89 protein-coding genes are annotated in these 92,834 nt (G+C 67.2%); 46 read left to right on the top strand and 43 right to left on the bottom strand.

Annotated features, from left to right (window positions below; translation table 11 throughout):
* Nucleotides 1–37: 37 nt before the first annotated feature.
* Nucleotides 38–1,642 carry an FAD-dependent oxidoreductase gene (locus ACFULV_RS23375; RefSeq protein ID WP_378660025.1) on the bottom strand — a complete coding sequence of 535 codons (1,605 nt, stop codon included), beginning with the start codon at nucleotides 1,640–1,642 and terminating at the stop codon, nucleotides 38–40.
* Nucleotides 1,643–1,761: 119 nt separating this feature from the next.
* Here ACFULV_RS23375 and ACFULV_RS23370 point away from each other — a divergent pair, with 119 nt between their 5' ends.
* The 9 genes from ACFULV_RS23370 to ACFULV_RS23330 all read left to right on the top strand — a co-directional run bounded on the left by ACFULV_RS23370 (nucleotide 1,762) and on the right by ACFULV_RS23330 (nucleotide 12,142).
* Nucleotides 1,762–2,499 carry an SDR family NAD(P)-dependent oxidoreductase gene (locus tag ACFULV_RS23370; RefSeq protein ID WP_378660028.1) on the top strand — a complete coding sequence of 246 codons (738 nt, stop codon included), beginning with the start codon at nucleotides 1,762–1,764 and terminating at the stop codon, nucleotides 2,497–2,499.
* Between the two features lie 47 nt (nucleotides 2,500–2,546).
* On the top strand, nucleotides 2,547–3,836 hold the full coding sequence (locus tag ACFULV_RS23365) for an acyl-CoA dehydrogenase family protein (RefSeq protein WP_378660023.1): 1,290 nt from the start codon (nucleotides 2,547–2,549) through the stop codon (nucleotides 3,834–3,836).
* A 155-nt stretch (nucleotides 3,837–3,991) separates the two neighbouring features.
* A complete protein-coding gene (locus tag ACFULV_RS23360) occupies nucleotides 3,992–4,786 on the top strand; it encodes a crotonase/enoyl-CoA hydratase family protein (RefSeq protein ID WP_378660020.1) in 795 nt (264 codons plus the stop codon).
* The gene (locus ACFULV_RS23355; RefSeq protein ID WP_378660017.1) at nucleotides 4,786–5,946 is read left to right on the top strand and encodes a thiolase family protein; all 1,161 of its coding nucleotides are present in this window, start codon (nucleotides 4,786–4,788) and stop codon (nucleotides 5,944–5,946) included. The genes ACFULV_RS23360 and ACFULV_RS23355 overlap by 1 nt, the downstream gene beginning before the upstream one ends.
* On the top strand, nucleotides 5,943–6,350 hold the full coding sequence (locus ACFULV_RS23350) for a Zn-ribbon domain-containing OB-fold protein (protein ID WP_378660014.1): 408 nt from the start codon (nucleotides 5,943–5,945) through the stop codon (nucleotides 6,348–6,350). The genes ACFULV_RS23355 and ACFULV_RS23350 overlap by 4 nt, the downstream gene beginning before the upstream one ends.
* Nucleotides 6,347–7,963 (top strand): AMP-binding protein, encoded by a 1,617-nt coding sequence (locus tag ACFULV_RS23345; RefSeq protein WP_378660012.1) that lies wholly within the window; start codon nucleotides 6,347–6,349, stop codon nucleotides 7,961–7,963. Before ACFULV_RS23350 ends, ACFULV_RS23345 begins: the two co-directional genes overlap by 4 nt.
* Nucleotides 7,960–9,177 (top strand): cytochrome P450, encoded by a 1,218-nt coding sequence (locus ACFULV_RS23340; RefSeq protein WP_189028492.1) that lies wholly within the window; start codon nucleotides 7,960–7,962, stop codon nucleotides 9,175–9,177. Before ACFULV_RS23345 ends, ACFULV_RS23340 begins: the two co-directional genes overlap by 4 nt.
* 8 nt (nucleotides 9,178–9,185) lie before the next feature.
* Nucleotides 9,186–10,334: an acyl-CoA dehydrogenase family protein gene (locus ACFULV_RS23335; protein WP_378660010.1), complete on the top strand. Its 1,149-nt coding sequence runs from the start codon at nucleotides 9,186–9,188 to the stop codon at nucleotides 10,332–10,334.
* Nucleotides 10,334–12,142: an acyl-CoA dehydrogenase gene (locus ACFULV_RS23330; RefSeq protein WP_378660008.1), complete on the top strand. Its 1,809-nt coding sequence runs from the start codon at nucleotides 10,334–10,336 to the stop codon at nucleotides 12,140–12,142. The genes ACFULV_RS23335 and ACFULV_RS23330 overlap by 1 nt, the downstream gene beginning before the upstream one ends.
* A gap of 76 nt (nucleotides 12,143–12,218) precedes the next feature.
* On the opposite strand, the gene ACFULV_RS23325 is transcribed toward ACFULV_RS23330, so the two are convergent.
* On the bottom strand, nucleotides 12,219–13,532 hold the full coding sequence (locus tag ACFULV_RS23325) for an MFS transporter (protein WP_378660005.1): 1,314 nt from the start codon (nucleotides 13,530–13,532) through the stop codon (nucleotides 12,219–12,221).
* Nucleotides 13,533–14,175: 643 nt separating this feature from the next.
* Here ACFULV_RS23325 and ACFULV_RS23320 point away from each other — a divergent pair.
* The 6 genes from ACFULV_RS23320 to ACFULV_RS23295 all read left to right on the top strand — a co-directional run bounded on the left by ACFULV_RS23320 (nucleotide 14,176) and on the right by ACFULV_RS23295 (nucleotide 19,048).
* Nucleotides 14,176–14,952, top strand: a complete 777-nt coding sequence (locus ACFULV_RS23320) for an enoyl-CoA hydratase (protein ID WP_378660002.1) — start codon at nucleotides 14,176–14,178, stop codon at nucleotides 14,950–14,952.
* A 1-nt stretch (nucleotide 14,953) separates the two neighbouring features.
* The gene (locus ACFULV_RS23315; protein WP_378659999.1) at nucleotides 14,954–15,580 is read left to right on the top strand and encodes a TetR/AcrR family transcriptional regulator; all 627 of its coding nucleotides are present in this window, start codon (nucleotides 14,954–14,956) and stop codon (nucleotides 15,578–15,580) included.
* Nucleotides 15,581–15,699: 119 nt separating this feature from the next.
* Nucleotides 15,700–16,122, top strand: a complete 423-nt coding sequence (locus tag ACFULV_RS23310) for a DoxX family membrane protein (RefSeq protein ID WP_378659996.1) — start codon at nucleotides 15,700–15,702, stop codon at nucleotides 16,120–16,122.
* A 107-nt stretch (nucleotides 16,123–16,229) separates the two neighbouring features.
* Nucleotides 16,230–17,150, top strand: a complete 921-nt coding sequence (locus tag ACFULV_RS23305) for a hypothetical protein (protein ID WP_378659994.1) — start codon at nucleotides 16,230–16,232, stop codon at nucleotides 17,148–17,150.
* On the top strand, nucleotides 17,147–18,043 hold the full coding sequence (locus tag ACFULV_RS23300; RefSeq protein ID WP_378659992.1) for a hypothetical protein: 897 nt from the start codon (nucleotides 17,147–17,149) through the stop codon (nucleotides 18,041–18,043). The genes ACFULV_RS23305 and ACFULV_RS23300 overlap by 4 nt, the downstream gene beginning before the upstream one ends.
* Before the next feature lie 387 nt (nucleotides 18,044–18,430).
* Entirely contained in the window at nucleotides 18,431–19,048 is a 618-nt protein-coding gene (locus ACFULV_RS23295) for a DUF1345 domain-containing protein (RefSeq protein WP_378659989.1), read from the top strand.
* Between the two features lie 27 nt (nucleotides 19,049–19,075).
* Here the strand turns inward: ACFULV_RS23295 and ACFULV_RS23290 are convergent, their stop codons facing one another.
* Nucleotides 19,076–20,929, bottom strand: a complete 1,854-nt coding sequence (locus tag ACFULV_RS23290) for a PHA/PHB synthase family protein (RefSeq protein WP_378659986.1) — start codon at nucleotides 20,927–20,929, stop codon at nucleotides 19,076–19,078.
* Between the two features lie 161 nt (nucleotides 20,930–21,090).
* Here ACFULV_RS23290 and ACFULV_RS23285 point away from each other — a divergent pair, with 161 nt between their 5' ends.
* On the top strand, nucleotides 21,091–22,311 hold the full coding sequence (locus ACFULV_RS23285) for a PucR family transcriptional regulator (RefSeq protein WP_378659983.1): 1,221 nt from the start codon (nucleotides 21,091–21,093) through the stop codon (nucleotides 22,309–22,311).
* Nucleotides 22,312–22,321: 10 nt separating this feature from the next.
* On the top strand, nucleotides 22,322–23,140 hold the full coding sequence (phaZ, locus tag ACFULV_RS23280) for a poly(3-hydroxyalkanoate) depolymerase (RefSeq protein ID WP_378659981.1): 819 nt from the start codon (nucleotides 22,322–22,324) through the stop codon (nucleotides 23,138–23,140).
* 20 nt (nucleotides 23,141–23,160) lie between these two features.
* Here phaZ and ACFULV_RS23275 read toward each other — a convergent pair whose 3' ends face one another.
* Nucleotides 23,161–23,754, bottom strand: a complete 594-nt coding sequence (locus ACFULV_RS23275; RefSeq protein ID WP_378659978.1) for a TetR/AcrR family transcriptional regulator — start codon at nucleotides 23,752–23,754, stop codon at nucleotides 23,161–23,163.
* A gap of 146 nt (nucleotides 23,755–23,900) precedes the next feature.
* Here ACFULV_RS23275 and ACFULV_RS23270 point away from each other — a divergent pair, with 146 nt between their 5' ends.
* The 4 genes from ACFULV_RS23270 (at nucleotide 23,901) to ACFULV_RS23255 (ending at nucleotide 27,201) form a co-directional block, all read left to right on the top strand.
* On the top strand, nucleotides 23,901–25,121 hold the full coding sequence (locus ACFULV_RS23270; RefSeq protein ID WP_378659976.1) for an acetyl-CoA C-acetyltransferase: 1,221 nt from the start codon (nucleotides 23,901–23,903) through the stop codon (nucleotides 25,119–25,121).
* A complete protein-coding gene (locus ACFULV_RS23265) occupies nucleotides 25,118–25,873 on the top strand; it encodes an SDR family oxidoreductase (protein ID WP_378659973.1) in 756 nt (251 codons plus the stop codon). The genes ACFULV_RS23270 and ACFULV_RS23265 overlap by 4 nt, the downstream gene beginning before the upstream one ends.
* Nucleotides 25,874–25,996: 123 nt before the next feature.
* Nucleotides 25,997–26,752 carry a 3-oxoacyl-ACP reductase FabG gene (fabG, locus tag ACFULV_RS23260; RefSeq protein WP_378659970.1) on the top strand — a complete coding sequence of 252 codons (756 nt, stop codon included), beginning with the start codon at nucleotides 25,997–25,999 and terminating at the stop codon, nucleotides 26,750–26,752.
* Nucleotides 26,749–27,201, top strand: a complete 453-nt coding sequence (locus ACFULV_RS23255; protein WP_378659968.1) for a MaoC family dehydratase — start codon at nucleotides 26,749–26,751, stop codon at nucleotides 27,199–27,201. Before fabG ends, ACFULV_RS23255 begins: the two co-directional genes overlap by 4 nt.
* A gap of 222 nt (nucleotides 27,202–27,423) precedes the next feature.
* Here the strand turns inward: ACFULV_RS23255 and ACFULV_RS23250 are convergent, their stop codons facing one another.
* From ACFULV_RS23250 to ACFULV_RS23190, 13 genes are all read right to left on the bottom strand, one after another.
* Entirely contained in the window at nucleotides 27,424–27,930 is a 507-nt protein-coding gene (locus ACFULV_RS23250) for a twin-arginine translocation pathway signal (RefSeq protein WP_378659966.1), read from the bottom strand.
* Nucleotides 27,931–27,986: 56 nt separating this feature from the next.
* On the bottom strand, nucleotides 27,987–28,478 hold the full coding sequence (locus tag ACFULV_RS23245) for a hypothetical protein (protein ID WP_378659965.1): 492 nt from the start codon (nucleotides 28,476–28,478) through the stop codon (nucleotides 27,987–27,989).
* Nucleotide 28,479: 1 nt separating this feature from the next.
* On the bottom strand, nucleotides 28,480–29,682 hold the full coding sequence (locus ACFULV_RS23240; protein ID WP_378659962.1) for an MCE family protein: 1,203 nt from the start codon (nucleotides 29,680–29,682) through the stop codon (nucleotides 28,480–28,482).
* Nucleotides 29,682–30,809, bottom strand: a complete 1,128-nt coding sequence (locus ACFULV_RS23235) for an MCE family protein (protein ID WP_378659959.1) — start codon at nucleotides 30,807–30,809, stop codon at nucleotides 29,682–29,684. Before ACFULV_RS23235 ends, ACFULV_RS23240 begins: the two co-directional genes overlap by 1 nt.
* The gene (locus tag ACFULV_RS23230; RefSeq protein ID WP_378659956.1) at nucleotides 30,806–32,104 is read right to left on the bottom strand and encodes an MCE family protein; all 1,299 of its coding nucleotides are present in this window, start codon (nucleotides 32,102–32,104) and stop codon (nucleotides 30,806–30,808) included. The genes ACFULV_RS23235 and ACFULV_RS23230 overlap by 4 nt, the downstream gene beginning before the upstream one ends.
* Nucleotides 32,101–33,156: an MCE family protein gene (locus tag ACFULV_RS23225; protein WP_378659953.1), complete on the bottom strand. Its 1,056-nt coding sequence runs from the start codon at nucleotides 33,154–33,156 to the stop codon at nucleotides 32,101–32,103. Before ACFULV_RS23225 ends, ACFULV_RS23230 begins: the two co-directional genes overlap by 4 nt.
* A complete protein-coding gene (locus ACFULV_RS23220) occupies nucleotides 33,138–34,154 on the bottom strand; it encodes an MCE family protein (protein ID WP_378659951.1) in 1,017 nt (338 codons plus the stop codon). Before ACFULV_RS23220 ends, ACFULV_RS23225 begins: the two co-directional genes overlap by 19 nt.
* Nucleotides 34,151–35,338, bottom strand: coding sequence for an MCE family protein (locus ACFULV_RS23215; protein WP_378659949.1), 1,188 nt, complete (start codon nucleotides 35,336–35,338; stop codon nucleotides 34,151–34,153). The genes ACFULV_RS23220 and ACFULV_RS23215 overlap by 4 nt, the downstream gene beginning before the upstream one ends.
* The gene (locus tag ACFULV_RS23210; RefSeq protein ID WP_378659947.1) at nucleotides 35,335–36,156 is read right to left on the bottom strand and encodes an ABC transporter permease; all 822 of its coding nucleotides are present in this window, start codon (nucleotides 36,154–36,156) and stop codon (nucleotides 35,335–35,337) included. The genes ACFULV_RS23215 and ACFULV_RS23210 overlap by 4 nt, the downstream gene beginning before the upstream one ends.
* Nucleotides 36,156–36,923 carry an MlaE family ABC transporter permease gene (locus ACFULV_RS23205; protein ID WP_378659944.1) on the bottom strand — a complete coding sequence of 256 codons (768 nt, stop codon included), beginning with the start codon at nucleotides 36,921–36,923 and terminating at the stop codon, nucleotides 36,156–36,158. The genes ACFULV_RS23210 and ACFULV_RS23205 overlap by 1 nt, the downstream gene beginning before the upstream one ends.
* Nucleotides 36,920–37,414 carry a hypothetical protein gene (locus tag ACFULV_RS23200; protein WP_378659942.1) on the bottom strand — a complete coding sequence of 165 codons (495 nt, stop codon included), beginning with the start codon at nucleotides 37,412–37,414 and terminating at the stop codon, nucleotides 36,920–36,922. Before ACFULV_RS23200 ends, ACFULV_RS23205 begins: the two co-directional genes overlap by 4 nt.
* A 262-nt stretch (nucleotides 37,415–37,676) precedes the next feature.
* On the bottom strand, nucleotides 37,677–38,912 hold the full coding sequence (locus ACFULV_RS23195; RefSeq protein ID WP_378659939.1) for a PucR family transcriptional regulator: 1,236 nt from the start codon (nucleotides 38,910–38,912) through the stop codon (nucleotides 37,677–37,679).
* A 34-nt stretch (nucleotides 38,913–38,946) separates the two neighbouring features.
* Complete coding sequence (locus ACFULV_RS23190; protein ID WP_378659936.1) at nucleotides 38,947–39,915, bottom strand: alpha/beta hydrolase; 969 nt, start codon at nucleotides 39,913–39,915, stop codon at nucleotides 38,947–38,949.
* A gap of 156 nt (nucleotides 39,916–40,071) precedes the next feature.
* Here ACFULV_RS23190 and ACFULV_RS23185 point away from each other — a divergent pair, with 156 nt between their 5' ends.
* The 3 genes from ACFULV_RS23185 to ACFULV_RS23175 are packed head-to-tail and all read left to right on the top strand — an operon-like array spanning nucleotide 40,072 to nucleotide 42,843.
* Nucleotides 40,072–40,734 (top strand): hypothetical protein, encoded by a 663-nt coding sequence (locus ACFULV_RS23185; protein ID WP_378659934.1) that lies wholly within the window; start codon nucleotides 40,072–40,074, stop codon nucleotides 40,732–40,734.
* The gene (locus ACFULV_RS23180; protein ID WP_378659931.1) at nucleotides 40,727–42,082 is read left to right on the top strand and encodes a glutamine synthetase family protein; all 1,356 of its coding nucleotides are present in this window, start codon (nucleotides 40,727–40,729) and stop codon (nucleotides 42,080–42,082) included. Before ACFULV_RS23185 ends, ACFULV_RS23180 begins: the two co-directional genes overlap by 8 nt.
* 17 nt (nucleotides 42,083–42,099) lie before the next feature.
* On the top strand, nucleotides 42,100–42,843 hold the full coding sequence (locus ACFULV_RS23175; RefSeq protein WP_378659928.1) for a gamma-glutamyl-gamma-aminobutyrate hydrolase family protein: 744 nt from the start codon (nucleotides 42,100–42,102) through the stop codon (nucleotides 42,841–42,843).
* 68 nt (nucleotides 42,844–42,911) lie between these two features.
* On the opposite strand, the gene ACFULV_RS23170 is transcribed toward ACFULV_RS23175, so the two are convergent.
* Nucleotides 42,912–43,586, bottom strand: coding sequence for a TetR/AcrR family transcriptional regulator (locus tag ACFULV_RS23170; protein ID WP_378659925.1), 675 nt, complete (start codon nucleotides 43,584–43,586; stop codon nucleotides 42,912–42,914).
* A gap of 317 nt (nucleotides 43,587–43,903) precedes the next feature.
* Between ACFULV_RS23170 and ACFULV_RS23165 the strand changes: the two genes are divergently transcribed.
* The 9 genes from ACFULV_RS23165 (at nucleotide 43,904) to ACFULV_RS23125 (ending at nucleotide 54,757) form a co-directional block, all read left to right on the top strand.
* Entirely contained in the window at nucleotides 43,904–45,526 is a 1,623-nt protein-coding gene (locus tag ACFULV_RS23165) for a class I adenylate-forming enzyme family protein (RefSeq protein ID WP_378659922.1), read from the top strand.
* Complete coding sequence (locus tag ACFULV_RS23160) at nucleotides 45,523–46,284, top strand: enoyl-CoA hydratase/isomerase family protein (RefSeq protein WP_378659920.1); 762 nt, start codon at nucleotides 45,523–45,525, stop codon at nucleotides 46,282–46,284. The genes ACFULV_RS23165 and ACFULV_RS23160 overlap by 4 nt, the downstream gene beginning before the upstream one ends.
* Nucleotides 46,284–47,378, top strand: coding sequence for a Zn-dependent alcohol dehydrogenase (locus ACFULV_RS23155; RefSeq protein WP_378659917.1), 1,095 nt, complete (start codon nucleotides 46,284–46,286; stop codon nucleotides 47,376–47,378). Before ACFULV_RS23160 ends, ACFULV_RS23155 begins: the two co-directional genes overlap by 1 nt.
* An 18-nt stretch (nucleotides 47,379–47,396) precedes the next feature.
* Nucleotides 47,397–48,854: an aldehyde dehydrogenase family protein gene (locus ACFULV_RS23150; protein ID WP_378659915.1), complete on the top strand. Its 1,458-nt coding sequence runs from the start codon at nucleotides 47,397–47,399 to the stop codon at nucleotides 48,852–48,854.
* A 114-nt stretch (nucleotides 48,855–48,968) separates the two neighbouring features.
* Nucleotides 48,969–50,627: a flavin-containing monooxygenase gene (locus ACFULV_RS23145; protein ID WP_378659913.1), complete on the top strand. Its 1,659-nt coding sequence runs from the start codon at nucleotides 48,969–48,971 to the stop codon at nucleotides 50,625–50,627.
* A complete protein-coding gene (locus ACFULV_RS23140) occupies nucleotides 50,624–50,998 on the top strand; it encodes a hotdog domain-containing protein (RefSeq protein WP_378659910.1) in 375 nt (124 codons plus the stop codon). Before ACFULV_RS23145 ends, ACFULV_RS23140 begins: the two co-directional genes overlap by 4 nt.
* A gap of 5 nt (nucleotides 50,999–51,003) precedes the next feature.
* Nucleotides 51,004–52,302, top strand: coding sequence for an NAD(P)/FAD-dependent oxidoreductase (locus ACFULV_RS23135; protein WP_378659908.1), 1,299 nt, complete (start codon nucleotides 51,004–51,006; stop codon nucleotides 52,300–52,302).
* A gap of 358 nt (nucleotides 52,303–52,660) precedes the next feature.
* Nucleotides 52,661–53,356, top strand: coding sequence for a transporter (locus ACFULV_RS23130; RefSeq protein ID WP_378659906.1), 696 nt, complete (start codon nucleotides 52,661–52,663; stop codon nucleotides 53,354–53,356).
* 42 nt (nucleotides 53,357–53,398) lie between these two features.
* Entirely contained in the window at nucleotides 53,399–54,757 is a 1,359-nt protein-coding gene (locus ACFULV_RS23125; RefSeq protein WP_378659903.1) for a flavin monoamine oxidase family protein, read from the top strand.
* A 202-nt stretch (nucleotides 54,758–54,959) separates the two neighbouring features.
* On the opposite strand, the gene ACFULV_RS23120 is transcribed toward ACFULV_RS23125, so the two are convergent.
* Complete coding sequence (locus tag ACFULV_RS23120) at nucleotides 54,960–55,919, bottom strand: pentapeptide repeat-containing protein (RefSeq protein ID WP_378659901.1); 960 nt, start codon at nucleotides 55,917–55,919, stop codon at nucleotides 54,960–54,962.
* A 609-nt stretch (nucleotides 55,920–56,528) separates the two neighbouring features.
* Here ACFULV_RS23120 and ACFULV_RS23115 point away from each other — a divergent pair.
* The gene (locus ACFULV_RS23115) at nucleotides 56,529–56,888 is read left to right on the top strand and encodes a helix-turn-helix domain-containing protein (RefSeq protein WP_378659898.1); all 360 of its coding nucleotides are present in this window, start codon (nucleotides 56,529–56,531) and stop codon (nucleotides 56,886–56,888) included.
* A gap of 148 nt (nucleotides 56,889–57,036) precedes the next feature.
* The gene (locus tag ACFULV_RS23110; protein ID WP_378659897.1) at nucleotides 57,037–58,377 is read left to right on the top strand and encodes a tyrosine-type recombinase/integrase; all 1,341 of its coding nucleotides are present in this window, start codon (nucleotides 57,037–57,039) and stop codon (nucleotides 58,375–58,377) included.
* Between the two features lie 261 nt (nucleotides 58,378–58,638).
* On the opposite strand, the gene ACFULV_RS23105 is transcribed toward ACFULV_RS23110, so the two are convergent.
* Nucleotides 58,639–59,208, bottom strand: coding sequence for a hypothetical protein (locus ACFULV_RS23105; RefSeq protein WP_378659895.1), 570 nt, complete (start codon nucleotides 59,206–59,208; stop codon nucleotides 58,639–58,641).
* A 106-nt stretch (nucleotides 59,209–59,314) separates the two neighbouring features.
* The gene (locus ACFULV_RS23100) at nucleotides 59,315–59,557 is read right to left on the bottom strand and encodes a CsbD family protein (RefSeq protein WP_378659892.1); all 243 of its coding nucleotides are present in this window, start codon (nucleotides 59,555–59,557) and stop codon (nucleotides 59,315–59,317) included.
* A 94-nt stretch (nucleotides 59,558–59,651) separates the two neighbouring features.
* On the opposite strand from ACFULV_RS23100, the gene ACFULV_RS23095 reads away from it, so the two are divergent.
* The 5 genes from ACFULV_RS23095 (at nucleotide 59,652) to ACFULV_RS23075 (ending at nucleotide 63,753) form a co-directional block, all read left to right on the top strand.
* Entirely contained in the window at nucleotides 59,652–60,539 is an 888-nt protein-coding gene (locus ACFULV_RS23095; RefSeq protein ID WP_378659889.1) for a TetR/AcrR family transcriptional regulator, read from the top strand.
* Between the two features lie 222 nt (nucleotides 60,540–60,761).
* A complete protein-coding gene (locus ACFULV_RS23090) occupies nucleotides 60,762–61,565 on the top strand; it encodes a HEAT repeat domain-containing protein (RefSeq protein WP_378631245.1) in 804 nt (267 codons plus the stop codon).
* 48 nt (nucleotides 61,566–61,613) lie between these two features.
* Nucleotides 61,614–61,916 (top strand): hypothetical protein, encoded by a 303-nt coding sequence (locus tag ACFULV_RS23085; protein ID WP_378659886.1) that lies wholly within the window; start codon nucleotides 61,614–61,616, stop codon nucleotides 61,914–61,916.
* A complete protein-coding gene (locus tag ACFULV_RS23080) occupies nucleotides 61,906–62,286 on the top strand; it encodes a hypothetical protein (RefSeq protein ID WP_378631248.1) in 381 nt (126 codons plus the stop codon). Before ACFULV_RS23085 ends, ACFULV_RS23080 begins: the two co-directional genes overlap by 11 nt.
* A 93-nt stretch (nucleotides 62,287–62,379) precedes the next feature.
* Nucleotides 62,380–63,753 (top strand): FAD-dependent oxidoreductase, encoded by a 1,374-nt coding sequence (locus ACFULV_RS23075; RefSeq protein ID WP_378659883.1) that lies wholly within the window; start codon nucleotides 62,380–62,382, stop codon nucleotides 63,751–63,753.
* 11 nt (nucleotides 63,754–63,764) lie between these two features.
* On the opposite strand, the gene ACFULV_RS23070 is transcribed toward ACFULV_RS23075, so the two are convergent.
* Genes ACFULV_RS23070 through ACFULV_RS23050 form a run of 5 tightly spaced genes read right to left on the bottom strand, consistent with a single transcriptional unit; the run spans nucleotide 63,765 to nucleotide 69,805 of the window.
* Nucleotides 63,765–65,138 carry a hypothetical protein gene (locus ACFULV_RS23070; protein WP_378659881.1) on the bottom strand — a complete coding sequence of 458 codons (1,374 nt, stop codon included), beginning with the start codon at nucleotides 65,136–65,138 and terminating at the stop codon, nucleotides 63,765–63,767.
* A 9-nt stretch (nucleotides 65,139–65,147) separates the two neighbouring features.
* Nucleotides 65,148–65,984 carry an ABC transporter permease gene (locus ACFULV_RS23065; RefSeq protein ID WP_378659878.1) on the bottom strand — a complete coding sequence of 279 codons (837 nt, stop codon included), beginning with the start codon at nucleotides 65,982–65,984 and terminating at the stop codon, nucleotides 65,148–65,150.
* Between the two features lie 20 nt (nucleotides 65,985–66,004).
* Nucleotides 66,005–66,952: an ATP-binding cassette domain-containing protein gene (locus ACFULV_RS23060; protein ID WP_378659875.1), complete on the bottom strand. Its 948-nt coding sequence runs from the start codon at nucleotides 66,950–66,952 to the stop codon at nucleotides 66,005–66,007.
* Complete coding sequence (locus ACFULV_RS23055; RefSeq protein ID WP_378659872.1) at nucleotides 66,949–68,268, bottom strand: glycosyltransferase; 1,320 nt, start codon at nucleotides 68,266–68,268, stop codon at nucleotides 66,949–66,951. Before ACFULV_RS23055 ends, ACFULV_RS23060 begins: the two co-directional genes overlap by 4 nt.
* Nucleotides 68,269–68,272: 4 nt before the next feature.
* Nucleotides 68,273–69,805, bottom strand: a complete 1,533-nt coding sequence (locus tag ACFULV_RS23050; RefSeq protein ID WP_378659869.1) for a condensation domain-containing protein — start codon at nucleotides 69,803–69,805, stop codon at nucleotides 68,273–68,275.
* 784 nt (nucleotides 69,806–70,589) lie between these two features.
* On the opposite strand from ACFULV_RS23050, the gene ACFULV_RS23045 reads away from it, so the two are divergent.
* A complete protein-coding gene (locus ACFULV_RS23045) occupies nucleotides 70,590–71,156 on the top strand; it encodes a hypothetical protein (protein WP_378659866.1) in 567 nt (188 codons plus the stop codon).
* Nucleotides 71,157–71,234: 78 nt separating this feature from the next.
* Complete coding sequence (locus ACFULV_RS23040) at nucleotides 71,235–71,636, top strand: YybH family protein (RefSeq protein WP_378631260.1); 402 nt, start codon at nucleotides 71,235–71,237, stop codon at nucleotides 71,634–71,636.
* Here ACFULV_RS23040 and ACFULV_RS23035 read toward each other — a convergent pair whose 3' ends face one another.
* Nucleotides 71,637–71,978 carry a hypothetical protein gene (locus tag ACFULV_RS23035; protein ID WP_378631261.1) on the bottom strand — a complete coding sequence of 114 codons (342 nt, stop codon included), beginning with the start codon at nucleotides 71,976–71,978 and terminating at the stop codon, nucleotides 71,637–71,639. It abuts the gene before it with no gap.
* 185 nt (nucleotides 71,979–72,163) lie between these two features.
* Here ACFULV_RS23035 and ACFULV_RS23030 point away from each other — a divergent pair, with 185 nt between their 5' ends.
* Nucleotides 72,164–72,883 carry a 2'-5' RNA ligase family protein gene (locus ACFULV_RS23030; RefSeq protein ID WP_378659863.1) on the top strand — a complete coding sequence of 240 codons (720 nt, stop codon included), beginning with the start codon at nucleotides 72,164–72,166 and terminating at the stop codon, nucleotides 72,881–72,883.
* Here the strand turns inward: ACFULV_RS23030 and ACFULV_RS23025 are convergent.
* The 8 genes from ACFULV_RS23025 to ACFULV_RS22990 form a co-directional block, all read right to left on the bottom strand.
* Nucleotides 72,873–73,211 (bottom strand): 4Fe-4S dicluster domain-containing protein, encoded by a 339-nt coding sequence (locus tag ACFULV_RS23025; RefSeq protein WP_378659860.1) that lies wholly within the window; start codon nucleotides 73,209–73,211, stop codon nucleotides 72,873–72,875. The two genes, ACFULV_RS23030 and ACFULV_RS23025, sit on opposite strands and share 11 nt — an antisense overlap.
* Nucleotides 73,208–74,800: an FAD-binding protein gene (locus tag ACFULV_RS23020; RefSeq protein WP_378631266.1), complete on the bottom strand. Its 1,593-nt coding sequence runs from the start codon at nucleotides 74,798–74,800 to the stop codon at nucleotides 73,208–73,210. The genes ACFULV_RS23025 and ACFULV_RS23020 overlap by 4 nt, the downstream gene beginning before the upstream one ends.
* Nucleotides 74,801–74,894: 94 nt before the next feature.
* Nucleotides 74,895–75,830 carry a TauD/TfdA dioxygenase family protein gene (locus ACFULV_RS23015; protein ID WP_378659857.1) on the bottom strand — a complete coding sequence of 312 codons (936 nt, stop codon included), beginning with the start codon at nucleotides 75,828–75,830 and terminating at the stop codon, nucleotides 74,895–74,897.
* A gap of 108 nt (nucleotides 75,831–75,938) precedes the next feature.
* Nucleotides 75,939–77,279 (bottom strand): LLM class flavin-dependent oxidoreductase, encoded by a 1,341-nt coding sequence (locus ACFULV_RS23010; RefSeq protein ID WP_378659854.1) that lies wholly within the window; start codon nucleotides 77,277–77,279, stop codon nucleotides 75,939–75,941.
* 13 nt (nucleotides 77,280–77,292) lie between these two features.
* Nucleotides 77,293–78,189, bottom strand: coding sequence for an ABC transporter permease (locus ACFULV_RS23005; protein WP_378631271.1), 897 nt, complete (start codon nucleotides 78,187–78,189; stop codon nucleotides 77,293–77,295).
* The gene (locus ACFULV_RS23000) at nucleotides 78,182–79,045 is read right to left on the bottom strand and encodes an ABC transporter ATP-binding protein (RefSeq protein WP_378659851.1); all 864 of its coding nucleotides are present in this window, start codon (nucleotides 79,043–79,045) and stop codon (nucleotides 78,182–78,184) included. The genes ACFULV_RS23005 and ACFULV_RS23000 overlap by 8 nt, the downstream gene beginning before the upstream one ends.
* Entirely contained in the window at nucleotides 79,042–80,124 is a 1,083-nt protein-coding gene (locus ACFULV_RS22995) for an ABC transporter substrate-binding protein (RefSeq protein WP_378659848.1), read from the bottom strand. Before ACFULV_RS22995 ends, ACFULV_RS23000 begins: the two co-directional genes overlap by 4 nt.
* A gap of 323 nt (nucleotides 80,125–80,447) precedes the next feature.
* A complete protein-coding gene (locus ACFULV_RS22990) occupies nucleotides 80,448–81,188 on the bottom strand; it encodes an IclR family transcriptional regulator (protein WP_378659845.1) in 741 nt (246 codons plus the stop codon).
* A 277-nt stretch (nucleotides 81,189–81,465) separates the two neighbouring features.
* Here ACFULV_RS22990 and ACFULV_RS22985 point away from each other — a divergent pair, with 277 nt between their 5' ends.
* On the top strand, nucleotides 81,466–82,920 hold the full coding sequence (locus tag ACFULV_RS22985; protein ID WP_378659842.1) for a PLP-dependent cysteine synthase family protein: 1,455 nt from the start codon (nucleotides 81,466–81,468) through the stop codon (nucleotides 82,918–82,920).
* Between the two features lie 103 nt (nucleotides 82,921–83,023).
* Nucleotides 83,024–83,221 carry a hypothetical protein gene (locus ACFULV_RS22980; RefSeq protein ID WP_378631278.1) on the top strand — a complete coding sequence of 66 codons (198 nt, stop codon included), beginning with the start codon at nucleotides 83,024–83,026 and terminating at the stop codon, nucleotides 83,219–83,221.
* A gap of 145 nt (nucleotides 83,222–83,366) precedes the next feature.
* Here ACFULV_RS22980 and ACFULV_RS22975 read toward each other — a convergent pair whose 3' ends face one another.
* The 7 genes from ACFULV_RS22975 to ACFULV_RS22945 form a co-directional block, all read right to left on the bottom strand.
* Nucleotides 83,367–83,528 (bottom strand): hypothetical protein, encoded by a 162-nt coding sequence (locus ACFULV_RS22975; RefSeq protein WP_378631280.1) that lies wholly within the window; start codon nucleotides 83,526–83,528, stop codon nucleotides 83,367–83,369.
* Between the two features lie 52 nt (nucleotides 83,529–83,580).
* Nucleotides 83,581–84,783, bottom strand: a complete 1,203-nt coding sequence (locus ACFULV_RS22970) for a peptide synthetase (RefSeq protein ID WP_378659839.1) — start codon at nucleotides 84,781–84,783, stop codon at nucleotides 83,581–83,583.
* Between the two features lie 77 nt (nucleotides 84,784–84,860).
* Nucleotides 84,861–85,904 (bottom strand): NAD-dependent epimerase/dehydratase family protein, encoded by a 1,044-nt coding sequence (locus ACFULV_RS22965; protein WP_378659837.1) that lies wholly within the window; start codon nucleotides 85,902–85,904, stop codon nucleotides 84,861–84,863.
* Complete coding sequence (locus ACFULV_RS22960; protein ID WP_378659834.1) at nucleotides 85,901–87,559, bottom strand: fatty acid CoA ligase family protein; 1,659 nt, start codon at nucleotides 87,557–87,559, stop codon at nucleotides 85,901–85,903. The genes ACFULV_RS22965 and ACFULV_RS22960 overlap by 4 nt, the downstream gene beginning before the upstream one ends.
* A complete protein-coding gene (locus ACFULV_RS22955; protein ID WP_378659831.1) occupies nucleotides 87,556–88,455 on the bottom strand; it encodes a hypothetical protein in 900 nt (299 codons plus the stop codon). The genes ACFULV_RS22960 and ACFULV_RS22955 overlap by 4 nt, the downstream gene beginning before the upstream one ends.
* Nucleotides 88,456–88,463: 8 nt before the next feature.
* Nucleotides 88,464–89,513 carry a 3-oxoacyl-ACP synthase III family protein gene (locus ACFULV_RS22950; protein WP_378631287.1) on the bottom strand — a complete coding sequence of 350 codons (1,050 nt, stop codon included), beginning with the start codon at nucleotides 89,511–89,513 and terminating at the stop codon, nucleotides 88,464–88,466.
* Between the two features lie 382 nt (nucleotides 89,514–89,895).
* Nucleotides 89,896–90,891 (bottom strand): MsnO8 family LLM class oxidoreductase, encoded by a 996-nt coding sequence (locus ACFULV_RS22945; RefSeq protein WP_378659828.1) that lies wholly within the window; start codon nucleotides 90,889–90,891, stop codon nucleotides 89,896–89,898.
* A 157-nt stretch (nucleotides 90,892–91,048) separates the two neighbouring features.
* Here ACFULV_RS22945 and ACFULV_RS22940 point away from each other — a divergent pair, with 157 nt between their 5' ends.
* Nucleotides 91,049–91,447, top strand: coding sequence for a DUF779 domain-containing protein (locus ACFULV_RS22940; RefSeq protein ID WP_378659825.1), 399 nt, complete (start codon nucleotides 91,049–91,051; stop codon nucleotides 91,445–91,447).
* Nucleotides 91,448–91,451: 4 nt separating this feature from the next.
* Here the strand turns inward: ACFULV_RS22940 and ACFULV_RS22935 are convergent, their stop codons facing one another.
* On the bottom strand, nucleotides 91,452–92,828 hold the full coding sequence (locus ACFULV_RS22935) for a hypothetical protein (RefSeq protein WP_378659823.1): 1,377 nt from the start codon (nucleotides 92,826–92,828) through the stop codon (nucleotides 91,452–91,454).
* Nucleotides 92,829–92,834 lie beyond the last annotated feature (6 nt).

Here is a 92,834-nt window from a genome sequence, read left to right as displayed (position 1 = left end):
GCCTATTGGGCACCGGCCGAATTCGTCGATATCCCGTTCACCGAGCGGCGGTGCGAACCAGATCGACTGCCTTGGTGATCTTGACGCGGGGCCGTCCCGCAGCATCGCCCGCCGCGCGTTCGGCGGCATCGATCGCCGTCCAGCCGTCGCGGTCGACGACCTCGGGCTGACGTTTGCGGACCAGCGCCGCCAGCGCCTCCCGGTCGTTGATCGGTGTCTTCAGCTCACCGGCTGCGAAGTCGCCGATGATCTTGTCGACCGTCTCCTTCGCGTCGACCTTGTTGGTGCCGATGACGCCCCGTGCGCCGCGCTTGATCCAGCCCGTCACGTAGACGCCGGGCGCGACGCTGCCCTGGTCGTTGGGGACGATGCCGCGCGCGTCGTCGAAGGGCAGGTCAGGGACCGGCTCACCGCGATAGCCGATGGAGCGCAGCACCAGTCCGGTGGCCAGTGTCCCGGTCTCGCCGGTCGCCTCGGCGACGGGGCCGGATTCGGAGGAGACCAACCGGTTGCGGCTCACCTCGAGAGCCTCGACGTGGCCGTCGCCGGTGATCGCGAGCGGGGAGGCGAGGTAGCGGAACACGATTCGCTTGTTGCCGGGGGTGCTGGGGCGTTCGGCGTATTCGTGAGCGAGGCGGACCTTCAGTGCGTCACCTGGCTCGAGGTCCGCGGTGTCGACGACCACGTCGACATCCGGCAGGTACCCCAGTGCCAGGAACTCCGGCGAGGTGTAGGCGGCCTCGGCGGGACTGCGGCGGCCGAGGAGGACGACTTCGCGAATCGCGCTGTGGCGCAATGCCTCGAGCGCGTGATCGGCGATGTCGGTGGTGGCGAGCTGATCGGGATCTGTGGTCAGGATCCGGGCGATGTCCAGTGCCACGTTGCCGTTGCCGACGATGACCGCGCGCTCGGCGCTGAGGTCGAATTCGCGGTCGGCGAAGTCCGGGTGCCCGTTGTACCAGGAGACGAACTCGGTGGCGGAGTGACTGCCGGGCAGGTCCTCGCCGGGAATGCCGAGCCGACGGTCGGTGGAGGCGCCGACGGCGTAGATCACGGCGTGATGGTGGGCCAGGAGCTCGTCGTGGGAGATATGGTCGCCGACCTCGAGATTGAGGTGGAACCGGAAATTGTCGCGCCGGAAGTCTGCGGCGAAGGCGTCGGTGACGATCTTGGTGCCCGCGTGATCGGGCGCGACACCCGCGCGGACCAGGCCCCATGGCGTAGGTAAGCGGTCGAACATGTCGACCTCGACATCGCCGCGCTCGAGCAGTTCCTGCGCGGCGTAGCAGGCGGACGGGCCCGAGCCGACGATGGCCACCCGCAGCGTTCCCCGCTCCTTGGGGGGACGCAGCTCGGCAGGGATCGGAGTGAAATCCGCTTCCAGTGGATTGGCCTGGAAATACTCGGCATTGATGTCGCGGTACCTGGACAGTGATTCGGTCAGTTCGTCCTCTGGGAAGATGGCCTGCACCGGGCAGGAGTCCGCGCACGCGCCGCAGTCGATGCAGGTATCGGGATCGATGTAGAGCATCTCCGCGGTGGCGAACTCGGGTTGATCCGGGGTGGGCCGGATGCAGTCCACCGGGCACTCGGCGATGCAGGTCGCATCGTTGCAGCAGCGCTGGGTGATGACATAAGCCATGGCGGGTTCCTCGGAGGTCGCAGGTTTCGGCCATTGACTGACCGCTCGTACGGTCAGCATAATCGACGTAAGCATTCAGTGGAAACGAGGGAAATGACGTGACGTTGCAGACGAGCGAGCTGTTGGCAGGCCGGGTGGCGTTGGTCACCGGCGGTAGCCGGGGCCTCGGCCGGGAGATGGTGGAGGCGTTCGCCGCAGCGGGTGCCGATGTCGTGATCGCCGGGCGCAAAATCGACAGTTGCAAGGAGACCGCGGCGAAGGTGCGGGCGGAGTACGGCGTGCGCGCTCTGCCGGTGGCGGCCAACGTCGGCGACTGGGCCGACTGTGACGCACTGATCGAGGCGGCCTACGGCGAATTCGGACGGGTCGACATCCTGGTGAACAATGCCGGTATCTCACCGCTGTATCCGAGCCTGGACGCGGTGGGGGAGTCGCTGTTCGACAAGGTGATCGGGGTCAATCTCCGGGGACCGTTCCGGCTGTGCGCCGAGATCGGCACCCGGATGGCCGCGGGCGACGGCGGTTCCATCATCAATATCAGCTCGGTGGCGGCTACCCGCTCCGACGTGATCGCGCTGCCTTACTCGGCGGCGAAGGCGGGCCTCAACAATGTGACCGAGGGGTTCGCCCAGGCCTTCGGCCCCAAGGTTCGGGTCAACGCTATTCAGTGCGGGCCCTTCGAGACGGATATCGCCAAGGCGTGGCCTGCGGAATTCCGGGCGCAGTTCGAATCGGCGGTCGCACTGGGCCGGCCCGGGCGACCCGATGAGATCATCGGCGCCGCGATGTATTTCGCATCCGATGCGTCCTCGTTCTGCACCGGCTCGATTCTGCGCCTCGACGGCGGCATCCGCTGATCACCGATCAGCCATCCAACCATCCAAGCTCAGTGAGGTAACAACCCATGGCATGGGATTTTCAGACCGACCCCGAGTTCCAGCAGGTCCTCGATTGGGCCGACGAGTTCGTGCGCACCGAGGTCGAACCATTGGATCTGGTGTTCGGCAGCCCCTACGACCGCTCGGACGAGAAGGCGATGGCGATCGCGGGCCCGCTCAAGGCCCAGGTCAAGGAGAAGGGACTGTGGGCTTGTCACCTCGGCCCCGAACTCGGTGGCCAGGGCTACGGACAGCTCAAGCTCGGACTGCTCAACGAGATCATCGGCCGCTCGATTTGGGGACCGTCCATCTTCGGCTGTCAGGCACCGGATTCCGGTAACGCCGAGATCCTGGCCCATTACGGCACCCCGGAGCAGCGTGCGAAGTACCTCCAGCCCCTGCTCGACGGCGAGATCGGCTCCTGCTACTCGATGACCGAGCCGCAGGCCGGCGCCGATCCCACTCTGTTCACCACCACGGCGGTGCGCGACGGGGACTGCTGGGTCATCAACGGCGAGAAGTGGTTCAACTCGGTGGCCGCCTTCGCCGAGTTCTTCATTGTCATGGCGGTCACCGACCCCGAGGTCAGTCCCTATGAGGGCATGTCGATGTTCATCGTGCCCGCGGGCACGCCCGGGCTCGAGATCGTCCGCAATGTCGCGGTACACGGCTTCAGCGACCACGAGGGCTATGTCCGATACACCGACGTCCGGGTGCCCGTCGACCATCTGCTCGGTCCCGAGGGCGGTGCGTTCGCGGTGGCCCAGACACGCCTCGGCGGCGGACGTGTGCATCACGCCATGCGCACTGTCGCCCTGGTACGCAAGGCCTTCGACATGATGTGCGAACGCGCCGTCTCGCGGCAGGTGCGCGGCGGAACCCTCGGCTCTCTGCAATCGGTGCAGGAGCGGATCGCCGACAGCTGGATCGATCTGCAGCAGTTCCGGCTCCTGGTGCTGCACACCGCCTGGCGCATCGACAAGGAGCAGGACTACCTGAAGGTGCGCAAGGACATCGCGGCCATCAAGGTGGCGATGCCGCGGGTGCTCCACGATGTGGCCCAGCGCGCACTGCACCTGCACGGCGCGCTCGGCGTCTCCGAGGAGATGCCGTTCGTCGACATGTTGATCCACGCCGAGGTCATGGGCATCGCCGACGGCCCGACCGAGGTGCACAAGACGACACTGGCCAAGCAGGTCCTGCGCGACTACACCCCGGCTCCCGGGCTGTGGCCGACCGGACACCGTCCGGCGCTGCGCGAACAGGCCGCCGCCCATATCGAAGCGCAACTGGAGCTGGTCGTCGGCAACCTCTGACCCCGCGACGATCGGACCTCCGGCGAGTGGCCGTGTGTAGCATGCACACGGCCACTCGTTCGTGGCGATCAGCGGGGCGCCCGCCGCGGTGAATCAGTTCGCTACCAGGGGCATCGGAACTTGACTGACCGCCCGTACGGTCATACCATGAGTTCATGGTTCAGCCCGACGAAGAGCGACCGGCATTCCTCCGCAAGGACGGGCACGTCGCGATCATCACGATGAACCGCCCGCACGCGATGAACGCGGTCAACGCCGCCATGTCGATCGCGCTGCAAGAGGCGGTGGACGAATTTCTCGCCGACCCGGAGCTACGGGTCGGCATTCTCACAGGCGCCGGAAAGGCGTTCTGCGCGGGCGCGGACCTGAAGGAAGTAGCGGCGAAGCGGTCACTGATCGGACCGGACCAGCGCGAGCGTGGGTTCGGCGGCATCATGAAGCAGCTGCTCGACAAGCCGTTGATCGCGGCGGTGAACGGTTATGCGCTCGGTGGCGGAACGGAATTCGTGCTCGCCTGCGACCTGGCGGTGATGAGCGACGCCGCCACCCTCGGCCTGCCCGAAGTGCGGCACGGCATCATCGCCGCCGGCGGCGGGCTGCTGCGCATGTCGCGACGCGTACCACTGGCGATCGCGCTGGAAGCCGTCATGACCGGTGCGCCGATCGCGCCCGAGGAGGCACTGCGCTGGGGACTGGTGAATCGCGTAGTGCCTGCCGACCAGGTGCTCGACACGGCGATCGAACTGGCCGGCAAGATCGCGCGCAACGCGCCGCTGGCTGTGCAGGCGAGTAAGCGTGTGCTGTATCAGGCCGCGGCGATGTCGGACTGGGAGGCGGAGTCGTGGAAGCTGAGTGACGACGCGGCCAAGGCGATCATGCGAACCGCTGACGCCAAGGAAGGGCCACGCTCGTTCGCCGAGAAGCGTAAGCCGAAGTGGGAGGGTCGGTGATGGCGGCCACCTCGACTATCGCCGGGCTCGGTCTCACCGCCGTCGGCAAGGTCTACGGGCGTAGCGCGACCGATTTCGCGGCGGAAGCGGTTCGGCTCGCGGCGGCGGACGCGGGCCTTGCGGTCACCGACCTGGACGGCCTGCTGGTGAGCCCGGGAACCAAGGGCTCCCCGAAGCTGTCCCTGCAGAAAGTGCTCGGGTTGCGGGATCTGCGGCTACTCGCCGAGATCCACGCCCTCGGTGCCAGCCCGGCCGCCATGATCGCAGCAGCGGCACAGGCGATCAACAGCGGTGAAGCCACTGCGGTCGCCTGCGTGTTCGCGGATGCTCCACTGCGCGAAAAGGGCTCGGCCCGTGATGCTTTCGGAACACAGCGCGCACTGCCCAGCGGATTCGCCTCGTACCACCTCGGCATCGGCGCGATCACGCCGAACCTGTTCTACGCCATGGCCGCCCGTCGTCATTTCGAGACCTACGGCACGACCAGCGAACAGCTCGGCGCGGTCGCGGTCGGCCAGCGTAGCTGGGCGGCCCACAATCCCGTCGCGCAGTTCACCAAGCCGATCACGGTCGCGGACCACCAGTCCTCACCTCTGATCGCGGACCCGCTGCACCTGCTGGACTGCTGTCTGGTCTCCAACGGTGGTGCCGCGGTCATCGTCACCTCCGCCGAACGGGCCCGTGAACTGGCACAGCCACCCGTCGACATCCTCGGTTGGGGCCAAGCCCATCCCGGGCAGGTGATGCGGCAGGGTTCGGACTTCGGTCTGCGCACCGGTGCGGCAGTCGCGGGGCCCGCGGCGCTGCGCATGGCAGGCGTCTCGGTCGCCGATGTGGATCTGCTCGAGCTCTACGACAGCTACACCTTCACGGTGCTGGTCACCCTCGAGGACTACGGATTCTGTGCCAAGGGCGAGGGCGGTTCGTTCGTGTCCGACGGCAAACTCGGTCCCGGCGGCAGCTTGCCCTGCAATACCGGAGGCGGCCAGCTGTCGAGCTACTACCTCACCGGATTCACGCCGATCGTGGAAGCGGTCGTGCAGGGACGCGGTCAGGCCGGCGCACGACAGGTCGACAAGAAGGACGTGATCATGGTGAGCGGCAGTGGTGGCGTCCTCGAACACCATGCCACGCTGGTCTTGAGTGGAGCCGGCCGATGAGCGAAACAGTGACCTGGCCGCCCATGAAGCGTGATGCCAAGAGCGCCGAGTTCTTCGACGCGGCGGGCCGGGGGGAGCTGGCCATCAAGAAGTGCACAGGCTGCGGGCGTTCGCTGGCGCCCGAGGCGATGGTCTGCACCGATTGCGGTGGTAGCGATCCGGTGTGGACCAGCGCCTCGGGCACGGGAACGCTCATCACGTGGACCACAGTGCACAAGGCACCCAACCTCGCCTTCGCCGACCTGGTGCCGTACACCGTCGGTGTCGTCGAACTGGCCGAGGGGCCGTGGCTGTACGCGCGAATCACAGGCGAGCCCCTGGTGGGAGCCGCGTTGCGCGCAGAATTCGTCAACCCGTCCGAGGGCGAGAGCTACCCGGTGTGGGTCGTAGCGAGCGGAGAATGACCATGCCCGAATTCGACCTGGCGACACTGCACGAGGCGATCGCCGAGGCACTTGCCGAGGAACCGTGTGTGATCACCGCACAGCGGAGTGACAGCTGGCGCGAGACCACCGACCGGACGCGCAGGTTCGCCGCGGTGCTGCGGGCCAACGGGCTCGGCGGACGCAAGCCCGTCGACAACGCCTGGGAGACCGGTCAGGACCACCTCGGCCTCTACCTGCACAACGGCGCGGAGTACCTGGAGGGCGTTCTCGGCGCGCACAAGGCGTCGGTCGCGCCGTTCAACATCAACTACCGCTACACGCCCACCGAGCTGGCGTACCTGCTCCGCGACGCACAGGCAAAAGCGGTGCTGTTCGGCGGGCACTTCGCCGAGACCCTCGCGGCGGCGCTGACCGAGCTGGACGAACTCCCGCTGCTGATCCAGGTCGACGACGGCAGCGGCGCACCGCTACTCGACGGCGCGCTGGACTACGAAACCGCGCTGGCCGCAGCCGATCCCGCACAGGGTGTCCCCGAATCCGGGCCGGAAGACCGCCACCTGCTCTACACCGGCGGCACCACCGGTATGCCGAAGGGCGTCATCTGGCGCGTCGGCGATCTCGTGGCCGGTCCGCTCGGCGTCCGCAAGGCGACGTCGACGGAGGAAGTCGTCGAGCGGGCGCTGCGGATCCGCGGTCGGGTGCTCCCCGCACCGCCGCTCATGCACGGCGCCGGGACCGGTATCGCCCTCGGCGGCTGGCTTTCCGGTGCGACCATCGTCTTCCAGCCGAGTCCGGAACGGTTCGATGCCGGCGTGCTGCTCGACACCTGCGTACAGCACGAGGTCACCTCGATCGCCATCGTCGGCGACGCGTTCGGCGCGCCGATGGTGTCCGAGCTCCAGGCACGTCCGCGCACCCTGCCCGCCTTGACGCTCATCGTCAACAGCGGTGCCGCGCTGCGTGACTCGCTCAAGGACCAACTGCGTGAGCTCATCCCCAGCGTGCGGATCAGCGACATGCTCGGCTCCTCCGAGACGGGTTTGCACGCCAAACGCGGCTCCGGCTCGAGTACCTTCTCGGCGCGCGGCAACACCGCGCTGATCGACGAAACCCGTACCCGCATCGTCGAGCCCGGCAGCGAGGAGATCGGCTGGCTGGCCCAGGGTGGTGCCATTCCCATGGGCTACCTCGGTGATCCGGACAAGACCGCGGCGACCTTCGTCACCGTGGACGGCCGTCGCTTCTCGGTCCCCGGTGACCGCGCCCGTCTCACTGACACCGGCGAGTTCGAATTCCTCGGGCGGGAGGCCACCACCATCAACACCGGTGGGGAGAAGGTCTTCGCCGAAGAGGTCGAACAGGTGGTGCGAGGGCTACCCGGCGTCGCCGACGCTGTGGTCGTCGGGCGCCCCAGCCAACGCTGGGGGCAAGAGGTCGTCGCGCTGTACCAACCCGCTGACGACACTGTCACGACCGAGCAGCTGCGCGACGGCTGCCGCGAAGCGCTGGCGGGCTACAAGATCCCCAAGGTCTTCCTTCGCGTCGACAGGGTCGGCAGGCACGCGAACGGCAAAGCCGACTATGCCTGGGCCAAGGCCGCCGCAGTTTCCACCCCACAGGAGCAAGCATGATCACCACCGTCCCCGATTTCGGGAACCCCGACACCTACCTAGACGGCTTCCCGTACGACGAGGTCGCCGCACTGCGCCGGGAGTCGCCGGTCGTGTGGGTGCCCGAACCGGCCTCGGGTGACTTCCCCGGTGGCCCGGGCTTCTGGTTGTTCACCAAGCACGCCGACGTGATGGCCGCGGGGAAGCGCCCCGAGGTGTTCAGCTCTTATGAGGGCGGGACCTGGGTTCGTGAGGTGTCTCGCGCGGAACTTCAGATCCAGCGCCAAGCGATGCTGAACATCGACCCGCCGATGCACACTCAGATGCGCAAGCTCATCAGCAAGGCCTTCACGCCGCGCGTGGTCAACGGCATGATGGAATCCATCAGCGCGCACGCCGATGCGATCGTCGACCGGCTCGGCGACGGCGGCGACATCGACTGGGTCCAGCAGGTCTCCTCCGAGCTGCCGCTGCTGGTGCTGGCCGACATCCTCGGCGTCCCCTCCGACGAACGGCATCTGCTGTTCGACTGGACCAACCGCATGGTCGGCTTCGACGATCCGGAAGCCGTGGACAAGAAGTCCTACGTCTCGGCGTTCCTCGAGTTGTTCGCCTACGCTCGCGCCCAGACCGCGGCCAAGCGTGCCGAACCCACCGACGATGTGTGGAGTCTGGTGGTCAATGCCGAGGTCGACGGTCGCCGCCTCACCGACGACGAGCTGGACCGGTTCTTCCAGCTGCTGGTCATCGCCGGCAACGAAACCACCCGCAACATGCTCAACGGCGCGATCCTGCTGCTGTCGCAGAACCCGGACCAGTTCCAGCTGCTGCGTGACGACCCGAGCCTGATGCCGCAGGCCGTCGAAGAAATCCTGCGGATGTTCCCGCCGATCCTCCAGTTCCGGCGCACCTGCGTCCAGGACACCGAGGTCAGCGGGCAGCAGATCAAGGCAGGCGACAAGGTCGTGCTGTCCTATGCCGCTGCCAACCGCGACGACACCGTGTTCGAGAATCCCGACACCTTCGACATCACGCGCAAGACCAACCCACACGTCTCCTTCGGGTTCGGTACTCACTTCTGCCTCGGTAGCGGTGTGGCTCGCCTGGAGGGCCGCGTCCTGCTGACCAAGCTGTTCGAGCGCTTCAGCACCGTCGAGGTCACCGGCACGCCGGTCCGGCTGCGGTCCAACTTCGTCAACGGCATCACCGAGCTGCCCGTTCGGCTGGAACGGTAAGGTCGACATTGAGCAACCTCTGGACCACTCCCGAACGGTTGGAGCTGCGAAAGCTGGTCGCCGACTTCACGATCCGCGAGATCGCACCGAACATGGACCAGTGGGAGCGCGACGGGCAGCTGCCGCGCTCCCTGCACCAGAAGGCCGGATCGCTGGGCCTGCTCGAACTGGCGTTTCCCGAATCCGCCGGTGGCGCGGGTGATTACATCGATCTGTCCATCCTGATCGAGGAATTGATCGGCAACGGCGGTAGTCCGGGTCTGTGCGGGTCGTTGCTGACGCATACCATCGCCGCGCCGCACATCGCCACCGCGGGCGATCCTGCCCAGGTAGTCGAATACGTGCAACCGACCCTCCGGGGTGCGAAGATCGGTTCCCTCGCGATCACCGAGCCGGGCACCGGCTCCGACGTGGCATCCGTGCGCACCACGGCAGTGCGCGACGGCGATCACTACGTCGTCAACGGCGCCAAGACCTACATCACCTCGGGGACCCGCGCCGACTACGTGACGACGGTGGTTCGCACCGGTGACGCAGGCCATCGGGGATTGTCCCTGCTGATCGTCGACACCGACACGCCGGGATTCTCCGTGGGGCGCAAGCTCGAGAAGATGGGCTGTCTGTGTTCGGACACCGCCGAACTGCACTACGACAACGTGCGGGTGCCCGTGGCGAATCTGGTCGGCATGGAGGGCTCGGCCTTCGCGCAGTTGATGACTCGCCTCGACGGTGAACGGCTCAATCTCGCGGTGCAGGGGTACGCGACCGCCCAGCGCGCCTTCGACCTCACCCTGCCGTGGGTGCGCGACCGGGTCACCTTCGGTGAACCGCTGGCCGATCGGCAGGTGATCCGGCACAAGCTCGCCGAGATGGCGCGACAGATCACCGTCGCCCGGGTCTACGTGCGAGATGTGCTGTCCCGCTACGTCGCGGGCGAGGCCCTCGGCGCCGAGGTGCCGATGGCCAAGAACACCGCGGCGAACGCCTGCGAGTACGTCGTCAACGAGGCGGTGCAGATCTTCGGCGGCATGGGCTACATCCGCGAGAACGAAGTCGAGCGGCTCTTCCGCGACGGCAGGCTGCTCAGCATCGGTGGCGGGGCGACCGAGATCATGAACGAGGTCATCGCGAAGTCCCTTCCGCTTTGGACGCGCTGATGGGCCACTATCGCGCGAATGTTCGCGACCTCGAATTCACGCTGTTCGACGTTTTCGGGCTGGACAAGATCCTCGCCACCGGCGCGTTCGACGATCTCGACGGCGAGACGGTGCGCACCATGCTCGCCGAGGCCGCGAAGCTGGCCGAGGGCCCGGTGGCGGAGGCGTTCGCCGACGCCGACCGCAACCCGCCGACCTTCGATCCCGCCACGCACACAGTGAGCATCCCGGAATCGTTCAAGCGATCGCTGCGCGCCTGGCAGGACGCCGAATGGTTCCGGGTGGGGCTGCGGCCGGAAGTGGGCGGTGTCCCCGCCCCGTCGATGGTGGCCTGGGCGATCACCGAATTCCTGCTCGGCGCCCAGCCCGGCATCTTCTTCTACCTGACCGGTCCCGCGTTCTCGGGCGTGCTGTACGGCATCGGCAACGAGGAGCAGCAGCGGTGGGCCGAACTCGCGGTGGAGCGGGGTTGGGGCACCACCATGGTGCTGACCGAACCCGACGCCGGTTCCGATGTGGGTGCTGCCCGGACCAAGGCGATCCCTCAGGAAGACGGCAGCTGGCACCTCGAAGGTGTCAAACGCTTCATCACCTCCGCGGACGCCGACGATCTGTTCGAGAACACCGTGCACCTGGTGCTCGCCCGACCCGAAGGCGCCGGGCTGGGAACCAAGGGTTTGAGCCTGTTCTATGTCCCCAAGTTCCACTTCGACTCCGAAACGGGCGAGCTGGGCGATCGCAACGGGGTATTCGTCACCGGCCTCGAGCACAAGATGGGACTGAAGGTATCGGCCACCTGCGAAGTCACCTTGGGCGGGCACGGCACGCCCGCCAAGGGTTGGTTGGTCGGCGATACCCATAACGGCATCGCACAGATGTTCCAGATTATCGAGACCGCGCGGATGATGGTGGGCACCAAGGCGATCGCCACCCTGTCCACCGGCTACCTCAACGCGCTCGACTACGCCCGCAATCGCGTGCAGGGTGCGGATCTGACGGCGATCGCGGACAAATCGGCACCCCGGGTGAACATTCTGCGCCACCCGGACGTGCGCCGGTCGCTGCTCATGCAGAAGGCCTACGCCGAAGGGCTGCGCGCGGTCTACCTGTTCACCGCCGCGCATCAGAACGAGGAGGCGGCGCAGGTCGTCTCGGGCGCCGACCCCGCGATGGCAGCCGGAGTCAACGACCTGATGCTGCCGATCGTGAAGGGTGTCGGCTCCGAACGCGCCTTCGCGATGCTCACCGAGTCGCTGCAAACCCTGGGTGGCTCGGGCTACCTGCAGGACTACCCGATCGAGCAGTACCTGCGTGACGCGAAGATCGACTCGCTCTACGAAGGCACCACGGCGATCCAGGCTCAGGACTTCTTCTTCCGGAAGATCCTGCGGGACAAGGGCATCGCGTTCGAGTTCCTGCTCGGCAAGATCACCGAATTCGCGGCGGCAGCACCGTCGGAGCTGGCCGGTGAAGCCGATCTGCTGGTCGCGGCGGTGGTGGATGCGCGAGCGATGGCGGCGGTCCTGACCGGCTATGCCACCGGTGCGGACCCGGCCGAGGTCTATCGGGTCGGGCTCGGGTCGGTGCGGTTCCTGATGGCTGTGGGCGATCTGGTCGTCGGCTGGCTGCTGTTGTGGCAGGCGAGCGTGGCGCTGGCATCGGGCACCGTCGACCCCGACTACCGGGCGGGCAAGGTGGCGGTGGCGCGCTTCTTCGCCGCCGACATCCTGCCCGGGCTCGCCGCGGTGCGCGGCGTGCTGGAAAGTATCGATCATGCTGTGATGGACCTCGCCGATACGGCGTTCTGAGGCTCCGCGAGGCGAACGGCAGCGGCAGGCTCCGGTGGATACATCCACCGGAGCCTGCCGTCGTTTCGCTGGGTTGTCAGCTCATGACGCGACGTGCGTCGCGCTCGGGGTTGATCAACGCGATCGCGAGGATGCCGCCGATACCGGCTGTGACGCCGTAGATCTGAAACGCCAGGAGGTAGCCGTCGGCTTTGGTCTCCGCCGCGTCGACGATGACACCGGTGAGGTAGGGGGCGATCAGGCCGCCCACCGACATGAGGGCGGTGAACAGGCCGAGGGTGCCCGCCAGCTGGCTCGGCGGGCACAGCTGGGAGACACCAGCGATGAACAACGCGTAGACACAGTTGCTGATGCCGTAACCGAGGGTTATCGCGGCCACCGCCTGCGCGGGCGTGCTCAGGAAGGGCAGCGCCAGCAGGCTCATGCAGGTGACCAGCAGTGTGCACCCGGGCAGAATGCCCCGCATGGCACGTCCAGAGGTGCCCTTCGCCATCATCCGGTCAGCGATGAAGGTCGTGCTGAAAATGAAGAAGAGGCCCGCGATGCTGGGGACACCGAACAGGCTGCCTGCCGTCAGCCGGCTGTAGCCGAGTCCCTCTTCGAAATAGGAGGGGAGCCAGGTCAAGACGGTGGTGGACAGCGCGTAGGCGCTGAAGATGGCGAGTGTCGCGGCGATGAAGGTGGGGGTGAGGAAGATGCGCAGCCACGGGACCTTGATGATGGGGGCGGTGTCGGCGTTCTCGGCCTCGGCGGCGGCTACGGCCTTCGCGCCGTAAGGTCCCTCCTTCCAGGTGGACAGCCACAGCAGCACCCATGCGGCGCCGAGGCCGGCAAGGGTGAGGAAGGCGGCGCGCCATCCCCAGTGGACCACGATGGCCGCCAGGGCCGGTGCCGCCAGGATCTTGGTCAGCGGGGCGCTGGCGGTGAGGCAGGCGCTGGGCAGTGCCCGCTTCTCCATGGGGTGCCAGGCGAAGATCGCCGTGCACACAACGGCGAGGGCCGGTCCCTCGAAGAATCCGAGCAGCATCCGGCTCACCAGCAGAACGCCGAAGGATGCCGCAACGACTGTGGGCAGCATGACGAGAGACCAGGACAGCGCGATCGCAATCAGCAGCCAGCGCATGCTCACCCGGCGCGCCAACGGCCCGGCGAGCAGGCCGCCCACGGCGAAGGTGACGAAGAAGGCGCTGCCGATCAGGCCGATCTGGGAGGCGGTGAGACCGAGCTCGTCCCGGAGCGGTTTGGCGGCGATGCCGAGGATTGCCTTGTCGGAGTAGTTGATGACGTACAGCACGACGACGGTGGCGGTGATGCCCCAGGCGCGTGCGTGTGAGTAGACGGGATCGGTCCCGGATACACCGGTGGGTGCGGTGGATTGTTTCGTGGTCATCTTGATCCGTTCTCGGGTGTTGCTGAGTGTGCTGGCCGCGCGATAGCCGCAACGTCGAGTTGTGGGCGGTCCCTGCGTGGCAGGCGGTGATCCACGAGGGTGAAGGGCCTTTGATCGCAACCGGGCGGACAGGGGCCGGTGCGGCGGGGGATCGGAGCCCTGAATTTTTCGCCCGCACCGGCGTTACGGCAGCCGTTCGAGAATGCGGGGAGAGGGTCGACAGGCGGTATGTGGAGTGAGGAGCGCGGGCCGGTTCCGTTGCCGGAGCGACCTGTTCGCGATCAGGTCAGTCGTGGTCTCGAACCGCGCTGACTGGTTGAGGAGGGCACCTCCGCCCGGGCCTCCGGGATATCGAGGTGTGTTACGTGGATCACAACACTAAACATACAATGTGTTCAATTAGTAGGTGGGCAAATTGGTGGGTATCGGCGGGCGTGAAACTTTTCGAGGGGGCCGGGCGGCTAGTGGTGTCCCGCTGCCTGTGACATACTGGCCGTACAGGCGGTCAGTGTCGTCGGATTCCGGTAGCCACATACCGCACGCTCGCTGCCGCGCTCTACGTGCGGTTCAACCAGACCGACGCGCGCCGGGACTTCTCGGCGATCGTCACCGACATCCGGGAACGTTCCGGGGAGGGCGCCGAATGACCGAATACGAGACGATCCTGCTCGAGCGTAAGAACCGGGTCGGCTGGATCACCCTCAACCGGCCGAAGGCCCTCAACGCGCTCAACACCCAGGTCCTCGACGACATCGTCGCCGCCCTGGACGAACTCGAGCGGGACGACGAGATCGGCGCGGTGGTGATCACCGGCTCCGCCAAGGCTTTCGCGGCGGGCGCCGATATCAAGGAGATGCAGCCCAAGTCGTACATGGACATGTTCATGGACGACTTCTTCGCCCGCTGGGACCGGCTGGCCCAGTTCCGCAAGCCCACCGTCGCCGCGGTCGCGGGGTACGCACTCGGCGGCGGTTGTGAGCTGGCCATGCTGTGCGACATCCTGATCGCCGCCGACACCGCGCAATTCGGGCAGCCCGAGATCAAACTCGGCGTGATCCCGGGCATCGGCGGTTCGCAGCGGCTGACCCGTGCGGTCGGCAAGGCCAAGGCGATGGACCTGGTGCTGACCGGCCGGAACATGGGCGCCGAGGAGGCCGAACGGGCGGGTCTGGTCTCGCGTATCGTGCCCGCCGACGACCTGCTCGACACCGTCGCCGAGGTCGCCGAGGCCATCGCGGCCAAGTCGCTGCCGGTCACCATGATCGCCAAGGAAGCGGTGAACCGGTCCTTCGAGACCACCCTCGCCGAGGGAATCCGCTTCGAGCGCCGCGTCTTCCACTCCCTGTTCGCGATCGAGGACCAGAAGGAAGGCATGAACGCTTTCGTCGACAAGCGCACCGCGCAGTTCACCCATCGGTGACGTGGATGGTCGAGGATGTCGTCGTGAGGCGTTTCTGGCCGCAGCGCGCGGAGTGTTCGCGACCGCTGGATACCACGGTGCTCGAATGGACGACATCAGCGCACGGGCGGGCATAAGCAAGCCGGTGCTCTACACCGAGTTCCCTGGCAAGCTCGATCTGTATGTCGCTGTCCTGCAGCAGTATCTGGACCGGATGGTGGCCGGTGTTCGTCGAGGCGTGGCTGTGGACGCCGGGTACGGCGAACGTGTGCGGCGTGCGGTCATGGCCTACTTCGACTTCGTCGACGAGGACGAGGGTGGACACGTGCTCGTGTTCGAGACCCCGGTGCCCAGCGAACCAGTCATCGCGTGGCGGGTGAGTTGTGCCATGAGGGAATGCACGACGCTGGTGAGTGACCAGTTACGCAGTGCTGGTGTCGACCCGGCCCGAGCTGGCATGTGCGCGTCGGGCCTCGTCGGCGCGAGCCATCTCGCGGCCAGGGACTGGCTCGATGCCGGACGACCGATTTCCAAGAGCGACGCGGCAGAAACTGTGGTCGCACTGTGCTGGAGCGGGCTGTCGGCTGTCGATCGCCTCGGCCCGCCGATGCGATCGACACCGCAGCGGTGGACCCACAGGTCGGGGTGATCGTGTCGACCGGGGCGGGTCTTCAGCGTCGGCGCGGATATCAACTCTGATTCCACAACCGGCGCGTCCCCACGCCGTCTCGCCCTGTGCGCAATCTCAATCTACCTGGAAGGACACCCATGCTCTCGCTCACCAGCTCGCCGTCCGAGCGTCGCTCGCAGCGTGTCACCCGGCTCGCGCTCGGCGGCCTCATGACAGTTGCCGGCGTCTCGCACCTCACCTTCGCGCGCGGCGAGTTCCAGGCGCAGGTGCCGGACTGGTTCCCCCTGGACGCCGACTTCGCCGTGCTCGGCTCCGGTGTCGCCGAGGTGGGGTTCGGCCTCGCACTGCTCGCCCTGCCACGCAAGCGGCGGATCGTCGGGCTCGCGCTCGCCGCGTTCTTCGTCGCGATCTTCCCCGGCAATATCGCCCAGTACGTCGAGGGCACCAGCGCGTTCGGCCTCGACACCGACACCAAGCGCCTGCTCCGGCTGTTCGGTCAGCCTGTGCTGATCGCTGCGGCGCTGTGGGCGGGCGGGCTTCCCGAGCGCGCCGAGAGGTAACCAGCGCGCAGCGCGGATTCGAACGCGGCGGGTGGCTGTGGCCCGCTGTGATCGGGCTCGACGGCACGAACAGCCATTACGTCAGGGAAGGCGAAACAGTGATGCAGATGGTGATCGACGAGTCGAGCCGACGTGCGCGGGCGCTGCGGCAGGCGATCGAACCCTTGGCGGGGCACGTGTACTTCGCGCCGGAGTGCCATGCCGCTTACGAGCGTCTCGGTTTCGCGCCGCCCGGAACGCTGGGCAATGTCGCGACACCGGATGCCGCAGCGTATTTCACCAGTCGCGGCGCGGCGATGGGTCAGGTCCACGGCCTTGTGGTGGCGGCGGCCTTCGCCGTGTTCGAGCCCGGCGTCGTCGCGGCCGGAGTCGAACACGGGTGGCGGCTCACCGACGCGGCGACGATCTCCGCCGCGCGCACTGCGGGCGCGATCGCGCACCTCGAACGGGTGCTGGGGCCCTGCCCGGCGGGGACCGAGCGTGTGACCGCGCTGCTGACGCGGGCGCTGGAACCGCTCCGGTCGGAAGGGCGCCCGCTGTTCGCCGGTCTGCGTGCGCTCGATCTGCCCGACAGCGCGATCGGCCGCGCCTGGCGCCTTGCCGACTGCATGCGGGAGTACCGTGGCGACTCGCACACGGCCGCCTGGAACGCGGCAGGCTACGATGCCGCCGAGATCGGTCTGGTGGGTGAGTTGGCGCGCGGGCTGCCCGCGCGCACCTATGTGCGGTCCCGAGGTTGGACCACCGAACAGCTCGACGCGGCGCAGGAGCGACTGCGCTCGCGCGGCCACATCGACGGTAGGGGACTCACGGCGACGGGTACGTGGGCACGAGAAGCTGTCGAGGTCGCGACGGACCAGCAATCGCGTGGCGCGATCGCGGCACTCGGCGATGACCTCGACGAGCTCATCGGTTTGCTCAAACCGTGGAGTGCGGGCCTGATGTTGGCCAGTTATCCCGCTCTGACCAGCGCGGAGCGGTGCGACGCGGCCCGCATCGTCAATTACTCGAAGGGCGTGAGCCGATGATCACCGACGCCGTGTGCAGTGCCCGCGCCCGCGCCCTGTGGGCCGCGATCGAGCCGTTCGCCGGACAGGTGTATTTCTCCACCGAGGCGAACGCCGAGTACACCGCGCTCGGCTTCGGCGCGGGTCGCGGGTCACTGGGCGGCGGTGCGCAGACCTCCAATCGCGATGCCTACAACGCCAGCCGTGGCTCGGCACTCGGGCACGCGCGCGATGCGGTCGTCGCTGCCGCGTTCGCGGTGTTCGAGCCGGGCATGGTCGCCGCGGCGGTCGAGCGCGGCTGGGCGGTCACCGATTCCGCCTCGCTCGCCGCCGCTCGTCGCCGCGGGGCGACGGACTCGCTGCGCCGGATGCTCGGAGAGGAACCGGAGGGCATCGGGCGGGTAATCGAATTGCTCACTCGCGCAACCGAACCCCTGCAGGTGGCGGGGCGGCCACTGTTCGCGGGACTGTGTACTATCGACCTGCCCGATGATCGGCTCGGTCGGGCGTGGGCGCTGGCCGACCGGCTCCGGGAATACCGCGGCGACTCCCATACCGCGGCCTGGATCGCGGCGGGGTTCGACGCGGTGGAGATGGGGTTGCTCAGTGAGCAGAGATGGGACCTGCCACCGCGCACCTACGTCTACACCAGGGGATGGTCGGATGCGCAGCTCGACGCCGCGACGCATCGCCTGCAGGAACGCCGCCTGCTCGACGGTGAGCTGCTGTCACCGGCAGGCCGGGCCGCGCGCGAGGAGATCGAGACCGCCACCGACCGTCAGCTGCGACCAGCGCTCGAGGCGCTGGGGGACGAAGCCGACAAGCTGATCTGCACCGTCGGACGGTGGAGCGCGACGATACAAGCCGCGGGTGGCTACCCCGATCTCACGGCGCACAGATCGCGCGGCGAGTAGCGGCACAGCGTCAACAGACGTAGGGACGTCAGCAGACCGGGGCCAGGCTCTGTGGACGGAATGGTGCAGGCGGTGGCGGCCGCGGGTCTGGTGCGCGGGATGAACGTGAGGAGTCACCTGCCGACCTCGGGTTGTACAGTTCATTCGACGCAGCACTGATCCACCCGCCGAGCAGTTGGCGGTCGAACCTGTCACCGTCCGTGGGGTATTGCTCTCGCGCAGGGCAGCATCCGAGTCGGCCGTGCCGAGTTGGACGACATCGCTACGGCGATCGCACTCCTCGTCTCCTAGGACGACGCGTCGAGATGGGAACGGGCGAACTCGTACTCATCGAGGGAGGTCGGCTGCTCGCAGTCGGTGGATCCCAACGTTGAAGGAGCCTTCGCTATGAGCAGCATGAGGGTGATCGTCAGTCGAGTACTCGAGGCGAGTTTGGTTGTGGTCGGCGTTGCCGCATTGTGGGCAGGTGAACCTCGTGGGTGGTTGCTCTGCTGGGGTCTGCTTTCCTCCATGTATATCGGTGCTTGGCTGGTGCGGTTGCTGCGGAACCGGCACGCCGACGACCCCGCGGAGTGGCTGGACGAAATTCCCGATAGCTGGACCGCCCTGGTCTTGACGGTGGTCACGAGCGCCGTCGGGCTGGCTACGGTGTTGTCGATCGTGGCAGGCGACGTCGACGAGGAACAGACGGTGTCCACGGAAGTCATCGCGGTGGCGGTTGCGCTGCTGGCCTGGTTCCTGTTGCACCTGGGGTTCGCCGAACAGTATGCCCGCACCTACCATCGGCGGCTTCCAGAAGAACAACTGTCGTTCCCTGATACCCCTCGGCCGAATTTGCTGGACTTCGCCTACTTCTCCTTCACCATCGGGGTCTCGTTCGCCGTCTCCGACGTCACGACCAGAACCCGTCACCTCCGGGCGCAGGTACTGCTCCATTCGGTGATCGGATTCTTCTACAACGTCGCGGTCATCGGCGTCGCGGTCGATGTCGTGAAGGGGCGGTGAGCCTGGCAGAGGCCTGACGGCCGACGGTCAGTGGGCCATGACGTAGGCACCCGGGGCGACACCGAGGGGACGGAACTCGGCGTTGCCCAGCGTGGCCGCCGCGGGCCTGTCGTGCCCTGATCGGTCGCCGAGCCACGCGGCGTAGTCGGGCCACCACGAGCCCTGGACCGTTGGCGTTGCGGCACGCCAATCGGCGGAATCGAGAGAATTGTCTTCCGACACTTGGTAACTGGATTTACGGTTACCGGGTGGATTGACCAGCGAGGCGATGTGACCGTTGGTCGACAGGACGAAACGTACCTCGCCACCGAGCAGCTGCGCGCTGCGGTAGCAATTGGTCCAGGGGCAGATATGGTCGGCCGAGCCGGCCACGACGTAGGAGTCGACCGTGATCCGGTGCAGATCGATGGGTGTGCCGAGCACAGTGACGGCGCCGGCGGTGGCCAGCTTGTTGTGCAGGGCGGCTTGGATGAAGTCGCGATGCAGAGCGGCGGGCATCCGAGTGGTGTCGGCATTCCAGAACAGGATGTCGAATTTGGGTGGGGTCTTACCCTGCAGATAGTTGTTGACCCAATAGTTCCAGACCAGATCGGAGGGGCGGAGCCAGGCGAAGACTTCGGCGAGAGCGCGGCCGTCCAGGTATCCCTTGCTCTGTGATCGGGCGATCGCGGCGCGGGCGACACCTTCGTCGATGAACGAGCCGGCCATGCCTGCCCGGTTCTGGTCGATCATGGTCACGAGCAGGTTGAGGCTGGCCAGTTTGCCGATACCCTGGGTCTGCGCGCAGTGCGCGGCCGCCATGCAGGCGATCAGGCCACCCGAGCAGGCGGCCGTGGTGTGCACGGCGCCGGCGCCGGCGATGCGGTCGACCACACTGAACGCGTCGATCACGGCTTGGGCGTAGGCGTCGATGCCCCAGTCACGGTGGCGTTCATCGGGATTGCGCCAGGAGATCATGAACACCTGCTGGCCCTGCCGGACCAGGAATTCGACCAGGCTGCGGTCGGGTGCCAGATCGAGTACGTAGTACTTGTTGATGGTCGGCGGAACGATCAGCAGCGGCACCTCGCGCACGGTCTCGGTCTGGGGCAGATACTGGATCAGCTCGAACATCTCTGTTCGGTACACGATCGCCCCGGGAGTGATCCCGAGGTCTACGCCCACGTGGAAAGCGTCGGGCTCGACCATTGCCGGGATCCGCGGCGAGCTGGCGAAGTCGCGCAGTAGATTGCGCGGGCCCGAGATGGTGTTGAAGCCGTTGGTGGCGAAAAACGTCTTCCAGGCGAGGGGACTGATCAGCGGATTGTTGCTCGGCGCAGCGGCTTCGAGGATATTCGACAACACGAATTTCATCCGCTGGGCGTCGCGCCACTCCATAGGTGCGTCAGTGAGGAGCCCATCGGCCAGCTCGTTGGCGGCCAGGTAGGCCTGCACGATGCGCTTCAACAGCGGGTTCTGTGACCATTCCGGGTCGGTGAAACGCCGGTCTTTCGGCGGTGGGGCCAGTTCGGAGCTGCCCTTGACGATGCGGCCGAGTTCCTCGACGAGCGTGCTGACTCGCGTCTTGACCCGGTCGGGGCGTTTGGCCAGAGCGTCGAGGAAACGAACGCCCGAATTGCCGGGCAGCCACGGGTTGGCGTGCCCCAGCGCGCCTTCGATCAGCAGTTGGTCGAAGGGAATCGCGAACTCCGGGGTGTCACTGGTCGTGCCGTGATTGATGATGGCGTCTCCACTCTCGTCGGCCGCGCCGGCGCAGTTCGCGCGGCGTGCTCTGGTCGGTCCGCGTCGATCTGGTAGCAAGATCTCGTGGGCGCGGTGGTCGACGACCGAGGGGCGGGCCTGCTTCTCGCAGTCCGGTGGCGAACGCACGATGACCCGCATCTCAGTGCGGCCACCGTGCCGAACGCGTACTAGAACGGTCGCGCATGGCGCCCGTCCAGCCAATGTCGATGCCGACAACACATCTCCGGAGAACGTGTCGGCACCCACACTCTGTTCGCTCGATGCGGCATCGACCGCTACCTCGTGGATAACCTGTCGAGGTGCCTACTCCAAGTCTCGCTCCGCCGGTGGCGAAACTGGCCGCTGACCTGCTCGGGCAGATCGACCAACTGGCCGACCAGCTGCTCGCCCGGATTTCCGGGCAGATCGAGATCTACCGCATGGAGAGCATTGTCGACCGGGGCGAACTGCGAGCATCGCTGATAGCCAACGTGAATCAGATCCTGGCTCGGTTGAGCGGCGAACACGGGGTCGACCTGTCGGCGCCCGCCAATATCGGACGCACCCGCGCCGTGCAGGATATGCCGCTGCCAGAGGTCCTGCGCGCCTATCGCCTCGGCTTCGCGTTCGTGTGGGAGCGATTGCTCGCCGCCGCCCGCGACTCGGGCCAGAAGTCGGTGGACGCGCTGCTCGATACCGCGACGGCGATCTGGGAACTGGCCGACGACTTCTCCCTCGCACTGACCGAGTCGTACCGGGAGGCGATGAGTGAACGGATGATCGCGGCCGACCGCAGGCGATCCGGCATCATCTCGGCGATCCTGGACGGGCCCACTTCCGGTTCGCTCAGCGCCTGGGAGGTCGCGAAGCTGCTCGACCTGCCCTACGACGGCATCTTCCTCGTACTCGTCGCGGAGGTGACGGGTTCGCACTGCTCGGCTCTGCCGCGACTCGAGGACCGACTCCGGCAGCTCGACGTCGGTTCGGCGTGGCGCTCCCGGCCCCAGCACGAGATCGGGGTGCTCTCCCTGGGTCGCCGTGACCCGTCGGAGGTGCTCGCCTCGGTCGAGCAGATAGCGCTCGGACGTGTCGGCGCGAGCCCGGTGTTCCACCGGCTCGACGGTGCGGCCCGGGGATTGCGGCTGGCCCAGGTCGCCCTCGAAACGCTGTCGCCCGGCACGACGGGTATCCGCCGCCTCGACGACGACCCGCACATCGATCTCCTTGTGCGCGACCGTGATACCACCCGACGATTCGTGCTGCGCGTGCTGAGCGGCGTCCTCGCCGCGCCCGACCACGAGCGGACGACTCAGCTGGCCACCGCGACGGCATGGATCGACTCGCGTGGCTCGGCGGTCGAGGCGAGCCGGTTGCTGTACTGCCATGAGAACACCGTCCGGCATCGCATCCGCCGCCTCGAAGAACATCTGGGTGGCTCGCTCGACGACCCGCGAATGCTGAGCGACCTCACCATTGCCCTGCAAGCCATCCGCGCGTTCCCGGAGCTCGGTAACCGGCTCGGTACGTCGTCCCCAACCTGAAGGAGGCCACGTGGTCGAGGTCGAAACCGTTCGGCGATTGAGGATCAGCGGACGGCGCCTGCGTGTGGCGGTGCGCAGGGGACACGGCCGCCCGCTGCTGATGTGCAACGGGATCGGTGCGAAGCTGGAGCTGTTGGCGCCCTTTCTCGACCGGCTCGACCCGGCGATCCCCGTGATCCGATTCGATCCGCCCGGAATCGGCGGTTCCGAATTGCCGCGCGTGCCTTACAACTTCGCGACTCTGGCCTGTCTGCTCGGCGAAGTCCTCGACGACTTGGGATACGGCGAGGTCGACGTACTCGGCATCTCGTGGGGCGGCGGCCTCGCTCAGCAGTTCGCCCTCCAGCATCCGCGGCGGTGCCGTCGACTGGTGCTCGTCGCCACCGCGACCGGCTCGCTGATGATCCCGGCCCATCCCCGCGTGCTGAGCAAGATGATCACGCCGCGCCGATACCGCGACCCCGCCTACGCGGCAGCGATCGCTGCGACGATCTACGGGGGACGCCTGCGCGCGGAGCCAGGGCTCGCGGAGGAGATCCTGTTCAGCCACTCCGGCCGGGCGTCCGGGCTCGGCTACTCGCTGCAGTTGCTCGCGGGCGCGGGGTGGTCCAGCCTGCCGTTTCTGCCGCTGATTCGGCAGCCCACGCTGATCCTCGCCGGCGGCGATGACCCGATCGTGCCGGTGATCAACGCGAAGATCATGCACCGCCTGATGCCTCGGTCGACCCTGCACATCTACCCGGACGGTCATCTCGGCCTCGTCACCCAGGCCGATGACCTGGGACCGCGAGTGGCCGAGTTCCTGCGTCCGGCGCCGCGTTCGAGCTGATCGGCCCGGTGTCGGTTCGCTCACTCGGCGCCGACGATGCGCAACGCCATCTCGGCGTAGGCGGCGGCGATGTCTTCGGGCGACCAGTCACCATCGTCGCGATACCAGCGGGCGATATCGATGCCGAGGGAGAGTAGGGCGACACCCGCGATCCGCGCGTCGGGGGCGTCGAAGACTCCTGATTCGTTGCCTCGCTCGACGAGTTCGCGCATGGTCCGATCGATCCGATGACGGATGGCGCGGATCTCGGTCTGGTGTTCGAGGCTCAGGGAATTCAGCTCGTAGTTCACGACGCGGGCGCTGGTGTGGCCGCGGGCGTGATGCGCAGCGAAATCGAGGACCACGTTGCGTAATGCGGTTCGTGGATCGCTCGACGATGCGGCCGCCTTCTGAACCAGCTCGAGCGTCGCCTCGTGCCCCGATCGGGAGATCAGGTGCAGCAGTTCCTCTTTGGATTTGTAGTGCACATAGACCGCGGCCGGGCTCATACCAGCGGACGCGGCGATGTCGCGCGTCGTGGTCCCGTTGAAGCCCTTCTCCGCGAACGCTGCGAGGGCGGCTTCCAGCAGACGCGCGCGGGTCGAGTCGCTGCGGGATTCGGTTGTGTCGGTCATGGGATCGCCATTATCTCGCTTCCGCGAGACGGCATTCGTCACGGGCTGTGTGATGTGGCTAACAGGGAATGATCGCCTATTGACGGCGATCCGGGCGGGCTGCACTATCGCTAACTAAGCAAGCGCTTACTTATTGAGGAGTTTCGATGCCGGAAGCTGTGATCGTCGCCGCCGCCCGTTCCCCGATCGGCCGTGCGGGCAAGGGCTCGCTCAAGGACATGCGTCCTGACGACCTGACCGTCCAGATGGTGCGGGCCGCCCTGGCTCAGGTGCCGAACCTCGACCCGACCCAGATCGAGGATCTGGTCCTCGGCTGTGGGCAGCCCGCAGGGGAGTCGGGCTTCAACATGGCCCGCGCCGTCGCTGTGGCAGCCGGGCTCGATACCGTTCCCGGTACCACCGTCAACCGCTACTGTTCGTCGAGCCTGCAGACCACTCGCATGGCGCTGCACGCCATCAAGGCAGGTGAGGGCGACGTCTTCATCTCGGCGGGCGTCGAGACGGTGAGCCGTTTCGCCAAGGGCAACGCCGACGGCCTGCCCGACACCCAGAACCCGATTTTCGCCGACGCGGTCGCTCGCACCGCCGAACGCGCCGCCGGTGGCGCCGCGTCCTGGGCCGACCCGCGAATCAACGGTGTGCGGCCCGACGTGTATATAGCCATGGGCCAGACCGCCGAGAACGTCGCCCAGCTCACCGGGATCACCCGTGCAGAGCAGGACGCCTTCGGCGTCCGTTCACAGAACCTGGCCGAAAAGGCCATCGCGAACGGTTTCTGGGCCACCGACATCACTTCGGTCACGCTGCCCGATGGGACCGTGGTCAGCGCCGACGACGGCCCGCGTTCGGGCGTCACGCTGGAGGCGGTGAGCCAGCTGAAGCCGGTGTTCCGGCCCGACGGCACGGTCACCGCAGGCAACTGCTGCTCGCTCAACGACGGCGCGGCCGCCCTGATCATCATGTCCGACGCGCGAGCCGAGGAGCTCGGGCTCACGCCGTTGGCTCGGGTCGTCAGCACCGGTGTCTCGGCGCTCTCGCCCGAGGTCATGGGCCTGGGCCCGATCGAAGCGTCGAAAAAGGCGCTGCTGCGGGCCGGTCTCACCATCGATGACATCGACCTGGTGGAGATCAACGAGGCCTTCGCGGTGCAGGTGATCGGCTCGGCCCGCGAGCTCGGCATCCCCGAGGACAAGCTCAATATCAACGGCGGCGCGATCGCGGTAGGGCACCCGTTCGGCATGACCGGTGCGCGGATCACCAGTACCTTGATCAACTCACTTCGCTACCACGACAAGCAGTTCGGCCTCGAGACTATGTGCGTCGGCGGCGGCCAGGGCATGGCGATGGTGCTGGAGCGTCTGTCGTGACCGGCCGATTCGCGGGCAAGACCGCGATCGTCACCGGTGCGAGCCGCGGCATCGGCCTCGGCATCGCGCAGCGACTGGTCCACGACGGCGCGAAGGTCGTCATCACCGCCCGCAAACAAGAAGCCCTGGACGAGGCGGTGCTGCAGCTGGGCGGCGCCGCGCACGCGCTCGGTGTGGCGGGCCGCGCCGATGACGCCGATCATCAGGCCGATGCCGTGGCTCGGGCGATCGAAGCGTTCGGCAGTGTCGACCTGCTGATCAACAACACCGGAATCAACCCGGTATACGGGCCGATGATCGAGATAGATCTCCAGGCAGCCCGCAAGATCATCGAAGTCAACTGCCTCGCCGCGCTGTCGTGGGCTCAGCAGGTGCACAAGGCGTGGATGGACGAGCACGGTGGCGCCATTGTGAACGTTTCCTCGGTCGCCGGCGTCCGGCCCGCGCCGGGCATCGGCTTCTACGGCGCCAGCAAAGCGATGCTGACCTACATCACCCAGGAATTGGCCGTCGAGCTCGGCCCGAATATCCGGGTCAATGCGGTGGCACCCGCAGTGGTGAAGACCAAGTTCGCCACCGCGCTCTACGAGGGCCGCGAACAGGAAGTCGCCGATACCTACCCGCTGAAGCGGCTCGGAGTGCCCGAGGACATCGCAGGCGCCGTGGCGTTCCTGCTCTCCGCCGACGCCGCCTGGATCACCGGCCAGCTGCTTGTCGTCGACGGTGGCGTGACGCTGACCGGCGGCGTCTGAATGCCCGACTGGGAAGCGGTCGGCGTAGCTCTCCGCACGCTGGAGACCCGACCATCCCGAGCGGAAGAAGACAGTTCAACTACTCAGCCCGGAGCTGACGTCAATATGCCCAGGAGTGAACCGATGAGTACCCCAAACACCGCGATCGTCACTGGTGCGGCCCGAGGCATCGGTGCGGCCGTGGCCCGCCGACTGGCGGCCGATGGATTTGCCGTCGCCGTCATCGATCTCGACGAAGCCGCGGGCAAACCGGTGGTAGCGGAGATCGAAGCCGCAGGAGGACGCGCGATCGCTATCGGCGCCGACGTAGCCGACGAGACGGCCGTGGAAGCCGCAGTCGAGCGGGCCACCGCCGAACTCGGCGCGCCCACCGTGCTGGTCAACAACGCGGGTGTTCTGCGCGACAACCTGCTGTTCCGGATGACCGCCGACGACTGGGACACGGTGATGAACGTGCACCTGCGCGGATCGTTCCTGATGACCCGCGCGGTCCAGAAGCACATGACCGCAGGCGGTTTCGGTCGCATTGTCAACCTGTCGAGCACCTCGGCACTCGGCAACCGCGGACAGGCCAACTACGCGGCCGCCAAGGCCGGGCTGCAGGGATTCACCAAGACCCTCGCCTTCGAACTCGGCAAGTTCGGCATCACGGCGAACGCGATCGCGCCCGGTTTCATCGAAACCGAGATGACCGCGGCGACGGCCGCGCGCGTCGGTGTCTCGTTCGAGGACTTCAAGGCCGGGGCCGCGGCTGAGATCCCGGTGGCGCGCACCGGCGTGCCCGACGATATCGCGCACGCGGTCTCGTTCTTCGTCAGCGAGGGCGCCGGTTTCGTTTCCGGACAGGTGCTCTACGTGGCGGGAGGACCGAAGGCATGAGGATATTTCAGGGCGTCACCGAGCTCGAAGCCGCGGCCGGGTCCCATGTCGGCTACTCGGAATGGCACACCATCACCCAGTCGCAGATCAACGCCTTCGCCGACGCGACCGGTGATCACCAGTGGATCCACATCGACACCGAGAAGGCGGCGAACGGGCCGTTCGGCACCACCATCGCGCACGGCTACCTGACCCTGTCGCTGGTTCCGCTGCTGGTCGCGCAGGTGTATCGGGTCGACGGCGTGAAGATGGCGGTCAACTACGGCTCCAACAAGCTGCGCTTCCCCGCGCCGGTGCCGGTGGACTCGAAGGTGCGCGCCGGGGTCGAGCTGGTCTCGGTGGCCGCGGGCGCCGCGGGACATTTGGTCACCGCCGAGGTCGTGATCGAGCGCGAGGGCGGCGACAAGCCGGTCTGCGTGGTCGAATCGCTCAGCCTCGTGGTGGCCTGACGGAAACCTGGACGGTGACCGCCGCCGCGCTGGCCGCGTCACCGTCCTGGGAAACCTTCTCGCCAAAACGATTTCGGGCACAGCGATCCGCGCCGTGCTCGAGTGCGCTACTGCGGGGGCAGATGACCGCGGAACAGTAGATAGGCGATTGCCTTGACGAGGGTTTCGATGGGGTCGACGAGGTCGATGATCATGGATGGGTGTCCTCGGTGGAGTAGGGACTCATGCGGGGTCGAATTTCGAGACGAGCCAGTGGTCGCCGTGACGTTCCAGTTCGACGCGGACCGTGGTCGTGGTGGGAGTGGGTTCGGGGTGCGGCGCCAGCGTCGTCTGCTGATTGACGAAAACCACTGCGACGGCACGACTCTCGTCGAACTCGGCGATTCCCTTACCCGTCACGGTGGCGGTGGTGCTGATCTTCTTCTCCTTGGCCGCCGGGGCGACGACGTCACGGGTGAACGTGCGGTAGTAGTCCGCGAAGGTACCGGTGAGGAACTTGTTCGCGGCGTCGAGGTCGGTATCGACGGTGTCGGCCTTGTAGGTGAGGATGGCGACCGTCGCGTCGGCGGCGGCATCGACGGCTGCCTGCTGTCGGTCCGGTGCCAGCGCCCGGTCCTCGGCTCGGACAGCAAAGAACAGGTACGTCCAGGCGGTCGCCGCCGTGACAGCGAGCGCGACCGCGATTGCCAGCCTGGTGGGCCCGCGCCGCGTCGATGAATCAGAACCCATTGGCGCCGAGAGTGATTCGGTCGTTTCGTCGGTCTCGGGTGGCAACTCTTCGGTGTTCATGCGACGAAATCCACCTTCGACATCTTGTAAGTCCCTTCGTGTTCGGTCATCGTCACGCGCAGCCGCCAGCTACGGCTCTCGTTCGCCGCGCCCGCGGCGTTGCTGACCGTGGACGACGCCGCCACGATCACCGTCGCGGAATCGCCGTCGCGGGACTCGATTCCGGCGGCGACCACCTGCCCCTGTGTGACGACCTTCGCCGCCTGGACGACAGAGACGAACGAACTCGACCTCGCTTCGAAGTCCTTGGCGAACGCGCCCGTCGAATGGTCGAGGACGGCGCGCACATCCTCCGCGGCGGAGCGCTCCCGCACCGAAAGCATGGCGTTCACACCGGAATTCGCGGCCCTGAGAATCGCGGCGTCCTCGGCGCGCGCGGCTTGCGCGGTCCGGTGCCCGTCGAACTGGACCACCGCGAGCACGGCGAAAATTACCGCGACCGCGACCAGGACGAGTGGGAAGGCAGCGGTCTTGGCTGCTTTGATCATGTTACGGACCTCCGATCCAGGGATTCGTACCGAGCGGTGCCGTACCGCCCGCGCGACAGGAGTCGACATCGGGAGCTCGCACCCCCGGGTTCTCCATGCACGGCATGTTGCGGGCGCCGCGTGGCACATAGGGTTCGACCGGCGCGACACCGCAGTAGTTGGGTGTAGGGCTGTCGATCACCGACGACTCGCTCGGTGACCGGCGCTGATCGGGTGGCACGAAACCGGTCAGACACGGCGGGGGCGCGTTGACGTTCAGGTTGAAGTCGAGGTTGGCCATGCCGGGTTCGGAGCCTTTGACGATGCTCTGCGCCATCGCGGCCAGGGGCGGGTAGACCACGAGGATCTGTTCGAGGCTCATGTTGTAGATCCGCAGGACCTCGGCAACCGACTGCAGGTTCCCCAGGGCGCGGGGCAGGGTCGGGGTGATCCGGCCGAACAGGTCGGCCGCCTGGGTTCCCGCCTCCTGGCCGTCGGCCAGCAGCGCGCCCACGTGGGTGTCGTTGGCGGCCAGGGAACCGGTGATCGAACCGAGATACCCCGTCCACGCCCGGATGTCGTCGCCCGCGGCCGCCTGGGTGTCCAGCAGGGCACCGGCATTGTCGATCAGGTGCAGGGTCGGTGCGAGATGGCGGTGACCCTCGTCGAGCACGTTGTTCAGGCCGTCGAGGATCTGCTGCAGATCGGGACCGGAGTTGCGAAACGCGACACCGCTCTCGGTGATCACCGTCTGCAGATCTTCGCGGGGGATATCGCCCAGTGCGGCATCGAGCGCGTCGACCATGTGCGCCGTCGGCGTCGGCAGCCGGGTGCTGTCGATGCGGTCACCGTCGGCGAGGTAGGGCGCCGAATCCGTCTGTGGCAACAGCTCGATGTACTGTTCGCCGATCGCCGACCGGCTGTGCACCTCGGCGCGCAGGTCGGTCTTGGGGATGTCGAGGCCGGCGTCGAGGTGCATCGTGACGACGACGGTGTCCGCGTCGATGCGCAAGCTGTGCACGACGCCCGCGTGGACACCGCGGTAGGTCACGTTCGATTTCGGGTACAGCCCGGCGCCCGAGGGGAGCGCGAGTTCGACTGTGCTGCGGCCGATTCCGAGCATCGCAGGCACCCGCAGATAAGAGACGAGGATCCAGCTGACGACGACGACCGTGATGATCGCGAACGCGCCGAGCTGGTAGCGGACGAATTTCGTGAGGAGCATCAGTTTCCTCCTCGGCTCGGCGGGTTCAGCGGGGTGATCAGCGGGTTGCCCGAAGTCGGTGGGAGCGGGGGCAATTGGCCGATCAACCCGCCGAGCGAGGCGAGCTGACCGGCCGCGGGAGTTCCGGTGAGCAACGCCCGGTCCATCCGCGCGGTGGTCAGGTCGAGATTCAGGAACAAGTTCGCGAAATCACCCTGCATCGCGTTCCGGTAGGTGTTGAGCGGGAACGGGATGGTCCCGAGGAACGACAGCGACGACGGCAACGCAGGACCCGCGTCCGCCAGCCCGCGCAGGGACGGCTCTAGTGCGCGCAGATTTGCGTCGAGTTCGGCGCGGCTGCCGGTGATCACCTGGTTCGCGGCGTCGGCGAAGTCGCCGATCGCCAGCAGTGCGGCGGCCAGGTCGTCGCGCTGTTCGTTCAAGGTGCTCAGCGCGGGGGCCAGGGTGGCTACCCCGTTTTCCACCACCTGACGGTCGTCGGCGACGATCTGGGCGAACCGGTCGATGCCCTCGAGTGCGCGGATGAGGTCGTCGCGTTGCGCGTTGAGCCGGGTGGTGAAGTCCTCCACATTGGTCAGCAGGTTGCGCACCACGTCCGCGCGCCCGGACAGGGCAAGCGTCACTTCGCGGTTGATCTCCTCCAGCTTGCCGATGCCACCGCCGTTGAGCAGGAACGACAGCGTCGAGAGGGTCTGTTCGGTAGTCGGGTAGGCACCGCCGCGATCGAGCGGAATGCGGTCACCGTCGCGAAGTTCGCCCCTCGGCTCGGGTGGGGCGAGCAGTTCCACGTGGGCGGAACCGAGCAGGCTCGTCGAACCGATCTTGGCTGTGGCGTTGGCGGGCAAGCGCACCTGCTCGTCGAGGGAGACGGTGAGCAGGGCGTGATCGCCGTCGACCTCGATCCGGCGGACGGTGCCGACATTCACGTCACCGACGCGTACCCGCGCGTTCTCGGTCAGCGTCGTCACGTCGGGCAGCTCGATCTGCACCTCCCATGCCCCGTCACCACCGCCTGCCGCGCCGGGCAGGGCGAACTGGTTGGGCCCGGTCCATCCGCAGCTCGACAGCAGCGTGGTCGCCGCGAGCCCGCTCGCGAGGGCGAGCACGGTGCGCACGCGGCCGGTCATCGGGGACCGGTCCCGAACGGCGTCGACAGTGGCGGCAAGCCGGGCAGCAGCAGACCGGGCAGCCCACCGGTCGCGGGTGGGGCCGGTGGCGCTGTCGGCGCCGCGGGCTCCGTGCTGTTCGCGGCCGGTTCCGCCAGTCCGGGTTCGCTGTAGACGATCTGATCGGGCAGGGCGCCGACGGTGTTGCCGACCACGGTCCCGAGCGGAATGTGGTTGAAGGCCAGGGTTTTCAGCACGGGGCCGAGGTAATGGATGCATAGATCGGTCGCTTCCTGTGCGCCCTGTCCGCCCGCGCCCGCGATCGCGCCGCAGAGGAACTGGACCGGATTGGCGGTATTGGTGAGCACCGTCGCCGAGGTCAGCGAGTTCTGCGCCGGCTGGTAGATGTTGCTCAGGTTGACCAGGGTCGTCGGGACGATGTGGAAGACCTGTTCGAGGTCACGACGCTTGTCCACCAGCGCCTGGGTGGCCGCGCCGAGCCCGTCGACCGTGGCCCCCAGCGCTTGTTTGTTGTCCCGGACGAATTGCCCGATATCGAGCACCGCACCGTCGAGTTCGGCCACCACGTCGCCGAGCGTGGTCTCGCTCGTGCCGAGCAGCTGGGTCACCGAGGCCAGATGACCGTTGAACTGCACGATCTGCTCGTGGCTCTGCGACAGCGCGTCGACCAGCATCGACAGATTCCGCACCATCGAGAACAGGTCGGTGCGCCCGTCCGACAGCGCGGTGGTCGTGCGGGCGAGCTTGTCGAGGGTGTCGTGCAGGGTCGCCCCGTTGCCGCGCGCACTGTCCGCGGCGTTCCCGACGAGCTCGCCGAGCGTGCCCGTGGCGGGCTCGGTGCCGTCGGCGCGTGGTCCGAGGGTCTGGGTGAGCCGGGTGAGCTGGTCTTTGACGACGTCCCATTCCACGGGCATGGCGGTGCGCTCTTGCGGGATCACCCCACCGTCGGGGAGCACCGGGCCGCCGGAATAGGCGGGAGTGAGCTGGACGAATCGGGTGGTCACCAGCGTCGGTGCCACGATCACCGCCTGCGCGTCGGCGGGCAGATCCCACCGGCGGTCCAGTCTCATCCGGACGGCCACCCGGGTGCCTTCCGGGTCGATCCGCTCAACCCTGCCCACGTCGACGCCGAGGATCCGCACGGAATCCCCGGGAAACAGGCCGACCGCGGCGGGGAAGTACGCCGTGACCGAGCGCTGTGACAGCTTCGGGACGATGACGTAGCTGAGCAAGGCCAGGAACGCGAGGATCGCCGCGGCCGCGGCAAGGGAAAGAGTTCGGCGGTTCATCCTCATCGTGGTCCCTCCGTCGGGGGCTCGGCGGGTGGGGTCGGTACGCGGCCGTCGCCGAGCGCGGCGTCGACGAACGGCTGAACGTACTGGCCGGGTAGCAGATTGGTGATGTAGGCCTGGAAGAACGGGCCGCTGCCGAGTGCTTCGTTGAGTGTCCTGGCATAGGTCGCCAGTCCGGGGATCGCGGCCTCCAGTGAGCTCCGGTGCCGTTCGAGCAGATCCAGCACCCGGTTCACCCGCTCGAGTGCCGGTCCCAGCTGCTCGCGGTTGTCCGCGATGAGCCCCCGGATCTGCTGGGCCACCGCTGCCAGATGCGTTGTCAGAGTGTGCAGTGCCGCGCGCCGGGCATCGACTGCCGCGAACAGTGTGTTGCCGTCCAGGACGAGCGCGTTGAGCTGCGTCCGGCGTTCGGCGAGTACTCCGCTCACCGTCGAACCGTGACGCAAAAGCTCCTTCAGCGCCTCGTCGCGAGATCCGAGGGTGTCCGAGAGCCGGGCCACCCCGTCGAGTGCGGTGTGGACGTCGGGCGCCGACTCCGCGAGCACCTCCGAGGTGGCACGCAGCGCGTCCGACAGCTGATCGGTGTCGATGTCGGCCACATTCGCGGTGAGTGCGCCCAGCTCGGTCGGCAGGTCGTAGGGCGCGCGGGTGCGCTCGAGCGGGATCGGCACGTCCGGGTCGTAGCGGCCGGGGTCGTCGCTGGGCACCAACACGATCGCCTTGGCGCCGAGTACCGCTCGGGTACGCATCTGCGCTCGCGGCTGCTCGCCGAGGGCGAGATCCTCGCGCACCGACAGTGTCACCTCGACATCGGTGCCCCGCAACGCGACGTCGGTGACCTGCCCGACGTTCACACCGACCAGCTCGACCTTGTCGCCGACCTCGATGCCACCGGCGTCGGCGAAGATCGCGGTGATCTCGTGATCGGCGTCGAGGAAGACGAGATCGTCGTAATTGGACACCGCGACAACCCCGGCGAGAATGACAGCGGCACCGATGATTCCGGCCCGCGTGCTCTGGTATCTGTCGTAGCTGATCATTGTGGGGTCACACACCTGCCCTGTTCCTGCTGCACGAGTTTCGCCACGATCGGCGCACCGCCCGGCCCGTCGACGCGGACCGACACCGAGCACAGGTAGAAGTTGAAGAAGCTGCCGTAGGAGCCGAGGCGGCTCAGGCGCCGGTAGGCTTCGGGCAGTTCGGTGAGCACCGATTCGATCTGTTCGCTGCCGTCATCGAGAGTTGTTGCCGCCCGGTGTGTTTCGGCGACCACGCCGTGGAGGGCGGGGCGGTCGTCGAGCAGCAGGTCGGCGAGAGTGGCCGAGCCGTCGTCGAGGTGGGCCAATGCGTCGGCGATCGGCACGCTCTGGTTCGACAGCCGGGTCACCAGTTGCTGGAGCTGGTCGATGATGGTCGACAACGCACCGCTGTCGTTGCCGATCGACTCCAGCGTGGTGCCCAGTTCGGTGATCGCGGCGCCGATCAGCGCGTCCCGATCGGCCAACTGGTCGGTCAGCACAGCGACCTGCTGCAGGATGCCGGTGATGCTGCCGCCCTGACCCTGCAGTACCCGCAACAGGTCGCCCGAGAGCTGGTCGATCTGTTCGGGTTCCAGCGATCTGGTCAACGGTGCGAGCCCGCCGAGCAGCGCGTCGATATCGAGCGCGGGTTTCGTCTGTTCGACGGGGAAGACCCCGTCTTCGGGCATCGCCTCGGATTTCGCCGTACCGTTGGTGATCTCGAGATAGCGATCGCCGAGCAGGTTCTGGTACCGCACCTGCAGGGTCGCGTTCTCGGTGATCCGCACGTTGTCCATCACGTCGAACTCGACGTGGGCTTGGCGCCCGTCCAGGTCGACAGCGTGCACGCGCCCCACATCGACCCCCGCGATCCGCACCTCCTGTCCCGAGGTGAGCCCTGAGGCGTCGGCGAAGATCGCCTCGTACGGTGTCCGGCTGTCGAGCCGGATCCGGCCGAGCACCAGGATCAGCATCACCAGGACGAAAATCATGGCGACGCCGAAGATCCCGAATTTGACCGTGGTCTTGGTCATCGCGATCCTCCTGGGATGCCGTAGAGCAGGAAGTCGAGCACGTTGAGCTGGGCTGGTTTGCCGTCCGGCGCGAACGGGTTCACCCCGGTGTCGGTGACGACGTAGGGCGCGGGTCCGTCGGCGGGATTCACCGAGGGCAGGCGTCCACAACGGGGTCCGCCACCGGCCGCGACCTTCGGCAGGTTGCCCGGGTTCTGATAGGGCGCCTCACCCGCCAGCACCGTTCCGCTGACGTTGATTCCGGGAACGGTGCCGCCGATCGCGGTCTCGACCGCGGCCCGTGCCTCGTCCAAACCTTGGAAGAAGCAGGGGAATTCGGGCGAATAGTCGCCGAGCAGCCCGGTGGTCGGCACCAGTTCCCGTAGCAGGCCGGCAATCGCGGCCCGGTTGTGGTTCAGCAGCGTGTTCCCGGAGGCACCGAAATCGACGGCGGCGAGCAGGAACCGGTCCAGGTCGTCGGCCTGCTCGACGATCGTCGATCCGGTGGTGGTCAGCGATTCGACGGTATCGAGCAGGCTCGGTGCCGCGTCAGCGTAGAGGTGCGCGACGTCTGCGGTGACCACGAGGTCGCGTTGCAGGTGCTCCAAACTCGGCCGTAGCGCGCTCAGGTAGGAATCGGCGCGCTCGAGTGTGCCGCCGATCTGCGTCCCGCGGTCGCGCACGGCGTCGGCCAGGGCGGTGAGGGTGGCGTTGAGATCCTGGGGGGATACCGCGCGCAGCACAGTTGTCAACCGCTCGAACAGGGAGTTCAGTTCGGGCGTGATCTCGCGGGCATCGATGGTGTCGCCGGCGTTGATATGGCGCGAGGAAGGCTGCTGCGGCCGAACGAGATTGACGTACTTGGCGCCGAAGACGGAGGTCGAGTCGATCGTGGCCTCCACATTCTCGGGCACCGCGCCGACCTGATCGGGGAACAGTTGCAATTCGACCCGGGCGTAGCCGTCGGTTTCCTCGACCTTCGCGATCCGGCCGATCTGCACGTCGAGCATCTTCACGCGCGCGCCCGGTTCCAGACTCAGGCCCGAGCGTGGCGTCAGCAGCATGACATCGACGCTGCGCACGAATGTCCCGCGGAACTGCAGCGCGACGAAGACGGCCACAACGGCCAGCACGGACAGGAACACCACGCCGTCGAAGGTGTAGTGCGGCTCGCGTGGTCCGCGCCGCGGCGATCGGCGCCTCATCCGGCGAAGTGGAAGTTGCCCGACACGCCGTAGACGGCCAGGGAGACGGCAAGGGTGACGAAGACGACGGCGGCCAGTGACGCGCGCACCGCGCGTCCGACGGCCTCACCGACTCCGGCGGGCCCGCCCGAGGCGGTGTACCCGAAGTAGGTGTGGATCAGCATGACGACCAGTCCCATCAGAATCGCTTGCAGAAATGACCACAGCAGGTCGGTCGGTACCAGGAACGACCGGAAGTAGTGGTCGTAGACGCCGCCGGATTGACCCCACACGACGACCGTCACCATGCGGCTGGCCAGGAACGACGCGACGACCGCCACCCCGTACACGGGAACGATCGCGATCATCCCCGCCACGATGCGGGTCGAGGCGAGATACGGCACCGACCGCACGCCGATCACTTCCAGTGCGTCGATCTCCTCCGAAATCCGCATGGCGCCCAATTGCGCGGTCGCGCCCGCGCCGATGGTCGCGGCGAGTCCGACGCCGGCGATCGACGGCGCGGCGATGCGGACATTCACATATGCCGCGAAGAATCCCGTCAACGCCTCGACACCGATGTCACCCAGAGACGCGTATCCCTGCAGTGCGACGACCGCACCGGCGGACAATGTCAGGAAACCGCAGATCACAACCGTGCCACCGATCAGCGCCAGCGCTCCGGAGCCGAGTGCGACCTCGGCGATCAAGCGCAGCGTCTCGCGGCGGAAACGCCGGACGGCGAACGGGATTTCGAGGATGGCGTCGCGGTAGAAGACCGCTTGCCTGCCGACCTCGTCGAGCGTTCTCTTCGCTCCTGATATTTCGACGACCGTCATCATCTACCTGCTGTCATCTTGATACCGATGGCGGTCGTCACGACGTTGACGAGAAACAGCGCCATGAACGCGTAGACGACCGTTTCGTTGACTGCCTGTCCCACGCTCTTCGCGCCGCCCTTGACGGTCAGGCCCCGGTAGCACGCGATCAGGGCCGCGATGAGCCCGAACGAGGCGGCCTTGACCTCGGAGATCACCAACTCAGGAATCCCGGTGAGCAACGGAATTCCGTCGACGAACGCGCCGGGTGTCACGTTCTGGAAGAACACCGAGAAGATGAAGCTGCCGACGATCCCGATCGCGCACACCAATGCGTTCAGTAGCAGCGCCACCAGCGTCGAAGCCAGCACACGCGGGGAGACCAGCCGCACGATCGGGTCGATGCCGAGCACTTCCATCGCGTCGATCTCCTCGCGGATGGTGCGCGAGCCGAGATCGGCGCAGATGGCCGTTGCCCCGGCACCCGCGACCACCAGCACCGTTACCACGGGTCCCACCTGGGTCACCGCGCCGAGCGTGGCACCGGCGCCCGCCACATCCGAGGAACCGAATTCGGCGGCGAGAATATTGAAGGTGAAGCTGATCAACGCGGTGAACGGCAGCGCGACGAGCAACGTCGGCAGCAACGACACCCGCACGATGAACCAGCACTGGCCGATGAACTCGCGCCATTGGAACGGCCACACCGCCATGCCACGGAACGCGTCGGCCGACATGGCGAAGAACTCGCCGAGCAGAGTCAACGGGCGCGCAACAGGATTCGTCATCGGGTCCGCCATTTCTTTCCGGTCGTGGCGCTCTTGCCTGCCGCCGCGGCGACGAAGACGAGGAGCAATGTCCAGGCCGCGCCCGCGGTGAGTTCGAACAGCACCGAGCCGATCCCATAGACCGGAGCCCCACACCGCGCGAGAAATAGCGCACCTGCTCCGGCAGCGACTCCGGCGAACACACCTGCCGTCAGCCAGCGCAGCGTCGGGTCGGTACCGGAAATCCGGTCGGCCCGTCGGCCATCCCACGCGCCCCATGTCGCCGCTGTCGCGACGACGACAAAGGCGCCCGCGCCACGGAAGTACGCACCGTGCTGTGGCCCCAAATCGAGCAGGGCACCGACGAGCACCCGGACCGACACCATCACCGCCGCGCATCCGGCGCCACGGACGAACCAGGGATCTCCCAGCGCTCGGGCGATCCCGGCGGGCGCGCCGGTTCGTGGGTCGGTGCCGTGTCGGGTCAGGACATGGCTGCTCGGTATCAGCACTACGTTTTCCTCGCGATCGGGCGGCAACGCGCGGGACAGGGGATCGAGCGGAGAGAACGAAACCTTGGCGCGCAAGAGAATTCGGGACGAAGGTTGCTTGCTCGGCGACGTCGATCGGTCGGCGGGGAATCGGCTGCCGGTCCACTGACCCAGCCCTCGCACCCGCCGGTTTCGACGTATCGCATGTCACAGTAGGTAATGTTTGTGAGCTGGACCATATGCCGACTGCACCAACCTCGAGCCCGCGTTAGTGCACCGTGCACTAAGAGGTCGGCTGGTCCTCGCTCCCGCTCAGTACGCTCGCGCCGAGCCACTGGCAGGCCTGCAACGCGAGCTGGATGTCCGGTGCGACCGCTGGATCTTCGGGCGGATGACCCAATCGCTCCGCGGCCTGCTGGAGGCGATACTGAATCGTATTGCGGTGCAGATGCATCGCGTCCGCCGTGGCGGTGTAGCTGCGGCCGCACGACAGGAATGTCAGCAGCGTTTCCCGCAGCCAGGCGTCTCGCTCGTCGTCGGCCGCCAGCTCACCGAGCGTGCGGCGCACGAACCCGCGCAGTGCGTCCATGTCCTCGGTCATCAGGGCGAGCGGCGTGATCTGGGCATAGGCGACGACCCGCCGGTGGCTCGCCGCGCAGGCGAGGGCCACCCGCCGCGCGCGAGTGGCTTGCCGATGTGAACGCCGGAAACCACTGCCGCCGTGCTCGGCGTCGCCGAGCGCCAATCGGACATCCAGCCCCTGTTCGGCGAGCACCGATTCCATCGCCTCGAGATCGAGCGGCCCACCGCGGCGCAGCGGAACCCACACCTCGACCTCGTGCTCGTCGGCGGGCACCATCAGCGGCGGGCCCGTAGCGCCGAACTGCTTGGCCAGCAGCGTGCGCGTCTCGTCGAATTGCGTCACCGCGTCGCGGTCGGACACCGACTCGTCGAGCCATACCGCAACCGCGAGATGGAACGTGTCGAGCCGATACCCCAGAGCTTGCTCGGCATGGCGGACCTCGGCGCCCGAGCCGGTCAGCAGCGTATCGACCCACTGTCGGCGCAGCCCGCTACGGCTGCTCACCCACCGGTCCCGCTCTTCCTCGTACGCTTCACTGACCTGTTCGAGCATGCGATCGATCCACAGCGCGGTGCGGTTGACCAGCGCGATGATGGTCGGTGCACTCACGTCCGGACCGAGGGTGAGGGCGAATCGCATCGCCTGATCGACGAAGTCGGTGTGTGCCATCCGGTAGGCGCGGATCACCACGGTGATCGAGACATCCCGTTGCGCGAGCACCCGCAGAAACGACAGCACCGCCGCGGGCAGCCGGATATCGGATTCGCCGACCGCATCGCCGAGGAAGTTGATCGCCGCGATCACGTCCTCGACGATGCTTGCCTCGAGCAGAGCTGCCATCCGCTCGTCCTCGGTGAGCTCGGGCAGCTCCGAGCGCGCCGAGGTCATCAGATCGGCGACGAATGCCTCCATCCGGTGGCCCATTTCCAGGGCCACCGGTCGAAGGACGTTGTCCCCCTGCTGGATCCCGCTAATCGATGTCCTCGCCGATCCTGCGCAGGTACTGGCACACCTCAGCGATTGCTTGCTCGGCCTGCACGAACACCGTGACCTCGGTGAAGAAGCCGTGGAAGACCCCGGGATACCTGGTCGATGACACCGGGATGCCCGCCTCGCGCAGCCGCTGTGCGTAGGCCTCGGCGTCGTCGCGGATCGGGTCGACCTCCGCGGTAATGACCAGCGCGGGTGGTAGTCCGTGCAACGACTCCGCACGCATCGGCGCGGCGAGTGGGTCGCCGCCGGGGTGGCCGGCCCCGACGTACTGCTCCCAGAACCAGCGTCCCTCCGCGGCGCCGAGCAGCGGCGCGTCGGCGAAATCCGACCACGACGGTCTGGTGAACGTATCGTCTACGGCGGGGTAGGCGAGCACCTGCGCGATGGGCAAGGCGCTGCCCTCCTCTCGGCGATACAGGCACAGAGCGGCGGCGAGATTGCCGCCCGCGGAGTCGCCGCCGATCGCGATCCGACCCGGGTCGATACCCAGTTCGGGCGCTGATCGGAGCAGCCAGGCGTAGGCGTCGACGCAGTCTTCCAATGCCGCCGGGTACGGGTTCTCCGGCGCCAAGCGGTATTCGAGTGAGACGACCGTCCAGCCGGATCCAGCGGCGATCGCGCGGCACAGCTCGTCGGCGCCGTTCAGGGTTCCCAGCACGAAACCGCCGCCGTGCAGATAGACCAGCGCGGGCGCGGCACTGGTCTCGGTGGCATTGCACGCGCTGTACAGGCGAGCCTCGATCGAACCCGCTCGCGTGTTCACAGTCAATTGATCAACTCGCTCGAGCGCCGTGATCGGATCGGTAGACGGAGGTGAGTCCACCAGCGCGCGGGCCTGCTCGGGGCCCAGCTCAGACAGTGATTTCTGTAGGACATGGCCGAGAACTTCGGCTACTGCCGCAGCCTGGTCGTCGAGCAGATGCCACCAGGAGGGGGCGTCGTTCATGGGCAAATCCTCGCTACTCGTTGACAAGAAGTGATCTGTGCCTCACCATCATAGTCACGTGATCCAGACAATTGACTAGAAGTTCACGTTCCATTTGGGATCCGCTGTCGACGGTGTACCGCGCACACGATCTCGTCGCATCGAAAGGACAACATGATGACCGAAACGACGATCGGTCCCGCGACGCGCGGGGCTGACGCGGTCGGCGGGGTCGACATCCGGATCGAGGACGACGCAAGTCCGATCGTCCGGCTGATCGGTCGGACCGTCGCCGACTCTCTCCGCGCTGACAGTTCCCTCCTGCCCGCCGGGCTGACCGGCGCGATCGCGATCCGTTCGCACGACACCCCGCAGGCGGCCACGATCACCATCGCCGACGGCGCGATCGCGGTGTCGGGCGGTGTGTTCGTCGAGCCCGACCTCGACGTGACTGTCGACCTGAACCAGTTCTTCGCCCCGGTCGGCGAGCCCGCCGGCTCGCCCGAGCTCGTAGCTGTGGCCACCGCGCTGCTGTCGCCGCCGCTTCCGGACTGGAAGACCGCCGCGGTGAGCTTCTGGGAGGCGGTCAGGACGGTCCCCGGCATCCCCGACATGCTGATCGCCGTCATCGAGGGTCCCGACGGTCTGGAGCAGGTCGTCGCGGGCGAGGGGGAGACCCACTACGTCATCGCGGGCCCGCCGGATCTGCTGGCCGCTGTCTTCACCGGCGGGGTAGATCTGCTCGCCGCCCTGTCCACCGGCCTGCTCGGCGTGCGCGGCACACTCGCGCAGCTGTCCGTGCTGGTCGCCGCATCCTGGAAGGTTCGTTACGATGTCTGAAACTGCCACCACCGCAACGTTTCTCGAGCCCGATGTGCACACGGTCCGGATCGAGTCGACCAACCATGACGGCACCTTCCACGGTAAGAACATCGCGCCGAGGAAGTTCGCCGCGAGCGCCGATTCGGGTTTCGCGATGGCCGACCTCCTGTTCGGCCTCGACCTCGGCAATGCGCCGACCATGGGCTTCGCTTACCCCTCCTGGCGTGGGCACATCGCCGACCTGCAGTTGCGGCCCGATATGTCGACACTGGTGAACTGGGCGCCGGGTCTGCAGGCCGTAATCGGTGACTACTGGCAGGCCGACGGCACCCCGGTCGGTACCTGTCCGCGCAACCTGGCTCGCAAGCTGGTCGACCGGCTCGCCACCCGTGGTTTCACCGCCACCGTCGCGGTCGAGATCGAGGCCACCGTGTTCCAGGAGTCCGTCCACGAGGCCAGGGCGAAGGGCTACCGCGACCTCACCCCGCTCGGCGGATCCGCGGGCACCGCCCTCAACCTCGCGAAGTCGAAGGACTGGGTCGACTACATGTCGGCCGTCGTCCGCCGGCTCGAGCAGATCGGTATCGAGTGGGACGCGTGGAGCGACGAGGACGCGGCCGGTCAGGTCGAACTGAATCTGGTTCCCGGCGACCCGATCTCGGTGTGCGATAACTGGGCTCGCGCCCGGCAGGTGATGCGCGAGGTGGCCTTCGAGCTCGGTCGCACCGTGACTTTCATGGCCAAGCCGACCGCCGGCTACGGCCAGGCCTCGCACGTCAACCTGTCGCTGCAGCGCGACGGCGGCAATGCGTTCTACGCCCCCGACGGGCCGTCAAACACGATGCGGCACGCGGTCGGCGGGTTGCTCGCGACGATGCGTGGCGCGACGTCGGTCATGCTTCCGCAGATCACCTCTTTCCGGCGGCTGGTCGACCTGAGCGGACCACCGACGACGGTGACCTGGGGCATCGCCAACAAGACCACCGCGGTGCGCGCTGTGTGCGGTCATCCGGCCTACTCTCGCCTCGAGTACCGCGTTCCCGGCGCCGACTCCAACCTGTACCTCGCGGTCGCCACGATTCTCGCCGGTGTGATCGCCGGAATCGACGGCGAACTCGAACCCGCGGATCCGGTCAGTGATATGGCGTGGTGCGCCCCCGACCTCGAACGACTGCCCGACACCATCACCAAGGCCGCCGCCGCACTCGAGGCGGATCTGATCCTGCGTGAGCAGCTCGGTGACGAGTTCGTCGACTATTGGGTCGGTACGCGGCGCTGGGAGTGGATGCAGTTCCACACCGCAGGCGGTGACCCGTTCGCCGAGCTGTCGGAGTGGGAGTCCACACGCTACTTCGAGTTCCCGTGACAGGGGGCTCCACTCGGGTGAAGCCCCTGATCGGTCTGACCGGGCGACGGTTCAGGATGGAGCTGGTCAAGGGCTCTCACCCGGCGTACGGCCAGCGTTTCACCGATGCCTTCTTCTCCGATTTCGCGGAGCGGATCACGCGTGCGGGCGGCGTGCCGGTGATGCTGCCCTATGACGCCGATCCAGTCGCGCTGGGTGACTGGTTGTCCGGTGTCGTGATCACCGGCGGGCAGGACGTGCATCCGAGCTGCTGGGGCGGCGACGAGTCGGTGGTGGGCGAGATCGATCCGCTCGCTGATCCCTCGGTCCACGACCGCGGCCGGGACGAGTTCGAGATCGCGCTGACCCGGGTTGCGCTGGAGCGGCAGATCCCGCTGCTCGGCGTGTGCCGCGGCATGCAGGTGCTCAACGTGAGCCTCGGTGGCACGTTGATTCCCGACCTGCCGGTCGGGCCGATCAACCACCTCATGTCGGCGGGGCCGCTGTCGGACGGCGATCCCGAGCACGCCGTCACTTTCGACGCCGGGACGACCGCCCAGAAGGTGTTCGGCGACCGGCTGGTGACCAATTCGTGGCACCACCAGGCGATCGACGTCTGCGGGGACGGGCTGGTGGTGACCGGTCGCACCATTGACGGTGTCGTCGAGTCGGTCGAGCTTCCCGGCGCCGCTGTGCTCGGGGTGCAGTGGCATCCCGAGTGGATGGCCACCGATGACGGCGCGTTGCGTTGGCTGGTCGAAGGGGCCGCCGAGCGGCGCTGATCGAAGCGGAAATGACCGTGGCCGCTACCTGTTCCGGTGGCGGCCACGGTGCTGTCGGTTCGGTGCGGTCAGTCCACGTGCACCCAGGACACCAGCGACCGCATGTCCGGCTCGGTCGTGATCTCCACCGGCTGGGTGGAAGGGGCGGCCCCGCCGAGGTTGGCCGCCATCCACGCATCGAGCACGCCGACAGTGAGTTCCATTTGTACTCGCGCGGCGGCGATGTCGGTGAACACCAGCCAGTTGAGGGCGAAGCCGTCGGACAGTGCGGACACCACATAGATCAGCTGGTCGATCATGTCAGAGCTGACCGGTCGGCCCGCGGCGGTCGTGGTGCCCTCGAGGATCGTACGCATGGTCGCGAAGGCTGAGGCGTACACAACCTCGGCTTGCTCGCCCTCGCGCTGACCCCAGCTGATCAACTCCAGAATGGTCGCGCCGAAATCCGGATTCTCCAGATACCACTCCAGCACGCCGCGTAACAGTCCGCGGGCGGTGTTCTGCACGTCGCTGTGGACGTCGCTGCGGTTCAGCACGTCTCGATACTCGCCGGCGAGATATTCGAAGACAGCCGCGAACAGCACCTCCTTGGTGGCGAAACAGTAGTGCAGCGTGGCCAGGGGTGCGCTCGCCTCTTCGGCGATGCGGCGAGTGGTGGCACCGTCCACGCCGTGGGCGGCGATCACGCGCACGGCCGCGGCCACCAACTCGGCGCGTCGTTCGGCGGCACGAATGCGAGCCATGCGGAACTCCTTCGAATCAAATCTGAACGATTGATCAAGTCAACGTTGACATTACCAGTCTGAACAGCGCACGAGCGAGCATTTCACTGGAGGCGAGTCCAAATAGTTAGTCATATGCCTTGATCAATTGACCCACTACAGCTACCGTTATGGCAGGCCTCACATCTGCACCCACTAGTGATCGCACTCCCGCTCTGCGGCGTGGCGATCCCGGCCCATCTAGAACCACTCGTGACGGCGTGAGCACCGCGCCTGCCGCAGCCCGGCGACTGCAGGTCGATCGACGACCTACCACCTGCTACCGCGAAGAGGACGACATGACCCAAGTCGAATCGGTCCACCCCGAACGCTCGAGCGCGCTCGAGCGCTTGGCGGTGGACCCGCCGATCGACACCCTCGTCGGTCTTCTGGCCGACCGGTCCGTCCGCTCTCCCGGCCGCGAATTCCTGCGGTTCGCGGACGGGTCCTGGACCTACGCCGAAATCGACGACTGGACTTCGCGTCTGGCACATCGACTGATCACCGACGAGGGTGTCCGACCGGGAGACCGGATCGCGATCATGCTGCCCAACGTCGTGCAATGGCCGGTCGCCTGGCTGGCGATCCTCAAGGCGGGCGCGGTGACGGTCCCGGTCAACTCGTCGTATCAGCGGGCCGATCTGGAATTCGTTCTCCAGGATTCCGGCGCCCGGGTGCTGTTCACCGACGCTGAGCACACCGCGCTCGTCGACGAGGTACGCGCCGCGAACATCGACCTGGCCGACGTCCGCATCGTCGAAGCCGCCTCGCCCGACGAGCTCGCGGCGTACCCGGTGGACCGACCCGCGATCGACATCACGGGCGAGACCCTCGCAAACCTCCAATACACCTCGGGGACAACCGGATTCCCCAAGGCTTGCATGTTGACCCACGATTACTGGACTCGCCTGGGCTGGATCTGCGCCAAAGCGACCGGCCTCGGCGCCGACGACGTGGCGCTCACCTCGCAGCCGTTCTCATACATGGACCCGCAGTGGAACACCTCGCTGTGCCTCACGATCGGCGCGCCGCTGGTGGTGCTTGCCCGATTCTCCGCCTCCGGTTTCATGGCCGACGTCCGTAAGCACCGAGCCACGTTCTGCTACGTGCTCGGGTCGATGCCGACGCTGCTGTTCAAGCAGCCGCTTACTGTGCAGGACCGCGACAACGATCTGCGTATCGTGCTCTGCTCGGCTGTCCCCGTCGCGCTGCACGCGGTGCTCGAGCATCGGTGGGGTGCGCCGTGGCGGGAGATCTTCGGGATGACCGAGAGCGGCGTCGATCTGGTCAGCCTGCCCGAGAATGTCGGTGACGTCGGCAGCGGACGTCTGGGGCAACCGGTTCCCACCAAGCAGATCCGCGTGGTGGATTCCGAGGGCCGCGAGGTCGCCGAGGGCGAGTCCGGCGAATTGATCACCGCGGGCAAGCCGATGATGCTCGGCTACTGGAACCGTCCCGAGGACACCGCGCAGGTCCTGCGCGACGGCTGGCTGCACACCGGCGATGTCGCCGTCCGTGAGGCGGGCAGCGTCCGGCTGGTCGGCCGGATCAAGGACATGGTCCGCCGCGGTGGGGAGAACATCGCCAGCGCCGAGGTCGAACGCGTTCTCGAACGCGACGACACCGTGGTCGCGACGGCGGTCGTGGGCGTGCCCGACGAGCTGTTCGGTGAAGAGGTCAAAGCCTTCGTGCAACTGGCGCCCGGCGTTGAACAGAGCCGTGAGACCGCGCAGCGGATCCTCGACAATGCCCGAAACCAGCTGGCGCGCTTCAAACTTCCGCGCTACGTGGAATTCGTCGCCGATTTTCCGCGCACCCCGTCTGAACGGGTATCCAAGCCCGCGCTGAAGGCACGCGCCGCCGAGCGTCCCGGCACCACCTACGACCTGCAACCCCCGCGCGAGGAGAGGAGCCGGACGTGACAGACAACTACCTGGCCACCCGCATCGACGACGACGTCGCGGTGCTCACCCTGAACCGGCCGGACAAGCTGAACGCGCTCGACGTAGCCACCCGCATCCAGCTCGCCCAGACCATTCGCCACTTCGGCCCGGGCGATCTCGTGCGCGGGATCGTGCTGACCGGAGCCGGCCGGGCCTTCTCCGCCGGGGAAGACCTGCACGCGGCGCCGACCACCTACGACGAGCTCCGCGGGGCCGTCGCGACCTTCCACGACGTCACCCGCGCGGTTCTGGAGACCCAAATCCCGGTGATCGCGGCCGTGAACGGCATCGCGGTCGGCGGCGCCTCGGAGATCACGCTGTGCTGCGACGCACGGATCGGCAGCCCGGCCGCCGAGTATTTCCAACCGGAGAACCACCGCGGAATCATCATCTCCAACGCGTCGAGCTTCCTGCTGAGCCGCCTGGTCGGCAATCACGCGATGCGCATCGTCCTCGGCTCCGAACGCGTGAAAGCCGATGAGGCACTGCGCATCGGGCTCCTGGACGAGATCGTCGCCGAGGAGTACCTCCTTCCGCGCGCGGTTGACACCGTGCGCCGGTGGAACCCCGATTCCCGCACCACCGCACAGCATCTGGGCCTGTTGCGCCCGCGTGCCGACGAGATCGAGGCCGCCTTCGCCCGCGAAGACGACGCGGCCCGCCAGTCCTGGGAGTCCGGCGCCCTCACCGAGGGCATCGCGGGCTTCCTGGCATCGAAGAACGAACGGAGACAGTGATGATCACGACCGAAGCAGCGGTGCTCACCGCGGTGAACCAACCCCTGGAATTCACCGAGATCATGGTCGACGACCCGCAACCCAACGAGGTCCGCCTGGCCGTCTCGAACGTCGGTCTGTGCCACAGCGACCTGCACTACATGACCGGAACCGTCGGCGCCGACCTGCCCGTGGTGGTCGGGCACGAAGTGGCGGGTGTGGTCGAATCGGTCGGCTCCGCGGTCACCACCCTGCGACCCGGCGATCGGGTCGTCGGTGCACTCACACCCTCCTGCGGTGCGTGCCGCAACTGCCAGGTCGGGCACCCGACCCAGTGTCAGCGCACCGCGCAGCTCCGGCAGCGGCCCCGGCCCGCCTTCCAGCTGCCCGGCGGTCAGGAAGTGCACCGGCTCGGCGATGTCGGCGCGTTCTCCCGGCACACTCTCATGCGCGAGAACGCGCTGGTACAGGTGCCCGACGACGTGGGTCTGCACGTGGGCTGCCTGCTCTCGTGCTGCATCATCACCGGTGTGGGTGCGGTGTTCCGCGGCGCCCAGGTCCGGCCTGGTGCCACCGTCGCCGTAATCGGTTGTGGCGGCGTCGGTTCGGCCATCATCCAAGGTGCGCGCCTGGCCGGTGCGTCGGCGATCGTCGCCGTCGACCTCGATGACGCCAGACTCGCGGCGGCCCGGACCTACGGTGCCACCCACGTGGTGAACGGCGCCACCGACGTGCCCGCCGAGATCCAGCAGCTGCTCGGTGACGGCGTCGACTACTCGTTCGAGGCGGTCGGCAGCGCGCGCACCGCGGCCACCGCGCTGGCAGTGCTGCGGCCCACCGGCACCGCGTGCCTGGTCGGTATCGCCCCCGACGGCACCGACCTGACGCTGCCCGCCTCCAGCTTCTTCTTCGGCGAGAAGCGCCTCATCGGTTCTTACATGGGTTCGGGGCAGGCGCAAGAAGACATCGCCCAGTTCGCCCGGCAGTACCAGCAGGGGCGGCTGCTGCTCGACGAGATGGTCAGCGACATCATCCCGTTCCACGACATCGACAAGGGCTTCGAGGCAATGAAGTCCGGCGAGGTCACCCGCATCGTCGCCGACCTCACCGTCTGATCCCCGAAGGAGCTCCTCATGTCGAATCCACAACTGCCCCAACCGATCAACTACATCGCCGACGACTGGTCCGAGTGCGCTACGATTCCCGGCGCCTGGAACCTCGACCCGAACACCGGCGAGCCAGTGCACCGCCAGGTCACCACCACCCACGCCGACGTCGAACGCGCCCTGCGCCACGCCGAACAGTCCTACGGCTTCGAACGCTGGGACGACGCGGCGAGCGAGGAACGCGCCGAGATCATCGAGCGCGCGGCCGACATCATCGAGTCCCGGATCGAGGACATCGCCCGCACCGACGCCCTCACCAGCGGCGTCCCGATCGCCAAGTCCCGGTTGGTCGCGCAGTTCCTGCCGCACCGAATCCGTTCCGCCGCCGCGGAATTGCGCACTCTCCCGCGGCGCACGGCGCTCGCGGCCGGTGGGCGCGACGTGCGGCTCTACAAGGTCCCGTGGGGCCCCGCCGCCATCCTCACCCCCTGGAACGGCCCCAGTTTCATCCCCGCCTCGAAGCTGGTGAGCGCGCTGGCCGCCGGCTGCCCGGTCATCCTCAAGCCGTCGGAGCATGCGCCGAGCAGCGCGCAGATCATCGTCGAGAGCTTCGTCAAGGCCGGTCTGCCCGCCGGCGCGCTGCAGCTACTGCACGGCGCGGGTGACGTGGGCGCGGCCGTCACCGGCGACCCGCGCGTGAAGATCGTCTCCTTCACCGGCGGCCCGAACGCGGGCCGGGCCATCGCCCGCGCGGCCGCGGAGGACTTCAAGGTGCTCCAGCTCGAGCTCGGCGGCAATAACCCGGCCCTGGTGCTCGACGACGCCGACATCGACGTGACCGCTGACGGCATCCTCGACGGCATGACGAAGCTGAACGGTCAGTGGTGCGAGGGTCCCGGCAAGGTGCTGGCACACAAGAGCCTGGTCGAGCCCCTGCTCGAAGCCCTGCTCGACCGCATCGCCCGGATCGAAATCGGCAACTCCCTGGATGAGCGCACCGAACTCGGCCCCATCTCCAACGCCCCGCACTACGGCACACTGCGTAGCCGCATCGACGGGCTGCGCGCCCACGGCGCCACCATCCACCAGCCCGCGAAACTCCCCGCCCTGGACGGCTTCTTCCTCTCGCCCACGATCGCCACGGGAGTCGACCCGGCCCTGGCAACCGCAGAACTGTTCGGCCCGCTCATCAGTCTGCACGCCGTGGAGTCCGACGAACACGCCCTGCGGGTGGCCAACGCCAACCCCTCTGGTCTGGACGCCTACGTGTTCGGCGGCGACCTGGATCGCGCCATCGAAGTCGGCTCCCGGGTCCTGTCGGGGGAGGTGCGCGTGAACGGCGCCAAGGTCGCCGACCTGGCCGACGATTCGGCCCAAAGTTTCTGGGGCGCTTCCGGAATCGGCGGCCACGGCCCCGGTGAGTCGGTCCGGGTGTTCTGCGGCGACCGCGTGGTCGGCGTCGATTCACCCGACCTGCCGTTGTAGCGATCGCGGAACGACTTCCGCCCAACCCCTTGACTGTGACCGGTACCACTGGTGTACTTCAACTAGGTCATTTGATCCAGTCGGTCGACCATACTAAGGAAAGCGGCTCCTGCCATGAACTCCACCCCTACCTCAGAGATCGTCGACGTCATCGGTGTCGGTGCCGGCTTCACCGGCGTCTACCTCTCGCACCGGCTGACGACAGCAGGCTGGACCTTCGCCGGTTTCGAAGCCGGACCCAGCGTCGGCGGCACCTGGTTCTGGAACACCTATCCGGGCGCCCGCTGTGACGTCGAGAGCATTTACTACTCGTACTCCTTCGACGAGACGCTCCAGCAGGAGTGGACGTGGAGCCAGCGCTTCGCCCCCCAGGCCGAAATTCTCAGCTACATCGAGCACGTCGCGGACCGTTTCGATCTGCGCAAGTACTTCACCTTCAACACCCGCGTCGTCGCCTCGACCTGGAACGCCGCCGATCGGCTGTGGGAGGTCCACCTCGACAACGGCGAGGTCCGGCGCAGTCGCTACCTGGTCTCGGGTGCCGGCGGCCTGTCCACTCCGAAGGATTTCGATGTGCCCGGCCTGTCGAACTTCACCGGGCAGACGGTCTCGACCAGCCGGTGGAACATCTCGCTCGACGAGCTGAAGGGCAAGCGCGTGGCGGTGATCGGCACCGGATCCTCGGGCGTGCAAGCCATTCCGCTGATCGCCGAGGTCGCCGAGCACCTCACGGTATTCCAGCGCACCCCGAACTACGTGATGCCCGCGCGCAACGCCGAACTGACTGCGGAGCAGGTTGCCACCGTCAAGGACAACTATGTCGGCATCCGTGAGCAGTGCAGGCACTCGCCCGGTGGCATCCCCGATCGCCCCGTCACCGACAACGCTTTCGATGTCTCCGACGAAGAGCGCAAGCGACGGTACGAGGCGGCCTACGAACGCAGCGGTTTCCTCGGCGTCGGCGCCGAGTTCGCCGACCTGCTCTTCGACGCCGAGGCCAACCGAACCGCGTCGGAGTTCATTCACGACAAGATCCGCGAGATCGTGGCGGACCCGGCCACCGCGGAACTGCTGGTACCCAAGTATCACCCGCTCGGCGCCAAGCGCAGCGTGTTCGGCACCGACTACTACGAGACCTACAACCGGTCGAACGTGTCGCTGGTGTCGCTGCGGGACGAGCCGATCGAGACGATGACCGAGCACGCGATCGTCACCCCGAACAGCACCTACGAAGTGGACGTCATCGTGCTCGCGATCGGGTTCGACGCCTTCACCGGCCCGCTGTACGGTCTCAATCTCACCGGCGCCTCCGGCAAGAAGCTGCAGGAAGTCTGGAGCGACGGAATCCGCTCCTACCTCGGATACATGGCCGCCGACTTCCCTAACTTCTTCATGGTCGCCGGACCGCTGAGTCCCGCGCTGGCCAGCAATGTGGTGGTGACGATCGAGCAAGCCGTCGACTGGATCGCCGACCTCATCGAACACGCCCGTGACACCGGCGCCACGCTGGTCGAGGCCACCCCTGAGGCCCAGCAGGAATGGGTCGACATCACCGAGTGGACCGTGTCCCAAACGCTGTACGCCACGACCGACTCCTGGTACCGGGGCTCCAACGTCGAGGGAAAACCCAGCACCTTCCTGGGTTACCTGGGTGGTGTCGGCAAGTACCGCCGCATGTGCACCGAGATCGCCAAGCGCGGCTACCCCGGCGTCGCGATCGACGGCGAAACCCAGTCGCGCACCGTCGGCCCGATTCACGAGGAGATCGCATGAGCGCGGTAGTCCATCGGCGGTATGTCGCGTTCTCCGACGCGCACTACGCCGGTAACCTCGTCGACGGTGCCTACGCCTTGAAGCTGTTCGGCGACGTCGGCACGAATCTGTCGATCGAACTGGACGGCCACGAGGGTCTGTTCGCCGGCTACTCGTCGGTGGACTTTCTCGCCCCGATCCGGGGTGGTGATGTCGTCGAGGCCGAGGCAACCCTGGTGAAGAAGGGAAACCGAAGTCGCACAGTCGATTTCGAGCTCCGGGTGATCTGCCGGGGCTCCGATGACACCGGTCGTGCGCATGTGCTGAATCCGCCGCTGGTGGCGGTCCGCGCGCGCGGCACTGCGGTCATCCCCGCCGATGGAACGGAGTAGGCACCATGAAATTGATCGACGACACCGGGTGGGCCGACCAACCCGCCAAGGTCCAACCGTCACTGGTCGGTGAGATCGACTGCGACGTCGTGGTGATCGGCGGCGGGGGCGGCGGCATGTCGGCCGCCCTGCGGCTCGCCGAGAAGGGCGTCGATGTGGTGCTGCTCGAGGCGAAGACGCTGGGCTGGGGTGCCACCTCACGCAACGCCGGATACATCACCAACTCGGTCGCCGCCGACCCGGAGATGCTGGGCTTCCTGATGAAACGTGAGCGGTTGCGCGAGCTGTACCGCTACGCCGAGCACTCGGTGCATTTCGCCGAGGAAGCGATCGCCCGGCACGGGATCGAGTGCGATTACCGGCAGGAGGGCATCGTGATGGCGGCGGTGTCGAAGGGTCAGCTGCGGCACGCGCGCCGCAATGCGAAGGTCATGGCCGAGGCCGGATCGAACGCCGAATTCGTGGAGGGCCCCGACGCCGGTCTGCCGCAGGGTTTCCTCGGTGGTATTCGCGAGGGCGTCGGTGGCACAGTCAATCCGGGCAAGTTCGCGCTCGGACTGCGCGCCGCGACGATCGCCGCGGGAGTGCGCGTCTACGAGGCCACGCCCGCGCGTGATGTCGTCGACTCGGGCGGGCGGGTCAGTGTCGTCACCCCGAACGGTCGAGTCCGGGCCCGCAAGGCGCTGCTCACCACCAATGCCGCGAGCAACGGGCTGTCCATCGCGCCCAAACACCTCGCCACCCCGGTGTGGACCTCGCTGGTGGAAACCGAACCTGTTGCGCCCGAACGGCTCGACGAGATCGGCTGGACGAGTCGTGCTCCCCTGGTGACGCTGCACATGATCCTCGAGAGCTACCGCGTCACCCCCCGCGGAACCATCGCCTTCGGCACCCGCCGTATCCAGGCCGGCCGTAACCCGCTGCCGGATCGCACCCCCGCCCCGAACGTTGTCGACGACCTTGTACGTGGGTTCCATGAGCGTTTCCCCGGTCTGAGTGACGTCAAGCCGGTGCAAGCGTGGGGTGGCTGGATCGGTATGAGTTCGACGTGGCTGCCGGTCGCGGGCGAGGCCTCCGACAACGTGCTCTATTCGGAGGCATGCAACGGCCACGGCTTCGCTCAGGCGCAGTACGTGGGCCAGCTCCTGGCCGATCAGGTCACCGGCGTGCCGATGCACGAGGACCTGGCTGCGATCTGGCACGGCAGCAAACGGTTCTGGCCCAGCTTCGTGAGCAACCCCGCGCTGTATCTCGGCTGGCTCGCCGACCGCGCCGCCGACCGGTTGGCCGCGATCGGAAAATGAAATCTGGCCCGGTCATCCCACGGGCTCGAACAGGCTGAAATCAGCCATCGCAACGCCGAACTCGCACACGAGCGGGTTCGGCGTTTTCGCGTTTCGGCGACCCTGCGATCACCGTTGGCGTGGGTTGTTCGGTTCCTCCGAAAGAGTGGGTCAAATGCCTTGATCATATGACCCACTTGCGCTACCGTTATGACTGGCATCACATTCCGGCCCGCGTCGGGGTTACCCCCTCGGCGGCCGGATGCCGGACCTATGGATTGCCGGAGCGAGTCGCCTATCGGTCCTTTCTCGCTCGGCTCGCTGACGAATCGACCCATTGCCGCTCGCCGGCGGGTGTCACCATTTCAAGGAGAAGATCATGTCCATCAAAGAACTGCTTTTCGCGGTCGCGGACATCTGGATGGTCGCTGTCGGTTTCACCTACGGCATCAAGTTCATTCGGAACTACCGAAATTATCTGCTCGGTATCGAGTGGATCGTTGTAGCGACTTCGGGAACGAACTTCCTGATCTACGGCCTGCTGAAGGCCGGGCACGACAGCCCGATGTACACGTTCGCCTACTTCTTGGATGCCTTCTCGCGGTCCGTCGGTATCACGCTGATCCTGGTGCTCGGGTTGATGAAGGTCACCCACCGATACAAGCCGTCGGCGACGGTCGACATCGGTGCATTCGCACTCGCGGGTGTGGTCGGCTTCGTGCTCAGCACTTATGCCGAGGAGATCGGAACGCCGGGCAAGATCTTCTACATCGTGGTCAACGTGCTCACCACGTTCTTCCTGATCTATTTCAGCAAGCGCCTGTGGGATATCGGTGAGCGTGGGCACGCGGTGTGGGCCGGTGTGGCTACTGCGTGCGGATTCTTGATCGCTGCTACCTACGATTTCGTGCACATCCCGGGCGACGACGCCGAGCACACGATCTTCTACATCTTCGCACTGTCCACCTGGGGCCTGCAGATGTTCGCGTACTACCGCGCATACCGGGCGTTCGATGCGTACAACAGGCGCTTCGACGCTCAGGCTGTGACGGACGACGCCGCGGTCACGGCGTAGTCGCCGGATTCCCTTCGAGCGATCGAGAAAGGCCGAAGCGACATGGCACCGCAAGATATGCAGGAAGAAACTACCGAAGTCCTTGTCATCGGCGCCGGAATGGCGGGTTTGACGGCGGCGACCACCCTCACGCCCCACGCCGAGGTAGTGGTACTCGAATCCACCGATCGCACGGGCGGACGCGTCGACACCGTTCGGCAGGGCGATTACTGGATCAATGTCGGTACCCAGTTCACCGAGGGCACCGGCACGCTGATCGATGCCCTCGATCGGCACGGCATCGAGATGGGTTCGCTCGCGGGCAAGAGCGTCGCGCTGCACTTGAACGGTTCGACGGTCGACACCTCGAATCCGTTCGCGCTCATGTTCCGTACGCGGATGTCCATGCTGGATCGGCTCGGTCTGGCCATCGTCGGCACGCGCATTCTCGCGGTCACGCCGTTCCTCGAGTCGCAGAGCCGTATCGCGCAGCGGGTGCGCGCCCGGCTCGACCGCAAACTCGCGTCGTATGTGCTGGGCGGTGTCCGCTCGGAGTTGGCTGCCACCATCGTCCGGTCGTGGGCGGCGCAGTGGATGGGATGCGACCTGAACGAAACAGCGGCCACCCAGTTCGTCACCTCGGTCGGCATGGCGCTGGCCGACCCGGAGAAGGTGCCGAATTTCTCGCTACCCGCGGGCGGCAACCAGACGCTGACCGACGTGCTCACCGAGGATCTCGGCGCCCGCATTCGCCTGAACTCGGTGGTCCAATCGGTGCGTCGCGACGGTGACGGTGTGGTCGTCGACTACCTCGACGGCGATCGCCCCAAGCGGTTGCGGGCCGCGCGCGCGATTGTCACCGCGCCCGCCGATGTCACCGAGCGAATCATCCCGGATCTGCCGCAGCAGTACCGTAACGCGTTCAACGACATCACCTACGGCCGCTATGTGGTGGTCGGCTTCTTCACCGAGGAAGCAGGGCCGCAGTCGTGGGACAACTACTTCGCCATCTCCGCACCGCAGCTGTCGTTCCAGGCCGTGTTCAACCACGCCGCGGCACTGCGCACCGGCAGCGACCGCAAGCCGGGCGGCGCCCTGGCCTGTTTCGCCGGTGGCGGTAAGGCCGACGAGTTGCTCGACCTGCCCGACGAGGCGATCGTGGAGCGCTTCACCGCCGACTTGCTCGGGCTGCTGCCTGAGCTGGAAGGCAAACTGGGGCAGGGCATTCTGCGCAGGCATCGCCGGGTCGTACCGTTCTGGGCGCCGGGGCGGCGCGAATCGCTCCCGACGTTGCGTGATCCGCTCGACGGCATCTACCTGGCGGGCGACTACCAGCTCGACATGCCGTCACTCGCCGACGCCGCTGCCTCCGGTGAGCGTTCAGCGCTGGCCGTAGTGGCGAGCTTGGGTCGGTCGCGATAGGTCGGCAATCGACGGCCGGTCATGACTGCCAGTTCGTCGAGAGGTTACCCGGCGGCTGCCGAGCGGCCCACTATAGGAGGCGCTCGGCAGGAACGGTCCGCACGCTGGGCGGCCGGAGGCCGTCACCAGCCCCGACCGCATCGTCTTCGGCTCCGATTTGCCCTTCAGCGCAGTCACCCCTGCGGCTTCGTGGATGCTGCGTTCAGCGTGGCGGTTGCGGGTAGTTCGGTGGCCAGCGAGTGGTGTCGTCGTAACGGAGCGGAACTCCTGTCGTGCTGGTGGTCGTGACGGCGGTGAGGTCGGCTGATCCGAGATCGGCTCCACGCAGATCGGCCCCTCCGATATTCGCTAGGTTCAGCGTTGCATCAGCCAGCCTGGCGTTCCGTAGATCGGCCTCCATCAGTACTGCACCCTCGAAATCCGCGCGAGAAAGATCGGCCCCTGACAGATTGGCGCGTACCAGCACGGTGCGATGAGCGCGCGTCCCGATCAGCGAGGCGCCGGTCAAGTCGGCGTTCATGATGAACGACGACGACAGATCGGCGTCGTAGAGGTTGGCCTCGGCCAGGTTGGCACCGGTGAGTTGGACGTGAGTGAGGTTGGTCCTGGCTAGATCGGCACCTGCCAAGCAAGTGTTGCGCAGATCGATCCGATAGGGCAGGTCACGGCTGGGCTCCCGTCGTCCGATCACGGTCAGGACCGCTTGAATGTCCGGTGCCGGCGGGGTGGCACGGAAGGTGCGAGGGTCCGATTCCGGTCGGGGGCAGCGAGCCAGGTCGGTGTGGGTGCGCACGTAGGCCGACAGGATCGCGAAGACCGGTTCGTGATCGGGCGGGGAATCCTTGGCGAGGCGTTCGAGTAGATAGATCCCCGCCAGCCGGGTATCGACCGATTCCGCGGACAGCTGTTCCACGGCTTTCTGTAGCCGGTCGGTGACCGCGATCTGCTGTTGCAGACCGAGTTGGCCGTTGGTGGCTCGCAGGGTCTGCCCGGTGAACCACAACGCGCCGAACGCCGCGATCGTTGTCGCCAGCGCGGTCACCGTCGTCCACCCCGACCAGCTGAAGAACCCGGCAACCGCGCGCGACCCTTGCCCCCGCTGCGGTACAGGCTGGGCTCCCTCGGCGTTTTCCCGGGCCGCGGAATCTTGATCGACCGGCATGGATCGCCTCCCTCCATCACCGGAAAGTATCCCCGACAACACAATTCACCGGAAGTGTCGCTGAACCCGGAAGTGGCGGGCCAATGATTCTTCCCCGAACGAGCTACCTCGAGACCTGCCTCGGCGCGCGAGTTAGAAACCCCCAACCGCTCGGCCATCCTCACTCCTCGGCGAGCACGCCTTCAGATATGTCGACGTCGACGGGTTCTCTGGTCGGGGCGGTACAGTATGTGTCCGATAATGTCGATTATCGGACACGTAGCCCTCAAAACCCCTGCTAGAGCACAGTTTCCCGGTAACACCAGGGACGGCGACCGGAGGGATGGTCGGTGGCCATCGTTACGCTGCACGAAACCGCAGCTCAGCCACCGATTTCCAGGAGAACGCCCGTGGAAATAGTTGCCACCGACTGGGGCCGGATCACCCCGGAAACCTTCCAAGAGTCCGACAGCGAGAACGGGCCTTACAGTACCGATCACATCGGCCAATCAGGGCCCAGACGAGCAGCGACGGGGTTCGTCACATCGTGTGAATTGACTGGCGCCAAGACGAAAATTCAGGTTTCATGGACTGTGGAAGAGCCGTTGACAGGGGTTACAGGAGTCTGTCATGTCATCTTCCAATCAACCCTCTTCGCCGAATCCGGCTAACCGCCCGGTCGAGCGTGATGATGGTGCCGAATCCGACGCAGTCGGCGTCGTCGGCCCGCGAGACCTACCCGTTCTCAATGCTGCTGCAGCAGATGCACTTTTGCGGCTGCTGCAGCGAATCCCCCGTTCAGAGCCAGCCCGCAGTCAGTTGGCAACTCCGGCAGAAGCAGCGAAGTACCTGCGAACTTCCGTCGGAAAGCTCGCCAATGACCGGCACCACGGCGTCGGGCCCTCCTATGTGAAGTACGGCCGCAGGGTCCTGTATCCGTGGGATGCTCTACGCGCCTTCATAGAAGAGCACACGGTCGGCGATGACTAGTACCACTCGCAGGCTCCGTAGCCAACTTACAGCTATCTTTATGGGCTTTCATGTTCGTCCTGGTCTTCCTACGCTCTCGCTGGACGTCATAGCTGATGGCGCGCCCGATCGCGCCGAAGCGACCACGTGGCCGAGAGGTCGGTGAAGTATGCCGCAGATTGAGCTGGAACCTGGAGTCCCAGGGAAGTTCAGCGAGCCGAAGTGGAACCCCGCGCGCCGATGTTTTCAGATTCACTGTCTGGTGGGCGAGCCGTATGGGGATCCGTCGAAGCTGCACGCCTCTGGGGATAGCAAACCGAAAGCCCGCGCGAATCTGAAGAGACGCGTCGCCGGATGGAAGCCAAGAGTCGAATCGCTCGGTGCGTACAGCTCGAATGTGACTGTCGAGGAACTGTGCCAAGCCTGGCTTCACCGCTATGAGCGCGACGCGACGAAACGCCCCCAGAACGCCAAACACTATCGTCGGGAGATCAACCCTGCGACCAAGGGCCGCGGCGACAAAGACAAGATCACGATTTCGGGTTCGGTGCTGGGCAAGATGAAGGCATTGAACGTCAGGCCGTTCCACGTCCGTATTCACCTAGAGCAGATGAACGGGACCGCGTACAAGAAGAACAGGCAGAAGTCGATCCTGCGCAACGCGTTCCAGTTGTTGATCGACGACGGCCTCCGAGATGACAATCCGGTGAACAGCGTAGCGGGTAACGGTGGCGCCCGCACGAAGGCAACCGACCGGGCACGCGGTCGGAACCCCGTCAACCCGTACTTTCCTGCCGAGCCGCAGCCGTTCAGCAGGAACGAGATGAACCAGTATTGGGAGGCAGAGCGTGACTACTTCCCTCGTCCCAACGCTAGCCGTTGGTTCGAGCAGCGATACGTGGACTTCACGCTCCTCGCGTACGAACTAGCTGCGCGTCCCAGCGAAGCGCTTGCTGTGCGGCTGGACGAGGACGTCGACTACGACCGGTGCGAGGTCACGGTTGCAGGAACAATTATCGATTCTGAGCTTCGCGTACATCAGGTGAGGAGCATTGTCGAGCAGTACAACCTCCAGGACGGTGAGATCGTCTACCCGCGGGGATGGCCAGATTTTGACGACGAGGACGTGGTGTGCGTCGCGTATCGGCAGCCGTTCACCAAGACTGCGCAGTCGATGCGAACGATTAGAGCTGGCCCCGCATGCATGGCGATGTTGCGGCGCCGGAGGATCGGCGCGACTCCTGGACATCGACTGGTTATCCCGTCGCGCACGGGAAAGGTAGTGCGGTCGGAGCAGATGTCGTTGACCTGGAGCAAAGTCGTGAAGGGAACCGGCCTGCAATGGTCCACTCCCAGGACGCTGCGCTCCACACGCGCGACCCGGGTAGCGGAAAAGTACGACCTGCCGGCTGCTCGGCTGATCCTCGGGCACGAGGTGGATTCTCCTGTAACAGCACGGCACTACGTTCCTGACGCGCGCCGGGTTGTCGATCTGGCTGATGCGCGATGATGGCCGGTTATGCCTGCTGACCCGCTCAAGACGTCCACAAAACGGCCACGGGACGGCATCCGACAGCAGTGATAGCAGGTCAGACCGAGTAAGGAGCTCGAGCGAGCTACCCCGAGCCGATCCTGCACCGGCGTCGCCGCGAGTTCAAGGCCGCGCAGAAGTAGTGCTGTCGAGTTCTTGAAAAGTAGCTCGTAGCAGCTCTTTTCGTTCGAGGCCCCGCGTCGGAGACATCCGAGGCGGGGCCTCTGCCGTCACCGGAGATCACCCGGCGTCGCATCCGATCCCGTCGCTATCGTTGCTGAGCCGGTGCGGGTCTGCGGGCGCGACAACGACATGTCCCGGATAGTCGCTGCCGTCGGGATCGGGGCCCATCCGCTGATGCGCGGTCGTCGACCCGATCTGTTGCGGGGGAGGAGTGAGGTCGCGCGGCGGCGGTATCGGCCGACCGGGCGGGCGAATCGTGGTGCCTGGCCAGGAAATGCCGCGAACTCCACCGGGGCCGCGAGCGACGCGGATTCCTTCGGCGGTGATCCGCGGGCGGTAGATGGTTGCGCGGTGACCGAATGCCGGGTCGAGATCGATGGAGTTGAACAGCCCCATCCTCGTCAACCACAGCGAGGCGCGAACTACCTCGTCCTCGGTGAGCGATTCACCCGGCCAGCAGACCGACGCCCCGACGACGAAGGCGCCGAGCACCGGCAGCGGGTTGTCGAGGAGGTCTTCGTTGTGTGCCCATTTCAGTACTGCCTCGCGCACAGCCCATTGTCGGTCGGAGTAGCCGGGCGTCGTTCTCGCAGCGCTGTCCAACCGCAGCATCGCAGGCCTTTCCATGGTGTCACTCCTCATTTCCGACCGAGTGGCTCGTGCCACCACGACTCCTATTGCTGGGCCGACGGGCCCGGCCGGTTCAACCGGCCGAGCCCGCTACCACGAGCTGTCAGTCCTGCTCGGCGGCGCGCTGACGTGCTTCGTTGGCCGATGCTTCGAGCCGTGCCTTCTCCGCCTCGGCTTCCTTCTCCGCGACCTCGCGCTGGGATTCGGCCTTGTCCTGCTGTGCACGGCCTTCGCGCTGTAAGGAGTCGTTGCCCACTACGGCGCCGGCGACCTCCTTGGCTTTGCCCTTCACACCCTCGACGACGCCCTTGACTCCGGCCTCTGCTCCACTGTCGTTGTCAGACACGACTGTCCCTTCCGTAGGCCCAATGTTTCCCCGTGTGACGCGAGCGCAACTCGGGGTGCGACAGCTCCACGGCTGCCGTTTACAAGATAAACATATGTCCGTTTACCTTGTAAACCTTCGTTTCGGTCGCGGCCTGCCAGGGTGTGCTGAAACCAGCTGGGACATTCCCGGTATTCTGGGGTTGTGGTGGCGTGCTGGAAGACCAGGGCCCGAAGATTTTGACAGGAGCTCTGCCCTGAGCGAAGACACGATCGACTCGGGAGCCGAGCTGCGCGACAACCGTCCATCCGACGCGGGCACTCGGCCCACACGGCTGGACCGGGTCCTGATCCTGGAATCAGCGATTGCGCTGATCGATCAGGAAGGCCTGGGACATCTCACGATGCGCCGCCTGGGCTCGTGGCTGGGCGTCGAAGCCATGGCCCTGTACCGGTACGTTTCCGGGCGTGACGACCTGCTGGCAGGTGTGATCGATCACCTCGTCGACCAGCTCTACGAGCAGAACCTGATGGAGCCCGACGAAGAGGGCGGCAGCTGGCAGGGGTACCTGCAGCGCCTCGCGCACGGCGTGCGCCGCGTCGCGATCGAGCATCCGGAGGTCTTCCCGTTGATGGCCTCGAGCCCGCCGCAGGCGCCCTGGCTCTGCCCGCCGTTGCGCAGCCTGAACTGGATGGAATCCTTCCTCGATACCATGCTTCACTATGGCTTCGACGACCGTCAGGCAGTCCAGGTATATCGGTCTTTCGCGACCTTCCTGCTCGGCCACCTCCTCCTCGAAGTGGCGACCATGGGGGTCGAGCTGAGCCCGATCACCACTGCCGAGCCCGGACAGCACGAATCATCGGAGCTGGCCGACTACCCCAACGTTTATCGCCTGCAGAGCCACCTGGCAGCCAATCGTGCGGCCGATGAGTTCGAGGAATCCCTCGAGGTATTGCTTGACCGCCTCGAAGCGATGCGTCGCGCTCGACAACGCCCGTGAGTGGTGTGCGACGATGTCGCGCCCTGCGGGAACCGTCGCGCTGTCGGTTGGGGACGATCGCGGTGCTGTCGCAAGTCGCCTGGGCCGTGTTGTTTCTGGTCGTCTCCACGGTGGTGCTCATCTACTTCACTCAGTGACCTCGTGAAGGGGTCGGTGTCGAGGCCAGGTGCCGTGACCTGCGGTGTGTCGAGGATCCGGCGAGTTGCCAGGTACCGTTGGGCGGTGAACCCAGCTGACGTGCGACTACTCAAAGATGGCGACCTCGAGACCCGCGAGGAAAACTTGCGCCACCTGCTCGCGCGGGCTGAGGACGGCGATACGTCCGCCAAGGAGACACTGCGCGCGCTCGTGCGCGACTATCCCGACTACCACCGGTCGCTCTACAGCAGGGCATTGAACCGGGCGGAGGTCTTCGGTGACGACACCCTGCGTGAACCCCTGCTCGCGTCGCTTGCCGACACCCGCTACAACTGCCAGGCATGGGCGGCGATGGGCTGCGCGGCGCTCGGCATCCGTGAGGCGGTTCCCGGCTTGGTCGCGATGCTGGACCACCCACAGGACATCGCCCGCGACCAAGCGGTGATCGCCCTCGGCGCCCTTGGCGACGAATCGGTTGTCCCGGTGCTGGCGCCCCTGCTGCAGGACTCGATCAGCGGAATGCGCGAACGCACCGCCGAAGCCCTCGGCATGATCGGTGGCGACGCGGCACTGGCAGCGCTCTGGGACGAATTCGAGAACCGCCGCTACTACCGCATCGGCTACATCGCCAGTGCGTTGTCGGAGTTCGCTCCCGGCATCATCCCGAGGTTGATCGAGGCGGCCGCCGGCGACGATCCCGACAAGCGGTACTGGGCGGCCGTCGCCCTCGGTTCGACCGGCGACGACCGCGCCGTGCCGACACTGGAACGACTGATGGCCAACGATCGCGGCTCGACCGTCTTCGACGGCATGGTGAGCGTCGCCGCGAAGAAGGGCCTGCGCACGCTACGCCGAATCCAAGCCGCGATCGCCGCGCGCGAATCCTGAGCGCTCAGCGCGAGGAACGTTGTCGGTGGCGGGCGATAGTCTCGTCCGGTGTCAGTGAATATCGATGTCGCCCTGACTGTTCGGGGGCTCGCGAACGAACGCGAGTGGGTGGGAATGACCGACTTGCTCGTGGAGGTTTTCAAGGACGAGCGGCTGGAAGACGAGGTGTTCGTCTGGATGGGGGAGACCGAAGACGGTCTGTTCGTCCGCGCGGACTCGGACTACCCGGTGATCTTCAGCGGATTCTTCCGCTGGAGTGAGGCTTTCGAAGACCGCCTCACCCGTCGGGTGACAGCGCTCGTCCCGCAGGCCCGCGTGGCTTTCGACTGGGGGTATCCGGATGAAGAATGACGAAACCGGCCACGAGTGGGTCGATGTACTACCGGAAACAGCGCCGACGATACACAGAAATCTGGACGTGACGGTCGGCGGGCGCACCCTGACCACGCTCACCCGCACCCAGCTGAGCTATTGGATCAGCAAGCTGAAATACAGTCGCGGCGGCCCGTTCATGACGGTATCCCGCCCCGATCACCCGGAATTCATCCAGACCTACCGCCACAGCGACACCGACTACTACCTCGAGATCCGCTCACCCGATTCCCGCGACGAACTGGCATCGACAACGTTGCGCGACGGTGAATCGGCCGCTGAGCTGATCTGGGAGTGGTTGGAACGCCAGGGAACCCGCCTGGGCGCAGGTGGATCCGGCAACTCATAGGATCTTCGACGGCCCTGGTCCGTGGAACTCGCGGAACCGGCGACTCGCGGTGCTGGTGGCCGAAACCACGACCAGCTCTCGTACGGTGGTGACATGGGCGCACGGATGGTGGTTGTCGGGGCGGATGCGACGGGGATGGCGGCGGCGTCGCAGGCACGCAGATTGCGCGATGCCGGTGAGCTCGAGATCGTGGTGTTCGAGAAGGGGCAGCATTCCTCGTATTCGGCGTGCGGGATTCCGTACTGGGTGGCCGGTGATGTTGCCGATGCCGACGATCTGATCGCGCGCTCGGTGGCCGAACATCGCGCTCGTGACATCGACCTGCGGATGCGGACCGAGGCTATCGAGATCGATCCGGTCGGGCGACGGGTCCTTTCTCGGGATCTCGACACCGGGGCCCAGGCGTGGACGGGTTACGACCAGCTCGTGTTGGCCACGGGGGCGACACCGATCCGGCCGCCACTGCCCGGTATCGACGCCGAGGGCGTCTACGGGGTGCAGACCCTCGACGACGGGCAGGCGCTGATCGAAGGTCTGGAGTCTGCCGGCGGGCGCAGAGCCGTCGTGGTGGGTGCGGGCTACATCGGTGTCGAGATGGCTGAGGCGTTGGTGCGTCGGAAGTTCGAGGTCACCATGGTCACTCGGGGCGCTGAACCCATGTCCACCCTGGATCCGGATATGGGTGCGCGGGTGCGAAAAGCCATGGAGGGGATGGGAATACGGGTCGTTCGCGGTACCGAGGTCACCGGCATGCGGACATCGGAGGACGGCAAGATCCGCGCCGTGACGACCGCCGACACCGAATACCCGGCCGACGTGGTCGTGCTCGGGATCGGCGTGCAACCGGCTACCGAGCTGGCGCGTCGGGCCGGGCTTCCCCTGGGGGAGAGCGGTGGTCTGCTCACCGACCTCGCCCAGCGCGTGCGCGGATACGACGACATCTGGGCAGGCGGAGACTGCGTGGAGGTGCTGGACCTGGTGTCGGGCACGCTGCGTCACATTCCACTCGGCACCCACGCCAACAAACACGGGCAAGTGATCGGATCGGGTGTCGGCGGCGGATACGCCACCTTCCCCGGCGTGGTCGGCACCGCGATGAGCAAAGTATGCGACCTCGAGGTGGCACGAACCGGCCTGGGCGAGGACGACGCGCGGCGCGCGGGTCTGCAATTCCACACCGTCACCATCGAATCCACCGGCCGCGCAGGGTATTTCCCCGGCGCGGAACCCATGACGGTGAAAATGCTCGCCGAACGCCGCACCGGCCGGCTGCTCGGCGTGCAGATCGTCGGCTACACCGGCGCCGCCAAGCGAATCGACATCGCGGCTGTGGCGCTCACCGCGAGAATGACCGTGGAGCAGGTGACCGCGCTCGACCTCGGCTACGCACCACCGTTCTCACCGGTGTGGGACCCCGTCCTCGTCGCCGCTCGCGCGGCTGTGCGTGCGGTGGCAACGGGTCACTGACCGCGCGGGAGTCACCAGAAGCGGGGGATGAGGCCCCACGACTCGAATTCTGCCGTCAGCACCTCGCGCAGGGCGCTGCGGCTGGGGAATCTGTCGGGGTCGGCGCCGGTGATCGCCAAGGTGACCGTGTGGCCATCGGTGCAGAAGGAGAGATTCACTCCTACCTCCACTCGGCGGAACATGGCGGTGTCGTTGGTGCAGACGACAGGGCGCATGAGGACCGCCGAGGCGTGATGTCCCGCGAAATCGGCTACGGCACTCGCGGTTTCGCCGAGGTTGGTGCACAGGCATTCCGGTGCCTTGGCGGTGCGGGCGAAATGGCGGAGGACGAACCGGGGCAGGATCATCTGCAACGGCTGGAGGTGTTGCAGGGCGGGGGTGGTGGCCGGGTCTCGGTAGGCGGTGGCGGCGCGCTTCACGGCGGAGCGAACGGCGGCGAGGTCGATGCGTTCGCCGGTGCGGTAGGTCACCGAGATCGGCAGGCCGGTGGTGGCGTTGGCGCGGGGGTCGTCGGGGGTGCGCATCGAATGGGGGATGTCGACGCGGATGTCGGCGGTGTCGCCCACGCGCCCGCTGCGGCCGAGGACACCGGCGCCCAGCGCGATCAGGAGACCGTTCGTGGTGCCGGAATGCCGTGCGGCGGCGGCGTTCCACTCCGCGAGATCGAGCTGGACCACCAGATCGGCCGGTGACCACCGGGTCGGGAGGGGAAGCTCGGGGAGGACGGGGCGGTTGTTGCGGTCCGGCTCGATCACGCCACGGGTGGCGATCGCCGCGCGAATCCCGTGTGCGACCGCGCGTAGCTGTCGACCGGCGTCGATGACATTCGCACCCAGGGTGTTTCGCGGCTGCGTCCCGACAAGCAGGCCCGAACCCGTGGTCACGTCCGGAGTCTCACCGAGCCGCGCCAGTGCGTCGCCCACGGCGAACAGCACCGCGCCGCCGTCGGATGCCACATGCGAGGTGACCAGCGACACCAGCGTCCCGCCCGCCGTGGTCGGCGCCGCGGACAGTCGCCACACCTGACCGGTCTCGGGATCGAAGTCGACCCGGCTCTGCGCGAAGTACCAGTCGAGGATCTCCTCGTCGGCGACGGGCACCGAATCCCAGCCCAGCGGAAGCGATTCCGTCGCGGGCAGCCAGTAGGGGCGGGCGAACGGTACCCGGGCCGGTTGCACGCGCCGGGCGAGGAAACCCTGGGCCAACCGGGTGTGGAATCGGGCGAGCAGTTCAGGGTCGAGGGGCTCGTCGAACCGCCACGCGAGCTGATTGACCAGGGCGTTGCCGTAGAGGCTGTGCAGCTTGAGGAACAGGTCGTCATCGGCGGTGAGCCGGTTGACACCGACCCGGGAGATGACGGGCGGGGTCGACATGGTGAGTGTCATCAGAACTCCTCAGCGAGCACGCAGGGTGCGGACGGTCAGGGGCGCGAAGACGGCGGCGATCACGAGCGAGGCCACCACCGACCACAGGGCGTCGGTGCCGACGACGCCGTTCTCGGCGAGCCCGCGCACCGCGGACACCAGGTAGGACACCGGGTTGTAGTCGGAGACGTAGCGGAGCCAGGTCGGCATCGCCGACTCGGGCACCAGGGCGTTGGACGCGAAACTCAGGAAGGTGAGCACCAGCATCGACATACCTTGGACCGCGGCGGGCCTCGACACGGTGACGCCGATGAACGCGAACAGCCAGCTGATCGCGGTGGTGGCCAGGACCACGAGCACCGCACCGGCGACGAACCCGACCGGATGATCGGGCCGATATCCCATCGCGAACCCCACGATCACCACCGTGGTCGCGGCGATGACATACCGGGTCGCCCCGGCCAGCAGGGCTCCGGCGACCGGTGCGGACCGGGCGATCGGCATGGCGACGAACCGATCGAAGACCCCGGACCGAATGTCTTCGGACAGTTGCACTCCGGTCGCGACCGACGATGTCAGCACGATCTGCACCAGCACGCCGGGAATCAGAATCGGCAGGTAGGCCTGCATGCTGCCCGCGATGGCGGTGCCGAAGATGCTGCCGAACAGCAACGGCCCCACGATGGGCAGCAGCAGCGCGTCGTAGAGCAACTGCGGGCTGTGCCGGAAGGTGAGCAGACCGCGCCACGCCATCATCAGCGATTGGAACAGCGAGGCGCGCAGGCTGACATGGGTGATCCGGGGGCGGCGGTCGATCGTCGGTGCCGCGGTGGTCTCGACGGTGATCTCGGCGATGGTGGCAGTCATGGTGGCCTCGGTCTTTCGGATCAGGCGGCGACGCGGTCGGTGCCGGTCAGCGCGAGGAAGACCTCGTTGAGATCGGGACGGTCGACAGCGAACCCGCGCAGCGCGATACCCGCGCCACGGCAGGCGGCGACGATATCGGCGGCCGCGCCCGCGTCGGTGAGCGCGACGGTGAGCATGCCCGCCGACGACCCTTCGGGCGCCTCGCCGGTGAGCTCGACGATGATGGCCTCCGCGTGGGCGGACTGGGCGGGGTCGGCGAGTTCCAGGCGCAACACCTGATCGCCGATGGAGGACTTCAGTTCGGCCGCGGTGCCCTCGGCGACGATCGTCCCGCGGTCGATGACGGCGATCCGGTCGGCCAGCGCGTCGGCCTCTTCGAGGTACTGCGTGGTGAGCAGAACGGTCGCGCCGCGGGCGACCAGACGCCGGATCACGCCCCACATCTTGTCGCGGGTGTGTGGGTCCAGGCCGGTGGTCGGCTCGTCGAGGAAGATCAGCGGCGGATCGGTGATCAGCGTCGCCGCCAGATCGAGCCGTCGCCGCATACCACCGGAGAACTGGTTCACCGGCCGGTCGGTGACCTTCGACAGCTCGAACTCCTCGAGCAGTTCGACGCTGCGGCGTGCGGCATCACGGCGGGACAGCCCGAGCAAGCGCCCGAACAGCCGCAAATTCTCACCGGCGGTGAGGGTTTCGTCGACCGAGGCGTACTGGCCGGTGAGCCCGATCATCGAGCGCACGGCGGTCGCGTCGCGTGCGATGTCGTAGCCGAAGATCTCGGCGGAGCCGCGATCGGGACGGACCAGCGTCGCGAGCATGCGCACGGTGGTGGTCTTACCCGCGCCGTTGGGGCCGAGCAGGGCGAAGACGGTCCCCGCCGCGATGGTGAGGTCGACGCTGCCGACGGCGGTGAAATCGCCGTAGGACTTGCCGAGACCGGTGGTGCGGATGGCGATGTCGGTACTCACAGTTGCCTCCCGGCGGAATGGAGCAGTTCAGGGGCGTCCGGTGAACCCAGCAGCGCCTCGACGGCATCGGCGGCTCGCTCGACACCGTCGGTGGGGAAACCGGCGGCCCAGGACGCCGCGCGCCCGACCACGTCGGGACGCGAGACCTGATCGAGTAGTGCGTCGAGGCGTTCGGCGGTGAGTTTCTTCGCGGGATTCGTGGCCGCGAGACCGAGTCGCTGCAACGCCTGGCCCCAGTAGGGCTGGTCGGCCTGGACCGAGCAGATCACCTGCGGCACACCCGCTCTCAGTGCGGCCGCTGTCGTCCCGGCGCCGCCGTGGTGCACGGCCACGACGCAACGAGGCAGTACCCGAGCGTGATCGACCTGACCGACGATCGCGACGGCATCCTCGAATCCCGGATCGATCGTCGCCCAGCCAGTCGCCAGCAGCAGCCGACGGCCCCGCCGGGCGCACACCTCGCGCACCATCGCGACGAAGGCAGCCGGATCGCCGACATCCATGGAACCGAACCCGACATAGATCGGCGCGGTTCCCGCATCGAGCCACGAATCGAGATCCTCGGCCCCGGCCGCGGCGGCGGCAGGTGCGTGGCTCGCGAAACCTGCTACACCGGTGAGGAATCCGTCCACATCGGTCAGGAATCCCGTGAACGGGCCCGGCATCTGCTGCCGCACACCAGGGAACAGCCGCGGGTCATAGGCCTGGATTCGCGCAGTCGCCCCACCTTCGGCGGACGCTACCGAGGACGCTGTCGCCGCCCGAGCGGGCGGCGGCCCGCTCGGCAGAACGGGAGCCAGCGCGGCCGCACGCGCCCGGGCCAGGAGCGACCACCCCCATCGGTGCACGAACCCGGGAAGTCGGTCCGCCCAGCGCACCGGCGCGACCGGGACCGCAGTGTTCGGCTGGATCGGGAAGAAGTGCACCGCCGCGAACGGCAGTCCGTGTGCCCGCGCTACCGACTCGGCCACTTCCTCGCCTGCCATCCCCGCGACCACCAGATCATGCCCGGGTGCCAGTGCGCGCAGGTCGTGAAGCTGCTCGGGCACTCCACGCCGTTGCAGATCGAACAGCGCCCGTAGCCGGGCGCGCGGATCGTGGCTGGTGAACCGTCGATCGGTGCGCTGCGCCACCAAGAGGTCGGCGGTATCGCAGCCGAATGGCACCGCCGCAATCCCATGGTCATGGGCGAAGGAGACGAGGTTCGGTGCGAGCGCCAGGGTCACGTCGTGACCGCGCTCGCGCAGCGCACGAGCCAGCAGGATGCCGGGTTGGGCGTCTCCTCGGCTGCCGGTGAAGGCCAACAGTGGGCGCATCCGCTCACCCCGCCTGCACGGCGACACGCAGCGTGTCGGCTCGCAGTGCTCGCGCATCGCTCGGCAGCGGTGCTTCCGGCATGGGCGACGGCGACAGTCTGTCGGCCACCGCACCCGCAGGAACCGCTGCGGAGGGCTGGCCGGCGCCACCCTGGTCGACCGCCGGATCCGCGTGCACCGCGGCCGTGATCGACGACAGTGCCTGACCGAACGCGGTCAGGAACTCGTCCATGACCTCGGCGGGGAAGCCGGCGGGATACCGCGTCGACACATACAGGCCGTCGGCGGCGCGCACAACCCACAGGAACACCTCGTCGGCCGAGTACGACTCGGCCCGCAAGGTCCGTCCGCGCAGGTCGGCGACCAATTCATAGCCGGGCAGGACGCGGATGTCGAGGAAGGAGATGCCGAAACGCGGCGTCTCGGCGACATCGAGCAGGTCGAGAACGCGCGACCAGGAGGCGTCGTTGGCGGTGCGCGAACGACGCAGCGCGGCCCGCGCCAGATCCATGGCTCCGGCGATGCCGACACCGGGGGTGAGCGCGATATCGACCGGGACCACATTGACGAACCAGCCCATCGACTCCAGCCAGCGCAGATCGGGGCGGGTCGCGATCGGCATCGCGGTACGCATCCGGTCCGCGCCGAACCGCTGCTGATTGGCCACCGCCAGCGCGGCGAACACCGCCACCGACATCCGGTGCCGCACCTGGTCGAGAACTGCCTCGACCTGCTCGAGTTCGGGGAGATCGAGCAGCCGTCGCGACACACTGGGCTGGGGCAGATCCGCGCGCGCGGGCCGCTGGGCCTGCGGGGCGAAGCGCGGCATGGCACCGTCGGCCAGGAAATCGCGCCACGTCGCGACCGCGGGCGAATCCGGACCGAGTTCGGCCGCGCTCGCGCGCTCCAGGACGGCGAAGTCGGCCGCGCTACCGAAGGTGACCGACTCGCGCGACTCCTGGCCCGCCATGACCTCGCGGTAGAGCGTGCGAAGTTCGAGGATCAGGATGGCCTGTGCGTAGGCGTCCATCACGGAGTGATCGGCCGCGACGAGGACCGTGAAGTCTGCGGTGTCGGCGTGCTCGACCGTGGCGGCCAGGCAGTGCGGCCACACCAGTGGCGACAGGCGCTCTTCCAGTGTGCCGCGGAGGAATTCGTTGATCCGGGTACCGTCGGTGCATCCGGTGATGGGCTGTTCGGCGATATCGACGGCGGTGGGCGCGGCGACGAGTCTGCGTGGCTCGCCCGCCGATGCGGTGGTCACCGTGGTGCGCAGACCCTCGTGCCTGGCATGCCAGCGCCGCAACGTCTCGCGCCAGGTGGGACCGTCGAGCGGGGCGTCCATCTCGAAGACGGTGCCGATCCAGCGCCCGCGACCGGGCAGCGGATCGGTGGGATCGACGCTCGCGCAGTAACCGGCGTGCACGCTGGTGAGCGGGCGATCATCGGGCTGCCACGCGTCGGCGGCGAGCTCGGGCGTCCACATCGACAAAGCGCCTGAACGGATTTCGAATTCGGACAGGTGGGTGTATTCCATGACCGGTTCACCTCGTGACGAATGCATGCCGAAGCGGCGGAAGGATGGGGGAGGAGAACACCGCACTGTGTCACCTGATGCGTTGAACTTCGGCGGTGAAAACATTTCCGTGAAGCCGCGGCGAGATTGATCGTATATGTGAATCCGCTGAGAGCGGCATCGTGATGGGCATCACGGTTTAGCTGAACAAAACTCTGCCGCCTGCTGCTATTCGCGATCGAGGCATGGATTCACCTGTCCTGCATCAGGGTTGGAAAAGCGTGTATTCGGGTACGTGATTGTCTGTAGATATTTTGTTCATTCCGGATGGGATGATGTTTGTAGGCACCATCACACTGTCGGCAGCCGTCTGTGCAGGTGCGTTTCCCTGGCGTTCACCTGGCGCGATTCATATGGGCATTTCGCTATATGGCGACCGGTGCATCCGGTGATCGCCTGCCGGATTTATCCGGTCACGGCGGTCGGGCTCGTCATCGGAGACCATCATGGGCGCTGTCATCTGTCCGTTATCACAACGTTGCTCACTCGATGCCGGTTGCTATGGTGAACGCGCGAAGTGTTCGTTCGGATGTGAAGGAAGACAATGGGAAGCACTGCCCTCGACATCATGGCGTTGGTCCTCAACCGCGTCACCGAGTTCTGGAACTGGATGGCGACCGGATCGTCGGGATTCCCGCCGCTGTGATCGGCTGACATCACGTGGTGTCTGTGAAACCCCTGGAGGCCGTTGGCCTCCGGGGGTTTCGCCATCAGTGCGGGTGCTCGCCGATCGTAGAGTGGACCGATGACGACGGCGGGGACGGTTCAGGTGCCGCGGCGATGGTCGGTGGCGATGTGGGTCACCACCGGGGCCGCGATGGTCGCGATTGTGGTGATGGTGGTGGTCGATGCCACGCACATCGACGTTCTCGGCTGGGTTCTCGCGGTAGTGATGCTGCTGGCCTGCGGGCTGTCCTGGATGATTCTGGCGCCGATCGGGTGTGCTCGGTATCGGGAGTATCGAGCCGTCGCTGTCGCGCCGGTAGTGGTGATCGCCGGGCTGGGTCTGGTGTGGTTCGGGGTGCCGGAGAAAGTCGGGTGGTGGATATCGGCCGGCGCGATGACCGATGCCGCGCAGAGTTGCCGGGAATCCGAGGAAGAGTGGTTCGGTGTCATTCGGACCGACCGGGTCAGGTCCAGTGACGGCGGGTGCCAGTTCACTATCGATGACATGGCGATCGTGGGCGGTCTGGCCTACTTCCCACCGGGAACTCCGCCGCCGGATCACGGCGGTGCGGGATATCAGCCCGTCTACACCCCCTATGACGGGAATTGGCACCGATTCGAGGTGACGATGCACGACCACCCCTGACCCCCGTGCCGAGTGTCCGATTCATGTCGGACCCCGGCGTTACCGTTGTCGCACAACCCGAGTCGAGGGAGGGTGGCGATGGCCGAGAAGATGCGCGAACGTGCGCAGCGCCCGGAGGATCTGAGTCGGCTGGTGGTCGAGCGATTGAACGCCGGTGATGTGGACGGACTCGTCGAGCTGTACGAGTCCGACGCGGTGCTCGCACTGCCCGACGGTGTCGTCGCGACGGGCGTGGACGAGATACGGGCGGCGTACGCGCGACTGGTCGCCGATCGACCGGTGTTCCAGCCCGGGCACCAGGCGCCCGCCTTGCTCGCGGGCGATCTGGCGCTGACGTCGTCGCGGTTGCCGGGAGGCACCGGCGCGACCGTCGAGGTGGCGCGCAGACAACCCGACGGGAGCTGGCGGTGGATTCTGGATCAACCGAACGCGCCCTGGGTGGTCAGCGAACCGGGAGAACGGGCGAACGTGCCCGGATGATCAGTTCGGGTTCAGGCCGGTCGCGAAGACGACGACGACCTTGTCGTCAGTCACCTCGCTGACCCGCACATCGGTGCCGTTGCTGGCCTGCGACTGGCCGACCGGAACCGTGATCTGCTGACCGCCGACGCTCAAGGTGACCATGTCACCGTTCACCGCGACGAGCTCCACGTCGATACCGAGAACCGAGGCTTTGGCGCTCACTCCACGATCGAAGGTGACGGTGCACCCGCTCACACTGCATTCGGAGGTGGTACCGGGTCCGGTCATCGTGCACGCGGAAACAGCGAGGGGAAGCAGGAGGGCGAACGCGGAGAGCGTGATCAGCCGTCGAACAGGCATGCCGTCAGTGTAGTGCGTCGAAGACACAACGGAACGGTCTCACCAGGTTGCCCGCCGATCACACCGGGAATACCGTCGCTGTGAGGTAGCTGGCATCGCAGCATCGGTGCCGATCGTGTCGGGCGGACGACCGGCCAGCCGGGTGTTCACCCCGCGGGTCGGCCGAGATCGGGAGGTGGCGCACGATGATCGCGAGCGAAATGACTGTTGCCAGTCGCTGGTGGTGGCGTCCGGGGTGGACGCCGGGTCGTTCGTTCTACAACTGGCAGATCATGCCGACCCAGCCGGTCGCCGACAAGCTGGTCGAGATCTTCGCGCCCACGCTGTCACGCCTGCCCGGACTCGAACAGGTCGACGCCGCCCGGCTGCGGATCGGCGTGCAGGGCATCGGGTTCGCCGACGGGGTCAAAGGGGTGCACCTGGCGGCGCTGGTGGCGGGTGCCCGCGACCTGCTCGCCGAGCTCGCGCCGTTCCAGCTCGCCTTCGGGCCGCCCGAGGTCACCGCTGAGACGATCCGCTTGCCGGTCACCGTGTCGGAGGAACTGCTGCGGGTGCGCGCGGATCTGACCGACGCGCTGACCGATGTGTGGATCCGCGAGCGGATCCCCGATTTCGGGGAGCCGCTGCGTCCCTACCTGGCACTGGCCCACGTGACCCACCCGTCACCGGTGCACCAGATCCGCACCGCGCTCGCCGAGGACGGGTTCGCCGACTTCGCCCTCGACGACACCGTCTCGGCGGTCTCGATGGTCGAAATGCAGTGCGAGGACGGACGATACGACTGGTCCGACATCAGCACGGCCGAGCTGTTGCGTGAGCCGGACCCGGTCGTCGAGCGGAGCGTGTTCGACGACCCGCTGTTCGGTCCGCTGCGGCAGCCGACAGCGGCCGCGTTCAGGAGCTGAGCCGCGGCGGCGGCGCGCCGTGCGGGAGCCGCGGCCCCACCGCGAGCTGGGCCCCGGCGATGCGGCCGTGTCCCCATCCGAGCTTCTCCCGATATCGACCGATGTGCTCGGTGGGGACCGCCGCGTCCGGCGGCAGCGGGGTCACCTCGGGCGCGACGTAGAGCGCGTCGGTGGGGCAGTACGCCTCGCACATGAAGCAGGTCTGGCAATCGGATTGCCGTGCGATAACCGGGATCCCGCCGTCGACGCGGTCGAAGACGTTGGTGGGGCAGGCGCTCACGCACTTGTCGCAGCCGATGCAGTCCTGCGCGCGCAGTAGTTCGATCACGACGCCACCGCCAGACCCGAGTTGCGGGCGTCCGACGGATCGACCCACGGCCGGTCGAGACCACCCGAGTGCAGATGATGATGCTGGGCCGCGTCGAGGTCGGGATGATCGGCGCGCTTGCTCATGCCGCGAGTCTCGGTGCGCGCCAACGCGGATCGGTACATGAGACGTCCGACCGCGGTGATCGCCGCCGCCTGCCGAGCCCTGACCCGCTCGTCGCCGGTTCCGCCGCCGAGACCGGCTGCCGCGGCGTCCCACAGTTCGTCGAGGCGAGCCAGCGCGGGGCGCATCCGGTCACCGTGGCGCAGGTAGTTCTTCTCGAAGGGGATCAGTTCGTCCTGCGCGGCGGCGACGACTTCCGCCGCGGTCACCGACGGTGCGTCGCCGGGGCGCAGGCCGACTCCGCCGATGCCGTGCACCGCACCGGTGGATCGGGCCGCTGTCACAGCGTGTTCGGCGGCGCCCGTGCCGGCCCAGCTTCCCGACGACATCGCCCACGCGGCGTTGTGGCTGCCACCCCCGGTGAAACCACCGCAGATGCGTTCGCGGGTGGCCGCGTCCCCGGCGACGTAGAGGCCGGGAACCGTTGTCGCGCAGTCGTCGTCGACCACGTCGATGCCGCCGGTGCCGCGCACCGTGCCCTCGGCGAGCAGGTCGATCTCGAAGCGGTCGGTGAACGGATCGATCCCGCGCCGGTCGAACTGTAGGAAGAAGTTCGGCTGACCGACCCGCATCTGCGCCTGCACGGTCTCGTCCGCGCGGTCCAGCTGGGCGAACACCTTCTCCTGCAGGAGGGTTCGGGCGATCACCGAGCGGCCTTTCGTCGACCCCGCCTCCTCGAGCACCCTGCCGTCCTCGCCGAAGAAGGTGGCATAGCCGTAGTAGGCGGTCTTGGTGATGGTGGAACCCTTGGGCACGATGGCATAGGCATTGGAGAACTCCATGCCGGAGAATCGCGCGCCGGCCTCGGCCGCCATCAGCGCGCCGTCACCGGTGTCGACGTTGGTGCCGAGCGCACGCGAGAGGAACGCGCAACCACCGGTCGCGAGGACGACCGCTCCCGCGGTGATCCGGTAATCCCGGTCGAGTTGACGCTGGTAGCCCGCCGCACCGCGCACCGCGCCTGCTTCGTCGACCAGCAGTTCCAGCGCGGGGGAGTGGTCGTGGACCTGGACGCCGAGCCGGGTGAGCCACGCGCGCATCCGGCGCATGTACTCCGGCCCCTGGACGCCCGTCCGCAACTGCGCACCGGTGGCCGGGTCGACCGGGAACGGGTAGCGGCCCTCGACGGCGAGCCGGTTCATGTTGACGTAGGTCTGATCGAGGACGCGATCCATCCAGTAGTGGTCGGCGAGGTAGCCACCGAGGGCTTCCCTGCTCGCTTTCGCGTTGGCGCGGGCCTCGGCCTCGGGTGCGACGTACCAGACGCCGGTGCCGGAAGGTGCTGTGGCGCCACTGGTTCCGCAGTAGCCCTTGTCGACCAGGATCACCTCGGCGCCTGCCTCGCGGGCGTGGATCGCGGCCCAGGATGCCGCGGGACCGCCGCCGATGACGAGCACGTCGGTCCTGGTGTGCCACGGTTCGGTCATTGTGTGCTCCTGTGTGTGTCGCGCGGGGAGGTGATGGCCACCGAGGGCCGGGGATGCGGTGCCCGTATCGAAGACGCGGGCACCGCAACGGTTCTCAGGCGCCGGTGAACTTCGCGCCGGCGATCGGGGTGGACGACCGGCCGTCGACGCCGACCGGGATGTCGCCCTCGAGGGTGGTGCGGTAGAGGACCCGGGTGACGTCGAGGTGGTCGAGGTCGCTGGGGGCCAGATGCGCGGTGGCGCGGTTGTCCCAGAACGCGATGGAGCCCTTGGTCCAGCGGAAGCGGACGGTGTAGGCGGGATGGGAGATCTCGTCGAACAGCAGCTGTAACAGGGCATCGCTCTGCGGCGGGGTGAGCCCCAGGATCCTGGTGGTGAAGCCGGGGTTGACGAACAGCACGCGCTCACCGGTCACCGGGTGGACGCGCACGACGGGGTGTTCGGTCACCAGCGGCGCGGCGGCGATCTTGCGGGCGTACTCGCTGCCCGCCTCCCACGGCGGGATCCGGCCGCCGAAGCGGTGTTCGGCGCGCAGTCCGTCGAGGAAGGTGCGCAGCGATTCCGGCAGCCCGGCGTAGGCCGCGGCCAGGTTGGTCCACTGGGTGTCGCCGCCGGTCTCCGGTGCGATCTCGGCACGCAGGATCGAGGCCGCGGGCGGGTTGATCAGCGGCGAGACGTCGGTGTGCCAGTGGTTGGTGTAGCTGAACTTCTTGCGACCGAACTTCTTCTCGTAGAGGCGACTGTCGACAGCGAGGATCTCCGGGTGCTCGGTGGGCGCGTCGTCGTCGTAGGGGTGCGACGGGGTGACCGCGCCGAAGCGGCGGGAGAACGCGATCTGTTCGGTGTGGCCGATCTGCTGGTCGCGGAAGAACAGCACCTTGTGCCGGTGCAGCGCCGCGGTGAGCTCGTCGACCTGGGAGTCGGCGAGTTCCTCGCGCAGGTCGACGCCGGTCACCTCGGCGCCGATGTGGCCCGCGACCGGGGTGATCTCGAGAGCGGTGACGACGCTGGGGTTTTCGATGGTGGTCATGTCGGTGGTCCTTCGTGGGAAGTCTGGTGTCGGGATGCGGGAGTCCTCATCCCCGACAGGAACTGCTCACCACCCGCATGAACTCGATATCGAGTCGGCGGGCGCGCATCAGGCGCTCACCCGTGAGTCCTGCTCGGCGAACTGGTTCTGCACCGGGGCGAGGCCGTAATGACCACGTAGCGTGGTGGATTCGTAGTCGGTGCGGAACAGTCCGCGTTCCTGCAGGATGGGCACCACGCGGTCCACGAATTCCGCCAGGCCGCCGGGCAGGTAGGGCGCCATGATGTTGAACCCGTCGGCCGCGCCCGCGTCGAACCAGCTCTGTATTTCATCGGCTACCTGTTCGGGGGTGCCGGCGAAGGTGCGGTGACCGCGACCGCCGCCCAGCTTGCCGATGAGCTGACGCACCGTGAGGTCCTCGTTCTCGGCGAGCTGCTTGACCAGCGTGAACCGGCTCTTGCCGCCCTCGATCTCGCTCTCGGCGGGCAGCGGCGGCAACGGCGCGTCCAGCGCGTGTGCGGTGAGGTCGACGCCGAGCATCGAGGAGAGTTGGCGCAGTGCGTAATCGGGCGAGATCAGATCGGTGAACTCCTGCTCGAGCGCCCTGGCCTCCTCGACGGTGTCGGCGATGAACGGCACCAGGCCCGGCAGCACCTTCAAGTCGTCGTGTGCGCGACCGTATTTCGCCAGACGCGACTTGAGATCGCGGTAGAACCGCACGCCCTCGTCGAGGGTGCGCTGGGCGGTGAACACGGCTTCGGCGCGATGCGCGGCGAACTCCTTGCCCGATTCCGAGGACCCGGCCTGCACCAGCAGCGGACGGCCCTGCGGTCCACGGGGGGAGTTCAGTGGCCCGCGCACACGGAAGCGTTCGCCGGCGTAGTCGAGGGTGTGCACCCGGCTCGGGTCGGCGAAGACGCCGGTCTCGGTGTCGAGCACGATCGCCTCGGCTTCCCAGCTGTCCCACAGCGCCAGCGCCACGTCGACGAACTCCTCGGCGCGTTCGTAGCGGCGGGCGTGCTCGGGTATCGCGTCGAGCCCGAAGTTGTAGGCCTCGTCGACATTGCCGGAGGTGACGATGTTCCACCCGGCCCGGCCCGCGCTGATGTGGTCGAGCGAGGCGAACTTGCGCGCGAGGTTGAACGGTTCGTTGTAGCTGGTGGACGCGGTGGCGATCAGGCCGATCCGCTCGGTGACCGCGGCGATCGCCGAGAGCAGGGTGATCGGTTCGAACACGGTGAGGGTGTTGCGTTCGATGCGCGGGCCCACGGCGAGGGTGTCGGCGAAGAACACCGAGTCGAGCTTGCCGCGCTCGGCGATGCGGGCCAGCTCCTGGAAGTGGCGCACATCGAGGACGCGCTGTTCGTCGGTGCGGGGATGGCGCCACGCGGCCTCGTGGTGGCCGACGCCCATCAGGAAGGCGTTCAGGTGGAAAGTCTTGCGAGCCATGGTGATCTCCTGATCAGGCGTTGGTCGGTGAGGTGCGCCAGCGCGAGAGCCGGCGTTCCAGAGCGACGAGGGCGAAGTTGAAACCGAGACCGATCAGCGAGATCGCGACGATCCCCGCGTACATCTGCGGAATCTGGAAGTTCTGCTGCGCGGCGGTGATGAGATAGCCCAAACCGGCTCGCGCGCCGATCATCTCGGCGGCGATGAGGACCAGGATCGAGCCCGCCGCGGCCATCCGGATGCCGGTGAAGATGGACGGGATCGCCGCGGGCAGGATCACCTTCTGGAACAACCGCAGGGGCGAGAAGCCCAGCGATACCGCCGATTTCACGAGCAGCGGGTCGACGGTGCGCACGCCGGTGATCGTGTTGAGCAGGATCGGGAAGAACGTGGCGTAGCCGATCAAGGCGATCTTCGACGTCTCGCCGATCCCGAGGATCAGCACGAACACCGGCAGCAGCGCGAGCGCGGCGGTGTTGCGGAACAGTTCGAGCACCGGATTGAGGAAATCCGATACCGGCTTGTACCAGGCGATGGCGATGCCGACCGGGACGGCGATCACCAGCGCGAAGGAGAAGCCGGTGACCGAGCGGGTGAGGCTCGCCGAGGTGTGTTCGGCCAGCTGGCCGTTGCCCGCCAACTCGAAGAAGGCCTGCACCACCGTGGAGAACGGCGGCAGGAAAACCTCGTCGACCAGGCCGAACCGTGGCGCCAACTCCCACACGCCGAGCAGCAGCGCGAAAGCGAGCAGTGGTTTGGCGATGCGGAGCAGCGCGTTACCCGCCGAGCCGACCGCCCGGGTGAGCGCGGAACGGGCAGCGGGCGCCGCGACGGGGGTAACCGGCGGTGCGGCGGGTTCGGCGGCGGCGACTTCGACGGGGCGGACGAGCAGGGGGACGGCGCTAGACATGGGCGGGACTCCTGTCGGTGGACGCGACCGACGCGGCGGCCGTGCTGTCGTCGGCGGCGAGTTCGAGGCGCTGGGCCCGGCTCACCTCGCTTTGCAGTTCCGTCCAGATCCGATGGCGGTAGTCGCGGAACTGTTCGCTGGAGCGGACATCGATATCGCCGCTGCGGTCGATGTCGATATCGATCACGGCCTTCACCCGGCCGGGACGCGAGGTGAGTACCGCGACGCGCTGGCCCAGGTACACCGCCTCGTCGATGCCGTGGGTGATGAACAGGATCGTCTTGCCGGTCGTGCGCCAGATCCGCAGCAGTTCGTCCTGCAGCGACTCTCTGGTCTGCGCGTCGAGTGCGGCGAATGGTTCATCCATCAGCAGCACCTCGGGATCGAAGGCCAGGCTGCGGGCGATCGCCACGCGCTGCTTCATGCCGCCGGACAATTCGTGCGGGTACCGGTCACCGAAGCCGGCCAGCCCGACCAGCTCCAGGTAGTGCTCGGCGATCGCCTTACGTTCCTTGCGAGCGATGCCCTTGGCTTCGAGGCCGAACTGGATATTGGCGCGGGCGGTGCGCCACGGCAGCAACGCGTACTGCTGGAACACCACACCGCGGTCGAGGCCGGGACCGGTGATCGGGGCCCCGTCCAGGAGGATCTGTCCGGAGCTGGGCTTGCTCAGCCCGCCGAGCAGATCGAGCAGCGTGGATTTGCCGGAGCCGCTGGGCCCGACCAGGACGAGGAACTCGCCCGCTTCGACCTCGATGGAGATGTCGTCGATGGCGGTGAACTTCTCGTCGGTGCCGCGCACGGCGAACTGTTTGCCCACCGATCGCAACGCGAGTTTGGCTGGGGTGCCGGTCATTTCGCGGCCACCACCTCTCCGGTCGGGCCGCTCGTCGGCTGGTAGGTGCCGTTGGCGTAAGGGTTGTCCTTGTTGGTGAACAGGTCCTTGGCGACGATCTTGCCCTTGGGCAGTTCGCCGTTGCGCTCGAGCCAGTCGATCCAGATCTGGATCTCCTTGTCCGCGATCACCGCGCCGGGCACCGGCAGGCCGGGGCTGCGCCAGTAGTCGAGCAACTTGAGGTTCTCGTTGCGGCCGCGCTTGTTGATGATCTCGGTGAACTTGGCGACGACCTGATCACGCGGGGTGAGCTGCAGCCAGCGGGTGGCACGCGCGGTGCCCTGCACGAAGTCCTTGACGGCCTCGGGATTCTGCGCGATGTAGTCCTTGCGGAAAACGTAGGTGCCGTAATCGAATTCGCCGAAGATGTCCTTGTCGGTGAACAGCGGGTGCAGGCCTCCGCGCTCGACGGCGGTCTCGCGGAATACGCTGCCGAGCGCGCCGACGTCGATCTGACCGCTGCGCAGCGCCTCCTCGGTGTTGACCGGCGGCACCACGATCAGCTGGACCTGCTTGATCTCGGCCTCGCTCAGGCCCTGCTGGTGCAGCCATTCGCGGGTGACGAACTCGTGGTGCGCGCCGAGGGTGTTGACGCCGACCTTCTTGCCGATCAGGTCACGGGCGTTGGTGATGCCGGCGTTGTCGCGCACGAAGTAACCGGTGAACGACTTGGCATCGGAGCCGTAGGAGCTGAGCACGGCCTGCACCGGCGCGCCGCCCGCGGCGAGCTTGACCACCGCGCCGTTGAACGCGCTACCGAATTCGACCTGCTTGGTGGCGGCCGCCTGGATGTTGGCCGGGCCACTGGTGGTGTCGCCCTCCCACTGAAAGCTGATCTTGGTGAAGTAGCCCAGGTTGTCGGCGAGCTCGTACGGCGTGACCTGTCCGGTCTGTCCCTGGTAGCGCAGCACGGTCTTGCCGTCGGCGGTCGTCACCGCATCGGTGCCGCCGCACGCGGTGACGACCGCGAGGACGGCGGGTGCGACGAGCGCGGCGGCGAGCGCACGCAGCGGACGTCGTCGGAAGGTAGTGGACAACATGGTTCGCGAATTCTTTCTACGGCGTGGGAGGACCACGCGGCGGGCCACCAGGGGCGCACGCCGCGACGATCCGCACACGAAGGGCGGATCAACGGGGTATGAGAGAAAGTGGAGATCGGCGACGGAGGAATGCCGCCGCTGTTTCAGCTGCGACAGAATCCGGGGGACAGGCGCATCAAGTCCACCGTACGGCGGCGGACGAGCGCGGGGGATTCGATCATGAAGAGACTTTCGTGAGCGGGATCGGCGTAGGGGACGCCGCCTGTATTCAATAGTGCGTCAACAGATAACGACTCGGCAATACTGTTTCCACATCGTGAAAATCATGGTGCGTCGAATCCCTCACCTGCGGCCGCGGTATGGAAATAGGGACCGATACGCACCGCGATCTGGTGCATGGCGGGCAGTACGGCACGAACGAGATCGCGATCCAGACGTACCGCGCGCGCCTGCACACCGAGCGCGCCCCACACCTGCCGATCCGGACCGAGGACCGGCACGGCGATCGCGCGGATCGGTTCGTCGCTGTCGATCTCCTCCATGGCGAACCCGCGTCGGCGAATGGTGTCGAAGAGTTCGCCGTTGCCGCGGTCGAGTCCCACCGAGGCATGCGCGAGCAGCGCGTGACCCACGGCGCTGGTGCTCAGCGGTCGCCGCTCCTGCGGAATCTGGTTGTGGCAGAAGTGGATCGGTGGCCGGGCCTGGAACACCGTGAGGGCTTCGTCGGCATCGGCGACACTGAGACTGACGGTGATCTTGATGCCGGCGGCCAGCGCGTACAGGTGCGGCGCCGCGTCGTCGAGCCCGAGCCGTGACAGCGCGGGACGGGCCAGGCACGCCAGTCCGTGCCCGATCCGGTAGCGGTCGGTTGCCGGGTCCTGCTCCAGCAGCCTGCCGCGCACCAGCGCCTGCGCCAGCCGGAAGGTGGTGCTCACCGGGAGCCCGGCCCGCTGCGCCAATTCGCTCAGCGACAATTCGGGGTCCCCGCCCTGAAAGCAGTTCAACACGTACACGGCTCGGTCGACGGCTTGTGCGCCGGAACGGGGTGGTTCGGTCGCGGTCATGGCGGCCTCCTGGTCGACGACGTGCCGAGAACTATCGCCACCGCGCTGTCCAGGCGCAATGATTCGGCGCACCGGTGCGAGTAATTCACGAGGCGCCGATCGAATCCGGGTGAGAACAAACCTGTCGACACGGCGCGGTAACGAGGAATCTGGAATGTGCACGCGCGGCTGAGGGTCCGTGCCGAATTGTGCTCGGAGAAAGAGGTTTCGACCCCGACTCTCTGCGACGGCGGCGTGAAGTGCCGCGGTCGCTCGGCGAAACAGGAAGTTTGGACACATGAGCATCGACATCGAGCACACCGTGCGCACCGCCACGGTGTTCGATTCCATCGACCAGGCCATCGGGCACACCCCGCTGGTCCGGTTGAACCGGATCACCGACGACATCGCCGCCACGGTGTATGTGAAGCTCGAATATCTCAATCCCGCGGGGAGCGTGAAGGATCGGGCGGCGCTGTTCATGCTCGACGCGGCCGAGGCGGCGGGGGAGTTGCGGCCCGGCGGGGTCGTGGTGGAGGCGACTTCCGGCAACACCGGCATCGGGTTGGCCGCCATCGCGGCGGCACGCGGCTACCGCACGGTGGTGGTCGTGCCGGACAAGTCGAGCCGCGACAAGATCGCGCTGCTACGGGCCTACGGCGCCGAGGTGCATGTGACACCCGGCGGCCGTCCGGTCGGGCACCCCGAGCACCTGCGCAGTGTCGCGCTGCGGCTCGCGGGGGAAATCCCGGGTGCCTGGTTCGCGGGCCAGTACGACAACCCGGCCAACCCCGCTGCTCACCGTGAAACCACCGGTCCCGAGATCTGGGCGCAGACCGGCGGCGGCGTCACCCACTATGTCGCGGGCATCGGCACCGGCGGAACCGTCAGTGGCACAGGGGAATTCCTGAAGGGGGCCTCGGGAGGCCGGGTCCAGGTCGTCGGCGCCGATCCCGAGACATCGGTGTACGGCGGCGGTGACGGTCGTGCCTGGTATGTCGAGTCGGTGGGCCACTACCGGCATCCCGACACCGAGCTCGACGAATGGCCGCAGTCCTACCACGCCGAGGTGATCGACCGGATCGAGCGGATCTCCGATGGGGAATCGCTACGGGTGCTGCACCGGTTGGCCAAGGAGGAAGGCCTGCTGCTCGGTGGTTCCTCCGGCACGTCGATCGCCGCGGCCCTGCGGGTGGCCCGCGCGCTCGGGCCCGAGGATGTGGTGGTGGTGATCGCGCCCGACTCGGGACGCGGATATCTGTCGAAGTACTTCGACGACGGTTGGCTCGGGCAGTACGGATTTCCGTTGCTCGCAGCCCATGATGAGCTGACGGTCGGTTCGGCGCTCGGTGTGGTCGAGGGAGCCCGGTCGGTCGGGCCGGGTTCGTCGGTGCTCGCCGAGGCGCGGTTGCTCCCGTCGACAACGACCGTGGCGTCGGTCCGCCGAGAACTGTCTTCGCGACGGTCTGTTCCGGTCGTCCTCGCCAGGCAGACCGCGGGGCCGGTGGTGGTCGCCGAGGTGCTGGGTACCGCAACGCAGGCGCGCCTCATCGGCGCTGCGGACGAGGATCCCATCGGCGCGCACCTGGACCCGCCGCCGGCGTTCGCCGGCACCACCGAGCCGGTGGGAGCCGCGGTGACACGGTTCGCCGACTATCACGGTGAGGTGCTGATCGCGCATGAGGGCCGCGTGGTCGGTGGGGTCGACGCTGCTGCGTTCGTCGCCGCACTCGTGCGCGCGGAGGCGTCGTGAGACGCACGACATGGGCCGCGCTGGGGGCGCTCGGTGTGTCCGCGGTGGCCTCCGTCCGTGTCCGGCGCGCGCATCCGGCCGCCGACGCTTCCTCGGCGCAGTGATGGCGACGGTAGCGATGGGCGGCGAACACCCCCGCTGGGGTGTGCGCCGATGGAGGGATCCGGTCGCCGCCTCGACACCGGATCGGCGGGCGATTCCGCCTTCGGGATCGCGCGACGAACCACAGGAGCGGGAACCGGAATGGGAGAACGCGCTCGCCGCTTCGATGCTCGCTTGGACGGCCTTCCTCGGTGGTTAGTGACTCGCGAGGCGACCGCGGCGCATGCGAGCGCCGGCCATGCCCAGACACGGCTTGTCAGAACGGTCGCGTCGATCGAGTGGCCCGCGAACGACAGCGCACTGCCGAGCCTGTCGCGCGGACCGACGGGGTCGACGGTGGCAGGTCAGGCGTCGGGTTCGTCGTCGGTCGGGGGCGCGGTGGTGGCGCCGGAGACCCGGATGACGCCTGCTTCGAGGTCCAAGTCGAGGTGGGGTTGGCCGTTGGAGTCGCCGCTGCCCTCGTTCTGCAGCTTCTTGCCTGGGAAGAGTTCACCGATGATGCCCACGGTGTCCAGGATAGTCGCGGTCCCGACCTGGTCGCCGGGGCCGGGCGGGTGGCTACTGCTGCCGGTCTGCCGGGCTCTGTGCGGGAAGGTCGGCTTCGAGCATGGAGACGATGCGATCGAGCAGGGCTTCGAGGCGGGACTCGATGCCCGCGCCGTTGCGTGCCGACACGGTCAGGTCGGTGTGGCCGTCGAACTCGGTCAGCCCGAACAGCAGGGGCATGGCGATGCTGTGCTGGGGCAGGACGAACAGTCCGGTCGGGCGGAAGCCGGGGACGGCGAGTTCGTCGGCGGTGAAGCGGCCCATGTGGGAGACGGTGGCCGAGGCGAGGTTTCGGCCGAGGCGGGCGCCGAGCCAGTTCGTGGTGCGCAGCACGCCGCGGTTGATCGGGTCCGGGACCAGGGTGATGCGGGTGCTGGCCAGCTGATTCAGTTCGCGCCGTTCGTGCAGTCCGGCCTTGATCTGGTCCTTGATCGAGGTCCAGTCGCGGCCGGGTTCGATGTCGAGGAACAGCGGTAGTGCGAGGTTGGCGGTGGAGCGCAGCGCCGGGTCGTGGCGACGGAGGTCCACGGGCATCATGATGCGCGAGGTGCCGGGAGTCTCGGCGGCCAGCAAGGCACAGACGCGGGCCAACGCGCCGGAACCAGCGGCCGCGATCCGGCGATGACGCAGGAGATGCGGCGCGAGATCGCGGCGCTGCCGGCCTCGGCCGACGGCGGTGCGGTAGCGCGGAACCATCGGAGTCGGCCTGCCCGGAGCGCCGATGCTCGCGACGAGTTCCTGGTCGGCGATCGCATCGAACTGGGGAACCGGGTCTTCGCCGCGCAGTGCGCGCAGCACATTCGTCACCCACGCCACCATGCCGATGCCGTCCATCACGCCGTGGAAGACGCGGAAGATCAGCGTGGTCGGCGCGCCGGTGAGCAGCAGCACCTCGACGGTGGCATCAGGGGTCGGTCCGATCGTGCCGGTGAGGACCGGATCGGTCTCGAGGGCGGGGTAGCTCAGCCGGTGGTCGAGAACGCGCACGGCCGGGGCGATGTCACTGTCGACCCACTCGTTGCCGCGCCGCCGCAGTCGCGCGCCGGGGGTGGCCGCCGCGGCGCTGGTTACCGCTGTGCGCAATGCATCCGGGTCGATGTTGCCCTCACCGGGAACCACCAGTTGCATGAGGAAGGGTGGGGCCAGCTCGCGCATGGGGAAATACATGCGCTCGGTGGTCGTCACCGGACGACGGAAAACTTTGCTGCCGTTCATGATTGCCTCCTGGGGCGTCGTCGGTGCCGCGCGGGCCGTGCCGAAGGTGTCGTGGCGAGTGTGACGGTGGCCGCGAACTACCGAAGGTTCTCGGCGAGCACTTCGATGCCGCCCTGCTCGTCTAGCCACGCCAGGAATCCGGCCAGACCGGTATCGCGATCCACCACAGGCACGTAGCCGAGATCGCGGCGAGCCGCACCGGTGTCATAGGTGGCGGTGCGTGTCATCAGCGCGACGGCGTAGCGCGACAGCGGCGGCGACCAGCGACCGGCCACCGCCGGTATCCGCCAGATCGTTTCGATGGTCGCGACGACGGCGGCGAGCACCCGCGGGTTCGGTCGGCGCGCCGGGGCCTGGAACCCCAGTCGGGTGGCGACCTCGCCGAGGAACCCCCAGACATCGGTCTTCTCGGCATCGGCGATGAAATACGTCTTGCCGCCCACCGCGTCCGAGCGCACCGCCAGCAGGCAGGCGTGCACGATATTGTCCACGTGGCACAGCGAGGCCTCGACGGTGCGCCCGTAGGACAGGTCGGGCAGCGAGCCCGCGGCCGTGCGATCGAGCAACCTGACGATCGGGCCCGATCGGTCGCCGGCGCCCCAGATCGCTCGCGGTCGCAGCGCCACGGTCGTGAATTCCGGTGTGTCAGCGGCGAGTACGGCGCGTTCGGCCGCGGCCTTGGTCTCGGAGTAGTGATTGAGGTACCGGCTCGGATACGGCAGCGACTCGTCGACGTCGACCTGATCGCCACCGTCTCGCTCCATCAGAGCGCTCGGACTCGAGATGAAGACGAACCGGCCCGCGCCCCCGCGCCGCGCCGCGTCGAGGAGCAGCTCGGTGGCCCGCACGTTCTCGGTCCAGAAGCGGTCCCTGGTACCGCGTTCGTCGACCCGCGCGGCGCTGTGGATCACCGCGTCCATGCCGCTGGTGGCCCGGCTCAGCGACGCCGCGTCGGCGAGGTCGCCGTAGACGAGCGTGACGTGCTCCACGGCTGGGCCCAGATCGTCGAGAACGCTGGTGCGCCGCACCAGGATCGAGACATCGTGGCAGCCCTGCGCGACCAGCGCGCGCACGATGGCGCCGCCGAGGAATCCGGACGCGCCGGTGACCAGGATCTTCATCGTCGCGAGTCCAGTTTCTTCGTGGCCCAGCGGGCGAGTTGTTCACGGCCGATCTTGGCGTTGTGCCGGATATCGACCGGGAAACGCGGGTGTACGAGAAATTTGGCGATCGGGGCGAGAGTCTCGAATTCGGCGGCGCGCGTACGCAATCGCGTGAGTGCGGCCACCGCGTCCGCGCCGGGTTCGAGCTCCACACACAGGACCGGACGCTGTGCCCCGGGGGTACCGACACCGACCAGCGCCGTGCGCGTAACTCCGGCAACCGCGTTGAAGACCTGTTCGATCTGCACGGTGAACATCGGACCCCGCGCGGTCGTGATCCGTTGACTCTTGCGCCCGCAGAACCAGATCCGGTCCTGTTCGTCGAGCCATCCCAGATCACCGGTGCGGTGCCAGACCTGCTCGCCATCGCTGATCTTGCCCGCCGTGTTGGCCTGCGCGGGCCAGTAGTAGCGCGTACTCACATTCGGGCCTGCGACCACGATCTCGCCGACCTCGCGTGCGCCGAGTTCTTCGGTGTCGTCCCAGGTCGCGACCGGGTCGTCGGTGATGGCGAGCAGCCGGACACGCACTCGATCGGTGGGCCGGCCGATGCAGGTGCCCTCGCCGCTCTTGGCGCGCTCGACCAGACCCGCGAGCAATTCCCGCGATTCGATCGTCGACATGGGCAGCGCCTCGGTCGAGCCGTATCCGGCGTAGATCTCCACATCGGGCCGCAAGACCTCGCGCAACCCGGCGACGCACCAGTGCGGAACAGGTGCGCCACCGGAGAAGATACTGGCCAGCGACGGTATGTCGACCGGCTGCGCGCGCAACCGTTCCAGCAGCGGGATGAGGACCGCGGGCGAGGCGAACATCGTGCGCACACCGAAACGCCTGATCGCGTCGACCACGTGCGCCGGATCGGTCGAGCCGACCTTGCTCGGAATCAGCGGTGGCAACACACACCGCGACCCGAGCAGCAGGTCGAGGACGCCCACCAGCGGCAGTGTCACCAGGGAAGTGCCGGGTGGCGTGTGCCCGCGAGCGGCGTGCACCTGCTCCACCATCGCCGCGAGATTGCCGTGCGTCAGCTCCACGGCTTTGGCGGGACCGGTACTGCCGGTGGTGAATCCGATGATCAGCAGCTCGTCCGGATCGGCGGGCACCCGCTCGGGCGGCGCACCGGCGGGGGTGCGCGTCCACGAATCCAGCGTCGGCCCACCCCAGAACCAGCGGCGCCCCACGGTGAGTGTGGTGCGCACGCGCCGGAAACTGCGCGGGAACAGCACCCGCAGGGCATGCGCCTGCGGGATCCCGATGAACGCCTGCGCTTCGACCGCGCGCAGGCAGTGTACCATGCGGCGCACACCCATGCCCGGATCGATGACGACAGGAACGGCGCCGATCTTCAACAGCGCGAACAGGATCGCGTACAGCTCCGGGCTCGGCAGCACGAGCACGATGGTGCGGGTGCCGCTGCCCACCCCGGAATCGGTGAGATGTTCGGCGATGGCGTCGGACCAGCGATCGAGGTCGCGATAGGTGATGTCGCGGTAATCGGGCAGCCCGTCGGCGGTCGTGCCGTCGGGATAGATGACCGCCTCGCGATCGGGCTCCTCGCGGGCGATCTCCCGGAACCGGTCGATCGTGGCCCAGTAGGTCGCCGTCGTCACGCGGCGGTCTCCGCGGGGAGCCGGTACAGCGTCGCGGCGGCGGACGGGCCCGCGCCCGCGGCGACGAACAGCACGTGGGTGTAGCCGGTGAGGGTGCCCTCGGCGCTCGCGCGGGCGTAGGCCAACGGCAGTGCGGCGGTGTGTGGGTCGCCGTCGGACAGGTCGGGCACCCGTACCGCGTCCTGGTCGATGCCGAGGGCGTCGGCCAGGCGCCCGGGAAAGTGCGGGCTCGGAGTGGACGCGATCAACGCGACGAAGGCGCCCTCGAAGTCGGCGAGCGCGGAGTGCGCGACCTCGGTGGCCACCGCGAGGATGCGCTCCTCGAAGTCGGGTTCGCGTTCGATCGTCATCAGCGTGCGCCCGACGGTGCCCATGGTGGCCGTGTCGACGTAGGCCTGTCCCGCGGCAGTGCCGGGTGCGGTCGCGGTGTACACCGGGCCGAACCCCTCGGGGTCGTCGACCTGCTCGAGCAGCAGCGCGGCACCCGAGGTGGCGTAGGGGAATTCGGCGTCGGCGCTCGACCGGGTCATCGACGGGTGAGTGTCGCCCGCGACGATCAGGACGTGCTCGGTGCTGCCCGTCGCCAGGACCGAGCCCGCCACCTGGACGGCGTTGACGACGCCGACCGCGCCGTTCATCAGATCGAAGGAGAAGGTCCGCGGATCGGTCCTGGTGTAGTCGAGCCCGATACCCGCCGCTTTCTGGATCAGCGCGGCTACCGCCGGTTCCACGGTGTTCGAGTCGCGGAAGACACCGGTATTGATCAGCACGCCGACCTGGTCGGGGCGGACACCGGCCCGCTCCAGACATTGCGCGGCGGCACGCCCGCTGTGGGTGACGACGCTGTGGGTGTCGGTCGACCTGCTCGTGCCCGTGGCTCGGATGCGAATGCCCATTGTTGACCTCAGACCTTCAGGGAGGAGATGGTGGCGGACAGGAATCCCGCGACGACACCGGACGCGGCGGGCACCATGAGCAGTTTCGATCCCGCAGCGATGTTGTCGTCGGCGAGCTGATCGTGCAGAACGATGAAATGTGATGTGGTCGAAGTATTTCCGTACTTCTCGATCACATTGAGGTCCGGCGGCATCTCGGCGCCGAACTCGCGCGCGGCCACCGCATTGATGTAGGGCACCGCGGCAGCGCCGAACTGGTGATGGATGATGTAGTCGAACTGCTCGCCGGCGAAGTCGCGGCCCTGTTGCTCGAGGAAACTGCCCTGGGCGTCGGGCCAGAGCAGGAACCGCGCTTCGTTGTGCATCTTGCGGTTGTCGGTGTAGAGGGCGACGCCCGACGACTTGTCGCTGGGCATCCCGAGGCACAGGTGTGAATGTTCTGCGGCGGTGAGCAATTCGATGTAGTGGATCTTGTCGGCGTCGTCGACCGCGCGGTCCAGCACGACCGCGCACCCGGAGTCGCCCACCGACAGCGAGGCGAACTGCAGATCGTATTTCTCGGTGATCTCGTTCACCGCGGTCTCGGCGATGGGGGTGATCGCCTCGCCGCTGACCACCATGCCGTTGCGCACCACGCCCGAGCGGATCATCCGGTCCAGAATGTAGGTGCCGGTGAGCATTCCGGCACAGGCGTTGGAGACGTCGAAGGTGATGGCCCGTTCGGCGCCGAGGGTCTTGGCGATCGTCGACGCGAACGAGGGCTCCATGTACATGCGGGTGCCGTCGTTGCTGCGGGTGATCGAACACGAGATGATCACGTCCAGCTCGCCCGGCGCGTAGCTCGACCGCGACAGGCAGTCGCGCGCGGCGTTCACGGCGAGGGTGAACGAGTCCTCGACCGACTCCGGGCGGGTGTCGCGCACACGGCGTTCTTTCACGCCGGTGATGCGCTCCAGATCGAACGACGGTGGCGTTTTCAACCGGGAGATCAATTCGGTGGTGGACAAGATGTTCGACGGAAGATATGCCCCGATGGATTCGAAACGCGATTGTGACACGTGAGCTCCCGGATGCGGTCGAAAGAATGGTTTACCGGACGAATCTCGAGCGCCGGTGGACTCGAACCATACCGGTCATCGGCCGGCATCGGGTGCGGTGATCCAGCGCACCGGCCGGTGCGAGATCGTTTGTGCGACACGGTGTTGCGGAAACTTCGGCAATCCACTCGAATCTCATAGATCACCTGGACCAGGGCGTTTGTGTGACTGTGGGCAATGGTACGGCTATCGGACAGATCTGGCTCGCCGCGGTGATGTGGTCCTGCAGAACGGTGCTCGCGCAGTGAGTCACTTCACGATTGTTTACACCGTCGAATAAATTGCGAGCCGAACGGGCTTGTTTTCGGAGTACAACTGGTCTCGCGAATTTTGTCGGCGAGAACTAGCCGCCCAGGCCCACGACGCGGGCCAGCCGCCGATGTGATTCCAGACGCGCCGCTCGATCGAAAGTGCTGGTGTGGACCAGGATTTCATCGGCCTCGGTGCGGCTCACCAGCTTTTCCAATGCTTCGGCGACCTGATCCTCGGTGCCGTGGATCTGGTGGCCGAGCGCCTGCTCGAACAGGTGGCGCTGGCGGTCGGTCATCGCCGCCGGGTCGATCTCCTCGGGTGGGATCAGCGCGGGAAACTCGCCGCGCGTGCGCGAGTAGGCGCTCGACCAGGCCTCCGGGAGCAGTAGTCGGTGCGCCTGCTCGGCCGAGTCGGCGATCATCGCCGTCGCGGAGACCACGACATACGGTCGGGGGACTCGGGCCGAGGGCTGGAACAGGGTGCGGTACCGCTCGATCGCGTCCACCATCGCCTGCGTGCCCGCGATCGGGGCGATCACCAGGGGCAGCCCGAATCGTGCGGCGCGCTCGGCCCCGGAACCGGTGGCGAGCAGGAACGCCGGGACCTCCGCGCCCTCCGCGGAGCCGGCGTGCACACCCTGCCTGCCCACCGCGAAGTAGTCGAGAACCTCGGTGAGGCGTGCGTCGATATCGTCGGCGTCGTCGAGGCCGTGACCGAGCGCGCGGCGGACGCCGTCGGTGAATCCGACCGAACGGCCGAGGCCCATGTCGATTCGTCCGGGGAACAGCGACCCGAGCACGCCGAACTGCTCGGCGACGACGAGTGGCTGATGGTTGGGCAGCATCACTCCACCCGTGCCGACGCGGATGCGCGTGGTGGCCGCCGCGACCGCCGCCGCCAGCACGGTCGGCGCGGTTCCGGCGACACCGGGAACGCTGTGATGCTCGGCGACCCAGAACCGGTGGTAGCCCCACTGCTCGGCGAGGACCGCGAACGCGACCGTCTCCCGCAGGGCGTCGGCGTGGTCCTGCCCGCGCCGCACGCGTGAGCGGTCCAGGATCGAGAAGCGAACCGATTCGAGTGCCATATCAGTAGTCAACGTCGCGGCCGCGGGGCGATTCCGTGGCGGTGACACGCGCGGGTGATCTTCACAGGTTTGGACCGGTACCAACCCTGGACCAACCTTTCGCAACGATAGTGTGCCCCGAGCACGATCACCGGCGAGAAACTGCGAGGAGCGCACTATGGTTCGACATCCCAACGGCCGCAAGGTAGATCATCGCCACCGTGCGGTCGAGGCCAGCGATGATGCGCTGCGTGTGCTGCGGCTGCTGCTCGAGATGCACGGCCCGGTGGTGCTGTACCTCGCGCCCGACACCGACGGGTACACGCCGGTCTGTGTGCGGCTGCGGGACTTCCGGCCCGCGCCCGGCGATGTCCTCGCCGGGCAGACGGCGTGGCACACCCAACTGTGGATGGCCGACCGGTTCCACGTCGGGTTCGACGACCTCGATGTCAGCATCGAGGTGCGCAACCGTCCGCAGCCGGGCTCCGCCTCACTCGAGGCGGCGTGCGGATTCCGGTTCGCGCTGCGGATCGACAAGGCCGAAGCGGCCGTCGACTTCGTCGAGGAAGCCTCCTAGCCCGTCACCAGAACCGCGGCGTCAGGCCCCAGTCCGCGAACTCGGCGGCCAGTAGCTCGCGCAGCGCCGCGCGGGTGGGGAAACGATCAGGGTCGCCGCCGGTCACCACGAGTGTCACGGTGTCGTCATCGCAGGAGAACGCGAGATTGACACCGACCTCTACCTGGCGGAACAACTCGACGGGGCCGGGATTGACCACCGGGCGCATGATGACATCGCGTGCGCGGTGCGATCCGAGGACCGCGATGTTCTGCGCGGTGCGGCCCATGTTGGTGCACAGGCATTCCGGCGCCTTGGCGGTGCGCGCGAACTTGTGCAGCACCACCTTGGGCAACAGCATCTGCACCGGTTGCAGGTGCTGGATGGGTGGGATCGTCGCCGGATCGCGATAGGCCAGGCCCGCCGCCTTGAGCGCGGCGCGCACCGCGGGCAGATCGGCGCGTTCGCCCGCCCGGTAGCCGACGCTGATCGGCAGCCCGGTGGTGGCGTTGGCGCGGGGGTCGTCGGCCTCGCGCATCGAATGCGGAATGTCGACGCGCACCTCGGCGCCGTCGGCGACGCGGCCACTGCGACCGAGCAGCCCGACCGCGACACCGATCAGCAGGCCGTTGGTGGTGCCGCCGTGCGCGGCGGCCACAGCGTCCCATTCGGCGAGATCGAGCTGGACGATGGCCTCGGCCGCCTGCCAGGTGTCGGCGTGGGGCAGCCGTGGCGCCGCCGGGCGCGGATTGCGGGCCGGTTCGCTGACACCGCGGGCGCGGCGTGCCGCACGGACCCCACGGGCGACGGCACGGAGTTGGCTACGCGCGTCGGCGAGATCGGCGGCGAAGCGGCCCGCGCCCGCCACCGGACCGACGAGCCTGCCCGCGCTGGTGCGGCGGTCGGGTGTCTCGCCGCGGTTGAGCCGGTCCAGGGAATCGACGATTGCGTGCATCATGGCGCCGCCGTCGCACGCCACATGCGAGGCGACCAAGGTGACCACGGTGCCACCGGACGCGAGCGGCGCGCCCGCGAGCTGCCACACGAGCCCGCGCTCGGGGTCGAACTCGACGGCGGCCTGCTCGAGGAACCAGTCGAGGACCCGCTCCTCGGGAATCGGGGTGTCCGACCAGCGCAGCGGCAGTGATTCGGTGGCGGGCTCCCAGTGCGCACGCGCGATCGGGAAGCGCGTGGTGCGGAGCCGGCGCGCGATGAACCCGGTCGCCAGGTGCGCGTGCCAGTCGGCGAGCAGGTCCCGGCTCAACGCGGTGTCGAAGCGGTACGCCAGCTGGTTGACCAGGGCGTTCGGGTAGAGGCTGTGCAGTTTGAAGAACAGGTCGTCGTCGGCGGTGATCCGGTTGAGGTCGGTGGACACCGCGACAGCGGGGGCGATGACAGTCATCGAAAG

It is taken from the genome of Nocardia sp. NPDC057272 (assembly GCF_042668615.1).
Lineage (GTDB): Bacteria > Actinomycetota > Actinomycetes > Mycobacteriales > Mycobacteriaceae > Nocardia.
The sequence above is the reverse complement of the archived record's forward strand: the minus strand, read 5'-3'. Positions and strand labels throughout refer to the sequence as shown.

Excerpts from the sequence above, each read along its gene's own strand:
- ACFULV_RS23150 (WP_378659915.1), top strand. The coding sequence starts at position 47,397 with ATGTCGAATCCACAACTGCCCCAACCGATCAACTACATCGCCGACGAC.
- ACFULV_RS23340 (WP_189028492.1), top strand. The coding sequence starts at position 7,960 with ATGATCACCACCGTCCCCGATTTCGGGAACCCCGACACCTACCTAGAC.
- ACFULV_RS23275 (WP_378659978.1), bottom strand. The coding sequence starts at position 23,754 with ATGACCGACACAACCGAATCCCGCAGCGACTCGACCCGCGCGCGTCTG.
- ACFULV_RS23095 (WP_378659889.1), top strand. The coding sequence starts at position 59,652 with ATGTCCGTTTACCTTGTAAACCTTCGTTTCGGTCGCGGCCTGCCAGGG.
- ACFULV_RS23080 (WP_378631248.1), top strand. The coding sequence starts at position 61,906 with ATGAAGAATGACGAAACCGGCCACGAGTGGGTCGATGTACTACCGGAA.
- ACFULV_RS23055 (WP_378659872.1), bottom strand. The coding sequence starts at position 68,268 with ATGCGCCCACTGTTGGCCTTCACCGGCAGCCGAGGAGACGCCCAACCC.
- ACFULV_RS23240 (WP_378659962.1), bottom strand. The coding sequence starts at position 29,682 with ATGCTCCTCACGAAATTCGTCCGCTACCAGCTCGGCGCGTTCGCGATC.
- ACFULV_RS23250 (WP_378659966.1), bottom strand. The coding sequence starts at position 27,930 with ATGGGTTCTGATTCATCGACGCGGCGCGGGCCCACCAGGCTGGCAATC.
- ACFULV_RS23215 (WP_378659949.1), bottom strand. The coding sequence starts at position 35,338 with ATGAGGCGCCGATCGCCGCGGCGCGGACCACGCGAGCCGCACTACACC.
- ACFULV_RS23210 (WP_378659947.1), bottom strand. The coding sequence starts at position 36,156 with ATGACGGTCGTCGAAATATCAGGAGCGAAGAGAACGCTCGACGAGGTC.
- ACFULV_RS23235 (WP_378659959.1), bottom strand. The coding sequence starts at position 30,809 with ATGACCGGCCGCGTGCGCACCGTGCTCGCCCTCGCGAGCGGGCTCGCG.
- ACFULV_RS23050 (WP_378659869.1), bottom strand. The coding sequence starts at position 69,805 with ATGGAATACACCCACCTGTCCGAATTCGAAATCCGTTCAGGCGCTTTG.
- ACFULV_RS23000 (WP_378659851.1), bottom strand. The coding sequence starts at position 79,045 with ATGACCGGCACCCCAGCCAAACTCGCGTTGCGATCGGTGGGCAAACAG.
- fabG (WP_378659970.1), top strand. The coding sequence starts at position 25,997 with ATGAGTACCCCAAACACCGCGATCGTCACTGGTGCGGCCCGAGGCATC.
- ACFULV_RS23105 (WP_378659895.1), bottom strand. The coding sequence starts at position 59,208 with ATGGAAAGGCCTGCGATGCTGCGGTTGGACAGCGCTGCGAGAACGACG.
- ACFULV_RS23220 (WP_378659951.1), bottom strand. The coding sequence starts at position 34,154 with ATGACCAAGACCACGGTCAAATTCGGGATCTTCGGCGTCGCCATGATT.
- ACFULV_RS23035 (WP_378631261.1), bottom strand. The coding sequence starts at position 71,978 with ATGCCTGTTCGACGGCTGATCACGCTCTCCGCGTTCGCCCTCCTGCTT.
- ACFULV_RS22945 (WP_378659828.1), bottom strand. The coding sequence starts at position 90,891 with ATGGCACTCGAATCGGTTCGCTTCTCGATCCTGGACCGCTCACGCGTG.
- ACFULV_RS23255 (WP_378659968.1), top strand. The coding sequence starts at position 26,749 with ATGAGGATATTTCAGGGCGTCACCGAGCTCGAAGCCGCGGCCGGGTCC.
- ACFULV_RS23145 (WP_378659913.1), top strand. The coding sequence starts at position 48,969 with ATGAACTCCACCCCTACCTCAGAGATCGTCGACGTCATCGGTGTCGGT.
- ACFULV_RS22990 (WP_378659845.1), bottom strand. The coding sequence starts at position 81,188 with ATGACCGCGACCGAACCACCCCGTTCCGGCGCACAAGCCGTCGACCGA.
- ACFULV_RS22970 (WP_378659839.1), bottom strand. The coding sequence starts at position 84,783 with ATGAACGGCAGCAAAGTTTTCCGTCGTCCGGTGACGACCACCGAGCGC.
- ACFULV_RS23120 (WP_378659901.1), bottom strand. The coding sequence starts at position 55,919 with ATGCCGGTCGATCAAGATTCCGCGGCCCGGGAAAACGCCGAGGGAGCC.
- ACFULV_RS23045 (WP_378659866.1), top strand. The coding sequence starts at position 70,590 with ATGACGACGGCGGGGACGGTTCAGGTGCCGCGGCGATGGTCGGTGGCG.
- ACFULV_RS23170 (WP_378659925.1), bottom strand. The coding sequence starts at position 43,586 with ATGGCTCGCATTCGTGCCGCCGAACGACGCGCCGAGTTGGTGGCCGCG.
- ACFULV_RS23310 (WP_378659996.1), top strand. The coding sequence starts at position 15,700 with ATGCTCTCGCTCACCAGCTCGCCGTCCGAGCGTCGCTCGCAGCGTGTC.
- ACFULV_RS22995 (WP_378659848.1), bottom strand. The coding sequence starts at position 80,124 with ATGTTGTCCACTACCTTCCGACGACGTCCGCTGCGTGCGCTCGCCGCC.
- ACFULV_RS23345 (WP_378660012.1), top strand. The coding sequence starts at position 6,347 with ATGACCATGCCCGAATTCGACCTGGCGACACTGCACGAGGCGATCGCC.
- ACFULV_RS23350 (WP_378660014.1), top strand. The coding sequence starts at position 5,943 with ATGAGCGAAACAGTGACCTGGCCGCCCATGAAGCGTGATGCCAAGAGC.
- ACFULV_RS23300 (WP_378659992.1), top strand. The coding sequence starts at position 17,147 with ATGATCACCGACGCCGTGTGCAGTGCCCGCGCCCGCGCCCTGTGGGCC.
- ACFULV_RS23320 (WP_378660002.1), top strand. The coding sequence starts at position 14,176 with ATGACCGAATACGAGACGATCCTGCTCGAGCGTAAGAACCGGGTCGGC.
- ACFULV_RS22985 (WP_378659842.1), top strand. The coding sequence starts at position 81,466 with ATGAGCATCGACATCGAGCACACCGTGCGCACCGCCACGGTGTTCGAT.
- ACFULV_RS22980 (WP_378631278.1), top strand. The coding sequence starts at position 83,024 with ATGGCGACGGTAGCGATGGGCGGCGAACACCCCCGCTGGGGTGTGCGC.
- ACFULV_RS23155 (WP_378659917.1), top strand. The coding sequence starts at position 46,284 with ATGATCACGACCGAAGCAGCGGTGCTCACCGCGGTGAACCAACCCCTG.
- ACFULV_RS23135 (WP_378659908.1), top strand. The coding sequence starts at position 51,004 with ATGAAATTGATCGACGACACCGGGTGGGCCGACCAACCCGCCAAGGTC.
- ACFULV_RS23065 (WP_378659878.1), bottom strand. The coding sequence starts at position 65,984 with ATGACTGCCACCATCGCCGAGATCACCGTCGAGACCACCGCGGCACCG.
- ACFULV_RS23010 (WP_378659854.1), bottom strand. The coding sequence starts at position 77,279 with ATGGCTCGCAAGACTTTCCACCTGAACGCCTTCCTGATGGGCGTCGGC.
- ACFULV_RS23360 (WP_378660020.1), top strand. The coding sequence starts at position 3,992 with ATGGTTCAGCCCGACGAAGAGCGACCGGCATTCCTCCGCAAGGACGGG.
- ACFULV_RS23015 (WP_378659857.1), bottom strand. The coding sequence starts at position 75,830 with ATGACCACCATCGAAAACCCCAGCGTCGTCACCGCTCTCGAGATCACC.
- ACFULV_RS23040 (WP_378631260.1), top strand. The coding sequence starts at position 71,235 with ATGGCCGAGAAGATGCGCGAACGTGCGCAGCGCCCGGAGGATCTGAGT.
- ACFULV_RS23125 (WP_378659903.1), top strand. The coding sequence starts at position 53,399 with ATGGCACCGCAAGATATGCAGGAAGAAACTACCGAAGTCCTTGTCATC.
- ACFULV_RS23020 (WP_378631266.1), bottom strand. The coding sequence starts at position 74,800 with ATGACCGAACCGTGGCACACCAGGACCGACGTGCTCGTCATCGGCGGC.
- ACFULV_RS22965 (WP_378659837.1), bottom strand. The coding sequence starts at position 85,904 with ATGAAGATCCTGGTCACCGGCGCGTCCGGATTCCTCGGCGGCGCCATC.
- ACFULV_RS23005 (WP_378631271.1), bottom strand. The coding sequence starts at position 78,189 with ATGTCTAGCGCCGTCCCCCTGCTCGTCCGCCCCGTCGAAGTCGCCGCC.
- ACFULV_RS23325 (WP_378660005.1), bottom strand. The coding sequence starts at position 13,532 with ATGACCACGAAACAATCCACCGCACCCACCGGTGTATCCGGGACCGAT.
- ACFULV_RS23270 (WP_378659976.1), top strand. The coding sequence starts at position 23,901 with ATGCCGGAAGCTGTGATCGTCGCCGCCGCCCGTTCCCCGATCGGCCGT.
- ACFULV_RS23205 (WP_378659944.1), bottom strand. The coding sequence starts at position 36,923 with ATGACGAATCCTGTTGCGCGCCCGTTGACTCTGCTCGGCGAGTTCTTC.
- ACFULV_RS23295 (WP_378659989.1), top strand. The coding sequence starts at position 18,431 with ATGAGCAGCATGAGGGTGATCGTCAGTCGAGTACTCGAGGCGAGTTTG.
- ACFULV_RS23115 (WP_378659898.1), top strand. The coding sequence starts at position 56,529 with ATGTCATCTTCCAATCAACCCTCTTCGCCGAATCCGGCTAACCGCCCG.
- ACFULV_RS23030 (WP_378659863.1), top strand. The coding sequence starts at position 72,164 with ATGATCGCGAGCGAAATGACTGTTGCCAGTCGCTGGTGGTGGCGTCCG.
- ACFULV_RS23110 (WP_378659897.1), top strand. The coding sequence starts at position 57,037 with ATGCCGCAGATTGAGCTGGAACCTGGAGTCCCAGGGAAGTTCAGCGAG.
- ACFULV_RS23305 (WP_378659994.1), top strand. The coding sequence starts at position 16,230 with ATGGTGATCGACGAGTCGAGCCGACGTGCGCGGGCGCTGCGGCAGGCG.
- ACFULV_RS23140 (WP_378659910.1), top strand. The coding sequence starts at position 50,624 with ATGAGCGCGGTAGTCCATCGGCGGTATGTCGCGTTCTCCGACGCGCAC.
- ACFULV_RS23165 (WP_378659922.1), top strand. The coding sequence starts at position 43,904 with ATGACCCAAGTCGAATCGGTCCACCCCGAACGCTCGAGCGCGCTCGAG.
- ACFULV_RS23330 (WP_378660008.1), top strand. The coding sequence starts at position 10,334 with ATGGGCCACTATCGCGCGAATGTTCGCGACCTCGAATTCACGCTGTTC.
- ACFULV_RS23075 (WP_378659883.1), top strand. The coding sequence starts at position 62,380 with ATGGGCGCACGGATGGTGGTTGTCGGGGCGGATGCGACGGGGATGGCG.
- ACFULV_RS23365 (WP_378660023.1), top strand. The coding sequence starts at position 2,547 with ATGGCATGGGATTTTCAGACCGACCCCGAGTTCCAGCAGGTCCTCGAT.
- ACFULV_RS23180 (WP_378659931.1), top strand. The coding sequence starts at position 40,727 with ATGTCTGAAACTGCCACCACCGCAACGTTTCTCGAGCCCGATGTGCAC.
- ACFULV_RS22935 (WP_378659823.1), bottom strand. The coding sequence starts at position 92,828 with ATGACTGTCATCGCCCCCGCTGTCGCGGTGTCCACCGACCTCAACCGG.
- ACFULV_RS23070 (WP_378659881.1), bottom strand. The coding sequence starts at position 65,138 with ATGACACTCACCATGTCGACCCCGCCCGTCATCTCCCGGGTCGGTGTC.
- ACFULV_RS22955 (WP_378659831.1), bottom strand. The coding sequence starts at position 88,455 with ATGGGCATTCGCATCCGAGCCACGGGCACGAGCAGGTCGACCGACACC.
- ACFULV_RS23375 (WP_378660025.1), bottom strand. The coding sequence starts at position 1,642 with ATGGCTTATGTCATCACCCAGCGCTGCTGCAACGATGCGACCTGCATC.
- ACFULV_RS23355 (WP_378660017.1), top strand. The coding sequence starts at position 4,786 with ATGGCGGCCACCTCGACTATCGCCGGGCTCGGTCTCACCGCCGTCGGC.
- ACFULV_RS23290 (WP_378659986.1), bottom strand. The coding sequence starts at position 20,929 with ATGCGGGTCATCGTGCGTTCGCCACCGGACTGCGAGAAGCAGGCCCGC.
- ACFULV_RS23130 (WP_378659906.1), top strand. The coding sequence starts at position 52,661 with ATGTCCATCAAAGAACTGCTTTTCGCGGTCGCGGACATCTGGATGGTC.
- ACFULV_RS23245 (WP_378659965.1), bottom strand. The coding sequence starts at position 28,478 with ATGATCAAAGCAGCCAAGACCGCTGCCTTCCCACTCGTCCTGGTCGCG.
- ACFULV_RS23185 (WP_378659934.1), top strand. The coding sequence starts at position 40,072 with ATGACCGAAACGACGATCGGTCCCGCGACGCGCGGGGCTGACGCGGTC.
- ACFULV_RS23190 (WP_378659936.1), bottom strand. The coding sequence starts at position 39,915 with ATGAACGACGCCCCCTCCTGGTGGCATCTGCTCGACGACCAGGCTGCG.
- ACFULV_RS22940 (WP_378659825.1), top strand. The coding sequence starts at position 91,049 with ATGGTTCGACATCCCAACGGCCGCAAGGTAGATCATCGCCACCGTGCG.
- ACFULV_RS23230 (WP_378659956.1), bottom strand. The coding sequence starts at position 32,104 with ATGAGGATGAACCGCCGAACTCTTTCCCTTGCCGCGGCCGCGGCGATC.